The organism is Mycobacterium seoulense, assembly GCF_010731595.1.
In the GTDB taxonomy this organism is placed as follows: domain Bacteria; phylum Actinomycetota; class Actinomycetes; order Mycobacteriales; family Mycobacteriaceae; genus Mycobacterium; species Mycobacterium seoulense.
In genome coordinates, this window is record NZ_AP022582.1 from 2,462,255 (window position 1) to 2,577,597 (window position 115,343).

A 115,343-nucleotide genomic window follows, 5' to 3' on the forward strand; every position below is an offset into this window, starting at 1 on the left:
TTGGACTTGGTCAGCTCGACCGGCTCGTGCCGGGAGTCACGGCCCTTCTCCCCCGCCTGAATTCGCTTGTAGTGGTTGTAGACCGCGACGGCCAGCGTCCGCTTGGCGGTGTCCTGCCCGATGACGTAACCCTCCAAGAATTCCCGGATCTCCACGGGCTTGGGGAGTTCGTCGAGTTTGACGTCGTCGGCGTCGGCGAGTTCCTCTTCGATGATCTCGTTACAGAGATCGATGCATTCGTCGCAGATGTACACGCCGGGGCCAGCAATGAGTTTCTTGACCTGCTTCTGGCTCTTCCCGCAGAACGAGCACTTCAGCAGGTCACCGCCGTCTCCGATGCGCGCCATGGTGCTTAAGTGCCTACTTCCTTTTCGCCGTTCGTCTTGCTGTCCCGCATGTATGCCCCGACGCTACCCGCTAGATCGGGCCCGACGCGACCATTAAGGCCGAATCGCGTCGGTGGTATTCGTGCTGTCCGTCTGGATGAAACATATAGCCAGACGGGGCCCGTCACTCGCGAAAGACGCGCTTTGCGTGTCTTTGGCGTGTCGCGGTCGTAACCCAACCGAGGCTGGTGCGCCGACCGATCCCCACTTTCGCTGGAGATACCGACCCCGATGAACCACGGGCGGATCCCCACGAAATCACCCTACAGTGGCCGGGTGGAATTGGCTCTGATCAGCGAGTCGGTCCTGATCAGCGACGGCGGTCTGGCCACCGAGCTGCAGGCCCGCGGTCACGACCTCTCCGACCCGTTGTGGTCGGCGCGGCTACTGGCGGACGACCCGCACGAAATCGTCGCCGTGCACGCGGCCTACTTCCGCGCCGGTGCCGCCATCGCGACGACGGCGAGCTACCAGGCATCGTTCGACGGTTTCGCCGCCCGCGGGATAGGCCGAGACGAAGCCGCCGGGCTGCTGCGGCGCAGCGTCGAACTCGCGAAGACCGCGCGTGAACAAGCGGGCGGCGGCGGGCTCGTCGCCGCCTCGGTCGGCCCGTACGGCGCGGCCCGGGCCGACGGATCGGAATACCGCGGGCGTTACGGCCTGTCCGTGGCGGCCCTGCGGCGATGGCACCGGCCCCGGCTGGAAATCCTGGCCGACGCCGGCGCCGACGTGCTGGCGTGCGAGACCGTGCCCGATGTCGACGAGGCCGAGGCGCTGGTCGATCTGGTTGGTGCGGTCGGCGTGCCCGCCTGGCTGAGCTACACCATCGACGGCGCCGGGACCCGGGCCGGGCAACCGCTGGCCGAGGCGTTCGCCGTCGCGGCCGGGGCGCGCGAGATCGTTGCGATCGGCGTCAATTGCTGTGCGCCCGAGGACGTGCTGCCTGCGATCGAGATCGCCTCGGCCACCGGCAAGCCGGTGATCGTGTACCCGAACAGCGGCGAGCGTTGGGACGGCCGGGGGTGGGCGGGGCCGCGCACGTTTTCCGCGCGCCTCGCCACGCAATGGGTGGCCGCCGGGGCGCGCATCGTCGGTGGCTGCTGCCGGGTCGGCCCGGCCGATATCGCCGACGTTCGGCGAGCGTGCACGGAGCGCGAAGAATCAGGCGGGGCTTCGCAGTGAGCGCACGTTCGGCGCGAACGGCAAACGTCAGGCGGTCTGCGCGGAGAGCTTCCGGTACTCCAGGACGGTGTCGATGATCCCGTAGTCCTTCGCGTCTTCCGCGGTCAGGATCTTGTCCCGGTCGGTGTCCTTGCGGATCGTCGCGGCGTCCTTGCCGGTGTGGCGGGCCAGGGTGGTCTCCATCAGCGTGCGCATCCGCTCGATCTCGGCGGCCTGGATTTCCAGGTCGGAGAACTGGCCCTGGATCACGCCCTGAAGCGACGGCTGGTGGATCAGCACCCGGGCGTTGGGCAGCGCCATCCGCTTACCGGGAGTCCCGGCGGCCAGCAAGACCGCCGCGGCCGAGGCGGCCTGGCCGAGGCACACCGTCTGGATGTCGGCGCGCACGTACTGCATGGTGTCGTAAATCGCCATCAGCGAGGTGAATCCGCCGCCGGGCGAGTTGATGTACATGGTGATGTCGCGGTCGGGGTCCAGCGACTCGAGCACCAACAGCTGAGCCATGATGTCGTTCGCCGAAGCGTCGTCGACCTGGACGCCGAGGAAGATGATGCGTTCCTCGAACAGCTTGTTGTAGGGGTTGGACTCCTTGACACCGAAGCTGGAGTGCTCGATGAACGACGGCAGGATGTAGCGCGCCTGGGGCTGGATCTGAGGGTTCTGGGTGCTCACTGGGCTTCTCCGTTGGTGATGTGGGCGGCGCGGGTGATGATGTGGTCGACGAACCCGTATTCCAGGGCCTCCTGGGCGGTGAACCAGCGGTCGCGGTCGGAGTCGGCCTCGATGCGTTCGATCGACTGCCCGGTGAATTCGGCGTTGAGCCGGAACATCTCCTTCTTGATGACGTGGAACTGCTCGGCCTGGATGGCGATGTCGGCCGCGCTGCCCGTCACCCCGCCCAGCGGTTGATGCATCAGGATGCGCGCGTGCGGCAGCGCGTAGCGCTTGCCCTTGGTTCCCGCCGCGAGCAGGAACTCACCCATGGAGGCGGCCATGCCCATCGCGTAGGTGGCGATGTCGCAGGGCGCCAGCACCATGGTGTCGTAGATTGCCATGCCGGCGCTGATCGACCCGCCCGGGGAGTTGATGTACAGCGAGATGTCCTTCTCGGTGTCCTCGGCGGCGAGCAGCAGGATCTGCGCGCACAGCCGGTTGGCGACCTCGTCGTTCACCTCCGAACCCAGGAAGATGATGCGCTCGGAGAGCAAGCGCTCATAGACCGAGTCCGTGAGGTTGAGCCCCTGCGAGGGCGAACGCATGTCAGACACGACTGGGTTACCTGCTTTCTCGAGTTCTTCTATGCACCGACACTAACCAACCGAGCCCGCCGTTTCGCGGCCACGCTCCCCCTCAATTGGGCGCTTTCGCTCACAGCGTCACGACCGGTCACTCCGCTTCGTCGTCGGAGCCTTCGGTTTCCGCCGTCTCGCCGGCGTCCCCGGACTCCCCGGACTCGTCGTCGCCCGAACGCCTGCCGAAGAACTCACTGGTGTCGATGGCGTTGCCGTCGCTGTCGGTCACCGTGGCCGCCCGCACCACCTCGGCGATGGCCAGCCCGCGCCGCACGTCGGCGAACATGGCCGGCAGCTGGTTGTTCTCCTGCAGGTAGCCCAGCAGCTGCTGCGGCTCGATGCCGTATTGGCGCGACGTCGCCACCAGTCGCTCGGTCAAGTCGTCCTGGCCGACCTGGACCGCCAGCTCGTCGGCCAGCGCGTCCAGCAGCAGCTGCCTCTTGACGTCCGTCTCGGCGGCGGTGCGCGTCTCGGTCTCGAACTCTTCACGCGTCTTGCCCTGCCCGGCGAGCGCCTCTTCGAGCTTGGCTTCGTCGTGGTCGAGGCTGTGCAGGGCATTGTGCAGGGTGCTGTCGACCTGGGCCTTGACGATCGCCTCCGGCAGGGGCACGTCGACCTGTTCGAGGAGAGCGTCCAGCGCGGCGTTACGTATCTGGTCGGCCTGCTGAGCGCGCTTGACCTGCCCCACCTGGTCGCGCAGGTTGGACCGCAACTCGTCGATGGTGTCGAACTCGCTGGCCAGCTGGGCAAACTCGTCGTCGGGCTCGGGCAGCTCGCGTTGCTTGATCGACTTGACGGTGACCGTCACCTGCGCGTCCTGACCGGCGTGCTCGCCCGCGGCCAGCTGCGCGGTGAACTCCCGGGATTCATCGACGGACAAACCGACCAGGGCGTCGTCGAGGCCCGCGATCAGACGGCCCGAGCCGACCTCGTGGGACAACCCCTCCGCGGCCGCCCCCGGCACCTCTTCTCCGTCGATGGTGGCCGACAGATCGATCGAGACGAAGTCGCCGGTGGCCACGGGCCGGTCGACCCCGGTCAGGGTGCCGAAGCGGGCGCGTAAGGACTGCAATTCGGCCTCGACGTCTTCGTCGGTCACCTCGACGGGGTCCACCGTAACCTTCAGCGCGGCCAGGTCGGGAAGCTCGATCTTGGGCCGGATGTCGACCTCGGCGGTGAACGCCAGCTCCTGGCCGTACTCCTTCTTGGTCACCTCGATCTCGGGCTGGCCGAGCGGCTGCACTTCCGACTCCGCGACGGCCTGCCCGTACCGCGCGGGCAACGCCTCGTTGACGACCTGGTCGAGCAGCGCCTCCCGGCCGAACCGGGCCTCCAGCAACTTCGCGGGCGCCTTGCCGGGCCGGAAGCCGGGGAGCCGCACCTGCTTGGCCAGCTCCCGGTAGGCCCGCTGGAAATCGGGCTCGAGTTCGGAGAACGGCACCTCCACGTTGATGCGGACCCGGGTGGGACTCAACTGCTCGACAGTGCTCTTCACGGGGGTGCTCCTCGGTGGTCGTTCCTGGCGTTCGGTGGGCCGCGCGCACGCGGCACGGGGTGGTGCTGGTCGGGGTGACAGGATTTGAACCTGCGGCCTTCCGCTCCCAAAGCGGATGCGCTACCAAGCTGCGCTACACCCCGCGCTGACCTCGATGATCCTAAGGCCCGTCGAGTCCGGGTTGGCCACAGGCTTCGCGGCGACCTCGCCTACCCTCACGGAGCGATCACAAGACCGCGTCGATTAGATTTGATCTTGGTCGACAGCTACAGTCACGCTCGACCAGAACATGCGGGCGTAGCTCAATGGTAGAGCCCTAGTCTTCCAAACTAGCTACGCGGGTTCGATTCCCGTCGCCCGCTCGGGTGAGGATCTGCTCCACAGAGAGGCGCCATGAGCGACCTAGAAACGGATGCGCCGATCCATGGCTCGTGCGCGCCGGACTTCGCCGCGGTGCGCGACGCGTTCGAGCGCAACTTCACGCGGGGCGATGAAGTTGGTGCGGCCGTCGCGGTGTGGGTGGACGGGAACCTGGTCGTCAACCTCTGGGGCGGATGGGCCGACGCCGCCCGCACCCGGCACTGGCAGCAGGACACCCTGACCACGGTGTTGTCCGGCACCAAGGGCCTGTCGGCCACCTGCGTCCACCAGCTGGCCGACCGCGGCGAGCTGGACCTGCAGGCCCCGGTGGCCCATTACTGGCCCGAGTTCGGGCAGGCCGGCAAACGGGACATCACACTGGCGATGGTGATGAGCCACCGGTCGGGCGTGATCGGCCCCCGCACCCGGTTGCGCTGGGAGGACGTCGCCGACTGGGACTTCGTCTGCGAACAGCTGGCCGCCGCCGAACCCTATTGGCAGCCGGGCACCGCCCAGGGCTATCACATGACCACCTTCGGCTTCATCCTCGGCGAGGTTTTCCGCCGCGTCACGGGCCGGACGATCGGCCAATACCTGCGCACCGAGATCGCCGAACCGCTCGGCGCCGACGTCCACATCGGGCTGACCCTGGCCGAACAACGCCGCTGCGCCGATCGGGTCAACAAGCCGCACGCCCGCGACCTGCTGGCCGACGCGCAGGCCCCCACCCGCCCGGCGAGCCTGGCCGAGCATCCCAAGGCCGGGCTGTCGATCGCGATGGGTTTCGCCCCCGACGACGAGCTGGGCTCCCACGACCTGTCGCTGTGGCGCGAACTCGAATTCCCCGGCACCAACGGACAGGTGTCGGCCCTGGGCTTGGCGACGTTCTACAACGCCCTAGCCCAGGAGAAGGTGCTCAGCCGCGAACACATGGACCTGGCGCGGGAGTGTCAGGGCGGCTTGGAGACCGACTTGGTATTGGGACCACGGGTCGCCGACCACGGCTGGGGTTTGGGCTACATGCTCAACCAGCGGTGTGTGAACGGGCCCAACCCGCGGATCTTCGGCCACGGCGGCCTGGGCGGCTCCTTCGGGTTCGTCGATCTCGAACACCGGATCGGCTACGCGTACGTGGCGAACCGGTTCGACGCCACCAAGGCCAACGCGGATCCGCGCAGCCTCGCCCTCAGCAACGAGGTCTACGCGGCGCTCGGCGTCATCTAGGTTCCATTCGCAAACGTGGCCCGTCATTTCTGGCAGGTCGGACACCAGAACACGTTCCGCCCCTCCAACACGGTCGTGCGGATCGTGTCGCCGCAGACCCGGCAGGCCTCGCCGGCGCGCCGGTACACGTACGTCCGGGGCCGCCCCGCCCGGTACGACGGCGGGCCTTGGTCGTGCTCGGGCCGCACCACGACGATGTTGCCGCGGCGCAGGCCGACCTTCATCAGCGCCACCAGGTCGCTCCACGCCGCGTCGAACTCCGACTGGCCGACGTCGCGGCCGGGACGGAACGGGTCGATGTGGTGGCGGGACAGCAGCTCGTTGCGGTAGACGTTGCCGACGCCGGCGACGACGGTCTGATCCATCAACAGTGCACCGATCGGCCTGCGGGACTTGGTGATTCGATTCCACGCCCAGGATGGATCGGCGTCGTTGCGCAATGGGTCGGGGCCCAGCTTGGCCAGCACGCCGGACACCTGGCCTTCGTCGATCACCTCGCACACCGTCGGCCCGCGCAAGTCGGTGCCGTAGTCGGCGCCGACGATGCGCATCCGCACCTGCCCGACCGGCTCGGGCAGGACGGTACCCTCGCGTGGCCATTCGGTGAAGGCGCCGTAGAGACCCAGGTGCACGTGCACGATGGGGCCGCCGTCGTAGTGGTGGAACAGGTGCTTGCCCCAGACGCTGGTGCGGCGCAACACGCGCCCGTCCACCACAGCCGCGTCGGCGAAGCGGCCCTGTGGGCTCGACACCGCTACGGGCGCACCACCGAACCGGCGCTGGTGTAGCCGGGCCAGCCGGTGCAGGGTGTGCCCTTCGGGCATGGGCGCCTCAGCCCTGTGCGCCGGGCACCGGCGGCGCCTGGTGGGTGCGTTCGTACTCGGCGAGGATGTCGATACGCCGTTGGTGGCGTTCGGCTTTCGACCACTGCGCGGTCAGGAACGCATCCACGATGGCCAGCGCCTCCGCGACGGTGTGCATGCGACCGCCGATCCCGATCAACTGGGCGTTGTTGTGTTCGCGGGCCAGCGTCGCCGTCTCCACGCTCCACGCCAGCGCGCACCGGGCTCCGGGCACCTTGTTGGCCGCGATCTGCTCGCCATTGCCCGACCCGCCCAGCACGATCCCGAGGCTGTCCGGGTCGGCCACCGTGCGAGTGGCGGCGGCGATGCAGAACGCCGGGTAGTCGTCCTCGGCGTCGTACGTGTAGGCACCGCAATCGATCGGCTCGTGCCCGGACGCTTTCAGGTGCTCGATGATCTGCTGCTTGAGCTCGAATCCGGCGTGGTCAGAGCCGAGGTAGACGCGCATGCCCGCAATCCTTACACAGCGGTGCGCCGCGGCAACGCGGCGCTCGTCAGTCGAATTCGGGCTTCTCGGTGCGGGTCCGCTTGAGTTCGAAGAAGTGCGGGTAGGACGCGAAGGTCACCGAAGCGTCCCAGAGCTTGCCGGCCTCCTCGCCGCGCGGGATCTTGGAGAGCACCGGCCCGAAGAACGCCACCCCGTTGACGTGGATGGTCGGCGTGCCGACGTCGTCGCCGACGGCGTCCATCCCGGCGTGGTGGCTCTTGCGCAGGGCGTCGTCGTGGGCCTCGCTGGTCGCGGCCTCGGCGAGTTCGGCGGGCAGGCCGGCGTCGGCCAGCGACAACTTGATGACCTCTTCGAGGTTCTTGTTGTCCTCGTTGTGAATCCGGGTGCCCATCGCGGTGTAGAGCGGGTCGAGGACCGCGGCCCCGTGGGCCTGCTCGGCGGCGATCGCCACCCGCACCGGTCCCCACGCGTGCTTCATCATCTCGCGATACTTGTCGGGCAGGCCTTCACGGTTCTCGTTGAGGATCGCGAGGCTCATGACGTGGAAGTGCACCTCGATGTCGCGGACCTTCTCCACCTCGAGGATCCAGCGCGACGTAATCCAGCACCACGGGCACAGCGGATCGAACCAGAAGTCGGCTTGGTCTTTCCCGGCAGCCTTGTCAGGCATAGCGCAGTCCTCTCGTCGGTCAACACACCGTCCTGCACAACCGTAGGCGCCGCGCCCCTGTTCCCGCACTGCCCCGGATGCGATCCGGGCACGTAAGTTGGACGCGTGGCCCTTCCTAATCTCACCCGGGATCAGGCCGTCGAACGCGCCGCCCTGATCACCGTCGACAGCTACCAGATCCAGCTCGATGTCACCGATGGCAACGGAAACCCGGGCGAACGCACGTTCCGGTCCATCACCACGGTGGTGTTCGATGCGCTCCCCGGCGCCGACACCTACATCGACCTCGCCGCCGAGAGGGTGCGCGCCGCCAGCCTCAACGGCCACGACATCGACGTGTCCGGGTACGACGAATCGACGGGCATCCCGTTGCGGGGTCTGCAGCAACGCAACGTCGTGATCGTGGACGCGGACTGCCGCTACTCCAACACGGGCGAGGGCCTGCACCGCTTCGTCGACCCCGTCGACAACGAGACCTACCTGTACTCGCAATTCGAAACCGCCGACGCCAAGCGCATGTTCGCCTGCTTCGACCAACCCGACCTCAAGGCGACGTTCGAGCTGCGGGTGACGGCGCCCAAGCACTGGAAGGTGATCTCCAACGGCGCACCCGAGGCCGTGGCGGACTCGGAGACCAACAGAGTGCACACCTTTGCCACCACTCCCCGGATGAGCACCTATCTGGTGGCGCTGATCGCCGGCCCGTACGCCGAGTGGAACGACACCTACACCGACGAACACGGGGAGATCCCGCTGGGCATCTTCTGCCGCGAATCCTTGGCGCGCCACATGGACGCCGAGCGGCTGTTCACCCAGACCAAGCAGGGATTCGGCTTCTACCACAAGAACTTTGGGCTGCCCTACGCGTTCGGCAAGTACGACCAGCTGTTCGTCCCCGAATTCAACGCCGGCGCAATGGAAAACGCCGGGGCGGTGACCTTCCTGGAGGACTACGTCTTTCGCAGCAAGGTCACCCGGGCGTCCTACGAGCGGCGCGCCGAGACCGTGCTGCACGAGATGGCGCACATGTGGTTCGGGGACCTGGTCACCATGACCTGGTGGGACGACCTGTGGCTCAACGAGTCGTTCGCGACGTTCGCCTCGGTGCTGTGCCAGGCGGAGGCCACCGAATTCACCGAGGCGTGGACGACATTCGCCACGGTCGAGAAGTCGTGGGCGTACCGCCAGGACCAATTGCCGTCGACGCACCCCATCGCCGCGGACATCCCCGACCTGGCCGCGGTCGAGGTCAACTTCGACGGCATCACCTACGCCAAGGGCGCCTCCGTCCTCAAACAGCTCGTCGCCTACGTCGGGTTGGAGCAGTTCCTGGCCGGGCTGCGCGATTACTTCCGCAGCCACGCGTTCGGCAACGCCACCTTCGACGACCTGGTGGCCGCGCTGGAGCAGGCGTCGGGCCGGGACCTGTCCGACTGGGGCCAGCAGTGGCTGAAGACCACCGGACTGAACACGCTGCGAGCGGATTTCGACGTCGACGCCGACGACCGGTTCAGCCGCTTCGTGGTGCAGCAGAGCGGCGCCGCCCCGGGGGGCGGCGAAACCCGGGTGCACCGGCTGGCGATCGGGATCTACGACGACGACGGGGCGGGCAAGCTGGTGCGGGTGCGGCGGGAAGAACTCGACGTCGAGGGTCCTGTCACCGAAGTCCCTGCGCTGGTTGGTGTTTCGCGCGGCCAGCTGGTTCTGGTCAACGATGACGACCTGACATATTGCGCACTGCGGCTGGACGGCGAGTCGCTGCAGACCGCGCTGCGGCGGATCGCCGACATCGCCGAGCCGCTGCCGCGCTCGCTGGTGTGGTCGGCGGCGTGGGAGATGACGCGGGAGGCCGAACTGCGGGCCCGCGACTTCGTGGCCCTGGTCTCGGACGGGGTGCACGCCGAAACCGAGGTCGGGGTCGCGCAGCGGCTGCTGCTGCAGGCGCAGACGGCGCTGGGCTCCTACGCCGACCCGGGCTGGGCCCACGAGCACGGGTGGCCGCGGTTCGCCGACCGGTTGCTGGAGCTGGCGCGCGCCGCCCAGCCCGGCTCGGATCACCAGCTCGCCTTCGTCAACACCCTGTGCTCGTCGGTGCTGTCGACCCGCCACGTCGTGACGCTGGCGGACCTGCTCGACCACGACCCCGCCGGCTTGGGACTGGCCGGCCTCGAGATCGACACCGACCTGCGGTGGCGGATCGTGACCGCGCTCGCCGCCGCCGGCGAGGTCGACGCCGACGGGCCCGCGACGCCCTTCATCGACGCGGAGGTCGAGCGCGATCCGACGGCCGCCGGCAAGCGCCAAGGCGCCCAGGCGGCGACGGCACGGCCGCAACCGAAGGTCAAGGAGGAGGCCTGGACCACGGTGATCGAGGACGACACCCTGGCCAACATCACGGCCCGCTCCATCATCGCGGGCTTCGCCCCGGCCGGGCAGCACGACCTGCTCAAGCCGTTCACCGACCGCTATTTCGAGGCGATAGCGGGCGTGTGGGCGCGGCGGTCCAGCGAAGTCGCGCAAACGGTGGTGATCGGCCTCTACCCGCACTGGGATATCAGCGACGCCGGCATCGCGGCCGCCGACAAGTTCCTGTCCGATCCCGAGGTCCCGCCGGCCTTGCGACGGCTGGTGCTGGAGGGCCAGGCCGGCGTGAAGCGGTCCCTGCGGGCCCGCCGACTCGACGCGGCCGATTAGGCCTGGGCGATCCCCGCGCTCAGTACCCGGATCGCGCTGACCAGTCCGTCCACCAGGTCGCCCCGCTGGAACGCCGACGACGCGGCGGCGACCCCCAGCGGCGCGGACGACTCGGCGCCGCGGCCGCGAACCTGGGAGCCGTAGACCACCTCGATGACCTTCTGGTCGGGTGAGACCGCCAGCAGTACGGCGTTGTCCGGCGTCGGCACCTGGGCCAGGATCTCGCGGGCCCGGGCGGCGGTGTCGTTGCCCAGGTCGCCGAGGTAGACGGCGAACCGCGCCTTCGACGCCCGCGAGCCGAACTTCAGTGCGTCGTCGATGGCGACGAGGTCCTTGGTCGGGAACGGGTAATGAACGGACAGCTCACCGGGCTCGGTGACCCCGGAGATCCGTCCGCTGGTGGTGATCACCCACCCGTCGGGCAGCTCGGCGGGCTCGATCGTCGCCACATCACCACGTGCCACTGGCGCCACCTCCAACTGAGAACTCGTGTGTGTTGTGCCCGCCATGCGCGTGGCCGACGTCTTCGCCCGTGGCCGCCCACAGGATCGGCGGGTGCGTCCACTTCTCGCCCAACTTGTAGGTCGCGGGGTGCGGCCCCTTGTGGGACCAGATCAGCACCGCCAGCACCGCCACCAGCAGCAACGGTATCCCGATGAAGTACAGGTGAATCTGCAAAAGGCTCACGACGGAAACCGTATCCCACGAGCCGATCCGTCGGCACACTCGGACACGAGATGTCGAGCGATCGAGACGCTACGCCGCGCCTTCCCCGAGGTAGCGCGCCCAGGCCGGGTCGAGCTCCTTGACGGTCGACAGCAGGCGCCAGTGCTGTCCGGTCGGCGGCACGGGTGTCCGGCGCAGCACCCAGCCCAGCTCGGCGAGCAGCTTGTCGCCCTTGCGGTGGTTGCACGTCGAGCAGCAGGCGACGCAGTTCTCCCAGGAGTGGTCGCCGCCGCGGCTGCGTGGCACCACGTGGTCGACGGTGTCGGCCTTCGCCCCGCAGTAGGCGCAGGAGAACCGGTCGCGGTGCATCAGCGCGGCCCGGGTCATCGGGACGCGGGCCCGGTACGGAACCCGGACATAGGACCGCAGCTGGATCACCGAGGGCACGACGATCGAGCTGGTGGCCGAGTGGATGACCGGCCCGGCCGGGTCGTGGTGGACCACGTCGGCCTTGCCGCAGATCACCATCACGATGGCCCTCCGCATCGGCAACGCGGTCAGCGGTTCGTAGGTCGAGTTCAGCAGCAGCACCCGCCGCCGACTCCACAGGGATGCGGTTTCTTGGCGGTTGGGGGGATGGGTATCGACGCTATGCAGGCATGACGCGGTTGGGGGCCCGGTTAACCCTGCCGCGGCACCGGAAGTGCGGTGGCTGCGGCGTCTCTTGCCCTGCGCCATAGATCCTCCGCGGATAGTCCACCATGATTCGTCGCCAATCGCACCCCTATTGCAGGTGAACGGCATGTCGTCCGGGTGAACAGCGGGAAGGCGGTCGGCCCGGCTCGGCCGGATGCCGTCGCGATGGACCACAATGGAGGCGATGGATTCCGAGCCCCAGTCCTTCTATGACGCCGTCGGCGGTGCCGAAACCTTCCACGCGATTGTGTCTCGCTTCTATGCCGAGGTCGCCGAGGACGAGATCCTGCGCCGGCTGTACCCCGAGGACGACCTGGCGGGAGCCGAGGAACGGTTGCGCATGTTCCTCGAGCAGTACTGGGGCGGCCCGCGCACCTACTCCGACCGCCGCGGTCATCCCCGGTTGCGGATGCGGCATGCCCCATTCCGGATCACTCCCATCGAGCGCGACGCCTGGCTGCGCTGCATGCACACCGCCGTCGCCTCGATCGATTCGGCGGCCCTCGACGACGAGCACCGACGCCAGCTGCTCGATTACCTTGAGATGGCCGCCCACTCACTTGTCAACTCGCCCTTCTGATACCCAACGAACGGAGCAGGATGAGCCCCGGAGCATGGTGGTCGAACGCGGTCTTCTATCAGGTCTATCCCCGGTCGTTCGCCGACAGCGACGGCGACGGGGTGGGCGACATCGATGGGTTACTGGCGCACCTGGATCACCTCGAACGGCTCGGGGTGGACGCGATCTGGCTCAACCCGGTGACCGTCTCGCCGATGGCCGACCACGGCTACGACGTCGCCGACCCGCGCGACATCGACCCGCTGTTCGGGGGGATGGCGGCCATTGAGCGGCTGATCCCGGCGGCGCACGAGCGGGGCATCAAGATCACCATGGACGTGGTGCCCAACCACACCAGCTCGGCGCACCCATGGTTCCAGGCCGCGCTGGCCGCGGGGGCGGGCACCGAAGCGCGGGACCGCTACTACTTTCGCGACGGCCGGGGTCCCGCCGGGGAGCTGCCGCCGAACAACTGGACGTCGGTGTTCGGGGGGTCCGCGTGGACGCGGGTGGTGGAGCCGGACGGCAACCCGGGCCAGTACTACCTGCACCTCTTCGACACCGAGCAGCCGGACCTGAACTGGGAGCACCCGGACGTCTTCGACGATTTCGAGAAGACGCTGCGGTTCTGGCTCGAGCGCGGCGTGGACGGGTTCCGCATCGACGTGGCGCACGGGATGGCCAAGCCGGCCGACCTGCCCGACGCCAAGGACAACGTCAAGGTGCTGAGTCACAGCGACGACGACCCGCGCTTCAACCACCCGAGCGTGCACGAGATCCACCGCGGGATCCGCAAGATCGTCGACGACTATCCCGACGCGGTCACCATCGGCGAGGTGTGGGTCCTGGACAACCTCCTGTGGGCCGAGTACCTGCGGCCCGACGAACTGCACCTCGGCTTCAACTTCCGGCTGACCAAGATCCACTTCGACGCGAGCGAGATCCACCACGCGATCCAGAATTCGATGGAGGCCATCGCGATCGAGAACGCCATTCCGACCTGGACGCTGTCGAACCACGACGTGGGCCGTGAGGTCACCCGTTATGGGGGCGGCGAGATCGGGCTGCGCCGGGCGAAGGCGATGGCGATGGTGATGCTCGCCCTGCCGGGCGCGGTGTTCATCTACAACGGCGAGGAGCTGGGGTTGCCGGACGTCGAGCTGCCCGACGAGGTGCTGCAGGATCCGACGTGGGAACGCTCCGGGCACACCGAGCGCGGCCGCGACAAGTGCCGGGTCCCGATCCCGTGGTCGGGCGATGCCCCCCCGTTCGGGTTCTCCTCCTCGCCCGACACCTGGTTACCGATGCCGCGGGAATGGGCGGCGCTGACCGTCGAGCGGCAGATCGCCGACCCGGAGTCGACTTTCTCGTTCTTCCAGCGCGTCATCAAATTGCGCAAGGAGCGCACCGAATTCGAGGGTGACGGGATCGATTGGTTGGACGCGCCGCGCGATGCGCTGGTCTTTCGCCGCCGCGGCGGCGGGGCGGTGTGCGCGGTGAACACGGGCCGCCGACCGATCCCGCTGCCGCCGGGAGAGCTCATCGTGGCCAGCGCCCCGCTGGTCGACGGCGAACTCCCGCCGGACGCCGCGGCCTGGCTGGCGTGAACGGTAGACCCAAAGCCGCGGCGGTGCAGCCGCTTTGGGGTGGCGATCGGCCGAATTTCGGGGTGGCGTCGCCGCGTAGATACCCTGTGGGGGTACTGTCGTGCCATGGCCGAGATCGAAACCCCGATTCCGGGTCTCAAGCAGACGCCGTCCGAGCCCACCGGCGAAAGGCGGGTTGGTGGATAGCACCGTGCGATGGTTGGTGACGGCCCTCTTCGCCGTCAGCTTCGCGGCCTACGCGTATTTCCTTGTCGCCCAACGACGCTGCTGGACCGGCGTGGTGAGCCAGCTGCTGCACCTGGCGATGTCGGCGGTGATGATCTTGATGGCCTGGGGGGTGGGCATGAGTCTGCCGACCATCGTGGCGGCGACGTGCTTCTTGCTCGGTGGCGCCTGGTTCGTCGGCATCGCCGGCCATGCGCCCTGGGCCGCCGACGGCAGGCTCACGAATTACTACTACGCCCTGATGATGGTGGCGATGGCCTGGATGTACGGGGCGATGAACGGCAGCTTGCCGGGCCACTCGGAGCACGCCGGCGCGGATGGGATGAACATGCCCGCACACAGCGCCGCATCGGGGGTGCAGCACGCCGCACACCACCTGCCGCAGCCCGCGGCGAACTGGGTCAGCATGGTGAACTGGACCGCGGCCCTCGGGTTCGGCGCGGTGGCGATTTTCTGGGCGTACCGCTGGATGACGCAGCACTGGAGGAGGCTGATGCCGCGCACCGTTGGCCTCACGTACGCGCAAATCGTGACGCAGGCGGTCACCGCCGCCGGCACGGCGCTGATGTTCGCCGACATCGTGTGATCCGAGTCGCTGCTCTATACCTGGTACATGGCGACCTACGCGTGGACAGTGATCGGAGCCGGGCCCGCGGGGATTGCCGCGGTGGGAAGGCTGCTCGATCAGGGCATACCGCCCGACAAGCTCGCCTGGGTGGATCCCGCCTTCGCCGCGGGAGACCTGGGCGGCAAGTGGAGGTCGGTGTCGAGCAACACCATCGCCGGCACGTTCATGAGTTTCTTGAATGGCTCTGCGGCCTTTCGGTTCTCACAAGCCCCGCCGACGCCGCTGGCCGAAGTCGACCCCGAGGAGACCTGCGCCCTTGCCCTGGTCGCCGACCCGTTGGTGTGGGTGACCGACCGGCTGCGCGAGCGGGTGCACGTGTTCGAGACGACGGCCACCACCCTGACCCTGCGGCGACGGCAGTGGCGGATCGAAACGTTGGACCCGGAACTGACTTCGGACAACGTGATTCTCGCCGTCGGTGCGGTGCCCAGAACGCTCGACTACCCCATCGAAGAGATTCCGGTCGAGGTCGCACTCGATGCCGACAAACTCGCCGGGGTGCCGCTGGAGGGCGCGACGGTTGCCGTCTTCGGCTCGTCGCACTCGTCGATGATCGCGCTGCCGCACCTGCTGCGGCTTCCGGTCGGCAAGGTGATCAATTTCTACCGCAGCCCACTCAAATACGCTGTCTATCTGGATGATTGGATCCTGTTCGACGACACCGGCCTCAAGGGGCGCGCCGCCGAGTGGGCCCGCGAGAACATCGACGGGGTGCATCCAGAGCGGTTGGAGAGGTGCTTGGTTGCGAGCCCGCAATTCGAAGCGAAGATGGCCGAGTGCGACCGCGCGGTCTACACCGTCGGTTTCGAGCCGCGGAAGCTGCCCGAGACGCCGCAATGGGGTCCGCTGCAGTACAACCGGATGAACGGAATCCTTGCCCCCGGTTTGTTCGGGCTGGGCATCGCGTTTCCCGAGTACGCCGAAGACCCCTACGGCTACGGGCAATACCGGGTGGGCCTCAAGAAGTTCATCGATTACCTCGACGCGGTTCTTCCACTGTGGATGGTCTACGGGACGTGACGAACGCCGTGTGCGACCGACATTGCAGATTTCGAAGCCGGGCGCGCGCCGGTCGAACCGTCAGCGGCGGAGCAGCAGCGCCGAGTCGCCGCGGCGGCGGTACACGGAGCCGAACCGGGCGTCGATGCGCAGCCAGGTCGGCAGGATCCGGACGCGGATCATTTCGTCGGCGTCGACGGCATCGGGAGACTGCGGCAGGAAACCCATTGCGGTCAAGGCGAACACACACCGCATGGGCAGCCCCACGCTGACGTCGGGTGAACTCACCTGAATGACCTCCTGGTCGAGCAGCGACACGGGCGGGCCGTGAGAACTGCCGTGTTCCTTGGCCAGTTGCGCCCCCCGCTGCGCCAGGCCGAGCATCACGCGGGCGGGTATGTCCTCGAGGTGGGTGAAGCCGGTGTCCGGGGGCAACGCTCCGCGCCACGCGGAGTCCATCGCGAAGCCGGGATCGACGTAGCCCGAGTCGTCCATCGCCGCCAGGCCCCGCGCCAGGGCATCCGCGCCCACCGACAGATCCTCGGGCCGGACTTCGCCGCCCACCACGCGGCTGGCCAGGACGTCGAAACCCGTTGCCACCCAGGCCGTCAGCAACCCGGGCGCTCGGCTGCGAAGGCGAATGACCGCGGCGTCGTCAAGACGCTGCGCGTGACCGACGAACGCGGCCAGGTCCCTGCGCTGAGCGGTCCGGTCCTGCGGCCCCAGCCAAAGCCCCCGGTCAGCTACCGAATCCACCGCTGCAGATACTCCCGATGGTGCGGGGAGAGCCGGACCAGCCGCTGCTCCTCGATATGGACCGCCGCCAGCTGCGATTCGGCGATGACGGCGGGTTTGGCGTCCGGGTCGGCGTTGACCGAGCGCACTTCGTACCCGAGGGTGAAATCGACCGCCCGCAGCCGTTTCGTCCAGATCGTCACTTGCAGCGGTGAATCGACCAGGCGCAACTGGTCCTTATAGGTGACCCGGACGTCGGCGATCAGCAGGCCGATGGTGGTGATGTCGGCGCCGAACGGTTCGGAAAGGAACGGGACCCGCGCCTCCTCCAAGATGGTGACCATGGTGGCGTGGTTGACGTGCTGGTACATGTCGATGTCCGACCAGCGCACCGGTACGGGGGCCACGAAGCCGACGCTCAACTCGACGATCCTCTTCCGCTGGTGCGGGTCATGCGCCGGATCTGACGCGCGGCCACCGACAGCGTCGCAAGATCCTTCTCCCCGCCTTCCTGGATTTCGACGAGGGTGCGGCGGGCCCGCTCCACCCTGGAGGCGGACAGGTGTTCCCACTCGGCGATCTTCTCCTCGCCGCTTTCGTCCGGCTCCCCCACGGCGAGCACATCGAAGCACAACGATCGCAGCGAGGCGTAGATGTCGTCGCGAATCGCCAGGCGAGCCAGGGAATGCCAGCGATCATTGCGGGGCAGTTCGGAGACCGCCGTCAGCAGGCTGTCGGTGCCCAGCCGGTCCATCAGGGCGAAGTAAGTGTCTGCGACCTCGGCGGCGTCGATGTCGTTGATGTCGCCGATGTCGATGATGTCCAGCAGGCTGAAACGGTACAGACCGGCGGCGATCATGTACGCCAGGTCCTCGGGTGTTCCCTGCGACGCGAACTCGGCGGCTTCCTTTTCGACGATCGCCTTGTCGTCGCCGCGCAGCCACTCCGACATTCGGGGGGTCAGTTTTTTGACCTTCGCGGCGAACCGGTTGATTTCGGCGCCGACGGCCAGCGGCTGTGGACGGTAGTTGAGCAGCCAGCGGCCGGCGCGATCGATCAAGCGCCGGGTATCCAGCGTGAGCCGATCCGACAGGGCCACCGGCAGATTGGCCGCGCGGATCCGCCGCCAGATCTCGCCCACGCCGAAGATGACGTCGGTGGCGACGTAGGTCCGGACCGCGTCGACAGGTCCCACGCCGACATCTTCGGTGATCCGGAACGCATAGCTGATGCCGGCGGTGTCGACCAGGTCGTTGATCAGCATCGTGGTGACGATCTCGCGGCGCAACTGATGCGTACGGATCTCGGCGCCGAACCGTTCCCGCAACGGCGTCGGGAAGTACTGGGGCAACCGGGATGCGAACACGTCCTGCTCGGTCAGCTCGGTGTTCAGCATCTCCTCTTTGAGCCCGAGTTTCACGTGCGCCATCAGGGTGCACAGCTCGGGCGAGGTGAGGCCGATGCCGGCCTCACACCTCCGGTCGATTTCCTTCTCCGATGGCAGCGCTTCCAATTCGCGGTTCAGCCCCCGCTCGTCGACCAGGTACTGAATCTGCCTGCCGTGCACCGGCAGCATGCTCGCCGCGTTGGCGCGGCTGGTGCCGATCAAGTCGTTCTGGTCTTCGTTGTCGGTGAGCACCAGCTTTGCGACCTCGTCGGTCATCGACTCCAGCAGCTCCTTGCGCTCGCCGGGGTGGACCCTGCCCGCGGTGACCAGCGAGTCGATCAGGATCTTGATGTTGACCTCGTGGTCCGAGCAGTCCACGCCGGCGGAGTTGTCCATCGCGTCGGTGTTGATGCGCCCGCCCGACAGATCGAACTCGACCCGGCCCAGGGCGGTCACACCCAGGTTGCCGCCCTCGCCGATCACCTTGGCGCGCACCTGACTTGCGTTGACCCGCACCGGGTCGTTGGCGCGATCGCCGACGTCGGAGTCGGATTCGGATTCGGCCTTGATGTAGGTGCCGATGCCGCCGTTGAACAGCAGATCGACCGGCGCCTGCAAGATCGCCTTGATCAGGTTCGGCGGGGTCATCTCGGTGATTTCGCCGTCGATGCCCAACGCCTCGCGCACCTGCGGGCTGACGGGAATGGATTTGTGTTCGCGGCTGTACACCCCACCGCCCTGGCTGATCAACGACTTGTCGTAGTCGTCCCAGCTGGAGCGTGGCAGGTCGAACATGCGCCGGCGTTCCTCCCACGAGGCCGCGGTGTCGGGGTCGGGGTCGAGGAAGACGTGCCGGTGATCGAAGGCGGCGATCAACCGGATGTGTTTGGACAACAGCATGCCGTTGCCGAACACGTCGCCGCTCATGTCGCCGATGCCGACCACCGTGAAGTCCTCGGCCTGGGTGTCGACGCCCATCTCGCGGAAGTGTCGTTTGACGGCCTCCCACGCACCCTTGGCGGTGATGCCCATGGCCTTGTGGTCGTAGCCCACCGATCCGCCGGACGCGAACGCGTCTCCCAACCAGAATCCGTAGGACTTGGCGACGTCGTTGGCGATGTCGGAGAAGGTGGCGGTGCCCTTGTCCGCGGCCACCACCAGGTAGGCGTCGTCGCCGTCGCGCCGGATCACCTCGGACGGCGGGCTGACCTTCTTCGTTTTGTGGTCGACGTTGTCGGTGACGTCGAGCAGTCCGGAGATGAACAGCTGATAGCAGGCGACGCCTTCGGCCCGGCTGGCCTCGCGGTCCTCCGCCGGGTCCCCGGTCGGCATCGGCGGCCGCTTGACGACGAAGCCCCCCTTGGCGCCGACCGGCACGATGACGGCGTTCTTCACCGCCTGCGCCTTGACCAGGCCGAGGATCTCGGTGCGGAAGTCGTCGCGCCGGTCCGACCAGCGCAGCCCGCCCCGCGCCACCGGACCGAAGCGCAGGTGCACGCCTTCCACGCGGGGCGAATAGACGAAGATCTCGTACTTGGGGCGCGGCAGCGGAAGCTCGTCGATGAGCTGAGCGTTGAGCTTGAGGGCCAGCACATTTCGTGCGCGGGCCGAACCTTCTCGCGTGACGAAGTAATTGGTGCGCAACGTCGCCTGGACCAGCGACGCGAACGCCCGCAGGATGCGGTCGGTGTCCAGGCTCATCAGCGCGTCGATGTCGGCGGCGACCGCGGCGGCCGCCGCCTGGGCGTCGCGGTTCGCCGACGCACGGGACGGGCGCGGATCAAAGAGCGCCTCGAACAGGACGACCAGCGATCGCGCGGTGGAGGGGTGCTCGTTGAGCACCGACTCGATGTAGGACTGGCTGTACGGAAAGCCCGCCTGCCGTAGGTATTTCGCGTACGCGCGCAGCAGCACGACTTGCTGCCAGGTCAGCCGTGCCCGCATGACCAGCTCGTTGAACCGGTCGATCTCGACGCGACCCTGCCAGATCGCCGTGACCGCGTCGGCGAATCGTTGCGCGGTCGCCTCGCGGTCGGCCGTCGTCGTCGCGGGCGCGATGGTGGGGTGCGTCGAAATCTTGAACTGGTAGATCCACACCGGCAGCCCGTCCGGACGGGTCACCGTGAACGGCCGCTCCTCGAGCACCACCACGCCCATGCTCTGCAGCATCGGCAGCAGCTGGCTCAGCGAGGCGGTGCGCCCACCCAGGAACCAGGTCAGCTGGGCGGCACCCTCCTCACCGCGTTCGGAGAACACCAGCTTGACCGAGTTGTCCTGCAGCTCTTCGATGATCGCGATGTGCTCGATGGCATCCGCGGGGGTGACCGCCTGTTTGTAGACCTCGGGGAAGGCGGTCGCGTAGTGCTCGGCGTCGCCATGCTCGACGGAACCGTCCGCGGCCGCCGCGATCAACCGGTCGGTCCAGGTGCGCGCGGCCTCGCTCAGCATGCCCTGGATGCGGACCCGGTTGTCCTCCGAGACGTCCGGCGGTGCCGCGTGTTCGGGCAGCCGGACCATGAAATGCATGAGGGCCCAGGGCGATTCGCTGACACGAGCGGTGAATTCCAGTCGCGCGCCTCCGAACTCGCGGACCAGGATGTCCTCGATCTGAAGCCGCACCTGCGTGGTGTAGCGATCGCGGGGCAGGTAAACCAGGCACGAGACGAAGTATTGGAGCCGGTCGGCCCGCAGGAACAACAGCGCCCGACGCTGGGATCCCAGGTCGACCACCGCTTTGGCCATCGTCAACAGCCGTTCGGCGCTCAGCGTGAACAGTTCCGAGCGCGGAACGGTCTGAATGACGTCGAGCAGCAGCTGGCCGGGGTGGATCGAGTCGCTGTCGGCCAGGGTGAGCGCCTCGCGCACCCGGGTCGAGACCGTCGGGATCTCCAGGACGTCCGCGTTCATCGCGGCGACGGTGAACAGCCCCACGAAGCGATGCTCGACGACACCGTCCTCGCCGCCGCAGTTTTCCCGAATCGCGATGGCGTACGGGTAGGCGCCGTAGCGCAGGTAGCTGCCCACGACCGATTGCGCGAGCACCAGCAGTGTGTCGTCGTCGGTCAACCGGGGGCGGGAACCGGTGCGGGTGCGCAGGACGCCCAGGCCCGGTGACCCGTCGCCGGAGACCGAGCCGTCGTGCACGTGGCAGCGCTGGTAGCCGAGTAGCAGGAAGTTGCCGTTGCCCAGCCAGCGCAGCAGCGCCGCGACATCCTCGCGGTCGGGGGCCGTGAAGTGGCCCTGCGCGTTGGTTTCGACTTCCGCGGCCAGGCCGCTCAGGGTGGCGATCAACACGCCCGCGTCGCTGGCGACCTGTTGCACGTCGGAAAGGACCTTGGGCAACAGCCGTTCGACTTCGGCGAGGCCCTTGCTGTCGACCGACGGCAGCAGTTGCACGTGTATCCACGCCTCGCCCTCGTACTGGGGGGCGCCGGGCGGTTTGGGGTCGAGGCTGACCAACTCGCCCGTCGGTTTGCGGTGCACCTCGAACACCGGGGTCATGATGGCCGTGTAGGACACGCCGAGCCGGTGCAGCAGCACCGTGACGGAGTCCATCAGCATGCCGCCGTGATCGGTGACGACTTGCAGCGCGGGCCCGAACCCGGCCGGGTGGTCCGGCGGGTAGACCGCGACCCGGCTTTGACCGGCCGGGCGATGCTGCCCGAGCCGGTAGTGGGCGCCGAGCATGCCCGGAGTCAGGATGGCCGACGGGAGGGTCAGGTCGATGGGACCGGATTCCGCGGCCCCGGGTTGGTCGCCGTGCGGACCGCGATAGCTCTCGATATAGGCCTTCGCGATCCAGTCCGGAATGTCCTGCGGCTGCGCGAAGGCGGTCCACGGTTTGAGGGCCTGCCTGGCTCCGGGATCGATCGTCATGCCGATGGCTCCCAACTCGTGACAGATGCCGCTGTGCTCAACCGCCCACTGACCCCGCGAGGGGGGCGCCCCCACAACGGCCATGTGGGCCGCATCGTCGGGGCTGCGAGGCTGACACTAGTCGCGCGTGAGCTTCCGGTGGGTCACTCTGTGCGGCCGCGCCGCATCGACCCCGAGCCGTTCGACCTTGTTCTCCTCGTAGGCGCCGAAGTTGCCCTCGAACCAGAACCACTTGGCCTCGTTGTCCTCGTCGCCCTCCCACGCCAGGATGTGCGTGCAGGTGCGGTCCAGGAACCAGCGGTCGTGGGAGATCACCACCGCACAGCCCGGGAATTTCTCCAGGGCATTCTCCAGCGAACCCAGGGTCTCGACGTCGAGGTCGTTGGTCGGCTCGTCGAGCAGGATCAGGTTGCCGCCTTCCTTCAGCGTGAGCGCCAGGTTCAGCCGGTTGCGCTCGCCGCCGGACAGCACGCCGGCCGGCTTCTGCTGGTCTGGCCCCTTGAACCCGAACGCGGAAACGTAGGCGCGTGACGGGATCTCGTTCTGGCCGACCTCGATGTAGTCCAGCCCGTCGGAGACCACTTCCCACACGGTTTTCTTGGGGTCGATGCCGGCGCGGGACTGATCCACGTAGCTGAGCTTGACGGTCTCCCCGACCTTGACCGTGCCGCTGTCCGGCTGCTCGAGCCCGACGATGGTTTTGAACAGCGTGGTCTTGCCGACCCCGTTGGGGCCGATGACCCCGACGATGCCGTTGCGGGGCAGGGTGAACGACAAATCCTTGATCAGGGTGCGCCCGTCGTAGCCCTTGTCGAGGTGGTCTACCTCGACGACGACGTTGCCCAGCCGCGGCCCGACCGGGATCTGGATCTCTTCGAAGTCGAGCTTGCGCGTCTTCTCCGCCTCGGCGGCCATCTCCTCGTAGCGCTGAAGGCGGGCCTTGCTCTTGGCCTGGCGCGCCTTGGCCCCCGACCGGACCCAGGCCAGCTCCTCGGTGAGCCGCTTTTGCAGCTTGGCGTCCTTGCGGCCCTGCACCGACAACCGCTCGGCCTTCTTCTCCAGATATGTCGAGTAGTTGCCCTCGTAGGGATACGCGCGGCCGCGGTCGAGCTCGAGGATCCACTGGGCGACGTTGTCCAGGAAGTACCGGTCGTGGGTCACCGCCAGCACCGCGCCCGGGTAGGCGGCCAGGTGTTGTTCGAGCCACTGCACGCTTTCGGCGTCCAGGTGGTTGGTCGGCTCGTCGAGCAGCAACAGGTCGGGCTTGGACAACAGCAGCTTGCACAGCGCCACGCGGCGCCGCTCACCGCCGGACAGATTCGTCACCGGCTCGTCCGGCGGCGGGCAACGCAGGGCGTCCATGGCCTGCTCCAGCTGCGAGTCGAGGTCCCAGGCGTCGGCGTGGTCGAGGTCCTCCTGCAGCCGGCCCATTTCCTCCATCAACTCGTCGGAGTAGTCGGTGGCCATCAATTCGGCGACCTCGTTGAAGCGGTCCAGCTTGACCTTGATCTCGCCGAGCCCCTCCTCGACGTTGCCGCGCACCGTCTTCTCTTCGTTCAGCGGCGGCTCCTGCTGCAGGATGCCGACGGTGGCCCCGGTGGCCAGAAAGGCCTCGCCGTTGTTCGGCTTGTCCAGCCCGGCCATGATCCGCAAGACGCTCGACTTGCCGGCGCCGTTGGGGCCGACAACACCGATCTTGGCGCCCGGGTAAAAGCTCAACGTGACGTCGTCCAGGATCACCTTGTCGCCGTGCGCCTTGCGGACCTTTTTCATCGTGTAGATGAACTCAGCCATGCCGCGGGTATGCCTTTCTGGTTCTTTGAGAAAGCTCTCGCCGACCATCCTAGGCACCGCGCGGGAAGCCGGATCCCGCAGCTAAGCCGACAGCGGCAGCGGTCCCGTTGCGGCGGACTCGACGCTGTCGCCGGCGTCGGCGTCCTCACCAGTGGCGTCGGTCGCATCCGTCGCGGGCGTGGTGGCGTCGCCGGCGGTCGGGCCGGCATAGCCCGGCCGCTCGATGCGCACGATCGCGCGGGACACATCGGGCCCGACCGAGGTGGCACGCATCTCCAGCGACGAGCGGCGGTTGCCGTCACGGTCCTCGTACTCGCTGGTGTAGACGTGACCCACCACGATCACCGGCGCACCCTTGCCCAGCGCGGCGCCCACGCCGGTGACCAGCTTGCCCCAGCAATTGACGTTGATGAACAGCGAGTTGCCCGGCTCCCAGCCGCCGTCGGCGGTGCGCCGCCGGGAATTGCTGGCGACGCGGAACTTGATGACCTCCTGGGTGCCGACCTGCCGGCGCTCGGGGTTGTTGACGATGTGGCCGACGACCGTTAGCGGGGTTTCGAACATTGGAATGATCCCTTCCTTGATTGCCATGGGCGGCGAACGCGCCGCCGCACGTCCTGGCACCTATGAAGCGCGACGCCCCCGACGGGCCGGCCGGGTGCACGGGCCCGAATCGGGCGGTGGCCGCCGCCCCTGTGGAAAGAACCGCGTCTGTGGATCAGTCCGCGGGTTGGTGGGAGCGCTTCGGCGTCTCGTCCCGTCGCGCCAGCTCGGCCAGCATCGCGTTGTAGGCGACCAGCTCGGCGTCGTCGTCGCGGTCGGCGGCCCGGTCCAGGCGCCGGGCCGTGCGGTCGTCGCTGCGCGCCCACTGCACCAGCAGGGCCAGCATCACGATCACCAGGGGCAGCTCCCCGGCCGCCCAGGCGATGCCGCCACCCAGCCGCTGGTCACCCAGCAGGTCGGTGTGCCAGCTCAAACCGAGCGAGCGGTAGTAGTCGGCGCCGAGCACCCTGCGGGTGCCCATCAGCACCACCCCGAAGAACGCGTGCAGCGGCAACGACGCGAACACCACGCCGACCTTGGCCAGCGGCGGGATCGGGCGCGGCGTGGGGTCGACCCCGATGACGATCCAGTAGAACAGGTAGCCGCTGACCAGGAAGTGCACGTTCATCGCCAGGTGGCCCGCGTGACTGCCCACGGCGGTGTCGAACAGGTTGGACAGGTACAGCCCGTAGAAGCCCGCGACGAACAACACCGTGGCTACCACCGGGTTGGTGACGAATCGGGAATAGCGGCTGTGCAGCGCGGCCAAGATCCATTCCCGCATACCGGGCGGGTCGTCCCGGCCGGCGGCGGGCAACGCCCGCAGGGCCAGGCTCACCGGCGCGCCCAGCACCAGCAGGATGGGGACCAGCATCGACAGAACCATGTGGGCGACCATGTGCACGCTGAACATGGCCGGCATGTAGCGACCGACCCCCGACGAGGTGACGAACAGCAACGCGAAGCAGCCGAGCAGCCACGCCGCAGTGCGGCCCCGCGGCCACGCATCCCCGCGGCGGCGCAGCCGCACCATGGCGGCCACATAGAGGGCGGCGAGCACAATCGCGGCGCTGCCGAAGATCAGGTCGAAGCGCCAGTCGAAGAGGATGCGCGCCGGGGTGGGCGGCCCGTTGAAGTCGTAGCCGATCTCGGCTTCGGGAATCGAGGGCAGCCGGCCCGGCGGTGGTGGCGGCGGGGTGCGGCCCAGCCCGACGGCGACACCGAAGGTGAGGCCGAAGACGGCCGCCTCGGCGAGGGCCAGCCGGAGCAGGGAACGCCGCGCCCCGGACCGGGTCGGCTCCGCTTGCAACCGGGCGACCGTGGAGCGCCGCTGGCGCCACCCGATCACTCCCAGCACGCACAGCGCGACGAACTTGGCGAGCACCAAGCGGCCGTAATCGGTCGTCATCAGCTCCCCGGGCGGCACGCGCACCACGGCGTTCACCACCCCGCTGAGCGCCATCGCGACCCAGCACCACAACGCGACCGCGGAAAACCGCCGCGCGGCCAGGGCCAGGTGCCCGCCGCCGCGCAACCCGTAGGCGGCCAACGCCAGCAGGCCGCCGGCCCACACGGCGGCGGCCACGAGGTGGATCAGCAGGCTGTTGGTCGCCAGGTCGTGCGAACCACCCGCGGACGAGTGGCCGGTCAGCGCCAGCGGGATGAGCGTCAGCAACGAGCCCGCGAACAGCAGCGGTGTCCACGACCAGCGCAGCACCGACAGGCTGGCCAGCATCACCAGCGCGGCCAGCGCGGCGGTCCAGCGCCACGCGGAGGCGGTGGTGACCAGGCCCGCCACCGACCAAATTCGCACCGGGTCGAGCATCGCGGCCACCGGTCGGCCCGACACGTCGGAAATGGTCAGCGGGACCAGCAGGGCGGCACACACGGCCCACACGCCCGACGCCACCGTCCCCAGGCGAAGCGCCCGGTAGCCGTCGGCGTCCAGGACACCGCTGCGTTGCGGTGGCACGAAGAAAGCCGCGAACAGGAATGACCCGGCAGCCAGCACCGCGGCGATCTCCCCCGCCGCCCGGACGAACGGCAGCCCCAGCGTGGTGGCCGGGCCCGGGTTCGGCAGGCCGGTGGCGGTCAGGGCGTCGGCCAGCGACAGCGCGCCGATGCCCGCCGCCGTGCAGCCCGCCAGCACCGCGACGCCGACCAGCATGGGCCACACCGCCGCGCGGGGTCTGGCCTGAGAGCGGTCGACGGTCATACAGCCAGGGTATGGGCGCAGGCCGGCGACTACCGAGGCAGGCGTTCCTGACGCGCCTTGAGCTCGCGGGCGACGAACTGGTCGCGGGCGATCCGCCCGACGCGATCGGAATCCCGCAAGATGTCCCGCAGCTCACGCCGGAACGCGCTCCGCCGTTCGGCGAGATCGGGCGCCGGTGCGATCAGGTCCTGATCGCCGACGACCTGGTATGCGGTGGCGAACAGCAGGGTCGACACCGATTCGCTGCTGCGGACGCGGGTCTGCGCCACGTATTGACGGCCCACGCCGAGCGCCGATTCCGTCAACTTCTGCTGACCGACGTCGGGCGGTGCATCCCGCAGCACGTCGGCGACGATCTCGTAGGCCTCGAAGAACACCCGCAGCATCGCGTCCGCCATCAGCGGACGCTTGGCGAACAGCAACGCGTCGATCTCGTCGCCGCCGGCGGCGACGTGGGCTTCCCAATCGTCGTGCCATGCCATCTCTGCGGCGATGTTGTCCCGAAACGCCGCCGAGTCCGCGAAGTAGAAGTCGAACTTCAACAGGTCACGCAGCCGCATCGCCTGATCCCAGAAGGCCTGCATGCGGTCGCCCTCGGCGTGGCGGGCGTGTGCCAGCGCGAGCTCGACGATCGAGGTCTCCAGGAAGGCGTGGATGAGTGAGTTGCGGTAGAACGCCGCCTCGTGCTGTTTGGCCGGGGCGATGTGCCACACAGGCTCCCGGCCGCCGTCGACCCGGGTGATCGGGTGCCCGTTGGACAGCGCGTCGACCGCCGCCCGCACCCCGTCGCGCGAGCGCAGCCGCAGCGCGCTGGTGGACATCGGGGTTTGTTTGCGTTCCAGATAGTCGAGCGAATCCTGCAGGGTGTGGTGCAGCTGATCGAGGGTCAACGCCGCGCCGCGAGTGGTCAGCAGCAACGCGCAGACCAAACCCGTCGCCGTCACCGGCGTCGCCTGCAAGATCCGCCACGCGACCTGGAACGACATCTTCTGCAGCGCAAGGCGTTTGGCGTCCCGGTCGTGGGCCAGCGGACCGTGCGCCGGACCCAGGTACTGGCGCATCGAGACGGCCTCGGGGAAGCGGACGTAGATCTTGCCGTAGTTGCGTTCGCCCTGCGCCCTGATGAAGTTGTACAGCCAGCCAACGCCTTCGGGCGTCTTCTGGCCACCGCGGGCGTAGGCCGCGTACTCGTCGGTCTCGTGCAGCTGGTCGAAGCTGATCGACACCGGCTGCAGCAAGATGTCCTCGCTGCGGCCGTCCAGGTAGGCGTCGGCGACGTAGGCGAGCAGGCCGAGTTTGGGGGGCAGCATCTTGCCGGTGCGCGACCGGGTGCCCTCGATGGACCAACTCAGGTTGAACCGCTTCTCGACGATGTAGCCGACGTATTCGCGCAGGACGTATTTGTAGAGCGGGTTTTCGCCGATGTTGCGGCGGATGAAGATGACGCCGGACCGGCGCAACAGCGGACCCATCGCGCCGAACGACAGGTTGATCCCGGCGAACACGTGCACGGGCGGCAGCCGGTTCTCCTGCATCGCCACCGGGACCACCGCGCCGTCGATGTAGGACCGGTGCGAGAACAGCAGCACCGCCGGGTGGGTCTCCAGGGCGGTGCGCATGGCCGCCACCTGATACCCGTCGTAGTCGATCTCCGGATCGAATCCGCGGCTGAGCATCCTGCTGAGGACGGAAACGAGGTCGACGGACACCCGGCTCCAGCCGGTGGAGAGCTCGTCGAGCATCTGGCCGGCTTCCTCGACGGTTGCGCCGGGGATCTTCTTCAGCCCGGCGCGAAACCGGCTGGACTCCAAGATCTCCGGCTTCACCAGTCGCGGTGACTTGTACTGCGGCCCCAGGATTCGATATTCGACGCGTTCCAGCGCCAGCAGGGCGCGGCGGATGACGAAGCGGGCGAAGTCGCTCTCGTTCTCGCCGACGGTGATGTCGCGCCACTGCTGGTGCAGTTCGGAAACCTTCGCCGGCTCGCCGGCCACCACCCGCGCCCGTTGCGGGGCGTTGCGCACGATGTGCTGTTGCTGACGTTCGTTGGGCTGGTAGGGATCCCGCCCTGGGAGCAGGCCGGCCAGCTTGGCGATCCTGCCGCGATCCGGCGGCGGCAGCCAGAACACCCGCACCGGCACGATGGAGCGGTCGTCGGTGGCGTCGTCGCCGGCCCCGAGCTGCTCGATGAGCGCGCTCAGCGCATCGGGCGCCGCGTGCGGCGGCGGCAGTTCGAGGACGTCGAACCTCGCCTCCGGCTTGTCGCCGCGCTGTTGAGCCATCCAGGCCGTCACCAGTTCTCGCTCGACCGGCGAGGCCATCGACGCCAGCACCAGCGCGTCTTCGCCGGTCAGGACCGCGGTGGTATCCGCGGCCGGTTCGGTCACGGCTGCCCTTCGGGCGGTTCGGTGTTGACGGCCGCCCCGGCGGGCCGGTGTGCCTCGCCGTCTTTCAGGACGGCCTGGGACTCGTGCGGATTAGCCTGGGCCGGCTTGGCTTTCGGCGCGGCCTTCTTCGCCGGCGCCTTCTTTACCGTCGCCTTCGAGACACCTTTGGCCGCAGCCTTTTTCGCCGGAGCCTTGGCCTTTGTCGCCGCCTTCTGCTCGGCGTACAGGTCGGGCTGGGGCAACTCGCCGTCCACAGGCCAGTTGGCCAGCGTGTCCAGATACAGCTGTCGGACCGCGGCGATCCGCTCCGGTAGGTTCTCGACGGTCCAGTCCTGCACCGAAATCGGCGGAAACACCGCGACATCGACCGTCCCGGGGTTGACGACGGTGGAGTTCCGGGCGGCGACGAGTTCGGCGTTGCGGATCACGATCGGCACGATCGGGATTCCGGCGGCCATGGCCAAGCGGAACGGCCCCTTCTTGAACGGCCCGACCTCGGTGGTGTCGACCCGAGTGCCTTCCGGGGCGATCACGATCGAGAGCCCCTTCCTGGCCCGGTCTTCGACCTCGTGCATCGTCTCGACCGCGGCGACGGGATCGTCCCGGTCGATGAACACGCCGTCGAGCAGCTTGCCGAGGGTACCCATGACTGGGTCTTTCTTCAGCTCCTTCTTGCCGACGCCGATCCAGTTCTCCCGCACCAGCGCGCCGGCGATCACGGGGTCAACCTGGTTGCGGTGGTTGAAGATGAACACCGCCGGTCGCTGCGCGGTCAGGTTTTCCTGGCCGATGACGTTGAGCTGCACGCCCGTGATTGCCAGCGACAGCTGGGAGAAGGTCGAGGTGAAGAAGTTCACGCCGCGCCGGCGGTTGCGGGTCAGCACGCCGATGCCCACGGCGCCGGCGGCGACCGGGAACATCGAGCCGAAGCCGGCGAGGGTGCGCAGCTGGCGCCGCAGACCCACCGGGCCCCGGCTGCTGAATCGCAGGATCGGCCAGCCGCGGCGCTTGGCCACGGCGGCCATCTTGCCCTCGGGATTGGTGGGGCGCGGGTTGCCGACCAGATACATCAGGGCGACGTCCTCGTCCCCGTCGGCGTAGAAGTAGCTGTCCTTGAGGTCGATGCCATTCTCGGCCGCAAACCGTTGCACCGCAGCAGCTTTGCCCGGGCCCCACAGGATCGGCTTCTGCACACCGCCGGTGAGTATCCCGTCTTCGGTGGTCTCGAACTTGTTGGTGAGCATGTTCGAGATGCCCAAAAACCGCGCCACCGGGTTCACCTGGATGGTCAGCGCCGAGGAGCTGAGCACCACGGTGTGGCCGCGCGCGACGTGCGCCCGCACCAGCTCGCGCATCTCCGGGTAGATCCGCGACTCGATCCGCTGCACGAACAGCCGCTCGCCGATCTCCTCCAGGTCGTCCAGCAGGCGGCCGGCCAGCGCGGCGGCGGCCTTGCCGATGAGGTCCTCGAACTCGATGCGCCCCAGCGTGTGGCTCAGGCCGGCCTGAACCATGCCGAGCAGCTCGCCCACGCCCATGTCGCGGCGCAGCAGCCGCTCCTGGGTGAGGATCACCGCCGTGAAGCCGGCCACCAGCGTCCCGTCCAGGTCGAAGAACGCCCCGATCTTCGGACCCGGTGGGCTGGCCATGATCTCGGCGACCGAGCCGGGCAGGCGCATATCCGCCCCGGCGGCTCCGCGCTCGCCTTCCTGGTCCTTCCCGGTGCTCATGAGCCCGACACCGTCCGTGCCGAGGTCGCCGGTTCGGTGAACGAGGCGGGCACCGCGCGCGGCGCCCCCTCACCGGCCAGCGCCAGGATTTCGTCGAAGCCCTCCAGCAGGCATTGGGCGAACAGCGGCTCGTTGCGCACCGCCGCCCTGTCGTAGCGCACGGTGATGGTGCACCACCCGCCGCGCGAGATCAGGACGACCATCATCGCGACACCCGGCAGTGGGCCGATGCCGTACTGCCGCAACACCTTTGCACCGGCGATGTAGGTGTCTCCGGGGTAGACCGGGACATTGCTGGCCTGCACGTCGGAGCCGATCACCGAACCGGTGATCCCCTCGAGAACCGCGGTGGGCAGGACGCTGAGCAGTGGGGCGACCGAACCGATGATGTTCATCGCGGGCTCGTCGCGGCGCTGCGTCATCTGCGCGCGGATCTTCTTCATCCGCGAAACCGGGTCGACGGTACCGACGGGCGCGGCCAGGTTGACACCGGTGAACCGGTTGCCGCCGGCCGTGTCGGCTTCGGCCCGCAGGTTCACCGGCACCGCCATCGGCAGCGTGCTGATCGGCACGCCGAGTGCCTCGTGGTAGCGCCGCAAGGCGCCGCACAGGCCGGCGAGGTAGGCGTCGTTGATCGATCCCCCGCCGGCCTTGGCGGCCCGGTGCAGGTCGGCGAGCGGAATGTCGATCGCCTCGGTGCGGGTGGCCAGGCTACGCCGGCGCAGCAGCGGCGACGGCTCGGCGGCCCGGTTGAGCACCCGCATGCCCGAGAGGGCGTAGCCGACGATTCCGGACACCGTGGACGTCGGCTCCAGGACCACCCGTCCGGCCGCCGATACCGCCCCCGCGACCGCACTCACGACGCCGCCGACCACGGCGGTGGGCAGGTGGTTAATGCCTTGCCGCATCAGGTCGTTGGGCGTGAGGTCCTGCGGGATGGGCAGCGGGGGCGTCGGCTTTGCGGGAGGGTTGCGCTCGAGGTCATAGATTTCGGCGAACATCTGCACCCCGCCGACTCCGTCGGTGACCGCGTGGCTGACGTGCAGCAGCGTCGCGGCTTTCCCGCCGGCCAGACCCTCGACGAGGGTGGCCGTCCACAGCGGCCGGGAGATGTCCATCGGCGACTGCAGCATCACCTCGGCGAGGTTGAAGACGTCGCGCAGCGAGCCGGGTTCGGCCACCCGCACCCGCCGGACGTGGAACTCGAGGTTGAAGTCGGGGTCCACCACCCAGCGCGGCGACGCCGTCGGCAACGTCGGCACGACCACCTTCTGCCGCAGCCGCAACACCCGTCGGGAGGCGTTTTCGAACCGGCCCAGAAACTTGTGCCAGTCCGGCGTCGTGTCCAGAAGCTCGAGCGCCATGATCCCCGACCGGGTCCGGGGATTCGCTTCGCCCCGATGCATCAGATAGTCGACCGGCCCCAGCTGGTCGGACAATTTCACGACCCCATCGGACTCAGTCATGTCTTTCCGACCGACGCGCCAACCCTGTCACCGAAGATCAAGCCTCCTGCCTCGGACCCACCACCAACCCCATCGCCAACACAACGCTAGTCGGGTTGCCGCGCTGGTGAAAGGTGCGGTCGGGGCCTGGGCGCGGGTTACCGGTGGCCCGGCTCAGCTGGCCGATGTGGCCGCCAGCGGGACGAAGTCCAGCAGCGGGCTGACGCGCCGGCCGTAGACGACACCCAGGAAATCCGCGACGGCGTCGGCCGCCAGCCGCGAGCGGACCGTCGAGAGGATGTCGAACGCGTGGTGGGCGTTGGCGAGTTCGGCGTGGGCCACCGTGGGGGCGCCGGCCGCGCGCAGGGCGGCGCAGAAGGCCCGGGCCTGGCCGCTGGGAACCACTTCGTCCTTCTCGCCGTGCAGCACGAAGAACGGCGGCGCCTCGCTGTGCACGTAGGAGGCAGGCGACGCCGCGCGGAACCGCTCGGGCTCGTCGGCGTAGCGGGCCTTCATGACGAAATGCTCCAGGAACGGCAGCATCAGCTCGTGCATGTTGTCGAAGTCGGTGAAGTCGTACACCCCGTAGTAGGGCGCGACGGCCTGGACGGTGGTGTCGGAACTTTCGAAGCCGGGCTGGAACGCCGGTTCGTTCGGTGTGAGCGCGGCCAGGGAGGCCAGGTGCCCACCCGCCGAACCGCCGGTGATCGCGATGAAGTCGGGATCGCCGCCGTAGTCGGCGATGTTCTGGCGGACCCAGGCGATCGCCCTCTTCACGTCGATGAGGTGCGCGGGAAATGCGGAACGCGGGCTCTTGCAGTAGTTGATCGCGACGCAGATCCAGCCGAGGTCGGCCATGCGGCTCATCAGCGTGTAGGCCTGCACTCGTTTGTCCCCGACGGTCCACGCCCCGCCGGGAACCTGGATCAGCACCGGGGCCCGCCGCCCGGGCGCGAGATCGTGCCGCCGCCAGATGTCGAGCAAGTTGTCGCGTCCACCCGGACCGTAGGGGATGTCGGACGTCTGCGCCGCGTACCGGCGGTGCGGGCCGGGCCGGTTCAACACGCCGCCGCGCGGGGCACAGACGGGCTCAATGCCGGCCGGGTGGCACACCTGCTCGCGGAAGTCCGGGCCGAGCGATTCCTCGAGCGCGGCGCTGAGGGCCCGATCCGCCCGCTGCGCCGCCCAGGTGGTGCCGACGCGGCCGATGGACGGGTGCGCGACGCGCGACAACGCGTGCCCGGTCACGACGTGCGGGGGAAACTCCGTCGACAGCCAGCCGGCGAGGCAGCCCAGCGCGAACGGCGAGCCCCGCAGCAACAGCGTGCCGAACCGATAGGCGTCCTTCGCGTCGCCCGCCAGGCGTAATGCCTGGCTACCGGCCCACGAGCACCGGGAAGTCACGTGCGTGGTCACGCTCATAGCAACGCCACCCCTCGACGGTTTGCACACGCCTCGTTGCGGTAAACGGCCGATTACCGGCCGATGTTGTACGTGTGTCGAGGGTGCCAACCATAGCCGATACTTTCGGAGCCGGAACGGTTTTCGTGCACGGCGCGGCGGCGAGTCGGGCTACGACACGCCGTTGGAATAGACTGACCTGCACATTGCCTCCGTAGCTCAGGTGGATAGAGCAAGGGCCTTCTAATCCCTAGGTCGCACGTTCGAGTCGTGCCGGGGGCACCAACAGTTTTGTATGACGTCGGCTGATGGCTGACGTTTCGGCCTCGGGTGATGTCTGACGGTGTTTCGGTTGATCCGGGTGGGTCGCAGCTCGCTCGGCAAGACTCTGGTGCTAGCCCGCTAGTGACGAAGGCAGAGGGGACTCCAGGGGCGGTCCCCACGGCTGGGGCTGTGGTGAAGGCCCCAACATCTGAGGCAGTGGCGAGCCAGGCCCCAACATCTCAGGCAGTGGCGAGCCAGGCCCCAACATGTCAGGCAGTGGCGAGCCAGGCCCCAACATTTCAGGCAGTGGCGAGCCAGGCCCCAACATTTCAGGCAATAACGCCCAGGGCGGTGCCGCCAGCCCGGGTTCCCCCGGCAGTGGCGGCGGAGCTGGCGGGTCCGCCTGTGCCACGCCGCCGCCACTACCGAGCGCGGCCGCGCACAGCGCACCGGCGAGGGCGGATCCTGCCAGCAGGTGCCTGATACGCATTCGCAGAGCTTAGCGCCGAGCTACGTCAGCAGGAGGGCCAAAGGAGTTAGCGCGCCCAACTCCTTGTCAGCGCGCAGCGTTCATCCAGCAGCGCATCCGCATCCTCGATGGACGGCAGCGGCGCACCCCGCTCCCGAGCCGCACGACGGAGAGCCGCCACCAACCGCAGCTCGGCATCTATGGTCTCGAGGTCGCGGACGCGGGCTGGTGCGGCCTTTCGCCCGCCCACCGAGAGATCCTCGCGCCTCATTGCATCGGATTACCCGGCCATTGGCGTCTTAAGCACGTGCCGACCCCGAGGAGAGAAGGGCTTGTCGGCTGCACCGATGGCTCTTGGATGACGCGCGTTTTCGTGCGGCAGCGCTGCGGGTAACCAACCGGGGTGCGCGCGGAACCTGTACTTGCCGCAGCCGCGGTCGCGGTGGCCGTTGCCGCATGCGTATGTCCCACCGGTTCGGCGGACCCCACGTCCGACAACCCACCGTTCCCGATCGGACAGATGGGCGTGCCCGTGCACGCGCGGGCGGCCAACGGCGCCACCGCCGACATCACGGTCAACAGTGCAACGTGGTTACCGCCGGGGTGCGCGTCTCACTTTGCGGCTCCGACGTATGGCTCCGCATGCAACGTGGTGGAACTGACTATCACCGCGACGTCCCACCGGTTCTTCCAATTCGACCGGGACTACGTATTCGCCGGATACGGCGGCGGCAATCAGCCATGGACCCATCCCGACGACGCGCCCCGACCGGCAACGTTGGCGGTCGACTACCAGAGGCTCGACAAGATGCCCCCACTGCAATCGGGCGGCCTCCAGGACGGGCAGACCGCACATGGATTCGTCGGCTTCGCCATGCCGACGGGAGGCGACCTGTACATCACGATCAACGATCCCGCGCAACCCGCTCCCTACACCGAAGCGGGCTGGATCGTCCACACCTGACGCCGCCACCGCAGCGGTGCCCGCACGGTCTTGCTCCGGGCGCAATTTTGGGCGGTGCGCCCGGGTCACGATGTGTCAGCATTGGGACGTGGAAGCACGCCAGTTTCGTCGCTTGTTGGGCGCTGCGGTGGTGATGGCTTGCGCGACGCTGCTGAGCGCACCGATCCTCATGGCCCCCGCGTCCGCTGCCCCCTGCCCTGACGTCGAGGTGACGTTCGCCCGGGGCACCAACGAGCCAGCTGGTATTGGTGGGGTCGGGCAGGCCTTCGTCGATTCGCTGCGGTCGCAGGTTGGCGGCCGGTCGCTCGGGGTGTATGCCGTCAACTACCCGGCGACTGAAGATTGGCCCCCGTCCGCATCCGCCGGCGCCAGCGATGCCAACGCTCACGTTCGATCCATGGTCGCGAACTGCCCCAACACCAAGCTGGTGCTCGGCGGATATTCCCAAGGCGCGATGGTCATAGATCTGATCACCATCGCCCGAGCGTCGATTGCGGGCTTTAACGCCGCGACGCTATCGGCAGACGAGGCGGATCACGTTGCCGCCGTGGCCGTCTTCGGAAATATGACGGACCGAATTGTGGGCCCGATGAACGAGGCCAGTCCCTGGTATGGGGCCAAGGCCATTGACTTGTGTGCGCCCGGTGACCCGATTTGCTCACCGGGCGGTGGCCTGTCGTTGCCGACGCATGACGAAATGTTCTCGGCGGCGCATCTGTCCTATGAGCACTCCGGAATGCCCAGTCAGGCCGCGACTTTCGTGGCGAGCCATCTCTAACCCACGCGTCGGAGACAACTCGCTCGACGTCGGTTGGTGTTCGACAGCTCGGGCTAACGGGCGATTCTCGCCAGTTCGTGTGCCACCGCGTCGAATGCGCGCAGCGTGTCCAGCATGTGCGGCTCGTGAGAGTGTGCCTGGGCCGACAGCTTGGCGGCGACCAGCTCGGCGGCGCGGTTGACGTAGATCATCTGGCCGCACATGCCCAGGCACAACACCACGTCGTTCCCCGGATACGGGAACCACATCTGGTTGCGGTACATCCCGCCGGGCAGGTCGGTGTCGTGGTCGGGGCTGGCGGCGAACGCTTCGCGAGAGTCGGGGCCGCCGTCGAGGGTGTCGGCGATCCACGCCGCCGGCACTACCTGCTCGCCGGTCAGCGAGGCACCGTCGCGCAAGAACAGCGACCCGAACCGGATCATGTCGGTCAGGCACGCGCTGATGCCGCCATCGAAAAACCCGGTGCCGGCGGGATCGACCCCGATGGTGGCGTCGCTCTGGGCGCCGATGCGGCTCCACAGCAATTCGGACATCAATTCGGGCATCCGCTCGCCGCCGGCGACCTCGCAGATCCAGCCGAGTACGTCGGTTTCGCACGAGCGATATTCGAACGGCCCGCCGTGAGCCGCCTTCCGCCGCAGCGTCAGCAGGAAGTCACGCAGGGTTGGGGGCGCGTCCGGATCCCTCCTGGGCGCCCAGCCCATCGCCTGGTCGAGGCGGTGTATCTCGGCGGCCGGATCGTCGTAGTTTTCCGAAAACGCGATGCCCGACCTCATGTCCAGCAGGTGGCGCACCGTCGCGCCGGCGTATCCGCAATTCGCCAGGGCGGGAACGAAACTCGTGACCGGGGCGTCAAGCGCGATCGCACCGGCTGCGTGCAGCACGCCGACGACGGCCCCCACCATCGACTTGCTCACCGAGAACAGCAGGTGCCGGGTCTCGGCCGCCATGCCGTCCAGGTACTGCTCGGCCACCATCGAGCCGCGGTGGGCGACGGCCCACCCGTCGGTAACGGTGGCGGCCATTACCGCGCCGACGCTGGTGAGCATCCCGTCGGTGTTGGTCACCGCGATATCCGCGAGAGGACCGGCAGCCGGGGGAATCGCCGCGACCGGCCCGGTACCGCGGGGGATCACCGCGGTCGGCACGACGTCTTCGACATGCTGGAACGACCACCTCGCATAGGGCGGCGACAGCCAGTTGTCCAAGGAGATGCCGGCCGGGCGGCTCACGCTCGTGCGACGAGTCGCGAGACGATCGGCGCGGCGGGCGTCAGGGGCGTTGAGGTGAACTTCGCCTTCATACCCTTGACCCAGCGCTGGCATCGCTCGCTCAGCTGATAGTCGTCCGTCTGCAGGTGTGAACGAGTGACGAGCACGCCGAGTTGGGCGCCCTCGGACCGTAAGTCGCCAGGCGCGGCGACTCGCATGTAGAAAGCCTCGGACCCGTCGAGCAGCGTGGCCCAGTCGTTGGCGGTCCGCGAAAAGGAAACCCGGCCGTCGTCGTCGATGCGCCAGACACCGGTGCGTGGCGTCGCGGTGAAGATCTCGATATCCGGCGACGTCTCGGTGAGGATCACCTGGCCCCAGACCTCGTCCTCGCCATAGCCCCGCTCCCAGCGCGAGTTGATCTCGTCGATGTCGAGCTCGTACTCCACGTCCATGTACTCGAGCAGGTGAAAGAGGAACAGCGGCATGTCGGCGTAGGCCTCGGTGGTCAGGTTCGTCATCGGGCTGGCGCCGCTCAGCCGCGGGTTCACCTCGCCGAGGTAGAGCTCGTCGGAGTCGAGGTCATGCAGAAGGTCCACCTCGAAGTAGCCGAGGTAACCCTCGCGGCGCATGACGTCGCCCAGCTTTGTCACCATTTCTCGGGCGGCGCGCGTCTGGGCGGGCGGCAGCACCTCGTGCCAGATGTCATTGCCACACCAGCTGCCCCGGCTCGGCGTCAGCTCCGAATAACCGACGAGACTCGTCATCGCGGGGCCGACGACGGTGCCGTGGCGGGTCACGGCACCCTCGAGGCACACCTCGACGTTGCGGATCCGCTTCATAACCTTGAGGTCCTGCCCGACCAGGTCACCGGCGTGCTGGTCCCAGTCGCGCTGACCGTGGACAAAGAACGTCCCGCTGCCGGCGTTGCCATAAGCGATCGAGATGACGAGATCGTCCCCCAAGCCGGCGTCTTGTGCGAGCGCCAGCAATTCGTCGTAGGAACCGGCCCGCCCGATCGTGTTGGGCACACTGGGCACCCCCGCCTCGTCGGCCAGGCGCGTCATGACGATCTTGGAGCCCAGCCGATTGCGCAGCTCGATCGGCGGGTGCATGACCTCGAGACCTGCCGACCGCGCGAGGGCCTGGATTTCCTCGTTCATCATCACAAAGCAGCACTTGCCGCCGGGGCCTTTACCCGCGATGAACTCGAGCGTCTCGGGATCGGACAGCAGGTGGCTGCAGACCTCGTCCATGGAGTCAAAATCACGGCGGTCGCGTCGCCGGGGCACGAAAACGCGCGAGTGTGTGCCCTCGAAAGAGTCAAAGTAGGTCAGGTAGAAGAAGTTTCGTATCCAGCGGTCAACACCCAGCAGGTTGAACGGGGTCGGCGAGATGAAGTACAGCGGCACCTTGTTTGTGTGGAAGAACGCGCGTACGTCCGAGAGGCCGTTCAGCACCCGACCCGGCTCAGGCCCACCCATGTTCACGCAACCCGCGCCGGAGACAGGGGCGCCGCACCCAGCGCGTCGGCAATGCAATCACATACGTTCATCCCACAAGTGTGGACCCGGATGGCCTGCGGCACTCGCTTAACCGAGTTCCTTCATGAACTCTTTCGCCAAAGGTCCGGCGGAGGCCGGGTTCTGACCCGTGAAGAGATTGCGGTCTTTCACCGTGTAGGGCTTCCAGATTTCGCCGCGGGAGAAGTCGACGCCCATCTTCACCAGTTCGTCCTCGGCGGTCCACCGGGCCTTCTCACGGAGCCCCACGGCATCCTCTTCGTCGTTGGTGTAGGCCGTGACTTTGTAGCCGGCGAACGGCGAGACCCCGTTTCGCCGGGTGGCCATCATGGCGACCGGCGCGTGACAGACGATGGCCAGTGGCTTGCCGGAGGCGAGCGCCGCGGTGAGCAGCCGGCCCGAGTCGGCGTCCTGCCACAGGTCCTCCATCGGGCCGTGCCCGCCCGGGTAGTAGACGGCGTCATAGTCCTCGAGGCGGGCGTCGGCCAATTCGATCGGGCGGCGCAATTCCTCGGCGGATCGCAGGATGTCCTCTAGTTCCCGCGCGATCTCCTCGCTACCGGCCATCGACGGACGCAGACTCATCACATCGACATGCGGGACAACCCCTTTCGGGGTGGCGACGACGACCTGGTGACCGGCGTCGGTGAGCTCGCGGTACGGCGCCGCGAACTCCTCGGCCCAATAGCCAGTCGGATGCCTCGTGCCGTCCTTGAGTGTCCAATAACTTGCGCCGGTCACTACGAACAGAACCTTTGCCATCGCCCAAGCTTCACCCATCTCGTCTGGGCGTGCAATAGCTCGGCCTCGCCTTCGCCCCGGAGCGTCGTAGACACGCGGTGTGAATGGTTCTTAACACGCGCTGTTGTCCCCAAGGCTTGCCTATTAGACCGTTGGGGAACCACAATTGGCGTGTCGCGCGAGCAGATGACGCTTGCAGGGGGATTATGACTTAGGGCGTCTCTATTCGAGGGGTGGTCGATGATGACGTCGAACGACTGGCAACCGGTGGTGCGAGTTGGGGAACCAAAGTTCGTAGCCGGCCTTGGGAACAGGATCAAAGTTGAGGTCAAGACACGGGGCTGGCTAAGCCGAGACTGGCGCGGCTACTTCGGTTCGCAGGTATCGCAGCAACGGCTCGATGCCCGGTACTCCTCCTATCCCTGTTGGGATGAGGTCCAGCGCATCGAAGGCACCTGCGCCCTCGATGAAGCCGAGCGCTACATCGAAATGCTCGATGCCGCAATCCATTACGCGAACACGAGGGTGCGCCACGACGCGTTGCCGGCCACCGTGCTCCAGGAAACGCAGCGCGACCAACGTGCGTGCGCGGTCCGACGGCGTCAAGCGGCGCTCGACCAGCTCGCCAAGAAGTTGGCACGACCCGAATTCGGGTGCGAGCAAAATCCCGGAGATCGCGACGTAACGCATGGCGATGCCGTCGCCCTCGAGTTTGACCGCAGCGCCCGTTGACTCGCTGAATTCTAGGCCTGTAATTAGCGGTCGTGCGCGCGCACGCTTACTCCGGATGAATGCCTGAGCGCTCTCACGGGCGTCGGCTCAAGCGCCTAAGCGCTCACACATTCGCAGGTACACCACCATTGTTTGGGAAATGCCTTAGTCGCCGGCAAGAGCGGCGGTTGCCGACTGCGCGAAACTCGCGAGCACGCGCGCAGTACCCTTACCCTGCCCCGGAATCACAGCTGACGGCACACGAATCGTGCGTCGCCCGGACCCGCCAACCCCCAAGCCACGGAGGTACCCGATGGCCCAGTCAGACCCCGTCTTGTTCACTGTCGACAAGCGCGTCGCACTGATCACCGTCAACGACCCCGACCGGCGCAACGCGGTCACCGCCGGGATGTCGGCGCTTCTGCGCGCCGCCGTCGAGCGGGCCGAGGCCGATCCCGACGTACACGCCGTGGTGATCACCGGTGCCGGCAAGGCCTTTTGCGCCGGCGCGGATCTGAGCGCACTCGGCGCCGCTGGCGGCGACAAAGCCGAGACGGGTCTGCAACAGCTCTACGACGGCTTCATGGCCGTCGGCAGTTGCCGGCTGCCCACCATCGCCGCGGTCAACGGCGCGGCGGTCGGCGCGGGTCTGAATCTCGCGCTGGCGGCCGACGTGCGCATCGCCGGGCCGGCGGCGTTGTTCGACGCCCGATTCCAGAAGCTCGGGCTACACCCCGGCGGCGGTGCGACGTGGATGCTGCAGCGCGCGGTGGGACCCCAGGTCGCCCGCGCGGCACTGCTCTTCGGCATGCGCTTCGACGCCGAAGCCGCCGTCCACCACGGCCTGGCGCTCTGCGCCGCCGACGACCCGGTCGCCGCGGCGCTGGAGCTGGCGGCCGGGCCCGCGGCCGCCCCACGCGAGGTCGTGCTGGCGACGAAGGCAACCATGCGCGCCACGGTCAGCCCGGGATCGTTGGATCACGAACAACACGTGTTCGCCATGCGCACGGAGCTCGGCCCGCAGGCCTACTCCATCCAGTCGCCGGAGTTTGCTCAGCGATTGGCCGCAGCGCAACGCCGCTAGTGCCAGCATGGCTTAGCAGGTTGGGATCGGTAGCGCAGCGTCCGTCGTGTGCTTGCGGGGAAGACGCCACCGACTGGCGCATGAGCAAAGGACATGCAGCGTGCACATCACCCGTACCCTCACCCGCATCGTCGCCGGGGCCCTCCTGTCCAGCGGCCTCGCCACGGCCGGATTCGCGCTGGTTGCCGGCACCGCCCACGCCCAGCCGGGGCCCGCGCCGCAGGTGTACTGGTGCCCGAATCAGCCGTGGAACCCGGCATGGGGTGAGAACAAGTATTGGAATCAGTGCTGGGACACCGACAACCCGCCGTCGTACCCGCCCCCGCCTCCCTTTCGCCAGCCGAACTTCAACTGCGGCCTGTTCTGGTGCCCCGTACCGCCGCACAGCTGAGCCGAACCGGTCAGAGGTCGAGCAGCGCTGTCGCGGGTGACTCGATCAAATCCCTCAGCTCGGTGACGAACCCGGCCGCCTGGGCGCCGTCGGCGACGCGGTGGTCGAACACGCAGGTGAGCGCCATCGTCGGGCGCACCACGACCTGATCACCGACGGCCATCGGACGCGGTTTGATGGCGCCCATCCCCAGGATGGCCGCTTCGGGATGGTTGATCACCGGCTCGCCGTCGTCGGCGCCCAGCGCCCCGAAGTTCGACACGGTGAAGGTGGAGCCGCGCAGCTCCGCCGGCGTGAGCGTGCCCTCCCGCGCACCGGTGATCAATTCCGCTGCGCGGCTTGCCAACTCGCGGGTCGTCTTGTCGTGCGCGTCGGTGATCACCGGGACCAGCAGCCCGCGTGGGGTGGCCACTCCGAATCCGAGGTGCACCCGATGTTCGACGCGAACCCGCGGGCCCTCGGGCGAGTCAATCCATGTTGAGTTGAGAATCTCGTTGTGGCGCAGCGCAATGACCAGTAGCCGCATCGTCAGGACGAACGGCGTCATCTTCTGATCCGCCGACGCACGGTCCGATAGCCGCATCAGTTCGGTGCAGTCGACGGTGACGCCGACTTTCGCGGCCGGGATCTCCCGGTGCGACAACGTCATCTTCTCGGCCATTCGGGCCTGCACGCCGCGGACCGGTCGGTAATCGGCGCCCTTGTGGTCGGCTGCCGCCAGCACGTCGGCGCGGGTGATGATGCTGTCGGGGTCGCGTTGCAGTGAACGCAGGTCGACCCTCAGGTCCTTGGCCAACTTGCGCACCGGGGGGGCGGCGAGCGGGCGGCTGGTCCGCCGGCTGGCGTCGATGCCGGCGTCCGCGCCATAGCCGACGAGCGTGGGAACCTCCCCGGCGGTCGCGGGTGCGTCGCCGTTGAGCGGTGCGGTGTCGATGCGGACCAGCACCGCGCCCACGGCGAGCACATCGCCTTCGCCGCCGTGCGTTTCGACGATCCGCCCCGCGTAGGGGCTGGGCAGCTCCACCTCCGCCTTGGCGGTCTCCACCGAGCACAGCACCTGGTTGAGCTCGACGTCGTCCCCCGCGGCGACGTTCCAGTGCGTCACGGTCACTTCCTGCAATCCTTCGCCCAGATCGGGAACCCGGAAGGACTTCACCCGCTCGTCGGCGCTCACGGCTGCCCCAACGCCCGCTCGACACAGTCCAGCAGCCGGTCGGGGCCCGGCAGCCACGATCGTTCCAGCCGCGCCGGCGGATACGGGGTGTCGAATCCGCAGGCGCGTAACACCGGCGCCTCCAACTCGTAGAACATCTCCTCTTGGATCCGGGCGGCCAACCCGGCGCCGTATCCCAGGCTGCGCGGCCCCTCGTGCATCACCACGCAGCGGCCGGTCCGATGAATGGACGCCGCCAAAGTATCGAAGTCCAACGGGACCAGTGACCGCAGGTCGATGACCTCCAGACTCCAACCATGTTGCCGCTGAGCCTCTTCCGCGGCGCCGACCGCGGTGCCGACCAGGCTGCCGTAGGTCACGACCGTCACGTCGGAGCCGGGCCGGCGCACCATCGCCCGCCCGATCGGCGGCTCGGGCCGCTCGGTGTCGACCGTTCCGCGGACCTGATAACGGCGCTTCGGCTCGAGGTACATCACCGGGTCCGGGCAGGCGATCGCGTGGCGAAGCAGCCAGTACGCGTCGGCGGGGCTGGACGGAACCACCACCTTCAGGCCTGCGGTATGCGCCCAATACGACTCGGTGGAATCCGAATGATGCTCGGCCGCACCGATCCCACCGAAAGACGGGATACGCACCGTCACCGGCATGTTGACCTCGCCGCGGGTGCGGGTGCGGTACTTCGCCAGGTGGCTGACCACCTGATCGAAAGCGGGATAGGAGAACCCGTCGAATTGAATCTCCGGCACCGGCACGAATCCGCGCAACGCCAGCCCCACCGCGATACCGATGATGGCGGATTCGGCCAGCGGGGTATCGAAACAGCGCTTCTCGCCGAATATTTCGGCCAGCCCTTCGGTGACCCGGAACACCCCGCCCTCGACCGAGACGTCCTCGCCGAACACCAGTACCCGGTCGTCGGCGGCCATCGCATCACGCAAGCTTCGGTTGAGGGCCTGCACCATGGTCAGCGACTGCGTACCGAGCCCGGTGTTTTCCGTTGCCGCGGGCGGTGTTTCGGCGGGACCGGCCGGACGATCGGCGAGCTGAGTCATTCACGCCTCCTCGTCGAGGCGGTCGAGCTCGGACCGCAACTGGTCGCGCTGCGCCTGCAAACCCGGCGTCATCTCGGCGTATACCGTGGTGAACACCTCGTCGATGTCGAAATCGGGCGCACCGAACACGGCGTCGCGTAACTCGGCGCGCATCCGCGTCGAGCGGGCAGCGACGCGGTCCTCCAAGCGGTTCGACCACAGGCCCTGCCCCTGCAGGTAGGTGCGGTAGCGCGGGATCGGGTCGAGCGCCGCCCAGCGGTCCACCTCCTCCTGGGTCCGGTAGCGGCTGGGATCATCCGAGGTCGTGTGCGGGCCGAGCCGGTAGGTGATCGCCTCGATCAGGGTCGGTCCACCACCGGCCCTGGCGCGGGCCGCGGCCTCGGCCATCACCGCGTAGCAGGCCAGCACGTCGTTGCCGTCCACCCGGATCCCCGGCATGCCGTAGCCGATCGCCTTGTGGGCGATGGACGGTGCCTTGGTCTGTTTGTGGACCGGCACCGAGATCGCCCACTGATTGTTCTGCACGAAGAACACACACGGCGCGGCGAACACGGCCGCGAAGTTCAGCGCCTCGTGCACGTCCCCCACGCTGGTGGCGCCGTCGCCGAGGAAGGTGACCGTCACCGAATCCTCGCCGAGCCGTTGGGCGGCCATCGCCGCCCCGACGGCGTGCAGGGTCTGGGTGCCGATCGGAATCGAGGTGGGCGCGCAGCACTTCTTGGTGAATTCCAGTCCGCCATGCCAGGTTCCGCGCCACACCGCACCGACGTGGCCGGGCGGGATGCCGCGCACCAGATACGCGCCGAGCTCGCGGTACTGCGGAAACAGCCAGTCGGTCTTGCGCAGGCATGCCGTCGCGCCCACCTGGGCGGCCTCCTGACCGCGGCAGGACGCGAACAACGCCAATTCGCCCTGGCGCTTGAGGTTGACGAACTCGGTGTCCAGCTCCCGGGTGATCACCATCATCTCGTAGAGCCAGCACAGTGTTTCCTCGGGAAGGTCGCGGCTGTAGCGGAACTCGGGCGTCGGCGTGCCGTCCGCGGCGACGAGTCGTACCGGCTCGAGGTCGACGGTCATCGGCAGTTGAGGCACGTTCGCCATACCGTCTCCCTACTTCGGTGCCGCAGGGGTCACAGCAAGTGCTCAACCGGGACCCACCGCGAGCCGAAGTCGATCGCCAGCTCCACGAAAGACTCCGCTCGCCGCGACACTGGCGTACCACCCATTATGCGCTCGAATGCGAAGAGACCGCGCTGATCGCGAACGTGTCGCGCCCGCCGGCCAGGCGGTTCCTGCGGGTTTGAAGGCTCACCCGGCGTCGGGCTGCCCCGCCCTGCGCACCAGCATCTCGGCGTGCTTGAGCACCGGGGAGTCCACCATCTGTCCCTCGAACGCGAAAACGCCGCGCTCGGACCGCGCGGCGGCCAATACCCTTCGCGCCCAGTCGACTTTCTCCTCGCTGGGGCGGTAGGCGTCGCGCACCACCGGGATCTGGGTCGGGTGGATGCAGACCGTCCCGTGGAAACCCACCGCGACGGCGTCGTAGGCCTCCGCCCGTAAGCCCTCGATGTCGCGGATGTCCAAATGCACGGCGTCCAGCGCGATCCGGCCGAAGGTGGACGCCGCCAGCAGGACCGTCGACCGTACGTGGCGGGCGACGTCGCGATAGGTGCCGTCGGCCAGCCGGCTGGAGCTGCCGCCCAGCGTGGCGACCAGGTCCTCGGCGCCCCACATCATTGCGACGGTCCCCTCGGCGGCGGCGATCTCGGTGGTGAACACCGCCCCGCGGGGTGTCTCGATCAACGCGATGACGTCGCGCGGTGCCAGCGCGGACACCTGCGCGGCCGACTCGGTCTTGGAGAGCATCACGGTCGTGTACGGCGTCTCGGCGAGGGCGTCCAGGTCGCGGGCGTGCTCCTCGGTGCCGGAAGCGTTGACCCGCACCACGGTGCGCGCGGGGTCCAGTGGGTTCTCCCGCAGCGCTTTACGGGCGGCGGCCTTGTCGGATTCGGCCACCCCGTCCTCGAGGTCGAGGATCACCACGTCGGCGGCGGCGGCGGCCTTGGCGAAACGTTCGGGACGGTCGGCCGGGCAGAACAGCCAACCCGGGCCGGCGGCTCGCAGGTTCACTTGGCCTCCTCGCTCGGGCGCTTCTGGACCAGGGTGGTGCGCACGGCGCGCGCGACGACGTCGCCATGCTGGTTGCGCCCGGTGTGCTCGAGGGTGACGATCCCTTCCCCGGGCCTGCTCTTCGACTCGCGCTTGCCGGTGCACACCGTCTCCGCGTACAGGGTGTCGCCGTGAAATACCGGCTTGGGGAACGACACCTCGGAGAAGCCCAGGTTGGCGACGATGGTGCCCAGCGTCAGCTGCGAGACGGACAGCCCCACCAGCGTGGACAGCGTGAACATCGAGTTGACCAACCGCTCGCCCCGAAAGCCGGGCTGGTCGGCGGCCCACGCCGCGTCCAGGTGCAACGACTGGGTGTTCATCGTCAGCGTGGTGAACAAGACGTTGTCGGCCTCGGTGACGGTGCGGCCCGGCCGGTGTAGGTACGTCGTGCCGATCTCGAACTCCTCGAACCACAAGCCCCGCTGGATGATCGACTTGCCTTCGGTCATGCGCGCCGCTCCTCCTCATCGCTCCGCTCTGCATCGTCGCCGGCGCGGGTCATGACAGCCCCAGCGACCGCGCGATGAGCATCAGTTGCACCTCGGTGGTCCCCTCGCCGATCTCGAGGATCTTGCTGTCGCGGTAGTGACGCGCCACCGGGTACTCGTTCATGAACCCGTACCCGCCGTGGATCTGGGTCGCGTCGCGGGCGTTGTCCATGGCGGCCTCGGAGGAGATCATCTTCGCGATCGCCGCCTCCTTCTTGAAAGGCTTGCCCGCCAACATCTTCGCGGCGGCCTCGTAGTACGCGGTGCGCGCCACGTAGGCTCGTGCCTCCATCCGCGCGATCTTGAAGCTGATCGCCTGGTATGAGCCGATGGGCTGGCCGAACGACTGGCGTTCCTTGGCGTACTTGACGCTCTCGTCGACGCACCCCTGGGCCACCCCGGTCGCCAGGGCGGCAATCGCGATGCGACCCTCGTCCAGGATGGACAGGAAGTTCGCGTAACCGGTGCCGCGGGCGCCCAACAGGTTTTCCTCCGGGACGCGGGTGTCGGCGAAGGTCAGCGGGTGGGTGTCCGACGCGTTCCACCCGACCTTGTTGTAGACCGGTTCGACAGTGAAACCCGGTGTGCCGCTGGGCACGATGATCGTCGAGATCTCCTTCTTGTCACCCGCGAGGGTCCCGGTGACCGCGGTGACGGTGACCAGCGAGGTGATGTCGGTGCCGGAGTTGGTGATGAATTGCTTGGTGCCGTTGATCACCCACTCGCCGCCGTCGAGGCGGGCGGTGGTGCGGGTGGCGCCCGCGTCGGAGCCGGCACCCGGTTCGGTGAGCCCGAAGCCGGCCAGCGCCCGGCCGGCGGTCAGGTCCGGCAGCCACTTCTGTTTCTGCTCCTCGGTGCCGAACCGGTAGATCGGCATCGCGCCGAGGCCGACGCCGGCCTCCAGGGTGATCGCCACCGACTGGTCGACCTTGCCGAGCTCCTCGAGGGCCAGCGCCAGCGCGAAGTAGTCGCCGCCCATCCCGCCGTACTCCTCGGGGAAGGGCAGCCCGAACAACCCCATCTCGCCCATCTTGGCGACGACTTCGTACGGGAAGCTGTGCTCCTCATCGTGTTTCGCCGAGACCGGCGCGACCACCGCGCGCGCGAACTCGGCCACCGTGTCGCGGAGGTCTTGGTATTCCTTGGGAAGCGTTCCCGCGGTAATGGATGTCGTCATGTCTCGTCCTTACTCGAATCGACTGCTGTGTCGGGCTCTTCGGGGACCAGCCGGGCCAGCACCTGGTCGACGGTGACCTGATCGCCGACGGACACCAACAGCTCCACGCGTCCCGAAACCGGCGCGGAGAGTGAGTGTTCCATCTTCATCGCCTCGACGACCACCACCACGTCGCCCTCGGATACCTCGGTGCCGGAGGCGGCCTGGACCGCGATCACGCTGCCGGGCATGGGGCTGAGGATCTCGGCCTGCTGCGCGCCGCCGGCGCGGTGGATCTTGTGTTCCTCTGCCTCGCGCAGATGCCAGGCGCCCCGCTCGTCGGCGATCCACAGGTGCCGGTCGGCCTCCGCCCACCGGTATTCGCGGCGCACGCCGTCCAACGTGACGTCCATGCGGGCGCCGTCGACGTGCACGCTCGCCGGATGGATCTCGCCCGCGCCCACCTGTACCCGGGCGCCCGTGGGTGCGCCCCACACCGACACGGTGTCGCTGCGCAGCGGGGTCTGCATCTCGGTGCGCACCGGCGCCGGCGCACCCCCGACCCGCCACCCGGTCGGCACGGCCCACGGGTCACCCGCGGCCCGACGGTCCAGGGCCCACTGGCGGTAGAGGCCGCCGGCGGCGAGCACGTCGTCGGGCGCCGGTAGCGGTGTAAAGTCCGCCACCCGCTCGTCGAGCAGCGCCGTGTCCAGGTCGCCGGCGCGCACGCGCTCGTCGGCCAGCAGGAACCGGAGGAATTCGACGTTGGTCTGCACCCCCAGGATGGCGGTCCGCGCCAGCGCCGCATCGAGTTTCGCCAGCGCCTCGTCGCGATCCTCCCCGTGGGCGATCACCTTGCTGAGCATCGGGTCGTAATCGCTGCCGACCAGCGTGCCCGCGAGCAACGACGAGTCGACGCGGACGCCGGCGCCGGAGGGTTCGGCGACGTCCAGCACCCGGCCGCCGGTGGGCAGGAATCCCCGCGCGGGATCCTCGGCGTAGACCCGGGCCTCGATCGCGTGCCCGCGCAATTCGACGTCGTCCTGGGCGAATCCGAGCTTCTCTCCGGCCGCCACCCGGAGCTGCCATTCGACCAGGTCCAGGCCGGTAATCGCCTCGGTGACCGGGTGTTCCACCTGCAGCCGGGTGTTCATCTCCATGAAAAAGAACTCGTCGGGCCGGTCGGCGGAGACGATGAACTCCACCGTGCCCGCGCCGACGTAGTCGACGCTGCGGGCGGTGTTGCACGCCGCCGCCCCGATGCGGGCGCGGGTCTGCGGGTCGAGCAACGGCGAGGGCGCCTCCTCGATCACCTTTTGGTGGCGCCGCTGCAGGCTGCATTCGCGCTCGCCGAGGTGCACCACGTTGCCGTGGGTGTCGGCGAGCACCTGCACTTCGATGTGCCTGGGCCGCAAGACGAATCGCTCGATGAACAGGGTGTCGTCGCCGAACGACGAGGCGGCCTCCCGGCGGGCGCCGAGCAGGGCGTCGCGCAGCCGGCTCGGGTCGTCGACCAGGCGCATGCCTTTGCCGCCGCCACCGGCCGACGGTTTGATGAGTACCGGATAGCCGACCTCTTCGGCGGCCGCGACCAGCTCGTCGTCGCTCAGTCCCGGCTTGGCCACCCCCGGCACCACCGGGACGTCGAAGGCGGCGACCGCGTTCTTGGCGGTGATCTTGTCGCCCATCACCTGGATCGCCCGAGCCGGCGGGCCCAGGAACACCACCCCGGCGCGCTCGCAGGCCGCAGCGAATTCGGCGTTCTCGGAAAGGAATCCGTAGCCGGGGTGGATGGCCTGCGCCCCGGTCCGCGCCGCGGCGTCGAGCACCTTGCCGATGTCGAGGTAGCTCTCGCGGGCCGCGGCGGGCCCGAGGCGCACGGCGGTGTCGGCCTCCTGGACATGGCGGGCGTCGGCGTCGGGATCGCTGTACACCGCGACCGAGCGGATACCCAGCCGGCGCAGCGTGCGCATCACCCGCACCGCGATCTCGCCGCGGTTGGCCACCAAGACGGTTTCGAACATCGTCATCACATCCGGAAGACGCCGTAGGAGACCGGCTCCAGCGGGGCGTGAGCACATACCGAAAGGGCCAGCCCGACAACCGTTCTGGTGTCGGCCGGATCGATGATGCCGTCGTCCCACAGGCGCGCGGTCGAATAGTACGGGTTGCCCTGGTCCTCATATTGCGCGCGGATCGGCGCCTTGAAGGCCTCTTCTTCGTCGGGTGACCAGGGTTTGCCCGACGCGGTGAGCTGCTCACCACGCACCGTGGCCAGCACCGAGGCGGCCTGCTCGCCACCCATGACCGAGATGCGGGCATTGGGCCACATCCACAAAAAGCGTGGCGAGTACGCCCGTCCGCACATCGAATAGTTGCCCGCGCCATAGGATCCGCCGATCACGACGGTCAGCTTGGGCACCCGCGCGCAGGCCACGGCGGTCACCATCTTGGCGCCGTGCTTGGCGATGCCGCCGGCCTCGTAGTCGCGTCCCACCATGAACCCGGCGATGTTCTGCAGGAACAGCAGGGGGATCTTGCGTTTGTCGCAGAGCTCGATGAAATGCGCCCCTTTGAGGGCGGATTCGCTGAACAGGACGCCGTTGTTGGCGACGATCCCGACCGGGTGGCCGTGGATGCGGGCGAAGGCGGTCACCAGCGTCTTGCCGTAATTGGTTTTGAACTCGCTGAATTCGCCGCCATCGACCAGCCGCACGATCACCTCGTGCACGTCGTAGGGCACCCGGGGGTCCGGCGGAACCACGTCGTAGAGCTCGGTCTGCGGGTGTTTGGGCTCGCGGACGGGCCGGACCTCCCACTGGCTGGGCTCGCGCGGGCCGAAGGTGGCCGCGATGTCACGCACGATGCGTAGCGCGTGCTCGTCGTCGTCGGCGAGGTGGTCGGTGACACCGGAGACCCGCGAATGCAGGTCGCCGCCGCCGAGGTCCTCGGCCGACACGATCTCGCCGGTGGCGGCCTTCACCAGGGGCGGACCCCCGAGAAAGATCGTGCCCTGCTCGCGGACGATGACGGCCTCGTCGCTCATGGCCGGCACGTAGGCGCCGCCCGCCGTGCACGAACCGAGCACGGCGGCCACTTGCGGGATCTCCTTGGCGCTCATGGTCGCCTGGTTGTAGAAGATCCGGCCGAAGTGCTCACGGTCGGGAAACACCTCGTCTTGACGCGGCAGGAAGGCGCCGCCGGAGTCCACCAGGTAGATGCAGGGCAGGCGGTTCTGCAGCGCGACCTCCTGTGCGCGCAGATGCTTCTTGACGGTCATCGGGTAGTAGGTGCCACCCTTGACCGTGGCGTCGTTGGCGACGATCACGCACTCGCGCCCGGCCACCCGGCCGATCCCGGTGATGATCCCGGCCCCCGGGGATTCGTCGTCGTACATGCCGTTGGCGGCCAGCGGGGCCAGCTCCAAGAACGGGCTGCCCGGGTCGAGCAGTCGATCCACCCGCTCGCGCGGCAGCAGCTTGCCGCGGCTGACGTGACGTTCGCGCGCGCGCTCGTTGCCGCCCAGTGCCGCGGCCGCCAGCTTGGCGTTCAACTCGGCGACCAGCCGGCGGTGTTCGTCGGCGAACGATGGCGCGGTCATCACAGCTGAACTCACGAATGCCTCCCGGTTGTCGCCAGCACGAGCGGCGGTTCGGTCTTGTCGAGCACCTCGTCGGCCGAGACGCCCGGGGCGGTCTCGACCAAGTGCAAACCGTCGTCGCGGACATCGATGACGGCCAGGTCGGTGATGATGCGGTCGACGCAGCCCACACCGGTCAGCGGGAGACTGCAGCGCGCAACGATTTTCGGGCTGCCGTCACGCGCGGTGTGCTCCATCATCGCGATCACCTTACGGGCGCCGTGGACCAGATCCATCGCACCGCCCATGCCTTTCACCATCTTTCCGGGAATCATCCAGTTGGCCAGGTCACCGGTCGCCGAGACCTGCATCGCGCCGAGCACGGCCACGTCGAGGTGTCCGCCACGAATGATCCCGAACGAGGTCGAGGAACCGAAGAACGCCGCGCCCGGCATGGTGGTGACCGTCTCCTTGCCCGCGTTGATCAGATCCGCGTCGGCGTCGCCGGGGCGGGGATACGGTCCCACGCCCAGGATGCCGTTTTCCGAATGCACGACCACGGTGACACCGGCCGGGATGTGGTTGGGCACGAGCGTCGGCATGCCGATGCCGAGGTTGACGTATTGGCCGTCCTCGAACTCGGCGGCCACCCGCGCGGCCAAACCCTCTCTACTCCACGGCATCAGGCGCCACTGCTCCTCATCGCTCCATCCCCCGCAAGCGGGCGGTGCCCCCACGGCATCGTCGTGACGCAGGCATTACCGCACCGTCATCTTCTCGATCGGCTTGACGGGGTCGGGCACGTGGACCACCCGCTGCACGAAGACACCCGGGGTGTGCACCGCCGCGGGGTCGATCTCTCCCGGCTCAACGAGGTGTTCCACCTCGGCGATCGTGATCCTGCCGGCCTGCGCGCAGTCGGGGTTGAAGTTGGCGGCCGCCCGATGGTAGACGAGGTTGCCATGCCGGTCGCCCTTCCAGGCGTGCACCAGGGCGAAGTCCGTGCGAATCGCGCGTTCCAGAACGTAGGTGACACCGTCGAACTCGCGGGTCTCCTTGGGCGGCGACAAAACCGCCACCGCGCCGGACGCGTCGTAGCGCCACGGCAGCCCACCGTCGGCGACGGCGGTCCCCACCCCCGCCGCGGTGTAGAAGGCCGGGATTCCCATCCCGCCGGCGCGCAGCCGCTCCGCCAGCGTGCCCTGCGGGGTGAGCTCCACTTCGAGCTCACCGGCGAGGAACTGGCGGGCGAACTCCCGGTTGTCTCCGACGTAGGAGGCGACGGCCCGGCGAATTCGCTTGTGCTCCAAGAGGTGAACCAGCCCGACACCGTTTCCGCCGCAATTGTTGGACACCGTCTCCAGGTCACGCACCCCGGTGGCCACCAGCGCGACGATCAACGCCTCGGGGATGCCGCAGAACCCGAAACCTCCGACCGCCAGGGACGACCCGTCGGTTATGTCGGCAACCGCCTCGGCGGCCGTCGCCACCACCTTGTCCATCGCCGCAGCAGCCTCCTTGCCGTCGGGCGGTGTTTTGAGTTAATGCTCATTAACTCGTCGCTGAAGAATACCATCGCCGGTCCCACCGGTCCAGGGACGACGGCGCCGGGCCGCGGCCGCCCGTTGCAGCAGGTTAATCGTGAATAACTCGTGCTAAGTTAGTGACGATTAACCAACTGGACGGGGGTTTGTCATGACAACGTCCACCGCCGACGGCCAGCCCGGCCCCGCGGATGCCCCGAAACGTCGCAGCCAGTTGAAATCCGACCGGCGGCTGCAGCTGCTGTCGGCCGCCGAGCGGCTGTTCGCCGAGCGCGGCTTCCTGGCCGTGCGGCTGGAAGACATCGGCGCCGCGGCCGGCGTCAGCGGACCGGCGATCTACCGGCACTTCCCCAACAAGGAGTCGCTGCTGGTCGAATTGCTGGTGGGCATCAGCGCGCGACTGCTCGCCGGCGCCCGCGACGTGCGGGCCCGCCACTCCGACGCGGCCGCGGCGCTGGACGGACTGATCGACTTTCACCTCGACTTCGCACTCGGCGAACCGGATCTGATCCGCATCCAGGACCGCGACCTCGCGCACCTCCCCGAGGCGGCCGAGAAGCAGGTCCGCAAAGCGCAACGCCAATACGTCGAGGTGTGGGTCGGCGTGCTGCGCGAGCTGAACCCCGACCTGGCCGAGGCCGATGCCCGGCTGACCGCCCACGCGGTATTCGGGCTGCTGAACTCGACGCCGCACAGCATGAAATCCCCCGACACGTCGCGCAGCAAGCCCGCCCGCGCCGCGCGGTCCCGCGCCGTCATGCGGGCGATGACGGTCGCCGCGCTCACGGCCGGCAACGAGTGCCCCTGAGTCCCCGCTGTGAGGTGATTCGCCGTTCGGGCTCGCGGCGCAGGTACTCTGCAATCCATGAGGTGGACATGAACGATTCACGTCCCACCGACCGGTTCAGTACCTCCGTGCCAGGGTCGGCGCCGGAGGGCCCGTGGTACCCGCCACCCGCTGACCCGGCATACGCCGATCAGGCGCCGTACGTGCCCGCCTATGGCGGGCAGGCTCCGCCGTGGGCGCCCACCATGAACGACACCAACACGACGAGACAGCTGCCGGCGTACTGGCAGCACGAGCTGCCGCCGTCGGGCCAACTGCCCCAGGGCTCGGCTCCCCCGCCACCCGGCGGCCCCAAACCACCCCCGCGATGGCTCTGGATCCTCGCCGGCGCGGCCGTGCTCTTGGTGGTTGCCCTGGTCATCGCCCTGGTGCTGGTGAACGACGCCATCAAGACTCAGACCGCCGTCCCGCCGCTGCCCGCCATGCCGGAGACCACTCCGACCATGCCGAGCCCCTCGACGCGCACATCCCAGCCGCGCATCCCGGCCCCGGTGCCGCCGACCGGCGGCTCGCCGACGCCCACGGAGTCGCCCGGGCCGGCGGCGATGCAAGACATCGTCTACAGCGTGGCCGGCGACGGCCGCGCGATCAGCATCATGTACATCGACACCGGGGACCTCATCCAAACCGAATTCAACGTCGCGCTGCCCTGGAGTAAAGAGGTCAGCCTGGCCAAGACGGCCGTGCACCCCGCCAACGTCACCATCGTCAACATCGGTCACAACGTCACCTGCTCGGTCACCGTCGACGGCGTCCAGATGAGCAAGCGCGTCGGCGTGGGCCTGACGATCTGCGACGCCAGGGGCTGAGCGCCTACGACGGTTCGGCCGCGAGGGCGCCGCGCGCCGGAACCCGAACCGCCAGCATGGCGAGCAGCCCGGCGATCAGCACCAGCGAGATGCCGCCGAGGCCGGCGCGCACGGCGCCGAATACGTCCACGAATACCGAGAACAGCCACGGCGCGACGAACGCCACCGCGCGCCCGGTCATCGTGTACAGGCCGAACGCGACACCTTCCCTGCCGTGCTTGGCCATCTGCAGCAGCAGGGCGCGCGAGGACGACTGCGACGGCCCGATGAACATGCACAGCAGCAGCCCGCAGATCCAGAAGGCGACCGAACCGGACAGCAGCATCAGGGTGAGTCCCAGGACCACGATCGCGGCCAGCGACCCCACGATGACGGGTTTCGACCCGATCCGGTGATCGACGAACCCACCCAACACCGCTCCCACCGCAGCCACCACGCTGGCCACGACACCGAAGATGAGCACGTCGCCCTGCGAGATGCCGTACACGTTGACCCCGAGCACGGCGCCGAAGGCAAAGATCGCCGCCAGCCCATCCCGGAAGAGCGCGCTCGCGAACAGGAAGTAGACCAGGTTGCGGTCGCGCCGCCATTCGGCGGAGACCTCGGTCCACAGCTTGCGGTAGCCGCCGAGCATGCTCGTCGGCTCGTGCACCTCGGCCGAGTCGGGGAGCCGGTGCGCGACGAAAAGTAGTGGCAGAGCAAGGATCGCCAGCCATGCCGCGGCGACCAGCATCGCCTCCCGGACGTAGAGGCCGTCGTGCAGCGGCGCCCGCAGCAGCCCGCGCGTCGCATCCGGCCCGGAACCCTTCCCGGAAATGAATCCGGTGTAGACCACGAGCAGGAGCAGGACGCTGCCGACGTAGCCGGCCGCCCAGCCCAATCCGGAAATCCGGCCGGCGGTCTGCGGGGTCGAAAGTTGGCGCAGCATAGCGTTATACGGGACGCTGGCCAGATCGCCGCAGGCCGCTGTGGCTCCCATCAGCGCCAGCCCGGCCCACAGGTAGCCGGGGCGGTCGTGGATGAAGAACATCCCGCACGTCAGCGCGACGGCCAGGGCAGTCAAGACGCTGAGGGCGACCCGCCTGCGATGCGGGGACTCCACCCAGACGCCGACGGCCGGCGCCAGCAGCGCGACGGTCAGCCCGGCGATGGCCGCGGCGCGCCCCAACCAGCTCGCCGGGGTGGTGCCGCCGGAGATGCCCACCCCCACGCTGCTGGTCAGGTACACGGAGAAGACGAAGGTCGCCACGATCGCGTTCAGGCCGGTGGAGCCGCAGTCCCACAGCGCCCACGCCACCACCCGGGATGGCACGGGCGTGAGCGAACGCGACGACGGCTGGCCCATGCCGGGCACTCTATTTGTTGGGCAGCCGACCCGCCGCGCCCGGCTCCGCCGCGCTCGCGATCGCTGCGATGTGTTGGGCAGCCGACCCGCCGCGCCCGGCTCCGCCGCCGCGGCTGTCTACGATTGGCTCATGCCGATCCCCGCTCCCAGCCCGGACGCGCGCGCCGTCGTCACCGGGGCTTCGCAAAACATCGGTGAAGCCCTGGCCACCGAACTGGCCGCGCGCGGCCACAGCCTGATCGTCACCGCGCGGCGCGAAGACCTGCTCAACGCGCTGGCCGCCCGCCTGAGCGACAAGTACCGTGTCGCGGTCGACGTGCGACCCGCCGACCTGGCCGATCCCGGGGAACGGGCGAAACTGTGCGACGAACTGGCCGCCCGACCCATCTCGATCCTGTGCGCCAACGCGGGTACCGCGACCTTCGGCCCGGTGGCGACGCTGGACCCAGCGGTCGAAAAGGCCCAGCTGCAACTGAATGTGCTGGGCGTGCATGACCTTACGCTGGCGGTGCTGCCCGGCATGGTCGAACGCCGGGCCGGCGGCATCCTGATTTCCGGCTCCGCCGCGGGCAATTCGCCGATTCCCTACAACGCGACCTATGCGGCCACCAAGGCGTTCGCGAACACCTTCAGCGAATCGCTGCGCGGCGAACTGCGCCACTCGGGCGTGCACGTCACCCTGCTGGCGCCGGGACCGGTGCGCACCGATCTGCCCGACGACGCCGAACGGTCGCTGGTGGAGCGACTGGTGCCCGACTTCCTGTGGATCTCCACCGAGCACACCGCCCAGCTGTCGCTGGATGCGTTGGCGCGCAACAAGATGCGGGTCGTCCCGGGCCTGACGTCCAAGGCGATGTCGGTGGCCAGCGGATACGCCCCCCGCGCTATCGTCGCGCCGATCGTAGGCAGCTTCTACAAGAAGCTCGGCGGCGGCTAGCCGTTATTTGCGGCGCCGCCGGCCGCTGCCGAACAAGTTTTTCGTGATTTCGCGTATCGCCGTGTTGATGCCGCTTTTCACGGTGGGGTTGTTCAGCACTTCCTCCCACTTCGCGGGCCCCTGTGGCTCCGCGGGTTGCGGCATCGGCGGAGGCGGCTCGTTCGGCGGAACCGGCGGATAGTCGGACTGGGCCTGCGGCGTGGGCGCGGGCTCGGCTTGTCCGTCGCGGGGGACGGCCTGCGGCTGCGCCGATCGTTGAACCGTTTGGCCGTACTTGCCTTGCAGCGGACTGTCTTTCGCGGCCTGCGCGATCGCGTCGGTGCCGATCGAGGCCATCAGCGACCGCGGCACCCGCATGCGGGTCCACGCGACGGGCGTGGGTGCGCCGTTCTCGGACAGCACCGTGACGACCGCCTCACCGATGCCCAGCGAGGTCAACGCCGATTCCAGGTCGTAGACATCGGTTTTCGGGTACGTCCGCACCGTCTTGCTCAACGCCTGCTGATCGTCGGGGGTGAATGCCCGCAACGCGTGCTGGATTCGGGCACCCAGCTGGGAAAGCACGTCGTTGGGCAGGTCGGTGGGCAACTGCGTGCAGAAGAACACCCCGACGCCCTTGGAACGAATCAGCTTGACGGTTTGCTCGACCTGCTCGAGGAACGCTTTCGATGCGTCGGCGAACAACAGGTGCGCCTCGTCGAAGAAGAAGACCAGCTTCGGTTTGTCGACGTCACCGACTTCGGGCAGCACCGCGAACAAATCGGCGAGCACCCACATCAGGAACGTGGAGAAGATGACCGGACGCAGCGACTGACCGCTGAACTCGAGCAGGGAAATGATGCCGTGCCCTTGGCCATCGACGCGCAGCAGATCCTGGGGATCGAGCTTCGGCTCGCCGAAAAACGTATCTCCGCCCTCGGCAGCGAGATTCACCAGCGCCCGCAGGATCACGCCGGCCGTCGTCGACGACACCCCGCCCAGGTCTTTCAGATCGGCCTTGCCCTCGTCGCTTGCCAGGTGGCTGATGACGCCGCGCAGATCGTCCAGGGTGACCAGCGGCCGGTTGGCGTCCTTGGCCCAGTGGAAGATCAGACCCAGCGTCGACTCTTGAGTAGCGTTGAGCCCCAACACCTTCGACAGCAGAACCGGACCGAAGCTGGCCACCGTCGCGCGCACCGGCACACCCACTCCCCCGGTGCCCAGCGACAAGAACTCGACCGGGAATCCGGTCGCCGCCCAGTCGTCGCCCGTGTCTTTGGCTCGCGCGGCGGTCTTGTCGTTGGCCTCGCCCGGCCGGGCCAGACCCGAGAGGTCGCCCTTGACGTCGGCCATCATCACCGCAACGCCCGCCGCGCTGAGTTGTTCGGCGATCAGCTGCAGCGTCTTGGTCTTGCCGGTTCCGGTCGCACCGGCCACCAGACCGTGGCGGTTGATCGTGGCCAGCGGGATGCGAATCTGCGCCGTCGGGTCGGCTACCCCGTCGACGACGACGGTGCCCAATTCGAGTGCCCGCCCGTCGACGGCGTAGCCGTTCGCGATCCGGCGCGCGGGCGTCTCCGCCGATTCGGTGCTCATCGTGCTGCGCCCCCGTTCCAGTGGTTCGGCATGCGGTCCGGCAACGCTCACACTACTTCTCCGGCGGAGTCGGGGGCGACGGGCGCCGTCAGCGGCACGTGGGCCTAGTCTGAGCGCTGTGCGTGACGAATTGGTGTGGATCGACTGCGAGATGACCGGGCTGGACCTCGGCTCGGACAAGTTGATCGAGATCGCGGCCCTGGTCACCGACGCCGATTTGAACGTTCTGGGCGACGGCGTCGACGTGGTGATCCACGCCGACGACGCGGCGCTGTCGTCGATGATCGACGTCGTCACCGAAATGCACACGCGTTCAGGGTTGATCGAAGAGGTGCGGGCGTCCACCGTCGACCTGGCGACCGCCGAGGCCATGGTGCTCGATTACGTCGGCAAGCACGTCAAGCAACCCAAGACGGCGCCGCTGGCGGGCAATTCCATCGCCACCGACCGCGCGTTCATCGCCCGCGACATGCCCGCGCTGGACTCGTTCCTGCACTACCGGATGATCGATGTGAGCTCGATCAAGGAGCTCTGCCGGCGCTGGTATCCGCGGATCTACTTCGGCCAGCCGGTCAAGGGGCTCACGCACCGGGCCCTGGCGGACATTCACGAATCCATTCGCGAGCTGCGCTTCTACCGCCGTACCGCCTTCGTCGCGCCGCCGGGGCCCTCTACCAGCGAGATCGAGGCCGTCGTCGCCGATCTGGACGGCGACGGCGACGCCCCGAACGAAATCGATTCGGCCGCCGAGCCACCGACCGGCTAGTATCGACGTCGCCGCTCGTTGGCCTCGAGGCCGGCCGGCGGCGATGGTGGCTGTAGTTCAGCTGGTAGAGCACCAGGTTGTGATCCTGGGTGTCGCGGGTTCGAGTCCCGTCAGCCACCCCGATAGGCGGGACGGCGCTTGCCGTTCCGGACCGCCCGCGAAGGCCCCGTTGTTGTGCTGATCGTCACGACCGGTGGTTCTCGACCGACGGACTGGCGAAAGGTCGGCTGACCGCGCGTCAGGTGTTGGCGTTGCCCGCTTTCCATTGCGGCCAGGGGACGTTCCAGTCGCCCAGCCCCTCGGTGCCCGGCAGCGTCGGCCCCACGGTGTTGATCACCTCGACGATGTCGCCGCTCTTGCTGTGGTCGTAGAACCACTCGGCGTTGCTGGGACTCACGTTCAAGCACCCGTGGCTGGTGTTGGTGTGGCCCTGGGCGCCGACCGACCACGGCGCGGAGTGCACGAAGACGCCGCTATATGACATCTGGGTGGCCCAGTCGACTTCCGTGCGATATCCGTTGGGCGAGTTGACCGGAACGCCGTAGGTCGACGAGTCCATGATGATGTGCTTGAACCGGCCGCCGACGATGTAGAACCCGTTGTCGGTCGGTGTGCTGTCCTTGCCCATCGACGTCGGCATCGTCCTGACCACTTCGCCGTTCACGCGCACGGTCACCGTCTTGGTGGTGTCGTCGGCCGTCGAAATGACCTCGTCACCAATGGTGAAGTGCGTCTTGACGCTGTCCTCGCCGAACATTCCGTCGCCCAGGTCCACGCCGTAGGTGTTGACCGCCACATCGATGACCGTTCCCGATTTCCAGAAATGCTCTGGGCGCCAGCGCACTTCGCGGTTGTTGAGCCAGTAGAACGCACCCTCGACGGGCGGGTTGGTGGTGATGGTGATGGCTTTCTGCGCCGCGGCGCGGTCCGCGATGTTCTCGTCGAACCGGATCGCCACCGGCTGGCCGACGCCGACAACCTCGCCGTCGCCCGGATAGACGTAGGGCATGGTCAGGTGGGCGGGGGAACTGGTCTGGAAGGTCATCTGCCGATTCGCCGCGCCACCCATGCCCAGCGCTTTGGCGCTCAAGGTGTAGCGCCTGTTGTAGCCGAGCTGCTCGGTGGTCGACCAGCGCAGTCCGTCGGGGCTGAGCTGTCCGCTGATCGACTTGCCGTTCTCGTTGACCATGGTGACCGACGCGAGGACCCCGTCGGCCACGCTGACCGTCACGGGCGCGTCCACGGTGACGCCGACGGCGCCGTCGGTCACCGAGGCGGTGAGCTTGGGGACGAGCAGATCGGCAAATGGAGTGCCCTTGTCGAAGATGACCTTCGCCGGTGCGGCGGTGTGGCCGCCGCCGCAGGCAACGCCGAACACAGCAAGCGAAGCGATCGCGGCAGCCAGCCACGATCGTCGTTTGCGCAAAGGCGTCATCGAGTGACCTTCCATGAAATTCGACGTAGTTGGTCACCGCTGACCAGAAACAGTGCATGCATTGTAATGGGTTTTGGGCGCGCGCATGCCGGCCTCAGCCGGTCCGCGATCAGGTGTTTCGGGGCCGACCTCGGAGCGCCCGGCGGCCGGGCTCGTGTCCCTGCCCACGCGGCGCTGGGGCCTATCCTGGACGGGATCCGGGATTTCACACCGCGGCAGGACGCCTGTTATTGTCGCGTACGCGGTCTCGGCCGTCGCAAGCGCCGTTAGCTCAGTTGGTAGAGCAGCTGACTCTTAATCAGCGGGTCCGGGGTTCGAAACCCTGACGGCGCACTTCAAAGCATATTTCTGGCGATGAACGGGCTTCAAGGGCCGTTTATGCGCGCTCATTGCGGCGTCGAGCACGTCGGCGACCTGCGGATGCGCTTTGCCACGCGTCGTGTACACATCCTGGGTCATGCTGACCTTCGAGTGGCCCCAGGTGAACCTCCACCTTGGACGCCCACTGAACTGAACCACCTACTGGTAGCCCTTACTAGTATTGTCTACAGTAAGCGGCGACCTGATGTGTCGGTAACCGTGCCCATCGATCGAGATGATTTGGCCTGACACCCGCCAACGCCTGAGAGGCCACCCTGTGAGTTCATCCAATGGCCCTGCGACCGCCAAGCATCGCGTGGTTCACGTCGGCACCGGCATGACGGGAAGCGCGGCCCTACGCGCCATCATCGACGACCCCGCTCTCGACCTGATCGCGGTCAAGGTGTCGTCGCCATCGAAGATCGGCATGGATGCCGGTCAGTTGTGCGGGCGCCCCGATGTAGGCGTCGCGGCGACAGGCGACGTGGCGGCAGTTCTGGATGCGAAGCCGGATTGCGTCGCCTATTGCGCGACAGCAGTAAGACGTGAAGACGAGGTGATCGCCGACATTGTCGGCTACCTGGAAGCCGGCATCAACGTCGTCACGATCTCCGCGATCCCGATGGTCTATCCGAAAGCAGCCCCGGCGAAATGGCGCGATCCGATCGAACACGCGGCACGGCAGGGCAACGCAACATTTTATGCGACCGGATGCGAACCCGGTTTCGTGAGCCTGAACCTGCCGACCGCGTTGCTGGCCGGTGCCGGTGTGATCGACTCCTACCGCATGGACGAGTACGCCCTCGACCTCGACTTGGCCTACCCGATCTGGGAAGTCCTTCATGAGTCGATGGGATTCGGCAAACACGACGGGCACGTTCCCATCCGCATCGCGGTGGGCAAGGTGAACAACGACTGGGAACCCGTCGTGCGCTACATCGCCGACACGCTGTCCGTTGAGGTCGAAAAGGTGGCACTGGACTGGGAGACGATCCTCGCCCCTCATGACCTCGACACCGCACTCGGCGTGATCCCGAAGGACACGATCTGCGCCCATCGCTGGCAGCTTTCCGCGATGTGCGACGAGCGGCCCGTCGTGTCGGTTCAATACTTCGCGACAGTGACTTCCACGCCGTGGCCCGATACCTGGCCGCGTCCGGCTCAATCCGGCAAGGGCGGAATGGTCTTCCGCATCGAAGGCTCGCCCAACATGACCCTTGACCTCCGTCTCGACGCCGCAACGGGCGACGCCACCAACCCCGGCGTCGCCGCAACGGCGATGGCGGCGATCAACGCGATACCGGCTGTCATTGAAGCTGCGCCCGGACTCCTGCCCGCGCCACTGGCCGGTCCGGCGATCGTCACTCGGCAAACCCGTCGCAGCGCAGCGACTTAGCCCACCCCCCGGTCCCCGGCGTCAGCCAGGACGGACGTGAGAAGAAGCTCGAACGCTCGATCATCGTGGGACAGTGCGGCATCGACGAATCCACCGTCATCGTCGATTCCCACGTTGCCCGCTGTGCCGTGCTTCTGCGCCAACCTTGCGAGAAGGACCGAACCCCGGACCAGAACCGAAACCGCCGAGTAGGTTTCCAGGGCATCTCGCCGATCCAGACCGGCTTCGATCATGCTGGCGATCGCCTTATCCATCTCCTGTGCGCCAAGCCGCCGCGCCATCGGACTCAGCGCCCCGCGGATCAATATCAAGTCGGTCAGCACTGGATTGCCGAGGAACGTCTGCCGCACCCCACGCGCATGCGCCATCAACGACTCACGCCAATCAGCCGACTCAACAAACGAGGGCAACCCGCTGCGCCGCAACGCACGATCGGTCATGGCGTCAAGAAGCGCCGACTTATTGCGGACATGCCAGTAGATGCTCGTCACCCCGACGCCCAGCAACTTGGCGACCAAGGGAATACTCACCTCGTCGACAGACGACTCCTCGGCCAGCGCGAAGGCGGCTTCGACGATGGTGTCCGCGGTCAGCGTGCCTCGCGCCTGGCGGCCCGACTGCCGCCGTGACGTCGAACGCGGCACTCCCACGCCTACCTCCACACCGGCATCAACATCTGGCACTGGTCAGTTTTTCATCCGGAGTCGCCAACACGCGGTAGACCGCCGGTGGGAGCGTTTTCCACAGCCTGACTGTACGCATTGGTGTACATGTTCGGGCACGGCTCGTCGTCCATGCCGGACCAGCTCACCACGGCGCCGACAGAGAAAGCTGGGGCCGAGCTGCGGTGTCAGACTCGCCGCATGTCCGCACCTTCTATTGGCCAGGCCCGCGGTGATCGTTGTCAGGAACGGGATGTCGTCCGCGCAATGTCATGTGGAAAGCAGAGCGAGGTTGACTTGCATCTGACACGGCGGGGAACCGTGTGGCGGTATCCGCAACAGTCGCGTTAACCCGGTAAGCATGTCGACCGTCGCCCGTCCGTGAATGGCGACTACGCCGGTGCGGCCGAGAGGGCTTGGATGACCGCGTTGAGGGGCTCGGGCGACGTCGCAGTGTCGCCGATATACGGGTGGGCGAGCTCCAAGACGAGGAATAGGTCGGTGGCCAGCAGCACGCCCACGGTCGCGACCAGCGCGTAGTGAATGGCGGGGTTCTCGACGCTGTAAATAATGACGCAACCAAGGACCAGCCCGCTGAGCAGGAAGAAAACGATCCACATCGACGAGGGCAGCCCGTTTGCAGTGCGGGCGCGGATCATCCGGTCTGTCCGTGCCTGACTGATCTTGTTGAGGGAATCGAATGACGTAGCGAGGAAAGTCTTTTGGGTATCGGTGCGCGGCTGAACTTGCTCATACGTGGTGCGAAGGCGTTGCAGCGCTTGGCCGGCCGCGGGGTAGGCGTGGCCGTTGGCGGCCATCGGCCACTCGGTTGCGGCCGCGCGTTCATAGTCCAGCAACGCCTGGCGGACGCGGTCGCTGTCAGCCTTGTCGAACACGGCTAGGTCGTTGGCCATCTGTACCCCCGTTGTGCCCTCAGCCCGCATCGCGTCGTCCGCAGTATTGTCCTGACCCCACATCGCGGTAACGATGAAACCCGTGTAGAACGCGTACACGAATCCGACCAGCAAGAAGGCGAACTGCGTCACCTCGCTGCGCTCGTCCCCCCGCAGGCCGGGGAACCGACGCCGAACATACGCCAGGACGAGCACCGCCACACCCGCGATGAGGACGTTGAGCCCGACCAACAGCAACCACGACGGGACATTGCTCACGATCCAACCACTCACAAGCCACACTCCTCGAGAGCGTCCGGAAACCCCGCGGAGGGGATGCAAAGGGGCCGGTCGTGGATACGCGGCCGGCCGTTCGACTCTAGGCGCATGTCCGCATCGCGACGTCCACTTCGCCACTTTCTGGTCGGTTTCGGCTTTTGCTGAAAACAACCCGTCGAGCCGTCTAGCGTCGGTAGTGCCCCTCAATGGAAGGTGACGTGGCGAACGGGGCGAAACCTTCGACGGCACACCGAGTGGCGAAGCATCCCAACGTGATCGCCACCGGGTTGATCGTCGTGGCGCGACGTCCATCCCCAGAATGTTGATCTTCCAGCGCGGCTGCAGACCGAGACCTCAGACGCCGATCTCTTCGCGGCGAGTTCAGGAGTGACCGAATGACCAGCAGGCTGACGGGTGAGGTGGTGCGCGCGGGCGATCCCGGGTACGAGGCGGCGCGGGTGGGCTGGAATCGCCTGTATTCACGCTATCCCGAGGCAATCGTGTTCTGCGCCAACGCACGGGACGTGGTCAACGCGGTCGAGTGGGCACGCGAGGAGGGCATCGCCCTGCGAGCCCGCAGCGGGCGCCACAGCCTTGATGGCTGGTCCTCGATCGACGGCGGCCTGGTTGTCGACGTCAGTCGCATGAAGACCGTCACGATCGACGAGACGGCGCGGACGGCGACGGTCGGCACCGGGCTCACGCAGCAAGAGATCGTCCCGGCGCTCGGGCAGCGCGGCTTCGTCATTCCGACGGGTTCGGAGGGGGGCGTCGGACTCGGCGGTGTGGTTCTCGGCGGAGGCTTCGGATTACTCACTCGCAGTTTGGGATTGGCGTCCGACAACCTGCTCGCGGCCGAGATGGTGGTGGCCGACGGCCCACGCTCGGCGAAGGTTGTCGAAGCCGCCGAGCACAGTAACGCCGACCTGCTGTGGGCGTGCCGCGGCGGAGGCGGCGGCAACTTCGGGATCGCCACGTCCTACACGCTGAAGTTGCACAAGCTCTCGCGGGTCGACTTCGCAATCGTCAGGTGGGCCGGTCTCGGCGATCTGGGCGCGATACTTCGCACCTGGCAGCGTGACGCGCCGGTCGCCGACGAGCGCCTGACCAGTGCGCTCGAGGCGGGCTCCGCCGCGGTCGAGCTCAAGGCGGTGCTGCACGGCGGCTCACGCGACAAACTGGACGCCGAGTTGCGTTCCCTACTGGCGATCGGCAAGCCCGAGGTGACCTACACGAACGAGGCCTGGCCGACCATCTACAAAAACCTCGACAGGGCAGCGGATCTACCGTTCTGGAAGTTCTACTCTCAGTTCGTCACTCGCCCATTGCCCGACGAGGCGATCGACCTGGTCGTTCGCTTCATGGCGAACGCGCCCAGCGCGTCGAGCAACTTCTTCTGTTCGAGCTTCGGCGGGGCCGTGCGCCACGCCCCGCCCGGTGGGTCGCCGTTCCCGCACCGTGAAGCGCTGTTCTACTGCGAGCCGGGCGCGGCCTGGGACGATCCCGCGCTGAACTCGAAGGCTCTGGGCTGGGCGGTCGACTTCTGGCGCGCACTGCGCCCCTTCGGCAACGGCGCCTACGTCAACGTGCCCAATGCTCCCGCATCCGATTGGGAGCGTGAGTATTACGGCCCCAACTGCGAACGGCTACGCGAGGTGAAAGCCAAATACGACCCCTCGAACGTTTTCTGCTTCGAGCAATCCGTGCCTCCCCCGGGCTGACCGGTTGTCGCGTCGGAGGATCGGAGTCGACCGAAAGAACAGCCCACACAGCAGAAGATGGCAAACCCCCGTGTAGCACGGTCCAGTCAGGCAGACTGAGCCCCGTGGCAATGAGCACGTCCGTGCACACGCGTAGCAGCGCGTCAGCGCAAGCGCCGGGAAGACTGGCAGTAGAGCCATGAGTTGGGAGACCTTGCTCACGAGCACTCTCGTGCCGGTCGCGTCCGTTGTCTCAACTGCGACGGTGGCGATCTGGACGAAGCGTATCGACGCCAGAACCAAGCGCGAGGATCGAGACCACGCGCTGGTGCTCGACTACGAGAAGCGGGCCGGCGAGGACAAGAAGGCGGTGCTGAAGCGTCTCATCTCGGCAACCCTTTACCTCAAGCGCGGGGCGGAACCCCTCGCGGGTACGGACGTCACCGATGAGAGCGTCAGCCGAAGGAGGGCGGCGGCCACCAGCGAGTTGTACGAATTCCGCGCCCGGCTGGGCCTCGACGACGGAGTCGCGGAGCTGATGATCTACGCCGCAGAGCCGGTTCGCGACCTCACCGAATTGATTCTCGACGAATGGGACCGCCAATTCCGTGAGCATGGCTACTCGCTGACGCAGCTGGATGAGTGCAAGCAGCAACTCCAAGCAGCGGTCGACGTCCCTCAAAACAGCGATGAGGCGATGATCGAACGGAAGCGAAAGTGGACCGCGCTGAAGGACGAGGAAGCATCGTTTCTCAAGCAACTCGGCGATGAGTCGGACCTTGACGTCGACGCGCTGGTGGAGCTGTGCAACCGATTGTTGAAAGCCGCCCACACAGACCTGCGCGGTGGCTACGGCATCGACACCTGACATGCGGCGGGCCCGTCCCGACTTTTTCGGCGTGATTCGCCTGCCGCGCGAACGAGCCTGCAGGTAGCTTCTCCTTCACAGCGAGTGCCCAGGACCGCCGTCGAGCTGCGCCGAAGGAGCTGCCATGGGGTTCATCCAGCCGAATCTGCCCGTCGTCGACCTGGCTGAATGGAGCAAGCGGAGCCGCGCACAGCGGATCGTGCCGATGGTGCGCCACATCGCCGAGAACGGGTTCGGCACTCCGCTGGTGATGCACGTGATGTACGGCGCGAAGATCGCGCTGTACATCCTCGGCGGCTGGGTGTTCGGCTGGTGCACGACCGGCATCGGCAGCTTCACGGGCGTCGCCGCGTGGTGGTCGGAACCGATCGTGTTCGAAAAGGCCGTGCTGTACACGATGCTGTTCGAAGTCATCGGACTGGGCTGTTGCTTCGGGCCACTGGCCGGCCGTTACTTCCCGCCGATGGGCTCGATCCTGTACTGGTTGCGGCCCGGAACCATCCGGTTGCCGCCATGGCCCGATCGGGTGCCGCTGACCCGGGGCAGCGTCCGCAGCCCGATCGACGCGGCGCTCTACGGTGCGCTGCTGGTCTTGCTCGCGATCGCGCTGGTGTCCGACGGCACCGGCCCAATTCCCGCCCTGCACACCGAGATTGGTGTGCTGGCGCCCTGGCACACCGTCGCGATCCTGGCGGTGCTGGCCGTCGTCGGCCTGCGCGACAAGGTGATCTTCCTGGCCGCTCGCGGCGAGGTCTACGCGCCGTTGGCGCTGGTCTTCCTGTTCGCCGGGGCGGACTGCATCATCGGGGCCAAGGTGGTCTTCATGGTGATCTGGCTGGGCGCGGCCACCTCGAAACTCAACAGGCACTTCCCGTTCGTGATCTCAACGATGCTGGCGAACAACCCGTTCATCCCGTCCGGGCCGCTCAAACGGTCGATGTTCAAGCGTTATCCCGACGACTTGCGGCCCAGCGCGCTGGCGGGTTTCATCGCCCACTTCTCCACCGCCGTGGAAGGCCTGGTGCCGCTGGCGCTGCTGTTCTCCCACGGCGGCTGGCCGACGGCCATCGCCGCGTTCGTGATGATCGTGTTCCACCTGAACATCCTGCTGGCTTTCCCGATGGGTGTGCCCCTGGAGTGGAACGTGTTCATGATCTTCGGGGTGTTGTCGCTGTTCGTCGCGCATGCCCGCCTTGGGTTGTCCGATCTGGCCAACCCGTTGCCGGTGGTGGTCCTGTTCGCGGTCATCGCCGGAATCGTCGTCGTCGGAAACCTCTACCCGCGCAAGGTGTCCTTCCTGCCGGGCATGCGCTACTACGCGGGCAACTGGGACACCACGGTGTGGTGCGTCAAGCCCTCGGTCGACGAGAAGTTCCGCACCGGCTCCCGCGCGCTCGGGCCAATGCAACACCTGCAACTCGAACGCCTCTACGGCTCCAAAGAGGCGACCCTGGTTCCGCTTCACCTCGCGATGGCGTTCCGCGGGATGAACACCCACGGCCGCGCGCTGTTCACCCTGGTGCATCGCGCGCTGGCCGGCTACGACGAGGACGACTACAACCTGTGCGAGGGCGAGGTGCTCTGCTCGATGGTGCTGGGGTGGAACTTCGGCGACGGACACATGCACAACGAATGCCTCATCGAGGCGCTACAACAGCGCTGCCGGTTCCAGCCCGGCGAGGTGCGGGTGGTGATCCTGGACTCGCAGCCCATCCACATCCAGCGCCAGGAGTACCGGCTCGTCGACGCGGCCACCGGCGAATTCGAGCGCGGCTATGTCGACGTCGACGACATGGTCACCGCGCAGCCCTGGGCCGACGACATTCCGGTACACGTCCAGAGCGGCACGGGCGCCGGCATGACCTGACGCGTCAGCGGTTGCGCACCCGGTGCACCACCACGACGACGACGAGGACACCGACGCCGGCGAGAGTCACCGTCACCGCGGGCTTCTTGACGAAGTCCACCACCTTCGCCTTCAGGTCGTCGGCCAGGCGCCGCGGGTTGGCGCGCACGGCGAGTGAGTCGACGGTGGCCGCCAGCTGGTCGCGGGCGACATCGATGTCCCGCTTGATCGCCTCGGGGTCCCGGTCCGCCACGTGTCTGTCCTCCCAGTCGGCCTCATGCACCTGACGAACTACCCTAGATCAGCTGGCGACAACCCCAACGCTCCGGTGAACAGAAAGGGGCCCGAATTGGCCGAGACCACGCGCCTTGCGCCGGGCGACACAGCGCCCTCCTTCCGCCTGCCCGACGCCGACGGAAACACGGTGTCGCTGGCCGATTACCAGGGGCGTCGCGTCATCGTGTACTTCTACCCGGCCGCCTCCACGCCGGGCTGCACCAAACAGGCCTGCGACTTCCGCGACAACCTGCACGAACTCGGCGGAGCCGGGCTCGACGTCATCGGGATCTCCCCCGACAAACCGGAGAAGCTGGCCAAGTTCCGCGACGCCGAGAAGCTGACGTTCCCCCTGCTGTCGGATCCCGATCGCAAGGTCCTGACGGCCTGGGGCGCCTACGGCGAGAAGCAGATGTACGGCAAGACCGTGCAGGGCGTGATCCGCTCGACCTTTGTGGTCGACGAGAAGGGCAAGATCGCCCTCGCGCGGTACAACGTCAAGGCAGCACATACGTCGTCCTTCATCAAAAAGCTGTTCAGTGCCTCGTAATTGATTCGCGGTCGTCACGTGTGTGGAAAGGGACCATCGGCCCTACAGAACGCCGAGGTCGCAGCGCATTCTTGATGCCGAATCATCCACGACTGACTTGCGTCAGCCATTCCTTGGGGAGCGATCATGGCAGAAGCCACCGAGAAGAAGCCGTCGGCGGCGGAACGTGCGTCAGACCTGACACAACGAGCGGCAAGCCTGTCCGATGAAGTGCTCAAGTCGGTCGAATCCGGACAACGGACCGCTATCGATGCCGTACGCAAGTTCGTTGGCGCTGTCGACGAGTCGTTGCCCGGGCACGGCGACGACCATCCGTCGAGACGCAATACGATCGTCGACGCCGCCCTCGATATGGCGGACAAGCTCGTCAAGACGCAGTACGAGTTCATTCGTAGCGTCGTCAGCAGCGCGAGCGAGACGCTGAAGAAGCAGGGCGACGAGAAGCCAGGCGCCGAGTAAGTCGCGCTGCCTACTCGCCAGGGGTTGTCGGTGGTTCGACACCGGACTCCGCGCGGACAGCTACGAATAACCGCCGAGTACGCGCCTCAAGACGACGGTAGCGTGCGTGTCGATAACCGGTGCATCGACAAGAACGGTGCACCGCTGCGGGCGATCGGTCGTGCAACCCAGGTGAACGGCCGGGCGGGGAAAGTTGGAGGTGTCGTTCCTTCCGCAATTCCTGCGGTGGATCCCCTTCACCAAAGGTGACTACTGGGGTGGGCACGTCGCCAAACTGCGCCGCGACCTGTCGGTCTGATCGCCTTTCGAGCCGAAACCGAACGCTGGCGCGTGGCCCCGGGCCAGGTCGGCGAGACCATGACGTACTGGCCGGCCCGGCTACAAGCTGGGATCGGTAGCCGCGAGCGAACGTCAGACTCTCGCAAGTGGTTCGCCGTAACACGCGGCTCGATGGGCAACGAAAGGATCTTCCGATGGATGCACCGCGCACGTTGGGCCGGATCATCGGCGCGGCAATGATCTCCGGCGGCGTGGCGATGGCCGGTCTGGGCGTTGCCGCGCCCGCCCAGGCCGGCCCGTCCTACTGGCACTACTGCCCCGGCCAGAAATGGGGATACACGGTTCCGATACCACCGGGATTTGATCTGAGCGTGTGTCACTGGTTCGCCGTTACCGTTGAGAACGGCCCGTCGGGCCCGGTGTATCACTTCGCGGAGGCCGACCCGGCGCAAGTGCCCCCTCCGGCCCCCGGCTTCCCCTGGCCGTGAACTTCCGCTGCGGTCAGGCCAGATTGGCCAGCAGCAGCGCCTCGGCGATAGCGGCGCGTTCCAGCACACCCAGGTGCAGGCTCTCGTTGACGCTGTGCGCCTGGGTGCCGGGATCCTCGACGCCCGTGACCAGAATCTTCGCCTGCGGGAACGCGGCGGCGAACTCGGCGATGAACGGGATGGAGCCGCCCATGCCCGTGTCGATCGCTTCGGTACCCCACGCCTGGCGGAACGCCGCTCGCGCCGCGTCGTACACCGGGCCGCTGGCGTCGATCGCGTACGGCTCGCCGATGTCGCCGCGCGTGACGGTCACGTGTGCGCCCCACGGTGCATGCTCTCGAAGATGCGCCGTCAACGCGTCCAGGTGTGCCTCGGCGTCGCCGCCGGGCGCGACCCGCATGCTGATCTTCGCGCGGGCCCGCGGGATCAGGGTGTTCGACGCTTTCTCGATGGGCGTGGTGTCGATGCCGATCACGGTGATCGCGGGTTTGGCCCACAGCCGCTGCGGCGCCGAACCGGAACCGATTTCGGACACCCCGTCCAACAGCCCGGAGTCCGCACGCACCCGCTCGGGCGGGTAATCCACAGCGGCGGCGTTACTTTCGTGCAGGCCGACGACGGCCACGTTGCCGTCGTCGTCGTGCAGGCTGGCCAGCAGCCGCACCAGAGCGCTTAGCGCGTCGGGAACCACGCCACCCCAGATGCCCGAGTGCAGCCCGTGGTCGAGCGTGGCGACCTCGACCACGCAGTCGACCAGGCCCCGCAGCGAAACCGTCAGCGCCGGAACGTCGGTGCTCCAGTTGTCCGAGTCGGCGATGACGATCACGTCGGCCGCGAGCGCGTCGCGGTGGGCGGCCAGCAGTCGGCCCAGCGACGGTGAGCCGGACTCCTCCTCGCCCTCGACGAAGACCGTCACGCCGACCGGCGGTTGGCCGCCGTGCGCTCTGAACGCCGCCAAATGCGTTGCGATGCCTGCCTTGTCGTCGGCGCTGCCCCGGCCGTAGAGCCGCCCACCTCGTTCGGTCGGTTCGAAGGGCGGCGACGCCCACTGGCCGGCATCGCCTTCGGGCTGCACGTCGTGGTGGGCGTACAGGAGTACGGTCGGCGCGCCCGGGGGCGCGGGATGGCGGGCGATGACCGCCGGGGCGCCGCCCTCGCTGACGATCAGCACATCGCCAAAACCGGCCTGCGACAAGAGATCCGCCACCGCCCGCGCGCTGCGGTGCACCTCGTCGCGCCGGCCCGGGTCGGACCACACCGATTCGATGCGTACCAAGTCCTCCAGGTCGCCGCGCACGGACGGCAGCACCTCACGGACGCGCTCAACAAGATCGCTCATGATCTCGAGGCTAGTCGCGCGGGAAGAAGGCGGTCCCGGCGAGCGGGCGCAGAATGCCACCGCCTGCCGGCGTGTCGTGTACAGACACGCACGCTCGCGCCGTCAGGTCGTCTCCAGGATCGCGACGGCGGCCGCGGTGTCCCCCTCGTGCGTCAGCGACACGTGGATCGTGACGTCGGCCAGGTGTTTGGCGATGTCGCCGCTCAGCCGCACCCGGGGCCGCCCCCACATGTCAGTGACCACCTCGATGTCGCGGTGGATGTCCTCCGGCAGCACGGGCCGCTGGGCGAACCGGGACCCCGACCAGGCCTTGATCACCGCCTCCTTGGCCGCCCACCGGGCCGCCAGGTGGCGCGCCGCGGACGAGCTCTTGTCCGAGGCGTCGCGGCGCTCACCCGGTGTGAACGTCTCCGAGAAGACGGTTCCGGGCTGGTCGACCTGCTCGGCGAAATCAGGGATGGAGACGACGTCGATCCCCACACCGACTATTCCCATGGGTCGCCAGGCTAACGGACGGTCGACGACGTCATCCGGCCGAGACCTCGTAGGCATCGCCCTCACCCAGCCGGGACGCCGGGTTCAGCAGCATTGCCGCCTCCTGGCGCTTCTCCGGTACGTCATGGTCGAAACGGCGGTCCGCCGGCCGCTCGAACATGGGCGCACCGCCGGCGATCGCCGACGCCAGCCGGCGCTGACCGGCCAGCAGCCGCGCCTCCGCGCGCCGCTGGTAGTCCGCCCGCTGCTCGGGGTTCAGCGCGGCGATGAAGGCCTGCGGGTGCACCAGCGCCACCAGCCCGGACACATGCCCGAACCCGAGGCTGGTCACCATGCCGGCCTTCAGCGGGAACTTCTCACCGAGCCGCAGCGTCTCACGCACCCAGACGAAGTGGGCCGACCCGGCCAGTTCGTCGTCGACGCAGTCGAGGCTGCGGTTGGGCGGGATCACCCCGTCGCGCAGCATCTGGCACAAGCCCATCATCTGGAAGACCGCCGCGCCGCCCTTGGCGTGCCCGGTGAGGCTCTTCTGCGACACCACGAACAGCGGGGCGCCCTCGGAGCGACCCAACGAGTCGGCCAGCCGCTCGTGCAGCTCAGTCTCGTTGGGATCGTTGGCCAGCGTGGACGTGTCGTGCTTGGAGATCACGGCGATGTCGTCGGCGCCGACGCCGAGCTTGGCCAGCGACCGCGCCAACGCCGAGTCCCTGCCGCCGCGGCCCGCGCCCAGCGCGCCCAGACCCGGCGCCGGGATCGACGTGTGCACGCCGTCGGCGAACGATTGCGCGTAGGCCACCACCGCCAGCACCGGCAGGCCCATCTTGAGCGCCAGGTCGCCGCGGGCGAGCAGGATGGTGCCGCCCCCCTGCGCCTCGACGAACCCGAGCCGGCGCCGGTCGTTGGGCCGGGAGAACTTCGAGTCGTGAATGCCCCGGCCGCGCATCATGGACGTGTCGGCGGTGGCCGCCATGTCACCGAAGCCGATGATCGCTTCCAGCGTCAGGTCGTCGAAGCCGCCGGCCACCACCAGTTCGGCCTTGCCGAGGCGGATCTTGTCGACCCCCTCCTCGACCGATACCGCCGCGGTCGCGCACGCGCCGACCGGGTGGATCATCGCGCCGTAACTGCCCACGTAGCTCTGAATGACATGCGCGGCAACAACATTCGGCAGCACTTCCTGCAGGATGTCGTTCGGTTTGTTCCGGCCGAGCAGGTTGCCGTGATACATGGTCTGCATCGACGTCATCCCGCCCATGCCGGTGCCCTGCGTGCTGGCCACCAGGCCGGGGTGCACCCACCGCATCAACTCGGTCGGGGCGAATCCCGAGGACAGGAACGCGTCGACGGTCGCGACGATGTTCCACAGCGCCACCCGGTCGGTGGAGCTGGCCATGTCCTGGCTGATGCCGTACACGGTCGGATCGAACCCGGTGGGGATCTGCGCGCCGACGGTTCGCGACAGCTTGGTCTTGCGCGGCACCCGGATCTCGGTGCCCGCCTTGCGCGTGACCTGCCAGTCGCTCGAGTCGGGGACCGGGCGAATGACCGTGTGCTCCGGATCGAACTCGACGAACCCGCGGGCGTCGGCTTCCGACGAGACGACGAAGGTGAAGTCCTTGTCCAGGAACACCGACACCAGCAACGGCGACGCGTGATCGGGGTCGATCGCGCCGTCGTCGACGAACTCGCGAATGCCCACCCGCTCCACCACGGCGTCGTGGTAGCGCTCGACAAGCTCGGCCTCGTCGACCAGATCGCCGGATTGCGTGTCGTACCAACCGGGTTGCGGGTCGTCCTCCCAGCGGATCAGTCCCGTGGTCCAGGCCAGCTCGAGGACGCCGGCCGCCGACAGTTCGTTGTCGACCTCCATCTCGAACCGGGTGCGCGACGAACCATACGGACCGATCTCGGCGCCACCGACGATCACCACCAGGTCGGCCGGGTCGACGTCGAGGTCGGCCCATTCCGGCGGGGGTGCCGGGGTGAAGCCGCGCGGCGGGGACGGCAGCGCGGCGATGGTGCCTTCGGCCGCAACGTCTTCCGTTGCCTGCTCGCCCGACGTGGCGTGCTCGCGGGCCTTGGCGGCCAATTCGGCCATGTCGAGGTCGGCCTCGGCGAGGCCGCCGGTCAGGTCCGCCTTGATCGGCGCGCCGGCCGCCGCGACCTTGGACTCGACGTCGCACAGGCCCAGCAGCATGGCGGCCATCTCGTCGGTGGAGTAGGTGGTTACACCGGCCTCCTCGACGGCGTCGACGATGGCGTCGTTGTGGCCCATCAGCCCGGTGCCGCGGGTCCAGCCGATCAGCGCATGCGCGAGGCTGACCCGGGAGGCCCAGGAGGATTCGGCGTGCCAACGGGTCACCAACGCGTCCAGCGCCGACTTGGCTTCGCCGTATGCGCCGTCACCGCCGAACATTCCGCGGTTGGGCGAGCCGGGCAACACGACGTGCAGCCGCGACGCGATGTCGCGCTCGGCGCCGATCTTGGACAGCCCGCCGATCAACCGCTGCACCGCCCACAGCAGAACCTTCATCTCCATCTCGGAGCGCGAACCGGCCTCCGACAGGTCGCCGGCGACACGTGGCGCCGCGAACGGGAACAGCAGTGTGGGAGTCTGCGCGTCCTTGATGTGAATGGATTGCGGCCCAAGGCTTTCGGTCTGCTCGGTACCGATCCATTCGACCAGGGCGTCGATGTCGGAGTAGGACGCCATGTTGGCGGCGACGACCCATAGCGCGGCGCCGTACCGGGCGTAGTCACGATACAGCCCGCGGTAGAACGCCAGCCGCTCGTCGTCGAGCTTCGATGTGGTGGCGACGACGGTCGCTCCGCCGTCGAGCAGTCGCGCGACCACCGACGCGGCGATCGAACCCTTCGACGCGCCCGTCACCACGGCAACTTCGTTGCTGTAGGGGCCGGGATCGGGGTTCTCGGCGCCGGCGGCGATGCGGCCGTACAGCGACGCGTGAATCTGGCGACCGGCGGCCAGCGACTTGCCCTGCCACCAGGTGGCCTGGGTGGCCACGACGTGGCCCGCGCCCTCGAACCTTTCGGACAGGCTCTGCCACTGGGCGTCGATGTCACCCTCGTCGGTCAGCCAGAGCTTGACCAGGTCCTCCCGCGCACTGGCCCACCGGTCGTCGAACACGACGGCCTTCTTGGCGTCGAAGGTCGGCGCGACCAGACGCGGCCAGTCCGCGCCGAGTTCGGCGGTGACCAGGTCGATGAGCTCGGCATCCGTGGCCGTCGGCATGGCGCTGACGGGATCGTCGTGGCCCAACTGGTTGAGGATCAGCCGGGCCGCCGAGGCGAGCACGCCGTCGCGACCGGTGATCTGGTCGGTGAACTCGCTCAACGCGGCCGCGTCGACGGTCGCGCCGCCGCCACCGCCGGACGACGGCAACGCCACCGCGATGCCGCGACGCGCGGCGACCGAGGTCACCGCGGCGTCGACGACCTTGTCGACCGAGGCCGCGTCGGCCAGCGCGCCCTCGTGCAGGTGGCCCATGGCGCCGCCGCGCACGCTGGTGCCCTCGCGGGTTCCCAGCGCCACTTCGACCGTCACGTGCTTGGCCCACCCGTCGCCGAGCTCCCACGTCTTCTTGACCCGCTCGGCGATGGCGGCGGGCCGCTTGCCCGAGGGCCCCAACACCGTGCGCAACTGGTCGTTGATCGCGTCGGAAAGCACTGGGCCGAAGGGCTTGTACGTGCGCGCGAGCTTGGTCACCTGTGACCGCAGCCCGGCCAGGTCGGCCTCGGCGGCACCGTCGATGGCGCCGAGGTTCAATTCCGAACCCAGGTCCACCAGCAACTGGTTGCGCCGCGAGGAGGCGCCGTCGGTGATGGACTCGATGGAGTCCAACTCCTCGATCTGGTCGATGCGCATCTTGGCCGACAGCGCGATCAACGCCAAGGTGGCGTCGGCGGCGTCGAACCCGATGTCATCGGGGCGCGGGCCGGAGGACACGGCGGCCGGCGCCGGCGTGGGCGCCGCCTCCACCGGGGCGGCCCCCTCGGCCACCTCGGCGGCCGGCTCGTCCGCCTCCGGCTCCGGCTCCGGGTCGGTGTCGGTGGCGAACAGCACAGCGGCGTCGCGCTCGGCGTTGAGCACTTCGACTGTGCTGTGGGCATATTCGGGGAGCTTGAGGGTGTTGGTGGCCAATCCGGCGACGGTCGGCGCCGACTTCACGCCGATCTCGACGAACCGCTCCACGCCCAGCCCACCCGCGGCCTGTTCGGTGAACAGCAGGTCCTGGGTTTCGATCCAGCGCACCGGGCTGGCGAACTGCCATGCCAGCAGCTCGATCAAGACGATGCGCGCCATCTCGTTGCGGCGCTCGTTGAGCCAGGTGTCGTAGTCGGCGAGGATCTCGTCGAGCGGCTCGGCGGGCACCAAATCCCGGATCTCCTGGATGAAGTCGCGGTCCAGGGTGAACGGACGCGGCACCAGGTTCGGAATGTAGCGGCCGATGATGACGTCGGGATCCTTGTCGCGCGGCATCACGCGTTCCAGCGAGCGGCGGAATTCGGCCACCCCGACGCGCAGCACCCGCGAGTGGAACGGCACGTCGATACCCGGCACAAGGATGAAAGAGCGCTTGCCGCCGGTGAGCTCGCGTCGCCGCTCCACCTCGGCCTCCAGCTCCTCGAGACCACGGACCGTGCCGGCGATCGCATACTGCGAACCGCGCAGGTTGAAGTTCACGATCTCCAGGAATTCACCTGTGCGCTCGGCGATGCCGGCCACGAACCCGGGTACCTCGTCGTCCGGCAGGTCGATCTGCGACGGCCGGATCGCCGCCAGCCGGTAGTTGGAGCGGCCCAGCTCGTCGCGCGGCACGATGTCGTGCATCTTCGAGCCGCGGTGGAACACCGTCTCCAGCAACGCTTCCAGCTCGTAGATGCCGGTGACGCAGGCCAGCGCGGTGTACTCCCCGACGGAGTGGCCGCAGGCGATCGCACCCTCGACGAACGCGCCCTGCTCGCGCATCTCGGCGACCTGCGCCGCCGCCACGGTGGCCATCGCGACCTGGGTGAACTGCGTCAGGTACAGCACGCCCTCGGGGTGGTTGTAGTGCACGCCGCTGGCGATGATGCTGGTCGGGTTGTCGCGCACCACGTGCAGCACCGAGAAGCCCAGCGTGTCGCGGGTGAACTTGTCCGCCTTGTCCCACACCTTGCGAGCGGCCTTGGAGCGGGCGCGGACGTCCATGCCCATGCCCTTGTGCTGAATCCCCTGACCGGGGAAGGCATACACGGTATGCGGGGCGGCCAGGCGGGCCGTCGCCGACATCACCAGGTCGGACCCGATGCGGGCGGACACGTCCAAAACCTCTGCACCCTGGTCGATTCCGACGCGCTCGACGCGGAAGTCGACCTCGTCGCCGGGACGCACCATGCCCAGGAACCGAGCGGTCCAGCCGACCAGCCGGGCGGGGGGCCGAGCCTGGCCGTCGGTGGCGGTGACCGCGTGCTGCGCGGCCGCCGACAACCACATGCCATGCACGATGGGCGATTCCAGGCCGGCGAGCAGGGCGGCGGCCCGGTCGGTGTGGATCGGGTTGTGGTCACCGGACACCACGGCGAACGGCCGCATGTCGACGGGCGCCGTCAACCGGACGTCGCGGCGGCGGCGACGCGGGGTGTCGGTCGCGTTCTGAGACACCGCGCCGCCGGCCCGCACCGGCTCGGTGAGCTCGGCGGGGCCCGTGCGTCCAAGGATCGCGAACCGCTCATCGAGGCTGGCGATCGTCGCCCCGTCGGGGCCGGCGATGGTTACCGCAACCCGGACGACACGGCCCATGTCCGTGTCGATCGCCGGCGACGCCGTTGCGGCGATTGCCAATTCGGCTGGGACTGCGGGCACCGCGCCGACGACGTGGGCGGCGTGGTCGAGGTGCACGAGGCTGAGCAGGCCCTCGACGACCGGGACGCCGGTGTCGGTGAACGCCGAACCGATCGCCGCGAAGACGGCGGGCCAGCAAAGGCCCACCAGCGCGTCGGGCACGGTGCTCAGACCCGGTGCCAGCGGCTCGGAGAAGGTGGCCGTGACTCCGGTGTGGTCGGCGACCCGCTCGGGATCCCAGTCCACCGTCACGCTGGCCGTCCCTTCGACGACCGCGGGCAGGAACTCGGGCCCGTCGACACCGGCGGCGATCGCCAGCACCGCGCGCATGGCGGTGGCGGCGTCCTCGGTCGGCACCACCGGAGTTCCGCCATCAATGGTGTTGGCGGGCAGGGTGAATGGGATGTCGATCCAGGTTCCCGACAGCGGGACGCTCAGCACCACCCGGTCGCCGTCGACCTGAAGCCGCGCCCCGGTGGACGAGTGGGTGGCGCGGCGGCTTTCGGGGCCGTCGTGCACGAGCCAGTCGCCGGGGTCGGCGATCCGGTGGACGGGGTTGGTCGCGGTGCGACCGGCCCACTGCACGTCGGGAGCGTCGAGCACGACGGCCAGCGGTCCGGTCACGTCGGGGCGGCCCATCCGGCGCGACGCGACGGCCCGCGGCTGTCCGTTGCAAGACAGCACCTCGTCGATGGCGGCCTGCTCGAAGCGGTCCAGCAGTTCACCGACGGGTTCGTCCATCCGGGTGATGCCGGCCACCGCCGCGGTACCCGGGATGATGCACACCTGGTCGGCGTCGTAGCGGGCGTCGTGGGCCTGCCACAGCGAGTCGCTTCGCCACCAGCGCCGCACGTCCTTGTCGATGACCGGCACGAAGTTGACCGGCTTGCCCAGCGTCTTGCAGAGGCTGACGAAGAACGGGACGTCGGCCGGGTGCAGCTGCACGGTTTCGGCGTCAGGGTAGTCGGCGACCAGCGTGGCGATGGCCTGCTGGGGGCTTTCCAGTAGCGCGGCGTCGGCGAACAGCGTGTCGATCGGGCCGGAATCGTTTGCGTGCAAACGCGCTTCGGCGCGGTGCAGCATCTGCTGGAACCGGTCGCGCCAGGTGTCGGCCAGCCACGGGCTGCCCGGGGCGGCGGTGTCGGCCGTGGAGTTGCCGTCGCCGATGGTCAGCTCGACGTAGCGTTGCAACCACTGCAGGTAGGTCATGTCGGCGACGTCGCCGAAGTAGGGCTTGGCGGTGTTCGCCATCGCCGCGATGATCTCGTCGCGACGCGCGGCGACGGCCTCCGCGTCACCGGCGACCTCGTCGAGCAGCCGGCCGCATCGCGACGCGCTGTTGTCGATCTCGTGGATGTCGGCGCCCAGCTGGCTGCGGCTGGAAGCCATGCCGCCCACGGCTTTTCCGGCGCCGACCCACCGGTCGGTGCCTTGGGTCTCGACGAGCATCCGCTTGACCGACGGCGACGTGGTGGCCTCCTTGGTCGCCATCGCCGCGGTGCCGACCAGAATGCCGTCGATCGGCATCAGCGGGAAGCCGTACGCCTGCGCCCAACGCCCGGACAGATACTCGGCCGCCCGCTCGGGCGTGCCGATGCCACCGCCCACGCAGACGGTGATGTTGGAGCGCGACCGCAACTCCGAATACGTTGCCAGCAACAGGTCGTCGAGGTCTTCCCACGAGTGGTGGCCGCCGGCGCGCCCGCCCTCGATGTGCACGATCACCGGCTTGGTGGGCACCTCGGTCGCGATGCGGATGACCGAGCGGATCTGCTCGACCGTGCCGGGCTTGAATACGACGTGGCTGATGCCGACGTCGTTCAGCTCGTCGATCAGGTCGACGGCGTCCTCGAGGTCGGGGATGCCGGCGCTGATCACCAGGCCGTCGATCGCCGCACCGGACTGACGCGCCTTCTGCACCAAGCGCTTTCCGCCGACCTGCAGCTTCCACAGGTACGGGTCGAGGAACAGCGCGTTGAACTGATAGGTGCGGCCCGGCTCGAGCAGCGTGGCGAGCTCCTCGATGCGGCCGGCGAAGATTTCCTCGGTGACCTGCCCGCCGCCGGCCAGCTCGGCCCAGTGCCCGGCGTTGGCCGCCGCCGCGACGATCTTGGCGTCGACGGTGGTCGGGGTCATGCCCGCGAGCAGGATCGGCGAGCGGCCCGTCAACCGGGTGAACTTCGTCGAGAGCTTCACCCTGCCGTCGGGCAGGCGGACGACGGTCGGGGCATAGGTCGACCATGCGCGCGCCACCTCGGGGACGGCCCCGACGGTGAAGAGGTTGCGCTGCCCGCCGCGGGTCGCGGCGGGCACGATGCCGACGCCCAGGCCGCGGATGACCGGCGCGGTCAGCCGGGTCAGGATGTCGCCGGGACCCAGGTCCAGAATCCAGCGCGCACCGGCTTCGTGGACGCGGCTGATCTCCTCGACCCAGTCGACGCTGCGCACCAGGATGGCTTCGGTCAGCTCGCGGGCCAGCGCGACGTCCAGGCCGACCTTCTCGGCCCAACCGCCGACGATGTCGATGCCGTCGGCCAGCCGCGGCGTGTGGAAGCCGACCTCCACCTGCACCGGATCGAAGACGGGCGAGAAGACGTCGCCGCCGCGCAGCTTGTTCTTGCGGTCGGCCTCTTCCTTCTCCGAGATCTGCCGGCAGTAGAGCTCGAACCGGGACAGCTGTTCGGGCGTCCCGGTGATGACGACCGAACGCCGGCCGTTGCGGATGGACAGCACCGGGGGCAGCACGGTGCGGACATCCTGCGCGAACTCGTCGAGCAGCCGGCTGATGCGCTCGGGGTCGGCGTTGGTCACCGACACCATCGGCGGGCGGTCGCCGAGCACGGAGATCCCGCGCCGCCGGGCCACCAGCGTGCCGGCCGCCCCGATCAGCTGGGCCATCGCCAGCAGCTCGGCGTCGCGGGCACCCGCGGCCTTGAGCGCCTCGACGGCGAGCACCCCTTGCGAATGCCCGGCGACTGCCACCGGCGGGGTGGCTTGCAGGTCCATGCCTTGACGCGCCAGCGCGCGCACGGCCGCGATCTGGGTCAGCAGCACGCCGGGGATCGATACGGCCGCCGACGTCAGGTGCTTGTCCGACGGGACCGGATCCTCGGCCGCCAGCGCGCGCACCCAAGCGAGCGGCTCGAAACCGATCGGGCGCACCACCACCAGTTCCTTGGCCACCGGTTCGAGGAGCAGCTCGACCTCACCGACCAGCGTCGCCAGGTCCGATTCGATCCCGGCGGACGAGACCAGTTCCTCGAGGGTTTCCAGCCAGGCGCTGCCCTGGCCGCCGAACGCCACGGCGTACGGCTCGCCGGCCGTCAGGCGGTCGACCAGAGCGTGGGTCTCCCCGGCTGCCGGGTGCGGCCCATTTCCATCGCGGTCAGCGGACACCCGATCGTGCTCGTGGATCGTCACGTCTGTATCTCCCTGTATGCGTCATGTACGTCTTACGTATCAGTGCGTTCAGCCGGTCCGAAGGGGACAGGAACTCACAGAGTCCGTCGATTCCGCATCGAATCGCGACCGAAGATCCGTCTGACCGGTGTGTTGTCGGCGGACCGCCCGTGGGGGTGGAGCGGCGCGGCGGACTGCATCGGCTGTACTAAGAGTGTCATAAGGATCGACCCCCGTTTTTCGTGGTGATCGGTTACTGATGAGTTCTACGCACGGGTAACCGTGTCGTGGGTAACACCGGGTTTAATCGGCGGCGCGGGCGCGGCGAACAAACCTGCTGCATGCAGGTGGTTACGGTCGAGTAGCTATAACTGCGCTGATCAAAGCAGTTTTGTTATGTAATCGTTATGTAAAAATTTCGAGCCGTGAAACCGCGTCGAGCCCGCTTCCGTCGCGCGGTCCGGGCGGCGCTCGCGCCCGCCGCGCCGCGAAATGAGCGAACGAGTGTTTGCTGGGATCTCTAAGGGGAGCGGCCGGCCGGCGCGCGGCGGATGAGCCGGGCGGCTAGGCCCACTGCCCGAATTGCGGCTTGAGGATTTCATTGATGTCCACACCGACCCCGCCGACGCTGCGTTTGTCGATCTCGACCTGGTGCAGATGGGCGGCCGGGTGCGTCAACCCCTTGGGCGAGCCCCAGTTGTGCTGCCAGAAGTACGAGCCCAAACCGTCGTGCAGCGCCCAGTCGATGGTCTTCGAATTGGCGTACACACCTGTGCGCTGATGACCGATCACGGACTCCCAGGACCGCAGATAGGGCACGATCTGCTGTTTGTACTGGTCATAGGACGGGTCGTCGTCGATCGAGGCGTAGATCGGGGCGCTGGCCGGCCCGCCCGCGGCGGCGTGCAGTTGCATCCCGCGCTGCGCATGCTGGAGTCCGGCGTTGGCTCCGCCGAGCCAGTCGGCGGTGTTGCCCTTGCCGTACTGGTAACAGGAGACGATCTTCAGTCCGTTGCTGTTGAGGTCGCGCGCCTCGGCGACCTGAATGGGCTTGCCGAGCATCCAGTTGCCGCCGGGGCGCCGGTCCGACACATACCTGATCGAGCCGACCGCGCCTGCGGCCCTGATCTGGCTGGCCGGAATGACCCCGGCCGCGTAGTCCAACAGCGTGCCGAGCGACGCCGACGCGGGTGCCGGGCGCAGCGACGTCCCCGCGACGCCCAGGCCCACCAGGGCGGGTGCCGCGGCCGCCAACCTCAGCAGGTCGCGTCGCGAAACCGATGACACAAGCGACAGCGTACGACAGCAACCCCATCTGACACATTGACCACACTGGTCACATCTGCATCACAGTGCCGCACCGTGGGTTTGGGACCGCGCCGCCGCGGGCAGCACGATGACGCTCACGGTCTCGAGGCCGCGGCGAGCGGTCTGACGGGCGATCTCGTCGAGGAAGTGCGCTGCCGCCGGGTTGATCGATCCCGCCCAGGCCCGGAACCCCTGCACCATCACGGGGTCGCGCTCCAGAGACGGCTGTACCGCCCGAAGCACGCCGACCACGTCGTCGGGCAGGGGATCGGCCAGCTGCTGGTCGATCCATCCGCGCGCCAGTTCCGTCGCCGCCGCCCGATCGTCACCCAACCCGACCACGGTGCCGGCGAGGTCGCGCAACCGGTCGAACAGCACGTGACGTCCGGGCGTCTCGGCCAGCTGCGCCAGCAACGTGCTGGCCGCCGTCGGCAGAACCATCTGCCCGAACAGCACCGGAACCGGCAAGTCCCACTCCCGGAAGAGGTCGGCGTACATGGTGGCGACGGGAGCGGACAACGGCGCGCTGAGCCGTCCGATGACGCCGATGCTGTCGCGGTGCGTCGTGGCCAGCCTCCGCAGGATGTCCTCGTTGACGTCGGAGTCAGGGCAGTCGGCGGCGGCGCGGGATTCGGCGCGGGACCGGTCGATGGCCCCGATCAACTGGTCCAGCCGGTCGCGCTGACGCATCAACAACGTCCGGTGTTCGTCGAGGACACCCGCCAGCGTGGTGCGTCCACCCGCGATCAACCGCTGGATGTCATTGATGCTGACGCCGAGACTTCTCATCAGATCGATGCGCAACAGGTCGAGCACCTGCTCCGCGTCGAAGACCCGATAGCCGTTGGACAGGTGCTCGGCGCGCAGCAGCCCGATCTTCTCGTAGTGGCGAATGCGACCCGGGGCGATCCCGGTCAGGGCCGTGACGTCGCCGATCAGCAACTGCTCAGCCACTCCTTGACCTTACAACTGTGGCAAGGTCTGTACTGATCAGATGGAACGCGACCAGCTGATCGACCTCACCCGCCGCGCCCTGAAGCTGGCGCGCGACAAGACCACCGATCTCGCCCCGGCCGAGCGCCGGGTCGATGCGCAGGCCTACACGTCGGCGGAGCGCCACGACCAGGATCGGGCCATGGTGATGGCCAGCCCACAGTTGGTCGGCTACGCCTCGGAGTTGCCCGGCCCCGGTGCGTACTGCACCAAGACGGTGATGGGCCGGTCAATCCTGCTGACCAGAACGGCCGACGGATCGGTCAAGGCGTTCAACAATGTTTGCCTGCACCGCCAGTCGCAGGTGGCGACGGGATGCGGCAGCGCAAAGCGGTTCACCTGCCCATACCACGCGTGGACCTACGACAACACCGGGCGATTGGTGGGCGTGCCGGGCCGTGAGGGTTTTCCCAGCGCGGCGATCGCAAGCGCGGCGAAGCCGGGCGCAGCGGGTCGCCGCCAAAGCAGCGCGGCGATCGCAAGCGCGGCGAAGCCGGGCGCAGCGGGTCGCCGCCAAAGCAGCGCGGCGATCAAGGCCGACGGCCTGACCGAGCTTCCGGCCGCCGAATTCGCCGGATTCCTCTGGATCGCAATGGATCCCGGTACTCCGCTGGACGTCGCCGCACACCTCGGCCCCCTGGCCGACGAGCTCGATTCGTGGGGCATCGGGCGCTGGTCGCCGCTGGGCGAGAAGGTGCTCGACTGCCCGATCAATTGGAAGCTCGCGGTCGACACCTTTTCGGAGAACTACCATTTCGCCACCGTGCATCAGCAGACGTTCGCCACCATCGCCCGCAGCAACTGCACGGTCTTCGACGCGTTCGGTCCGCACCACCGGTTGATCTTCCCGCTCAACACGATCCTGGGGCTCGACGAGGTCCCCGAAGAGCAGTGGGATCCGTTCCAGAACATGGTCGTGATCTACGCGCTGTTCCCCAACATCGTGTTGTCGGTGACCATCGCCAACGGCGAGCTGTTCCGGATCTACCCCGGCGATCGACCGGGCAGATCGAGCACGGTGCACCAGAATTCGACGCCGCTGGACCTGTCCGACGAATCGGTGGCCGCCGGCGCGCAAGCCGTCTTCGAGTACGCCCACGCCACGGTGCGCGACGAGGACTACCGGCTGGTGGAAGGCCTCCAGACCAATCTCGAGTCGGGCGCCCGCGACCACCTGCTGTTCGGTCGCAACGAACCCGGACTGCAGCACCGCCACAACGCCTGGGCGCAGGCGCTTGCCCGGGACTGGCCGTCAATCGGCCGACAGCACCGCCATTAGGTCGTCCAACAATGTTGCCAGCGCGTCGCTTTGGGCGGGGCGCACCGTGGTCAACAGCCCAACCGCTTCCTGTCGGCGACCGTGGGCCAGCAGCTGCACCAGCAGACCCGCGACCTTCTCCAAGTCCCGATCGGCCGGCTCCATGTTCGCGACGGTGGTGGCGAGCACCTCGACCAACTCCCAGTCCCGGTACAGGGCCAGGGAGCGCTCGTTGAAGGCGAAGCCCGTCACGGGTTTGCCCCACAGTGTCCCTTGGTAGCGGTACGGGCCCTCCATGTATTCGATGGGCAGGCCATGCGCGGGGGCCGGCACCAGCGGCTCCCCGATGATGTCGAGTGCCATGGTGCGGCAGGTGATCCGGTGGCGGTCCGGCATATAGCGGGCCGCGGCGTGCGGCCGCACCAACGGCTGCACCTCGTCCGGCCATCGCACGTAGCTGCTGACCGTGACCTCGACGTCCTCGGCGCATTCCGGCGGCACGGCCGGATCGGGATGACTCGTCGTCACGCCGGTAAACGGCTGCAGCACATTGCCATTGGTGCGGTCGAACTGCCGCCAGATGCTCATGTCGACGCCATTGTCGAAGCTGATGGTGCGCCATTCGTGGGACCGGGCCCGCGGGTCTCCCGCGGTCCCTCCGCCGCCGGCGTATTTGGGGAACCACTGCCGGTCGATGTGCCCGCCGCTGCCGGAGACCTGGTGCACCTCGTCGCCCCAGCGCAGGGTGCCCGTCATCGCCATGCCGGTCTGGAAATACGAATAGGTCTCGGTCTGGCCGAAGCAGCAGATCTTCCCGTTGTAGGTCGAGGCACCCACCGGTGTCGGTGCACGCGTGGGTGTCACGGCCAGGTCGAGGCGCATCGGCCGCGCCGACTGGTCCTCGCCGACCAGGCTGACGCGGTAGGTGTAGGGCAGCAACCCTCCGTCGGCGTCGCGGCACGCGGTCCAGGACGCGGTGCCGGCCCCGCTGGAGTAATGGATGTCCAGATAGCCCGACGCCAAAGCCAGCTTGCGCTGCGCTCCGGGCTCCATGTTGGCCGGCGGCATGTCGTAGTCCGTATAGGTGCCGTAGTCACCGGTGTCGAGATCGAACAGCGCCATCGTGTAGAAGTCCGCGACCACGGTGCCGCCGGGGCGGTTCTTGTTGAAGATGGTCAGGAAGGCGAATGACCGGTCGGACTCCGCGGCATCGAGCTGCCCGGCGATGAACCAGGTGTCCGATTCCTGATCCGGGTGCTCGCCCTCGGCGGCGGGAAAATCCAGCTGGCTGTCGCCGGGCACCAACTGGAAGGGGTAACTGCGCCAATCGCTGGTCATATCAGGCCTCGCTGCCTTTTTTCGCTATGTTAGCGTCAATAGCGAAATCGCGGTCACTGTCGCAGCTGCGCCCGACCTTCGAGGAAGTGCCCGATGACAGAAAACGCCGGCCACCGGTCCTACGACGAACTCTTCATCGGGGGCCAGTGGCGCAAGCCCGCCAACCCCCAACAGCTCGCCGTCATCTCCCCGCACTCGGAAGAACCGGTCGGGCACGTCCAGGTGGCCGGGCCGGAGGACGTCGAAGCGGCCGTCGCCGCCGCGCGACAGGCTTTCGATCACGGCCCGTGGCCGCGGATGACCCACGCCGAGCGCATGGCCAAGGTCGAGCAGCTCGCCGCGATCTACGGCGGCCACGTCGACGAGATGGCCGACCTGATCACCGACGAGATGGGGTCGCCGCGCAGCTTCAGCCGCATGGGCCAAGGGGCGGCCGCAGCGGGCTTGATGCACCTGGCGCTGGCCGTCGCCCGCGACTTTCCGTGGACCGAGCGCCGCCAGGGTGTGCTCGGCGAGGTGCACCTGCGCAGGGCCCCGGTCGGGGTCGTAGCCGCGATCGTGCCGTGGAACGTGCCGCAGTTCCTGATCATGCCCAAGCTGATCCCGGCCCTGATCGCGGGTTGCACGGTGATCGTCAAACCCGCACCCGAAACCCCTTTGGACGCTTTGTGGTTGGCGGAAATGATCGAGCAAATCGGCCTGCCCGAGGGCGTGGTGTCGGTGCTTCCGGGGGGAACCGACGTCGGCGAGGCCCTGGTCCGTCATCCCGGTGTGGACAAGGTCGCGTTCACCGGGTCCAGCGCCGTCGGGCGCCGGATCGCCGCCCTGTGCGGCGAACAGCTCAAGCGGGTGAGCCTGGAACTGGGCGGCAAGTCCGCGGCGATCATCCTCGACGACGCCGACATCGGCAAGACCGTGGCCGGCCTGAAGACCGCCGGCCTGATGAACAACGGTCAGGCCTGCGTCGCGCAGACCCGCATCCTGGTCAGCGATCGGCGGCACGACGAGGTCGTCGACGCGCTGGCCGACATGATGTCGGCCCTCAACGTCGGCGATCCGGCCGACGACGCCACCGACATCGGACCCCTTGTCGCGCAACGCCAACAACGCCGCGTCCAGGACTACATCAAGTCGGGCCAGGCCGAGGGCGCGCGCGTCGTCCTCGGCGGTCAGGACAGCCCGTCGAACCGCGGCTGGTATGTGCGGCCGACGCTGTTCGCCGACGCCACCAACGACATGCGCATCGCCCGGGAGGAGATCTTCGGCCCGGTCTTGACCGTGCTGCGCTACCGCGACGAGGACGACGCGATCCGAATCGCCAACGAGAGCGACTACGGTCTTGCCGGCTCGGTGTGGACCTCCGACATCGCACGCGGCTTGGAGATCGCGGCGGGGGTACGCACCGGCACGTACGGCATCAACATGTACACGCTCGACATCGGCGCCCCGTTCGGTGGCTTCAAGCAGTCGGGCATCGGGCGCGAGTTCGGCCCGGAAGGGCTTCATGAATACGTTGAGCTTCAGACGCTGGTGTGCAAGGGGCAGCTGCCGCCGTTATGAGAGGTCGGGCCGCCATGACGGGTTGTGGCCGAGTCGCGCGAGAAGCTTTGCCTGCGTGTCGCTTTCGTCAATCACTCAGCCATCGTCGCCATGCCCGTTTTCGGGCACCTGCAGGGTGAGTTCGACGGGGCAGCACAGCGCGCCGTGCTGATTGGTCACTTGGATCTCGATGTCGACGAGGCAGCGCGGCGGGTCCACCGACGTGTCCCGGCGCTTGGCGAGCACGCGCCCCCGGCCGATCATGGTGTCGCCGGCATACACCGAGCCCGTCAACCTTAAGGAGCGCCGCACCACGCGGCTGCTCGGGCCCGCCCAGTCGGTCGCGACGCGGTCGGCGAAGCCGGCGAGGTGCATGGTGTTGACGTAAATGGTCGGATTGCCTTGGCGTCGCGCGTATTCGGGGTCGAAATGGCCCGGGAAGTAGTCCCACGTCGCGCCGGCATTCTCGACCACTCGCTGATAGCTGATGTGGTCGACCACCTCGGGCAGGTCGACCGGAACGGTGATCTCGTCGAAGTCCAGGCCGTCACCGGTCACGGGGACGCCCCGGGTGTGAAGCGGAACAAGGTGTTGCGGCACGTCGCGACGACCGTGGCGTCCTGGCGGCGATAGGTCTCCAGCGTCTCGACGAAGTGACCGACGCCCAGCCGCGTCCGCTTCTCCGGTGACACCGACACCAGTTCCTCGACGACGGTGAGGACGTCGCCTTCGACGATGGGTGCCAGGAACTCAACGTCATTGGCCGCGTTGATGAATGTGGTGCCCGGCAGCGGCACTCGCAGGACCAGCGACGCCGCGGGTGGCCCGCCCTGTGGCTCCCACGGCGGGGGTATCAGCCACCCCATCAGCAGGGCGGGGGGCGCCAGCAGACCGCCCCAGGTCCGGCGGGCGAACTCGGCGTCCCAGTAGGAGCGATTGCCGTCGTGGACCATGGCCGCAAACAACTGGATGCGCGCCGCACTGACGGGCGTGGCCGCGGTACGCGGCTCGGTCGTCGCGCCGACCATCCGCAGCGCGTCTTCGTAGGTGCCGAAGGCCAGTTGGTAACTGAGGTCCGGGTCCACGCCGCTCACATAACGAGCGGGTGCCGGCTGGGCACCGAATCCCATTGCAGCGCGCGGGAAGTGAAGTACCAGCCGCCACGCTCGTAGATCAGCGTGTCCCGGAATGTTCCGGTGGCCCGCAGCGTGGTGTCGCCGTACATGGCGGCGAAAAGCACGGCCACGCAACGCTGTGTCGCGTTGACCCCGTCGACGCGGATCTCGTGGTCGACCGTCACGAGCCGTTGCCCGTCGCCGCCGTCGAAGGCCGCGCGTAGATCGTCGAACGTGTCACCGTCGCGGTGGTAGGTGGCGCCGGCATGGCGGAATGTGGCAATCCAGCGCTCTCGATCGCCGTCGGAGTAGGCCCGGTTGTGCCGGGCGTTCAGGTTGAGGATGGCGGCGCGACCCGTGGCGGCCTGCAGCATCTGCTGTTCCTGATAGGACATGGTCATTTTGGTCTCCAGCCTCTCCCGGAAAATGACTGCCAACGAGCGGACGCATGTACGGTAAAGTAACTTTCCGACTATTACGTAACACTAACGTAACTTACCGGCGAACGGTATATCCCTGAGCTTCACGATCCCAAGCCTCCCGGGTCACCCCCCGCGCGCGCAATAAATCTTTGCGTATCCGCCCGACGGCATTCTTCGGAAGTTCGCTGACGGTCTCCACGAACCGCGGCACACAGAAGTACGGCATCCGGGCGGCGCAGAAATCGAGCAGGTCGGTGTAATCCATTGTGGCTCCGGGCCGCAACGTCACGACCACCAGGATGTCGTCTTCGCCCAGCGGGCTGGGCACCCCTACCGCGGCCGCTTCGGCCACCGCGGGATGGCGCATGACGACGGTTTCCAATTCGACCGAGGAGACGTTTTCGCCGCGCCGGCGTAACGAATCTTTCGTCCGGTCGACGTAGGTCAGATTCCCCGCGCTGTCGAGCCGGCCGAGATCGCCCGTGCGAAACCATTCCTGGTGGGGAATCACGTGCAACTCGGAGTCGACGTACCCTTCGCTCATCACATGCGGGTACCGGGGCCGGCAGGCGATCTCGCCGACCGCGCCGACGGGCAGCGGCTCGCCACCTTCGTCGACGATCCGCACGTCGAAATTCGGATTCGGCCGGCCGGATGTCCCGGGCACCCCGTCGTCGGCCAGGGCCTTGACGGCGATCGGGAACGCCTCGGTCATTCCGTACATCGTGACAATGCGGCAACCGTAACGCTTTTCGATGGCGCGATAGGCGCCGGCGTCGATCGGCGCCGCAGAGATGAACCGCAACGGCAGCTGCGCATCACGCGGGTCCGCGGGCAGGTTCTGCAGCATCGACACCATCGCGCCGGCGCCGGCGAAGCCGACGGCGCCGCGGGCGCGGATGTCGTCCCACACCTCGTCCGGGTGAAAAGCCGGCGCCAGCACGGTCGTCGCGCCGAGCAGCATCGGGGCCAGCACGCTGGGGGCCGCGCTGAGGTGGAACAGCGGCATCGCCGTCCACAGCACCTCCCCTGCGCCCAATTCCCATGCCGACGCGACCGTCGCGGCCACCGTGAACAGGTAATGCCAGGTCGTGGCAACCGCTTTCGATGGCCCGGTGGTGCCCGACGTGTAGAAGAGACAGCCCACCTCCCCCGCCCCGGCGGCGGTATCGGCCACGGGCGGGCCGGTGCCTGGGCTCGACGCCGAATCGAGTGAATCACCCTGCAACACCACGCTGGGCACGATGTCCAACGCTTCGGCGACCTCGGCGACCCGGGAACGGCGCTCGGCATCGGTCAGGACCACCTTGGCCCGCGACAGCCGCAGGGCGTGCAGCAGGAAGTCCCCCTTGTTGGCGGCATTGACCGCCGCGCTCACCGCGCCCAGGCGCGCCGCGCCCAGCCAGAAGTAGACCCAGTCGGGGCAGGTTCCGGTGAACAAGGCCACGCCATCGCCGCGGCCGACGCCCAACTCCGACAACATGTTCGCCGCGGCGCAGGACCGCCGCCGCATCTGTTCGAAGGTCACGTCGACGCCGGCTATCGACATCATCACCCGGTCGGGATGCTGTTGGGCGCGCCGATCGAGCACCGCCGCCACGGTGAAACTGTCGACGCCGAAGTCGGCGGGCCCGGGAGGTCCGCTCCGGTCGGGGCGCATCAGGCTTCCAGCGGCTTACGCTCAGGCTTTCGCGGCAGCCGGGTCGGGCTGACCGTCGGCGGTGTAGCCGAAGTCGGACGACGAGGGCTCCGTCCCGGGATAGAAGCGGTGCGCCCAGCGGCGAAGGGCGGCGTAATCGTGCGCCTCTTCGGGGGCCAGGTTGGGCTTCTCCAAGTACTTCATGTTCTCCCACGTGAAGAAGTCCTGTTTGATGACTTCTTGTTGCAGAGCCAGGAATTTGGCCGCTCGACCGGTCGGCACGTCGCCGGTGTCGCCCGGCTCGCGGACGGACGCCTGCCTGTAGAAGTAATCGGTGTAGTCCTCGTCGACCGGCGTCTGCCCGGTGACCTGAACCGTGGCCACCAGTTCGCTGGGGAAGCGGACGACCCCCAGCCCCAGCGAGTAGTTGTCGTAGATGATCTTGGCGTCGACCGGCCCGTTGGGCGTGAGCCAGGTCGAGGCGCGGCCGCCGCCGAAATGGGCGTTGACGGTGGCGTGCAGGTGATAGCCGGACACCTCGAACGACGCTGTGGTGGCGGGATTGGCGGCCTTGTGTACGTATTGCACGTGGTACGGGTCGGCGGCGTTCTCGATGATCATCTGGGGGTGCACCTTGACACGGTTGACCATCTGGGTGTGCGGATGCAGCGGGTAGTACTCGTTGGTTTCCAGCTCGGGCAGCACCGGAGGCCGCCAGTACGGCGCCCGGCCGTGCCGCTCGTGCCAGGCGAGGACGAAGCCGTACCACTCCATGGTGGGGTAGGTGCGGATGCGGACGTTGTTCTTGCACCCGATCTTGCTGTAGGGAATCAGCGCATTGCTGCCGTCACCCCGCCAGCGCCAGCCGTGCCAGGGGCAGACGATGTTCTCGCCTTCCACGGTGCCGCCGACGCCGAGGTTGGCGCCGAGGTGCTGGCAGTAGGCGTCCATTACGTGCACCTGGCCGGACTCGGTGCGGAAGATGACGAGTTCCTCACCGAAGTAATGAGCACGCTTGACCTGACCCGTGGGCAGGTCGGAGCCGAAGGCAACGATGAACCAGCCCGTTGGGAATCGGTAGGTCGACAGTGCGATGCCGGTCTGACCGAACTCGCGTTCCGAGGGATCCCCGGCCGAATCCGCGGTCGGGTCCGAAATTGTATGCGTCACGAGCTCTCCATATCCCGCCCAAGGCGAGCCGAGCCCGGGCCGCCCTGCACTCACCAAAGGTTCGACGACAAGGTCTATTTTTACTATTTTAAGCATAGAACGTCAACGCGGCGCTAACGCGTCCTAGTAGAGCGGGATATCGCATGACGGCTGAGGCGGTGGACCTTTCAGACTTCACCTTGTGGCGCAACGGCTTTCCAGACGAACTGTTCGTTGAGTTACGCCGCGGCCGGCCGATCTTCCGCCACGACCTGACCCCGGGCGTGGCCCAGACCGTGCGCCGTGATTTCTGGGTGGCGACCAAACACCGGCACGCGGTCCGCCTGCACCGCGATACCGAGTCGTTCACCGCGGCCGACGGGCCGCTCATCCAACCGGTCGCCATGTTCTCGGCGTCCCCGACCATCATCACGCTGGACCCGCCGGACCTGAACAAGCGCCGCAAACTCATCGCAGGCGCGTTCAATCCGCGGGCGATCGCCAAGCTGGAGGACGGCATCCGGGCGCGTGCGGCACGGATGATCGATGCGCTGCTCGCCAAGGGCGGCGGGGACTGGATCGAGGACGTTGCCGACGCCCTGCCGATGACGGTGATCGGCGACATCATCGGCATCCCGGACGAGGACCGGCCGCGGATATTCGACATCTTCGACCGCATCCTGAAGGCGCTTGCGCCCGATGCGGGCCCGAGCGGACAGGTCGAGCTCGACCTCTTTGCATCGGTGTTCGGGTACGCGATGGAGCTGACCGCAGAGAAGCGGCGCAAGCCCGCCGATGACATCTGGAGCACGCTGGCGACCGCGGTGATCACCGGCGAAGACGGTGAGCAATTCAGCCTGCCCGCCAACGAACTCGAGTTCTTCTTCTTCGTGCTGGCCTTCGCCGGCAGCGACACCACCAAGAACGCGCTGGCCATCGGGCTGCAGGCGTTCGTCGAGAACCCGGATCAGATCGAGCGCTATCGCGACCAGGAAGCACTGCGGCCCACCGCAATCGAGGAGGTGTTGCGCTGGGCCTCGCCAGTCGCCTACTGGACGCGCACCGCGAAGGTCGACGTGGAGATCGATGGCCAGCACATCGCGAGGGGCGAGCGGGTGGTGTCGATGCTGCGGTCGGCGAACCGCGACGAGGAGGTGTTCGAATCGCCGTTCACGTTCGACATCGGCCGTCAGCCCAACCCGCAGGTGGCCTTCGGGGGCGGCGGGCCGCATCACTGCCTGGGCGCCATGCTGGCCCGTGCGGAGCTCCGCGCGGTGTTCGACGAACTGTTGTTGCGCTGCGACGACATCGGAGTCGGCCCGGCCAAGGTGACTTACCCGAACTTGACCACCAACATGTCGATCTACGACGCGATGCCGATATCGCTGACCGGGCGCTAATCGGTGAGCCGCAGCGCCGCCTTGGGGCACTGGTCCACTGCGGCGCGCACGTCGATCTCCAGCCGCGGCGGCACGGGGCCCTCCGCGATCTGCACCACGTCCTCGTCCCCCAGTTCGAAAACCTCTGGCGCCAGCGATTCGCAGAAGCCGTTGGCCTCGCACAGGTTCTCGTCAACTGTCACGCGCATCAGATGCCCTCCACTTCTCTAGAGGCCCTTGGGTCGGGTCCCGATCACCCCACTGGTTGCGAGGTGCGTCAGCTCTTCGTCGGTCAGCCCGCACCGGTCGCGCAGTATGTCTTCATTGTGCTCGCCCAACCGCGGCGGTGGCCGCAGCAGCCACTCGTGTTGGCCGGCAAGCCGGGCGAACGGTGGGCACGGATAGAGGCCCATGCCGGTGCTGGGGTGGTGCAGCGCCTCCAAGAACCCGCGGTGCCGTAGTTGGGGGTTCTCGGTGACCAATGACGGCGACACCACCGGCGCGGCGGGGATTCCGGCGGCGGCCAGTCGTTCCACTGTCGGGTCGAGGGGCTGACGGGCGAACCAATCCGCGAGCCGGCGATCCACATCGTCGGCGCGCTGCCGCCGCGCCGCGACGGTGGACAGTTCCTCGTCACACCACGCCGGTCGATCCATCAGCTCGACCAGGGCACGCCACTGCCGGTCGGCGCCAATGGTGACCGCGATCCAGTCGTCCTCGCCGGCACACCGGTAGATGTTCTGGATCGAGTCACCGTGACCCCGGTTGCCCCGCCGGGTCAGGGTCGTCCCGAACACCTCGGATTCGATCGCCTGTATCGCGGTGGCGTTCAGCACCGTTTCGAGCATCGGCAGCTCGACGAGCTGACCCGACCCGGTCCTTTCGGCGAAGTTCAGCGCCGCCAGCACCGCGAAGGCGGCGTGCACGCCGGCCAGCGGATCACAGGCCCCCCGCGGGGCCACCGGTGGAGCGTCGGGCAGCCCGGTCACCCACGCCAGGCCGGCGATCTGCTCCATCGTGGGGGCGAATCCCACCCGATCCCGCCATGGCCCGTCCAGCCCGAACGCGGGCATGCGGGCGACCACGAGCCCGGGGTTGACGTTCAGCAACACCTCGGCGGTCAGGCCGAACTGGTCCATCACCCGCGGCGAGAAGTTTTCGATCACCACGTCGGCGCCGGCGGCCAGCTCGGTGAACAGGCGACGCCCGTCGTCGGAGCCCAAATCCAATGTGACGGAACGCTTGTTGGTGTTCATGGCGTGGAACACCCACCCGTACTCCCACCAATCGTCGACGTCGGTGCGCATGCCACCCGAGTATCGAATGCCGTCGGGTCGCTGGATCGATTCCACCTTGACGACGTCGGCGCCGAACGCGGCCAACAGGTGTGTCGCCGCGGGACCGGCCCAGAACGCGGTGAGGTCGACGATGCGCACACCGGTCAGCGGCAACCCTTGTTGCGCCGGATCTCCCCCGGACTCCCTTCGGGGCCAAAGGGTCTCATCGTTTGCCTCCCCGAGGCCGGGGGTTGGCCCTGGCGGGGCGGGCGCGCACGCCGACATCAGCCATGGCGGGCGGGGCTGGTGAAAGCCGGCGGGGTTGTCGATGAATGCCCCGCGCTGCGTCACGTACTCCATATCCCGGATCGTCGCGCCATTGCCCAGCGCCGCGATGGGCAACCGGAAGAGTTGGCCGAGCTCGACGATCTCCTCGACGGTCCGTTCGGCCAGCCACGGGCCGATCTGTTCGCGGATCAGGTCACGGTAGGCCCACCGGCCGATCTGGAAGCGCAGCTGCTCGATCTCCCCGAGCTGCGGGCATTCGACCATCGCGACGAAGTCGAGCCATTGCTGGCCGGTGACCATGGTGATCCCGACGTAGCCGTCCTTGGCGGGCTCGATCGACGGCACTTCGAGGGTGCGGCGGATCGGCGGTACCTGCAGCAGCTGGGAGTGCAGCCATTCGCTGCTCTGCATCGCGGTCAGCGCCTCGAGCATGGACAGATCGAGGTGCTCGCCGGGCCCGCCGCGCTCGACACGGCGGCGCACGGCCAGTGCGCCGAATGCGGCGTACACGCCGCCCATGTACTCGCCCAGGTCGCCGCCGATGGAGATGGGCGGCCCCGCGGGATCGCCGCGGAAGCCGGGCGAGCCCGCCGACGCCTGCAGGGTGAATTCACTGGCGGCCCTGTCGGCGTACGGGCCGGTCCAGCCGAAGTCGGAGATCGTGACGATGATCGCGCGCGGGGACGCGGCCAGCAATCGCTGCGGATCGACGCCCAGTGCCGCCGCCCGCGCCCGGCCGGCCGTGATGACGACGACGTCCGCGCCCGCGAGCAACTCACGCAGGCGCGCCGAACCCGAAGCACCCGGGGAATACGTCATGCTGCGCTTGCCGGCGTTGAGGTAGGCGAAGAACGGCGAACTCTCCCCGTGCGGCACCGGCGATCCAGTGGCGGAGTAATGCCGAAACCAATCCCCTTGCGGCGGCTCGATTTTGCACACCTGCGCGCCCGCATCGGCGAGCAGCTTCCCGCAGTAGCTGCCGGCTATCCGGTCACTGATCTCGACGACACGCAGGTCATGCAGCGGTGTGGGACGGCTGTCGGACCGCTCGCTCACTTGCACCCGCCCTCCCGATCGGCGCGCGATCGAAGAAGCTATTTATACCATTACTGCTAAAATAGCTAAGCCAGCGAGATGCTTGTATCGAGGATCGGATGACCGCCTTGGGAATTGGGCAGGACGCCCGTCGCCGATTGTCGGCGCCGCGGATCGCAGAAATCGTAGCCGACGAGTTGCGCCGCCAGATCATCAACGGCGAACTCGCCGACGGCGATCTCTTGCCGCGTCAAGAGGTGCTCGTCGAACAGTTCAACGTGAGTCTGGTTTCGCTGCGCGAGGCGCTGCGGATTCTGGAAACCGAGGGGCTGGTTTCGGTCCGGCGGGGCAACCGCGGCGGGGCCGTCGTGCACGCCCCGGCGAAGACCAGCGCCGCGTACATGCTGGGGTTGTTGCTGCAGAGCGAGTCCGTCGCAGTGGCCGACCTCGGCATGGCGTTGCAGGAGCTCGAGCCCGCATGCGCCGCGCTGGCCGCGCGGCGGCCGGACCGGGCGGACACCTTGGTGCCGGAACTCAACCGGGTCAACGACTCCATGGCCGAAAACATCGAGGACGGCGGTCTGTTCACCGAAATCGGCCGGGAATTCCACGATCTCGTCGTCCGCGGCTGCGGAAATCACACCATCATCGCGGTGGTCGGCAGCTTGGAGTCGCTGTGGACCAGCCATGAGCAACAGTGGGCGGACGAGAGCGCGGCGCGCGGCACCTACCCCTCGTTGGCCCAACGCCGCGCGGTGCTCAGCACGCACGTCAAGCTGACCGAGACCATCGCTGAGGGTGACGTCGACCGGGCGCGCCGCATCGCCGGTCGCCATCTCGCCGACACCCAGACCTATGTGCTCTCCGGTCGGTCCGACCAACGAATCCACGCGCTGTCGCCGCAAGCGTTGTCGCGCACGCGCGATTTCCGGCAACCGTAAGAGCAGCCGTTGAGAACCGCATTGGTCACCGGCGGCAGCGGCGGGATCGGGAAAGGGTGCGGCCGCAAGTTGGTCGAGCTCGGTTACGACGTGGTGCTCGCGGCGCGTCGTGAGGCGCCGTTGCGGGCGGCCGCCGAGGAGATCGGTGCGCGCCATGTTGTGGCCGACGCGTCCGATCCGGATGGGTTCGCCGCCGCGACAACCGCATTGGAGACGATCGACCTGGTCGTCCATGCGGCCGGCACGCTGGGCGGGACGTACGCGCGCAAGCAGACGTTCGAGCAATGGCGAACCATCATCTCGGCCAACCTGGATTCGTGCTTCGTGGTGACCGCCGCCGCACTGCCGAGGATGCGCGCGGGTTCGCGGTTCGTGTTCATCTCCTCCTCGGCGGCGCACGAACCGATGATGGCGCGGACCGCCTACTCGGCGTCGAAGGCCGGCATGAACGCATTCGCCCGGGCCTTGGCGCTGGAAGTCGACCGCGACGGCATCGCCGTCCACATCGTCACGCCCGGTCCCGTGGAAACCGAGATGCTGCAGGACGTCCCCTTCGAGATGTACGCGATTCGGGTCGCGGATGTGGCGAACGCCGTCGCCTGGCTGGACACCGTCGATCCGTCGGTCGACCTGCCGGAGATCCGGCTGAGCGCGGTGCAGCGGGGGCCGTTCGCCCGGCCGCCGGTCGTGCCTACCGAAGCCCGTCGCCGGAGGCAGCGAAGGCCTTGATCACCGTTTCGCCGAATTCGTGCAGGGAATCGGGGACGGCGAAGTCGGCGAACCACACGTAGAACCGCTCGACACCCTGCGCGGCCAGACCGGTGAAGTGGGCGATCAACTCGCCTGCGTCGCCGCAGACCAGTCCGGACCCCAGGTTGCCGAATCGCCGGGTGCTGACCTCGCGCACGTTGTCCGGGTCGCCGCCCGCGCGGACGAATCCCACCATCTGCTGCACCGACACCCGGGCCGCCCCGGCGGCGGGGGCCAGCTTGGGCAACTTGTCGAGGTGGTTGGCCGGCACATTCCACCAATCCGCGTAGTTGCGAACGAGTTCCATCATCCGGGGACCGGTGCCACCCAAGACCAGCGGTATCGGGTGCGACCTCCGCGGAGATTGCGCAACCTCGCCGGCTTGCCCGTCGTCGCCCCAGTACCGCCTGATCAGCTCGAGGTGACGCCCGAGTTGCTCCACCCTGGCCACCGGATCCCGCTGGCCGACATCGAATCTGGTGAACTCCGCGGGCCAGGACCCCGACCCGAGCCCCAAATCGAACCTGCCCTCCGATGCGTCCGACAACGTGACGGCTTGTTTGGCCAGCACGGCGGGGTGGCGAAACGCGTCACACAGCACCAGGTGGCCGATCCGCAGCCGCTCGGTCTTGGCCGCCACCCAGCCGGCAATGCCCATTGCCTCCCAGATGCTTTCGTCGGGAAGGCCCGGGGCCTCGAGGTGATCGATGAACGCCATGCCGTCGAAGCCACTGGCCTCGGCGTGGTGCGCGCGCGCCGCGATGTCGGCCACCGACAGCCGCACCTGCGGCAGGAACAAATACCACTCGACCATGCACCCACCTATGCGTATGTTCCCGTGCGATTGCGAACCGGGGCGCTAGTTTACTATTTTTATTATGTTAGGGGTCTTATGGATGTCGCACTGAACTCGGAGCAGCTGTCGCTGCGGGACACCGTGCGCGACATCCTGCGTACGGAGTGTCCATCCGACGCTGCCCGACAGGCGATGACGGATCCGGAGCGGTGGCGCGCGCTGTGGAAGACGGTCGTCGACCTCGGCTGGACCGATCTTGCCCAAACCGGCGACTACGGGCCGGTTGAGCTCGCGGTGGTGCTCGAGGAATGCGGCGCCGCGATCGCGCCCATCCCGCTGCTGAGCAGTGTCGGGCTGGCCGCCGGCGCATTGCGGGGCACGGAGCTCGACGCGGTTCTCGACGACATCGCGGGCGGCGCCGTCGCCACCCTGGCCGTGCACGCCAAAGGCTCTAGGCTGCCCGGGGCGCCGATGACACTGCGCCGCGGACGGCTGCGGGGGCGGGCGGTCGGTGTCCCGGACCTGTCCCGCGCCGAACTTCTCGTCACGCTGGCGCGGCCCGACACGGACCCCAACGGCACCGTGGTGGCGGTCGCGCGCTGCGACGACGGGGTGACCGTGATCGCGGGCGAGTCGACCGATCCCGCTCACCCGCTCGCAGACGTCGAGGTCGACACCGAACCAGTGGCCGCCGCGCCCGTCGAGATCGACACGGCGTTGACATCGCCGTTGGTGGCCGCCGCCGCCGACCTGGTCGGCGTGGCCGGCGCCGCGCTGCAGCGCTCCGTCGAGCACGCGAAGACGCGTCGCCAGTTCGGCACGCCGATCGGCGCGTTCCAGGGGATCAAACACGCGCTCGCCGACAACTACGTCGGTTTGGAGCGCGCCCGCAGCCTCACCTACGCCGCTGCCGCCCGCCTGCACGATCCGACCACGGCCCCCGCCGATGCCTGGACCAGCGCGGCGCTCGCCAAGGCGGCGGCCGGCGACGCGGCCGTGAATTGCGCGAGAACCGCGGTGCAGGTGCACGGCGCGCTCGGGCAGACCTGGGAGCACGACGCCCACCTCTACGTCCGGCACGCCTGGCAGGCCGCCGCGATGCTGGGAGACAGCCGGGCGCTCTACCACGAGGTGGGTCGCCGTTTCGCAGGAAACGCGAAATGACTTCGCCGACAGCGGAATTCGGCGCCTGGCTGACCGACTTCCTGCCGAGTGACTACTACGCGAACTATCGGCAATACCGCTGGGACCTCAAGCTGCGCCGCGACTACCAGCGGGCGGCCTTCGAGGCCGGCTGGATACAGCCGACCTGGCCGCGCGAGCACGGCGGCCGGTCGCTGGGCTTGCGGGACGCGATGGAAGTCAGGATCGAGGCTGCGCTGCGGTCGGCGCCCAAGCTGCCCAACATCGCCGGGCCCAACGTCGCCGCACCCGGGATCCGGCAATTCGGCACGCCCGCCCAGATCGACCGCCTCCTGGTTCCGCTGCTGCGCGGTGACGAATGGTGGGCGCTGGGCATGTCCGAGCCGGAAGCCGGATCGGATTTCGCCGGCCTGCGCACACGGGCCGAGCGCGACGGGGACGTCTTCCGGGTGAACGGCCACAAGATCTGGACCACCCAGGCCCACGAGTCGCGGTGGTGCACCCTGTATGCCCGCACCGACCCGGAGGCGCCGAAACACCGGGGGATTTCCTGCCTCATCCTCGACCTGCACTCGCCGGGCGTGCGGATCGAGCCCATCCGGATGGCCTCGATCTCCGACGAGACATTTTGCGAGGTCTTCCTCGACGACGTCGAGGTGCCCGCCGACAACCTCCTCGGGCCGCTGCACGGCGGGTGGAATGTCGCCTTGTCCTCGCTGCACCACGAACGCCAGATGATCTGGATCATGAATTGGGTCGAGATCAAGCGCGGACTCGACGCGGTACGCCGAGCGCAGCCGACGGCGGATATCTGCACCGAACTCGGTTCACTGCTGGCCGACGCCGAGGCGTTGCGGGCCACCGGATACCGTGCCCTGGGTAACGAGCTGGCGGGACGACCGAGTCCCGAAGCCGACACCATGAAGCTGCTCGGATCGGTTACCTTGCAGCGTGTTTGGGAGCTGGCGGCCGACTCCGCGGGAATGCAGTCGCTCAGCGACCCAGACCTGCTCTTCGAGCGCCAGGACGCGCTGGCCGCCACGATCTACGGCGGGACATCGGAAGTCCAGCGCAACATCATCGCCGAGCGGCTGCTCGGGCTGCCGAAGGGATGACGAGGATGGATTACGACCTCGGCGACGACGCCGCAGACCTGCGAAAGCACCTGCGTGAGTTGGTAGCCAACCACATTCCCCCCGACTTCCTCGGCGCGTGCACCGAGAACCCGCGGGATCTCGCCACCACCGAGACGTTCTGCAAGCTGCTGGCCGCCGAGGGCCTGCTGGCGCTGGCCTGGCCGAAAGTGCATGGTGGCGGCGGCGGCTCGGTGTGGCAGCAGACGGTGCTGCGCGAGGAGATGTGGGCCCAGCACGAGCCCCGCGGTCCCCAGTACATGGGCATCAACTGGGTGGGCCCGGCGCTGATGCGTTACGGAACGGCCGAGCAGAAGGCCAAGCACCTGGCCGCCATCGCCGCCGGCGACGTGATCTGGTGTCAGGGCTTCTCCGAACCGGAGGCGGGAACGGACCTCGCCTCGCTGCGCACCCGCGCCGTGCGAGACGGCGACGGTTGGCGCATCACCGGTCAAAAGGTGTGGACGTCGTATGCGTTGATGGCGTCCTGGTGTGTGCTGGCGGCGTGCACCGATCCCGAGGCCCCCAAGCCCAAGCGGCTCACCCTGTTTCTGATTCCGATGGACCGGCCCGGCTTCACCGTCCGGCCCATCGGGTCCATGCTGGGGCCGCATCACCTCAACGAGATGTTCTTGGACGGCGTGCAGGCGTTTCCCGGCGACGTCCTCGGCGAGATCGGCGACGGCTGGCGGGTGATGCGCGAGGCGCTGGCATTCGAGCGCGTCGGCATCGCGCGTTACGCGCGGTGCGAGTCGCTGCTCGAGCGGATGCGCACCCAGCTCGGCGACGACTGGGACACGCTGCCCGAATCGCTGCGCTCCCGGTGGGTGCGGGCACTCGTCGACCTGCGCGTGGCCCGGCTGCTGGCCTATCGCGCGGTGTCGCTGCAGGATGACCCGGCGGCGGGCGCCGCGGCCAGCGCGGCCCGGATCGCCACCACGACGTGCGACCAGCAGGTCGCCGAACTGCTCTTCGACGTGCTGGGCCCGGTCGCGCTGGACAGCGGCAGCGGCGCCGCGCTGCACGGGGCGATCGAGGACCATTGGCGTTACGCGCAGGCGGCCACCGTGGCATCGGGCACCATCGAAGTCCAGAAGATGTTGGTGGCCCGGGACGTGTTGGGAGAGCATCGGTGAAAACGGATCTGCCACAAGACATCAGCGACTTCGCCGCGGTCGCCGACAAGCGGCTCGCCCGGCTGGGCGGCCCGCAGGCCGCGTTGCGCGCCGAGACCGACGACGGCGTCCGGGATGCCGCGCGCACGGCGCTGAGCGAGGTCGGCGCGTTCGACCTCGACGTCCGGTCGGGGCCCGACGACCTGCTTGCCGCCGCCGTGCTGTGCCGGGCCGCCGGCGCGACCGCGTTGCCCTATCCCCTGGTCGAGGAGTTGTTGGCGATCGACGGCGCCCGCCTTGCCCTGGTCAACCCCGAAGCGCCGCGCATCGACCACGGCGACCTGGACGGTGATTGGATCGCCGCCGATCTGGACGGCACCCGTTACCACCCGCGGCCGGCGACGCGCACCACCGCCAAACTGGGTCCGTTCCTGGTGCCCGCGTCCCTCGGCGCACCCGATGGAACAATTCCGGCCGGCGACGTTAACCTTCATCTCGTGCTGGGATCATGGCGGATTCTGGGGTCGGTGCAGCAGGCGCTGCGGATCGTCACCGACCACGTGCGCGCCCGAATCCAGTTCGGTAAGCCGCTGGCGGATTTCCAGGCCGTCAGGTTCGCCGTCGCCGAGGCCGCGGTCGCCGTCCGCGGACTGCACGAATTGGCGAAATTCACCGTCTGCCGGCCCGAATCGCTACCCAACCAGATTCGTTCGGCGGACGCACTCGTCCTTCGGCTCAAGGCATCCGACACCGCACGCCAGGTGTTGCGCACCTCCCACCAATTGCTCGGTGCCCTGGGCTTTTGCGATGAGTCCGACATCAGTGTGCTCGACCGGCACACCCAGCCGCTCATCCGCTTGCCGCTGGGAGCCGAGGCGCTCGCGTTGCGACTGATCCCGGGCGTCCCGGACGGCTCGCTGGAGACACTGTTCAGCGGGCCGGTATCGGCGTGACCAAGCCGACCGCGTCCGAGGTGACGGCCGACCCGTTAGCCGATGGAATCCCGTTCGGAGTCAAGCTTCAACAGCTCGCCGAGCAGCGTCGCGACGACACGGGGGTGACCATCGTCGCCCTCGACGGCACCGCGCGCTCGCTGACATTCGGCGAACTCGACGCCCGTGCCAACCAGTGGGGCCGCGCGCTCGCCGCCGACGGCGCTGACACCGGTTCCCTTGTCGCGCTGGCTATCCCCAACTCCGAGCATCTCGTGCTGGCCACGCTGGGGTGCTGGAAGATCGGCGCCGTTCCGGTGCCCATGCACTGGGACCTGCCCGAGTGGGAGCGCGACAGGGTGCGCGAGGTGATCGATCCGGCGGTGGTCGTCGACGAGGCGAGTCGGTGGCGCATGGAGGCGCAGGCGGCGGCCGAGTCCGCCGGCGCCCTGCCCGTGGCGGTGTCCCCCAACATCAACGGCATTTGCAGCAGCGGTTCGACCGGCGTGCCGAAAGTGATTCTGAGCCTGGCGCCGTCGCTGTGGACCCCGCAGCACGGCGAGCCCTTCCTGTCGAACTGGACACCCGTGGCGCAGCCGCAGACGATCATGGTGCCCGCGCCGATGTACCACACCAACGGGTTCGCCACCTTCTTCTTCCTGCTGGCCGGCGACCACCTGGTGATACTCCAAAAGTTCGATGCCGCACTGGCTTTGGATGTCATCGAGCGCTTCCGGATCACCAACTTCACGGCCACCCCGACGATGCTGGCGCGCATCGCGGCCCGGCCGGACGTCCGTCAGCGCGACCTGTCCAGCGTCGTGTTCATCCTGCAGGGCGCCGCCGTGATGCCGCCGTCGCTCATGCACACATGGTTCGAACTGCTGAGCCCGCAGCAGATCGTGTCGGCCTATGGCATGACGGAAAACCTCGGTCTCACCGCGTTGCGGGGTGACGAGTGGCTCGCTCATCCCGGCAGCGTCGGCCGCGGTTTCCGCGACACCGAGATCCGGATACTCGACGCCGGAACCAGACAGCTTGGCCCCGGCGAACACGGCGAGATCTATCTACGCGCACCGATGAGCGCGGGATCGCGCTATGTCGGCGGCGCTCCGCCGCTACCGTCGACCGAAGACGGATTCCGCTCCGCCGGTGACATCGGCTACCTGGACGAGGACGGCTACCTCTACATCGTCGACCGCCGCGTAGACATGATCGTCACCGGTGGCGCGAATGTGTTTCCCGCGGAAGTGGAGTCGGCTCTGGCGGGCCATCCCGACATCGCCGACGTCGTCGTCATCGGACTCGCCGACCCGCAGTGGGGACGTCGGGTGCACGCGGTCGTGCAACTCGCCGAGGCCGCGGCGCTCACCGAAGAACAGGTGATCGAGTACGCGAAGAGCCGGCTCGCCCACTACAAGGCCCCGAAGACCGTCGAGTTCGTCGACGCGATTCCCCGCACCGCCGCGACGAAGGTCAATCGCTCGGCGATGATCGAGGCGCGCGGCGGCTGAGGGTGCCGGCACCGAAACGTCAGCCGACGGCCGCGATCCCGGCGTTGGATATGGTGAAGCCGCGACCCGAAACGACGGTGCACGTCACCCCGCCGGTCTCCGACCGGCACGTGAACGGGCCGGCGCCCATCGTCTGGCCGTAACCGAGGATCGGGGTGCCCTCGGCCGGGTTGGCCAGACAGCTTTCGCCCGCGCAGCGGGAGAGGAATCCACTGGTGTCCATGGTCACCGAAGCCGGTGGCGAGACGCTGAAGCAGAACGCTCCGTCGGGGATGCCGCGGCGCTGGTAGTCGATCTCGCAGCTGATATTGCGCGACGGGGACAGAAACGCCACGTAATTGTCCTGATCCGCGGCGGCCGACGGGACGAACAGAACGGTCCCGGCGCCGCCCAGCACAGCCGCCGCGGCGGTCAGCGCTTTTCTCAACACCCGCCAACCGTGCCATACCGGCGCGGGCGCCGGACCGATTTCGCGCCTCGCGGTCCCCTCATGGAATCTTCTGCCCGCACGCATAGCCCCTGACCGACGCGCGGTAACCTCATTCTCAAAGCGCGAGCACCGCGCCGAGGAAGGGGACGAAGCGCTCATGGGCGACCCTGACGACGACGTCGACGTGACTCGCGGCGACCGCTTCATCAAGACCGCTGTCGAGATCTTGGGCGAGACGGGACGCACCGACTTCACCGTGCAGGAGGTCGTCACCCGTTCCAAGACGTCGCTGCGCGCCTTCTATCAGCATTTCAGCAGCAAGGACGAGTTGCTGCTGGCCCTGTTCGACCGGACCATCGCGCAATCGGTGAACGGCTGGCGCACCGAAACCGACGGCCTGGACAGCACTGCGGCGCTGAAGCTGGTGATCGACCGCATCAGCCAGCAACCGGAATCGAGCACCCAAGACAGCCTCAATCGCGCCCTGTCTCTCTACAACCAACACCTGGCCGAGACACGTCCCCGCGACTACGCCCGGGTGCTCTCGCCCTTGCATCGACTGATTCGCGACATCGTGGGGCAGGGCATCACCGAGGGTGTCTTCAACCCGGGGGTGGACGTCGGGGCGGCCGCTGCCATCGTCATGCAGACGGTCATGGGGGCACAGCGGTTGCATTGGCTGGGAACGGAATTGAACGGAGCGCCCCTCGACGGCGGCCAACTGTATGACTTCTGCAGCCGCGCCCTGGGCATCCGGGAAGGCGACGAAGAACCCGGCACGCCGTCGCTGGCCGAGCTGTTCGCCCAGATCGGTATGCGGCCCGGAACCCGCGACGGCGAATTCGCGATGACGATGCCGGTCAGCCCGGCCGTCGTCAACACTTCCGGCGCGCTGCAGGGCGGCCTGATCGCGACGCTCGTCGACGTCGCGGGCGGGCAGTTCGGGCTGGACTACCTGCAGCCGGACACCACGATGACGACGGCGGACCTCTTCATTCGTTACCTGCGCCCGATCCGGCAGGGCTCGGCGTTCGCGGTGCCCCGGATGCTGCGATCCGGGCGGCGGGCGATGGTGATGCAGGTAGACATCTACGGTGACGGCGACGACGAGCTCGTCGCGACTGCGACCGTCAACTTCGCCGTCATCAACGGAGAGACGCCGACTGGCCTCAGCGGGACCTCCTGAGGCAGCTGTACACCTTGTCAGGCGAAGAGTGGTAACGTCATTACCACCTACAGAGAATTCAAGACTTCTCCCAAGGAGATCGCCATGCCGTCTCGCGAACTTTCCTTCCCCGTGTTCGACGCGGACAACCACATGTACGAGCCGCAGGAGGCGCTGACCAAGTTCCTGCCGGACAACCGCAAGAACGTCATCGACTACGTGCAGGTCCGCGGCCGCACCAAGATCGTGGTGCGCGGCCACATCAGCGAGTACATCCCCAATCCCACGTTCGAGGTGGTGGCACGCCCCGGCGCCCAGGAGGACTACTTCCGCAACGGCGCGCAAGGCAAGAGCTATCGCGAGATCCTGGGCGAGCCGATGAAGGCCATCCCCGCCTTCCGCGAACCCGGTGCCCGGCTGGAGGTCATGGACGAGCTCGGCATCGACTACGCCCTGATGTTCCCCACCCTGGCCAGCCTGGTCGAGGAGCGCATGAAGGACGACCCGGAGATGACCCACGACGTCATCCATGCGCTCAACCAATGGATGTACGAGCAGTGGTCCTTCAACTACCAGGACCGCATCTTCGCCACCCCGGTCATTACCCTGCCGATCGTCGACCGCGCGCTCGAAGAGCTTCAGTGGTGCCTCGAGCGCGGCGCGCGCACCGTGCTGGTGCGCCCCGCGCCGGTGCCCGGCTACAAGGGCAGCCGCTCGTTCGGGCTCGAGGAGTTCGACCCGTTCTGGCAGGCCTGCATCAAGGCCGAGATCCCCGTCTCGATGCACGCCTCGGACAGTGGGTACTCCGAATTCGCCAACGTCTGGGAACCCGGCGACGAGTTCCTGCCGTTCAAGCCGACCGCCTTCCGCAGCTTCGCGATGGGCCACCGGCCGATCTTGGACGCGATGGGCGCGCTGGTGTGCCACGGCGCGCTGTCGCGCAACCCCGCGCTGCGCATCCTGTCGATCGAAAACGGCGCCGACTGGGTGCCGGATCTGTTCAAGGGCCTCAAGGGCGTCTACAAGAAGATGCCGCAGTCGTTCAGCGAGGATCCGGTCGAGGCGTTCAAGCGCTGCGTCTACATCACCCCGTTCTGGGAGGACCGGTTCACCGAGATCGTCAAGATGGTGGGCACCGACCGCGTACTCTTCGGCTCCGACTGGCCGCATCCCGAAGGCCTGAAGGACCCCATCTCCTTCGTCGACGAGCTCACCGACTTCGACGAGGCGGACGTCGCCAAGATCATGGGCGGCAACCTGATGAAGCTGATGAAGGTCTCCTCGCCGGCGAAGAAGCCGGTCTCAGCCTGACCGGCCGTCGGTGCCTGACGGTTCGGCATCGGCGAAGACGAGGCCACCCCGAGTTGGCCTGCGGCGCTGCAGTTCTGCCCGGTTCAGGCCGGGCGCATCCCGCAGCCCGAAATGGGTATACGCCACCGTGGGGTCGCGGGCAGAGCGACGGGAGTACAGATGAGCGTGGCATCGCAGGGACGGGCGCCGATCGCGATCGACGCCGACGTCGAGTTTCTGACCCGGCAAATCGAGGCCCTCGAAGCGTTGGGCCGCAAGGATTCGGTCGATGAGGGCGAAGTTTACGACGTCAGCGTTCGGTGGGGTGTCGCATTGGCCGGGCGCCTGCCGAGGCTGGTGCACTACAGCTCGCTGGGGCTACTCGACGACGCGGACCGGCACCGGTTCGAGTCGTTGTGCACCGGACTCCGCGGGGTTTCCGGGCTCGCCGAGAAGTTGGGTCTGCCGCGCCCGGTGCTACCCGGTGACGAGGTCGCGCCGAAAAAGCGGCACCACCAATTCAGGATGCCGTTGCGTTCTTCGAAGCGAAGGTCCCAAGGCTGAGAAATTCCTTCTCCGGCAACACGATCCCGGTTCGGGGCTGGGGGCAATCCGGGTTGCGGCAGGTGAGCGCGACCATGTAGGCGTCATCGTCCTCGTTGAGGAACAGGAATCCAAGGTAGAGGGCGTGACCGACGTCGAAGTCGGCGCCGCCGCACACCCCGCAGTGCCCGCCCTTGGCGGTAACGTTTTCCAGAACGCGGTGCCGGGCAGCGGAATTCAGGTCGATCAGCTCCGGCCGCACCATCGGATCGCCATCGGTCATGTCAAATCTCCACGTCCTTGTCGTAGTGGACATGGTCTTCACGCCAGCCGCCCAGCCCCTTGCCGATGCCGGAATAGTCGTTGACGAACTCGATCCCATTGATCCACTTGACCATCTTGAAGCCGACCTGCGTCTCCACCCGCAACCGCAGCGGGGCACCATGTTTGATGGGCAAGGGCCGGCCGTTCATCTCGTAGGCCAGCAGCGTCTGCGGCTTATAGGCCAGTTCGAGGTCCATCACCTCGTAGAACTGTCCTCCCGGTGTCTCTGCGGCGGGTTCGTCGCGGCCGGTGTCCTGCATGCTGAGGAAGCAGATGTACTTGGCTTGCGGCAACGGCCGCACGACATCGGCCAACTGGGCCAGCGGAATTCCGCTCCACTCGCCGATGCTGGTCCAGCCTTGCACGCAGTTGTGCATCGTCCGCTGCGTTTGCCGTTCGGCGAGCGCGCGCAGCGCGGCCAGGTCCAGTGTCACCGGATTTTCGACGAGCCCACCGACCGGTAGCCGCCAGTCGACGAAGTTGTGGACCGCCATCACCTTGTATTCGGTGCTGGCGGGCGGCTTTCCGTTCACCCGGTGATCCTTGGTCAACCTGCGAACCGGATAGTCCTGCCGCGAATTCAGCGGACGCAGCAGAAGCAGGCGTGCGCCGGTGACCACGGCGCCCAGGATGCGGTGCACCTGGACGGGGTGGTGCAGGCTCCATTTGGTGGCGGCGACGTGGATGGCGATGATCACCCCGACGATGATCAGCGACAGCGCCGTCGCCCAGTTGATGTTGCGGACAGAGCCGAAGATCATCGACGCCGTCAGTTGGCCCCAGCCCCAGAAGAAGATCATCGACAGGTGAATCACGATGAAGACGACGAAGGCCAGCAACCCCAGGAAATGCAGGCTCCGCGCCCATTGCCGGCCACCCCACATCCGCACGTACCAGGGGAAGCGGGCCTCGATCGCCGGTGACTGCGCGGCCCCGGTCAGGATCTGGAAGGGCGCGAGGAGGAAAACGACGCCGGCATAGGTCAGCTTCTGGATGGCGTCCAAGGGCTCACCGGGCAGCAGCGGCGGCAGGTTGAACGACATGTACGTGACGATGTCGTTGGCGGCCTCGGGAAAGATCGACCACGAGTACGGCCAGTACCGGTGCCATTGACCGGTCGCGAAAAGCAGGACGTAGTACGACAGCCCGAGCAGAATCCAGCAGATCACCGAGAAGAAGTGCCAATGGCGCCCCATGCCCAATTTCTTGTGACCGGGCAGCGCCACCAGTGAGCTGTAGGACTCCTCTTCGTCGAGCGTGTCATACAGCCGGTTGCGCGGCATGACCTTGCGGGTGAAGCGCGCCCATTCGCTGCCGGGTTTGCTGTCGTCGTGCCAGTACAGCTTGGGGTGGGTGCCGAGGATCTCGATGCCGCTACGGATCATCAGCGTGACGAACAAGACGTTGAGCCAGTGGTCCACTCGCAGCCACACCGGGTAGTCGAGGGTCGTCATACCTGAACTCCACTCAGTCGTACCACTGCTGCCGTTGCGGGTAAGCCACGTTGATTCCGGACAGCACCGTCGTGTGCACCACGACGAAGCCCGCGGCGAACACGAGAGCGAACGTGCCCGGCGCCAAGTCCCATCGGCCGGTCAACGCTTCCAGTCCGGGCAGGGTGACCCATCGGCTGACCAGGTAGCCGGCGAGAAAGGTCAGGCACACCAAACTGCCCAGATACCAGCCCGCCTCGGGGACACGCGGTTTGCGGGCGAGCATCATCGCGGCCGCGGCCGCCAGGCAACAGATCGTCAGCAGAGCCACGTAGCCCGCGAAGTACGCCGGCACCCCCGGTTGCGTGGTCACGAGGTAGAGATGGACGGCCACCAGGCCCGCCAGGAGCGATCCGCCCAATGCGGTCACGGCTCGGGGCATATTGAAGGCGACCCAGCCGTTCAGGGTGAGCACGGGCGCGGTCATGACGCTTCGCCAGGCCGGGATCAAACGCCGGGGGACCACATTGACCATGGCCGCGTGATACCCGCGCCGAGTAATTACAAACCGTCCTGGTTTAATTACCGGGCTGGATCTGAGCGCGGCTCAGCCGCACGCCACGCGAGGAAAATGGTTGCACTGAGCACCCGGACGCCATTGATATTCTTGATGCCTGCGCCTGGCGCGAGCTCAGCGCTTTATGACCAGCTTGCGGGACTCGGTCCGAGAAAGGGTCCGTAGGAGGGACGGCCAATGGCGGCCGAAAGTAATTGGGACAAGACCGTGGGTGCGGCCGACGATGTGCGCCGCGTTTTCGACAATGTTCCCGCCCTATTGGTTGGCCTCGAAGGGCCCGACCACCGCTTCGTCGCGGCCAACGCCGCCTACCGCACGCTCAGCCCGCCCGTCGACACGATCGGGCTGCTGGTGCGCGAGGTCTATCCGGAGCTGGAGAGCCAGCAGATCTTGCAGATGTTCGACCGGGTGTATGAGACGGGCGAGCCGCAGTCGGGCACCGAGTGGCGGGTGCAGGCCGACTTCGAGGGCTCGGGAACGGCGCAGGAACACTTCTTCGATTTCATCGTCACGGCGCGGCGCGCCGATGACGGCTCGGTCGAGGGCGTGCAGCTCGCCTTCGTCGATGTGACCGACCGGGTGCGGGCGCGGCTGGCCGCCGAGTCGCGGATGCAGGAGCTGTCCGAGCGGTACCGCAACGTCCGCCATTCGGCCACCATCATGCAGCAGGCGTTGCTGGCGCCGTCGGTGCCCGTCGTCCCCGGCGCCGATGTCGCGGCCGAGTACCTCGTCGCGGCGGAGGACACGGCCGCCGGTGGCGACTGGTTCGATGCGATCCCCCTTGGGGATCGACTCGTTCTCATCGTTGGCGACGTCGTCGGCCATGGCGTCGAGGCCGCCGCGGTGATGTCGCAACTGCGCACCGCGCTGCGGATGCAGATCTTGGCGGGGTATCCCGTCGCCGAGGCGCTGGCGGCGGTCGACCGCTTCCACGAACATGTGCCGGGTTCGAGGTCGGCCACCGTGTGCGTGGGCTCGCTCGACTTCACCACCGGCGAATTCCAGTACTGCACCGCCGGGCACCCGCCGCCACTGCTCGTCGGGGCGCAGGCCGCCGCGCGCTATCTCGTGCCCTCTGGAGCCGGCCCGTTGGGCAGCGGCATCGGTTTTCCGGTCCGCACCGAATTCCTCGACCTGGGCGACACGGTGATGCTCTACACCGACGGTCTGATCGAACGCCCCGGCCGGCCGCTGGCGGCCAGCACCGCCGAATTCGCCGACCTGGCCGCGAACATCGCCGCCGGCCAGAGCGGGTTCGTGATCGAGCCCTCGGGGCGACCCATTGACCGGATCTGTTCGGAGACTTTGGAATTGCTGCTGCGGTCGACCGGTTACAACGACGACATCACCCTGCTGGCGGCGCAACGGCGCACGCCGCCACCACCGCTTCAGATGACACTGGATGCCACCATCCACGCCGCGCGCGCGGTGCGCGCCCGCCTGCGTCAATGGCTTTCCGAGGCCGGTGCCGACTCCGACGACATTTCCGACATCGTGCACGCGATCTCGGAATTCGTCGAGAACGCCGTCGAACACGGTTATGCGACAGAGGTTTCCGACGGTATCGCCGTCGAGGCGTCGCTGGCGGGAGACGGCCACCTGCACGCGTCGGTCATCGACCAGGGGCAGTGGAAGGACCACCGCGAAGGCGAGCAGGGCCGCGGCCGCGGCCTTGCCATGGCCGAGGCCCTGGTGTCCAGCGCGCACGTCACCCATGGGCCCGGCGGGACGACCGCGAGCTTGACGCACCGCCTGTCGCGGCCGGCCAATTTCGTGACCGACACCCTCGTCAGCCGAGCGGATCAGCAACGGTCGACAAACTCCGAATTCGCCTCCGTGGTAGCAGAACCGGGCCGCATCGTCGTCAGCGGCGACGTCGACTCCAACAGCGCGTCCGCACTGGATCGCCAGATCGCCGTCGAAAGCCGTTCCGGCGTCGCGCCGCTGACGATCGATCTGAGCGCCGTCACCCAGCTGGGTTCGGCCGGCGTCAGCGCGCTGGCCGCCGCGCGCGACCGAGCACAACGACACGGCACTGAATACGTACTGGTAGCCCCGCCGGGAAGCCCGGCGCACCATGTCTTGTCGCTGGTACAGCTTCCGGTGGCCGGTGGTCTCGCCGAGAATCTCGTCGCGGAGGGCTAGGGTCGGTCGGACCGCTGGCCGTGCCGCACCTGCTTGAACGGCACACCGCGGTCGGCTGCGTATTCCCGCGGGAAGCCCAGCACCCGCTCACCGATGACGTTGCGGGCCATTTCCGTGGTGCCACCGCCCATCGCGACGGTCTGCCGGGATAGGTAGCGCAGCCCGGCTTCCAGGCCTTCACCCGGTTCGCCGACGACACCGGCGCTTCCGGCGATGGCCATGGCGGTGTCGATGTCGACGAACACCGTCTCCGCGTGAAACAGCCTGATGAGTGTGCCCGCGGCTGGCGGCAGCGTGCCGTCTCGGACGCTGCGGTAGACGTGGCCGATCAGCTGCTCGGCCACCGCGCGCTGCACAAGTGCACGGCCGGCCAGCTGCTGCACGCGTTCGTCACCGCCCTGACCCGTCTTGTCGATAAGGCTCACGTAGTCAACGGGATTCGCGTTGCCGCCCTCGCTGCCGCTGCCGCTGGCGAACTCGGACCCCTGCCCCACCGCCCGACGTTCGTGATACAGCTGCCGCGACGCGACCGCCCAGCCGCCGTCGACCTCCCCGACGACGGCGTCGTCGCCGACATCCACCGCGTCGAGGAACTCCTCGCAGAACTCGGTGGACCCGCTCAGCATGGTGATGCGCCGCAAGGTGATTCCCGGATGGGCGATGGGCACCAGGAACATGGTCAAGCCCTCATGCTTGGGCACATCCCAGTTGGTGCGCGCCAGACACAGCCCGTAGTCTGCCGCGAACGCACTGGTGCTCCACGTCTTGGCGCCGTTGAGCACCCAGCGGTCGCCCTGGCGCTCGGCCCGCGTGATGACGCCGGCGAGGTCGGATCCGCCGCTGGGCTCGGACAACAACTGCACCAGCACCTCGTCGCCGCGCAGCGCCGCACCGATGTGTTGCCTCTTTTGGTCCTCGCTGCCGGTGTCGAGCAGCGTGGCGCAGCAGATGGTGAACGTCGGAGTGTTGAGGATGAGCGGCATCTCGTAGGTCAGGGATTCCGCGTCGAACGCCTTCTGATACTCGTAGTCCAGCCCGAGGCCGCCGTACTCGCGGGGGAAGCAGATCCCGGCGAATCCGCCGTCGTACAGCCGCTTTTGCAGTTCCCGGGCCCGCAGCCAGGATCGCTCGTCGTCGCGCGGGGCGGGCGGGGGCGACTCGGGGTCGATGCGGGGCATGTTGTCCGCCAGCCACGCCCTGGCCCGGGCCGCGAATTCGGCAACGGATTCGGTCGGCGTCATCTGTTGCAACGACCCGCCTTCTCGTGCTCGTACACACGCAGGTTGTGTTCCTCGGGTGTCCCGAACATGGAGCGGTACAACGTGATCCGGCGCAGGTAGAGATGCAGGTCGTGTTCCCAGGTGACACCGATTCCGCCGTGCATCTGCACGCAGGCCTGGACGATCTGGCCGGCCATCTCCCCCACGTACGACTTGGCGATGCTGGCCGACAGGCCCGCCCCGGGACAGTTCGCGGCCACGTCGGCGACCGCCGCGGCCGTGGTGGCCCGGCAGGCCTCCAGCCACAGCTTCATGTCGGCGAACTTGTGTTTGAGTGCCTGGTAGGACGCCAGCGGCCGTCCGAAGGTATGCCGGTCCAGCGCCCACCGGACGGTCAGGTCGAACACCGTCTGCAGGATGCCGACCACCTCGGCGCACTGCAGGGTCTGGGCGATCTGGCCCTGCCGGTCGACCAGCGCGGGGGTCTCGGCGGGCGTGCCGACGGCCGCCGATCGCTCCACCACGACACCGTCGAAACGCGCCCGGGCGTATTGCTTGACCAGATCGATCGACTGCTGCGCCTCGATCGTGACCCCCGGCGCATCCGTGGGGACCAGAAACTGGCGCAGCTCGTCCCCGCAGCGCGCCACCACCAGCAGCAGCGCGCTCTGCGCGCCGGCCTCCACCCGGTCCTTGATCCCGTCGATGCGGTAGCCCGAATCGGTTGGGGTGGCCGTGACCGACGGATTCAACGGCGCCCAGCCCCGGCCCGGTTCCGAAACCGCCCAGGACGCCACGGTTTCACCGGACATCAAGGCCTCGATGGTGGCGGTGTGCTCCTGGCGGTCGGCGCTCTCGGCGAGTGCGGCGAGCACGACGCTGACCGGATACAACGGCCCGGGCGCGACCGTCTTCCCGAGCAGTTCGGCGACCGTGGCCAGATCCGCCAGGCCGTTGTCCGAGACGCTGCCGCCGCCCAATTCCTCGGGCACCAACAGCCCGGTCCAGCCGAGTTCGGCGGCGCGCCGCCACCACGCCGGATCGAACGACTCCCCCGCGGCGTGCAACTCGCGCACGCGGCGCAGCGGCGCTTCCTTTTCCAAGAAAGCTTGGGTTGTCGAGGTGAACAGCGTCTTTTCGGGAGAGTCGAGTGTCGTCATGCTGCCTCTCGTCCGAATTCGCCGGCGTTTCGATGGTAGCAACGGGCGCTACGGTAAGAGATACCGGAGTCGCGTCGGTAGCTCTGCCGACCGCTACATGGCGAACACACGGCGCAGGGAGCGCGCGTGCAGGGCCCGGTTCTCCTGCGAAACGACCCAGTCGGGAACCAGTGAGTCGAAGCCGTTGAATGCGGCTGCGATGACGTGCAATTCGGTGTGCACGTAGGCGTGCAGCAGCCTGTTCGCATAGTCGATCGCTTCGTCGCGGCACGGATCGATCTCCGCGCAGCTGATGAACGTGGGCGGCAGGCCCTCGAGGTTCGCCCGGTGCGCGGGGA

The 115,343-nt window shown here is 67.9% G+C and carries 94 protein-coding genes, 5 tRNA genes and 5 pseudogenes (2 of these 104 running past the window's edge); 43 read left to right on the forward strand and 61 right to left on the reverse strand.

Annotated features, from left to right (window positions below; genetic code table 11):
- Positions 1 to 347: the beginning of an ATP-dependent Clp protease ATP-binding subunit ClpX gene (clpX, locus tag G6N37_RS11230; protein ID WP_163679986.1), read on the reverse strand. It extends 934 nt beyond the left edge of the window; 347 of the gene's 1,281 nt are visible here — the first part of the coding sequence; it begins with the start codon at positions 345 to 347; the stop codon falls past the left edge of the window.
- A gap of 321 nt (positions 348 to 668) precedes the next feature.
- Here clpX and mmuM point away from each other — a divergent pair, with 321 nt between their 5' ends.
- Positions 669 to 1,568: a homocysteine S-methyltransferase gene (gene mmuM / locus G6N37_RS11235; protein WP_163684922.1), complete on the forward strand. Its 900-nt coding sequence runs from the start codon at positions 669 to 671 to the stop codon at positions 1,566 to 1,568.
- Between the two features lie 27 nt (positions 1,569 to 1,595).
- On the opposite strand, the gene clpP2 is transcribed toward mmuM, so the two are convergent.
- The 4 genes from clpP2 to G6N37_RS11255 form a co-directional block, all read right to left on the reverse strand.
- Positions 1,596 to 2,240: an ATP-dependent CLP protease proteolytic subunit ClpP2 gene (gene clpP2, locus G6N37_RS11240; RefSeq protein WP_163680003.1), complete on the reverse strand. Its 645-nt coding sequence runs from the start codon at positions 2,238 to 2,240 to the stop codon at positions 1,596 to 1,598.
- On the reverse strand, positions 2,237 to 2,827 hold the full coding sequence (clpP1, locus tag G6N37_RS11245) for an ATP-dependent CLP protease proteolytic subunit ClpP1 (RefSeq protein ID WP_083174955.1): 591 nt from the start codon (positions 2,825 to 2,827) through the stop codon (positions 2,237 to 2,239). Before clpP1 ends, clpP2 begins: the two co-directional genes overlap by 4 nt.
- 127 nt (positions 2,828 to 2,954) lie before the next feature.
- Positions 2,955 to 4,355, reverse strand: a complete 1,401-nt coding sequence (gene tig, locus G6N37_RS11250; RefSeq protein ID WP_163680006.1) for a trigger factor — start codon at positions 4,353 to 4,355, stop codon at positions 2,955 to 2,957.
- A 66-nt stretch (positions 4,356 to 4,421) separates the two neighbouring features.
- Positions 4,422 to 4,498: transfer RNA gene (locus G6N37_RS11255), tRNA-Pro, on the reverse strand.
- Between the two features lie 148 nt (positions 4,499 to 4,646).
- Here G6N37_RS11255 and G6N37_RS11260 point away from each other — a divergent pair.
- Both G6N37_RS11260 and G6N37_RS11265 read left to right on the forward strand, forming a co-directional pair.
- Positions 4,647 to 4,717: transfer RNA gene (locus G6N37_RS11260), tRNA-Gly, on the forward strand.
- Positions 4,718 to 4,748: 31 nt separating this feature from the next.
- Positions 4,749 to 5,939, forward strand: coding sequence for a serine hydrolase domain-containing protein (locus G6N37_RS11265; protein ID WP_163680009.1), 1,191 nt, complete (start codon positions 4,749 to 4,751; stop codon positions 5,937 to 5,939).
- A gap of 23 nt (positions 5,940 to 5,962) precedes the next feature.
- On the opposite strand, the gene G6N37_RS11270 is transcribed toward G6N37_RS11265, so the two are convergent.
- Genes G6N37_RS11270 through G6N37_RS11280 form a run of 3 tightly spaced genes read right to left on the reverse strand, consistent with a single transcriptional unit; the run spans position 5,963 to position 7,920 of the window.
- A complete protein-coding gene (locus tag G6N37_RS11270; protein ID WP_163680012.1) occupies positions 5,963 to 6,763 on the reverse strand; it encodes an Fpg/Nei family DNA glycosylase in 801 nt (266 codons plus the stop codon).
- A gap of 7 nt (positions 6,764 to 6,770) precedes the next feature.
- The gene (locus tag G6N37_RS11275; RefSeq protein WP_163680015.1) at positions 6,771 to 7,250 is read right to left on the reverse strand and encodes a ribose-5-phosphate isomerase; all 480 of its coding nucleotides are present in this window, start codon (positions 7,248 to 7,250) and stop codon (positions 6,771 to 6,773) included.
- A gap of 46 nt (positions 7,251 to 7,296) precedes the next feature.
- Positions 7,297 to 7,920, reverse strand: coding sequence for an Rv2466c family mycothiol-dependent reductase (locus tag G6N37_RS11280; RefSeq protein ID WP_163680032.1), 624 nt, complete (start codon positions 7,918 to 7,920; stop codon positions 7,297 to 7,299).
- 105 nt (positions 7,921 to 8,025) lie between these two features.
- On the opposite strand from G6N37_RS11280, the gene pepN reads away from it, so the two are divergent.
- Positions 8,026 to 10,614 carry an aminopeptidase N gene (pepN, locus tag G6N37_RS11285; protein WP_163680035.1) on the forward strand — a complete coding sequence of 863 codons (2,589 nt, stop codon included), beginning with the start codon at positions 8,026 to 8,028 and terminating at the stop codon, positions 10,612 to 10,614.
- Here the strand turns inward: pepN and G6N37_RS11290 are convergent.
- From G6N37_RS11290 to G6N37_RS11300, 3 genes are all read right to left on the reverse strand, one after another.
- Positions 10,611 to 11,078 carry a DUF5130 domain-containing protein gene (locus G6N37_RS11290; RefSeq protein WP_179961891.1) on the reverse strand — a complete coding sequence of 156 codons (468 nt, stop codon included), beginning with the start codon at positions 11,076 to 11,078 and terminating at the stop codon, positions 10,611 to 10,613. The two genes, pepN and G6N37_RS11290, sit on opposite strands and share 4 nt — an antisense overlap.
- Positions 11,065 to 11,292, reverse strand: coding sequence for an aa3-type cytochrome oxidase subunit CtaJ (gene ctaJ, locus G6N37_RS11295; RefSeq protein ID WP_163684924.1), 228 nt, complete (start codon positions 11,290 to 11,292; stop codon positions 11,065 to 11,067). The genes G6N37_RS11290 and ctaJ overlap by 14 nt, the downstream gene beginning before the upstream one ends.
- A 78-nt stretch (positions 11,293 to 11,370) precedes the next feature.
- Entirely contained in the window at positions 11,371 to 12,018 is a 648-nt protein-coding gene (locus G6N37_RS11300) for an HNH endonuclease (RefSeq protein ID WP_163680041.1), read from the reverse strand.
- Between the two features lie 142 nt (positions 12,019 to 12,160).
- On the opposite strand from G6N37_RS11300, the gene G6N37_RS11305 reads away from it, so the two are divergent.
- From G6N37_RS11305 to G6N37_RS11320, 4 genes are all read left to right on the forward strand, one after another.
- Complete coding sequence (locus G6N37_RS11305; protein ID WP_163680043.1) at positions 12,161 to 12,556, forward strand: globin; 396 nt, start codon at positions 12,161 to 12,163, stop codon at positions 12,554 to 12,556.
- A 20-nt stretch (positions 12,557 to 12,576) separates the two neighbouring features.
- On the forward strand, positions 12,577 to 14,142 hold the full coding sequence (locus G6N37_RS11310; protein WP_163680046.1) for a glycoside hydrolase family 13 protein: 1,566 nt from the start codon (positions 12,577 to 12,579) through the stop codon (positions 14,140 to 14,142).
- A gap of 178 nt (positions 14,143 to 14,320) precedes the next feature.
- Complete coding sequence (locus G6N37_RS11315) at positions 14,321 to 14,953, forward strand: DUF5134 domain-containing protein (protein WP_232075423.1); 633 nt, start codon at positions 14,321 to 14,323, stop codon at positions 14,951 to 14,953.
- Positions 14,954 to 15,001: 48 nt separating this feature from the next.
- Complete coding sequence (locus tag G6N37_RS11320; RefSeq protein ID WP_163684926.1) at positions 15,002 to 16,015, forward strand: NAD(P)/FAD-dependent oxidoreductase; 1,014 nt, start codon at positions 15,002 to 15,004, stop codon at positions 16,013 to 16,015.
- 60 nt (positions 16,016 to 16,075) lie between these two features.
- Here the strand turns inward: G6N37_RS11320 and G6N37_RS11325 are convergent, their stop codons facing one another.
- The 10 genes from G6N37_RS11325 to lipQ form a co-directional block, all read right to left on the reverse strand.
- Positions 16,076 to 16,750 carry a hypothetical protein gene (locus G6N37_RS11325; protein ID WP_163680052.1) on the reverse strand — a complete coding sequence of 225 codons (675 nt, stop codon included), beginning with the start codon at positions 16,748 to 16,750 and terminating at the stop codon, positions 16,076 to 16,078.
- Positions 16,738 to 17,151 carry an acyl-CoA thioesterase gene (locus G6N37_RS11330; RefSeq protein WP_163680055.1) on the reverse strand — a complete coding sequence of 138 codons (414 nt, stop codon included), beginning with the start codon at positions 17,149 to 17,151 and terminating at the stop codon, positions 16,738 to 16,740. The genes G6N37_RS11325 and G6N37_RS11330 overlap by 13 nt, the downstream gene beginning before the upstream one ends.
- Entirely contained in the window at positions 17,148 to 21,992 is a 4,845-nt protein-coding gene (locus tag G6N37_RS11335; protein ID WP_163680058.1) for an NAD-glutamate dehydrogenase, read from the reverse strand. The genes G6N37_RS11330 and G6N37_RS11335 overlap by 4 nt, the downstream gene beginning before the upstream one ends.
- A 117-nt stretch (positions 21,993 to 22,109) precedes the next feature.
- Entirely contained in the window at positions 22,110 to 23,786 is a 1,677-nt protein-coding gene (gene ettA, locus G6N37_RS11340; protein ID WP_163680062.1) for an energy-dependent translational throttle protein EttA, read from the reverse strand.
- 81 nt (positions 23,787 to 23,867) lie between these two features.
- The gene (locus G6N37_RS11345; RefSeq protein WP_163680064.1) at positions 23,868 to 24,350 is read right to left on the reverse strand and encodes a single-stranded DNA-binding protein; all 483 of its coding nucleotides are present in this window, start codon (positions 24,348 to 24,350) and stop codon (positions 23,868 to 23,870) included.
- A 154-nt stretch (positions 24,351 to 24,504) separates the two neighbouring features.
- Positions 24,505 to 26,544 (reverse strand): cytochrome c oxidase assembly protein, encoded by a 2,040-nt coding sequence (locus G6N37_RS11350; RefSeq protein ID WP_163680067.1) that lies wholly within the window; start codon positions 26,542 to 26,544, stop codon positions 24,505 to 24,507.
- 29 nt (positions 26,545 to 26,573) lie between these two features.
- On the reverse strand, positions 26,574 to 28,931 hold the full coding sequence (locus G6N37_RS11355; protein WP_163680071.1) for a glycerol-3-phosphate 1-O-acyltransferase: 2,358 nt from the start codon (positions 28,929 to 28,931) through the stop codon (positions 26,574 to 26,576).
- Entirely contained in the window at positions 28,928 to 30,661 is a 1,734-nt protein-coding gene (locus G6N37_RS11360; RefSeq protein WP_163680074.1) for an HAD-IB family hydrolase/lysophospholipid acyltransferase family protein, read from the reverse strand. The genes G6N37_RS11355 and G6N37_RS11360 overlap by 4 nt, the downstream gene beginning before the upstream one ends.
- The gene (locus G6N37_RS11365; protein WP_163680077.1) at positions 30,658 to 32,127 is read right to left on the reverse strand and encodes a wax ester/triacylglycerol synthase family O-acyltransferase; all 1,470 of its coding nucleotides are present in this window, start codon (positions 32,125 to 32,127) and stop codon (positions 30,658 to 30,660) included. Before G6N37_RS11365 ends, G6N37_RS11360 begins: the two co-directional genes overlap by 4 nt.
- A 153-nt stretch (positions 32,128 to 32,280) precedes the next feature.
- Complete coding sequence (gene lipQ / locus G6N37_RS11370; protein ID WP_163680080.1) at positions 32,281 to 33,528, reverse strand: esterase LipQ; 1,248 nt, start codon at positions 33,526 to 33,528, stop codon at positions 32,281 to 32,283.
- Positions 33,529 to 33,715: 187 nt separating this feature from the next.
- Here lipQ and G6N37_RS11375 point away from each other — a divergent pair.
- The 3 genes from G6N37_RS11375 (at position 33,716) to G6N37_RS11385 (ending at position 35,982) form a co-directional block, all read left to right on the forward strand.
- Positions 33,716 to 33,792, forward strand: a tRNA-Arg gene (locus G6N37_RS11375).
- A gap of 851 nt (positions 33,793 to 34,643) precedes the next feature.
- The gene (locus G6N37_RS11380; protein WP_163680083.1) at positions 34,644 to 35,204 is read left to right on the forward strand and encodes a hypothetical protein; all 561 of its coding nucleotides are present in this window, start codon (positions 34,644 to 34,646) and stop codon (positions 35,202 to 35,204) included.
- Positions 35,205 to 35,292: 88 nt separating this feature from the next.
- Positions 35,293 to 35,982, forward strand: a complete 690-nt coding sequence (locus G6N37_RS11385) for a cutinase family protein (RefSeq protein WP_269475752.1) — start codon at positions 35,293 to 35,295, stop codon at positions 35,980 to 35,982.
- A 53-nt stretch (positions 35,983 to 36,035) separates the two neighbouring features.
- On the opposite strand, the gene G6N37_RS11390 is transcribed toward G6N37_RS11385, so the two are convergent.
- The 3 genes from G6N37_RS11390 to G6N37_RS11400 all read right to left on the reverse strand — a co-directional run bounded on the left by G6N37_RS11390 (position 36,036) and on the right by G6N37_RS11400 (position 39,475).
- Positions 36,036 to 37,214, reverse strand: coding sequence for a serine hydrolase domain-containing protein (locus G6N37_RS11390; RefSeq protein ID WP_232075425.1), 1,179 nt, complete (start codon positions 37,212 to 37,214; stop codon positions 36,036 to 36,038).
- Entirely contained in the window at positions 37,211 to 38,674 is a 1,464-nt protein-coding gene (locus G6N37_RS11395; RefSeq protein WP_163680092.1) for a biotin carboxylase, read from the reverse strand. The genes G6N37_RS11390 and G6N37_RS11395 overlap by 4 nt, the downstream gene beginning before the upstream one ends.
- 108 nt (positions 38,675 to 38,782) lie before the next feature.
- Positions 38,783 to 39,475 carry a type 1 glutamine amidotransferase domain-containing protein gene (locus tag G6N37_RS11400; RefSeq protein ID WP_163680095.1) on the reverse strand — a complete coding sequence of 231 codons (693 nt, stop codon included), beginning with the start codon at positions 39,473 to 39,475 and terminating at the stop codon, positions 38,783 to 38,785.
- Between the two features lie 222 nt (positions 39,476 to 39,697).
- On the opposite strand from G6N37_RS11400, the pseudogene G6N37_RS11405 reads away from it, so the two are divergent.
- The 3 genes and pseudogenes from G6N37_RS11405 to G6N37_RS11415 form a co-directional block, all read left to right on the forward strand.
- Positions 39,698 to 40,102: pseudogene (locus G6N37_RS11405) on the forward strand (hypothetical protein); the annotation flags it as partial.
- A gap of 376 nt (positions 40,103 to 40,478) precedes the next feature.
- Positions 40,479 to 41,249: an enoyl-CoA hydratase gene (locus G6N37_RS11410; RefSeq protein WP_163680098.1), complete on the forward strand. Its 771-nt coding sequence runs from the start codon at positions 40,479 to 40,481 to the stop codon at positions 41,247 to 41,249.
- Positions 41,250 to 41,349: 100 nt separating this feature from the next.
- The gene (locus tag G6N37_RS11415; RefSeq protein ID WP_163680101.1) at positions 41,350 to 41,640 is read left to right on the forward strand and encodes a hypothetical protein; all 291 of its coding nucleotides are present in this window, start codon (positions 41,350 to 41,352) and stop codon (positions 41,638 to 41,640) included.
- A gap of 10 nt (positions 41,641 to 41,650) precedes the next feature.
- Here G6N37_RS11415 and G6N37_RS11420 read toward each other — a convergent pair whose 3' ends face one another.
- The 10 genes from G6N37_RS11420 to G6N37_RS11465 all read right to left on the reverse strand — a co-directional run bounded on the left by G6N37_RS11420 (position 41,651) and on the right by G6N37_RS11465 (position 52,764).
- Positions 41,651 to 42,814: a dihydrolipoamide acetyltransferase family protein gene (locus G6N37_RS11420; protein ID WP_163680104.1), complete on the reverse strand. Its 1,164-nt coding sequence runs from the start codon at positions 42,812 to 42,814 to the stop codon at positions 41,651 to 41,653.
- Positions 42,811 to 43,866 (reverse strand): 3-methyl-2-oxobutanoate dehydrogenase subunit beta, encoded by a 1,056-nt coding sequence (gene bkdB, locus G6N37_RS11425; RefSeq protein WP_163680107.1) that lies wholly within the window; start codon positions 43,864 to 43,866, stop codon positions 42,811 to 42,813. The genes G6N37_RS11420 and bkdB overlap by 4 nt, the downstream gene beginning before the upstream one ends.
- Positions 43,867 to 44,967: a pyruvate dehydrogenase (acetyl-transferring) E1 component subunit alpha gene (gene pdhA / locus G6N37_RS11430; RefSeq protein WP_163680110.1), complete on the reverse strand. Its 1,101-nt coding sequence runs from the start codon at positions 44,965 to 44,967 to the stop codon at positions 43,867 to 43,869. It lies immediately after the preceding gene.
- A 207-nt stretch (positions 44,968 to 45,174) separates the two neighbouring features.
- Positions 45,175 to 45,996: an HpcH/HpaI aldolase/citrate lyase family protein gene (locus G6N37_RS11435; RefSeq protein WP_163680113.1), complete on the reverse strand. Its 822-nt coding sequence runs from the start codon at positions 45,994 to 45,996 to the stop codon at positions 45,175 to 45,177.
- Positions 45,993 to 46,487, reverse strand: a complete 495-nt coding sequence (locus tag G6N37_RS11440) for a MaoC family dehydratase (RefSeq protein WP_163680115.1) — start codon at positions 46,485 to 46,487, stop codon at positions 45,993 to 45,995. The genes G6N37_RS11435 and G6N37_RS11440 overlap by 4 nt, the downstream gene beginning before the upstream one ends.
- A 49-nt stretch (positions 46,488 to 46,536) precedes the next feature.
- The gene (locus tag G6N37_RS11445) at positions 46,537 to 47,703 is read right to left on the reverse strand and encodes an acyl-CoA dehydrogenase family protein (RefSeq protein ID WP_163680119.1); all 1,167 of its coding nucleotides are present in this window, start codon (positions 47,701 to 47,703) and stop codon (positions 46,537 to 46,539) included.
- Positions 47,700 to 49,706, reverse strand: a complete 2,007-nt coding sequence (locus tag G6N37_RS11450) for an acetyl/propionyl/methylcrotonyl-CoA carboxylase subunit alpha (protein WP_163680122.1) — start codon at positions 49,704 to 49,706, stop codon at positions 47,700 to 47,702. The genes G6N37_RS11445 and G6N37_RS11450 overlap by 4 nt, the downstream gene beginning before the upstream one ends.
- A gap of 5 nt (positions 49,707 to 49,711) precedes the next feature.
- The gene (locus tag G6N37_RS11455; RefSeq protein WP_163684927.1) at positions 49,712 to 51,283 is read right to left on the reverse strand and encodes a carboxyl transferase domain-containing protein; all 1,572 of its coding nucleotides are present in this window, start codon (positions 51,281 to 51,283) and stop codon (positions 49,712 to 49,714) included.
- A gap of 11 nt (positions 51,284 to 51,294) precedes the next feature.
- A complete protein-coding gene (locus G6N37_RS11460) occupies positions 51,295 to 51,945 on the reverse strand; it encodes a CoA transferase subunit B (RefSeq protein ID WP_163680125.1) in 651 nt (216 codons plus the stop codon).
- 75 nt (positions 51,946 to 52,020) lie between these two features.
- Positions 52,021 to 52,764, reverse strand: a complete 744-nt coding sequence (locus G6N37_RS11465; RefSeq protein ID WP_163680128.1) for a CoA transferase subunit A — start codon at positions 52,762 to 52,764, stop codon at positions 52,021 to 52,023.
- A gap of 193 nt (positions 52,765 to 52,957) precedes the next feature.
- Here G6N37_RS11465 and G6N37_RS11470 point away from each other — a divergent pair, with 193 nt between their 5' ends.
- Entirely contained in the window at positions 52,958 to 53,614 is a 657-nt protein-coding gene (locus G6N37_RS11470; RefSeq protein ID WP_163680131.1) for an SACE_7040 family transcriptional regulator, read from the forward strand.
- A 62-nt stretch (positions 53,615 to 53,676) separates the two neighbouring features.
- The gene (locus G6N37_RS11475) at positions 53,677 to 54,462 is read left to right on the forward strand and encodes an MmpS family transport accessory protein (RefSeq protein ID WP_163680133.1); all 786 of its coding nucleotides are present in this window, start codon (positions 53,677 to 53,679) and stop codon (positions 54,460 to 54,462) included.
- A 4-nt stretch (positions 54,463 to 54,466) separates the two neighbouring features.
- Here the strand turns inward: G6N37_RS11475 and G6N37_RS11480 are convergent, their stop codons facing one another.
- Positions 54,467 to 55,807, reverse strand: a complete 1,341-nt coding sequence (locus G6N37_RS11480) for an MFS transporter (protein ID WP_163680137.1) — start codon at positions 55,805 to 55,807, stop codon at positions 54,467 to 54,469.
- A gap of 130 nt (positions 55,808 to 55,937) precedes the next feature.
- On the opposite strand from G6N37_RS11480, the gene cmrA reads away from it, so the two are divergent.
- Positions 55,938 to 56,744: a mycolate reductase gene (gene cmrA, locus G6N37_RS11485; protein ID WP_163680144.1), complete on the forward strand. Its 807-nt coding sequence runs from the start codon at positions 55,938 to 55,940 to the stop codon at positions 56,742 to 56,744.
- 3 nt (positions 56,745 to 56,747) lie between these two features.
- Here the strand turns inward: cmrA and G6N37_RS11490 are convergent, their stop codons facing one another.
- Positions 56,748 to 58,319, reverse strand: a complete 1,572-nt coding sequence (locus G6N37_RS11490) for a helicase HerA-like domain-containing protein (protein WP_163680149.1) — start codon at positions 58,317 to 58,319, stop codon at positions 56,748 to 56,750.
- A 118-nt stretch (positions 58,320 to 58,437) separates the two neighbouring features.
- On the opposite strand from G6N37_RS11490, the gene orn reads away from it, so the two are divergent.
- Together orn and G6N37_RS11500 are read left to right on the forward strand one after the other, a co-directional pair.
- Complete coding sequence (gene orn, locus G6N37_RS11495; protein WP_163680152.1) at positions 58,438 to 59,085, forward strand: oligoribonuclease; 648 nt, start codon at positions 58,438 to 58,440, stop codon at positions 59,083 to 59,085.
- A gap of 46 nt (positions 59,086 to 59,131) precedes the next feature.
- Positions 59,132 to 59,204: transfer RNA gene (locus tag G6N37_RS11500), tRNA-His, on the forward strand.
- A gap of 119 nt (positions 59,205 to 59,323) precedes the next feature.
- On the opposite strand, the gene G6N37_RS11505 is transcribed toward G6N37_RS11500, so the two are convergent.
- Positions 59,324 to 60,535, reverse strand: coding sequence for a L,D-transpeptidase (locus G6N37_RS11505; RefSeq protein WP_179961892.1), 1,212 nt, complete (start codon positions 60,533 to 60,535; stop codon positions 59,324 to 59,326).
- A 245-nt stretch (positions 60,536 to 60,780) separates the two neighbouring features.
- Here G6N37_RS11505 and G6N37_RS11510 point away from each other — a divergent pair.
- Both G6N37_RS11510 and G6N37_RS11515 read left to right on the forward strand, forming a co-directional pair.
- Positions 60,781 to 60,853 (forward strand) — tRNA-Lys (locus G6N37_RS11510).
- Between the two features lie 304 nt (positions 60,854 to 61,157).
- The gene (locus tag G6N37_RS11515; protein WP_372514673.1) at positions 61,158 to 62,276 is read left to right on the forward strand and encodes a dihydrodipicolinate reductase; all 1,119 of its coding nucleotides are present in this window, start codon (positions 61,158 to 61,160) and stop codon (positions 62,274 to 62,276) included.
- Here G6N37_RS11515 and G6N37_RS11520 read toward each other — a convergent pair.
- Both G6N37_RS11520 and G6N37_RS11525 read right to left on the reverse strand, forming a co-directional pair.
- Positions 62,273 to 62,926 carry a TetR/AcrR family transcriptional regulator gene (locus tag G6N37_RS11520; RefSeq protein ID WP_232075429.1) on the reverse strand — a complete coding sequence of 218 codons (654 nt, stop codon included), beginning with the start codon at positions 62,924 to 62,926 and terminating at the stop codon, positions 62,273 to 62,275. The genes G6N37_RS11515 and G6N37_RS11520 overlap by 4 nt on opposite strands.
- Before the next feature lie 404 nt (positions 62,927 to 63,330).
- Positions 63,331 to 64,125, reverse strand: coding sequence for a bestrophin-like domain (locus G6N37_RS11525; protein WP_232075431.1), 795 nt, complete (start codon positions 64,123 to 64,125; stop codon positions 63,331 to 63,333).
- Between the two features lie 380 nt (positions 64,126 to 64,505).
- Here G6N37_RS11525 and G6N37_RS11530 point away from each other — a divergent pair, with 380 nt between their 5' ends.
- The 3 genes from G6N37_RS11530 (at position 64,506) to G6N37_RS11540 (ending at position 68,545) form a co-directional block, all read left to right on the forward strand.
- A complete protein-coding gene (locus tag G6N37_RS11530; protein ID WP_163680158.1) occupies positions 64,506 to 65,831 on the forward strand; it encodes an FAD-binding oxidoreductase in 1,326 nt (441 codons plus the stop codon).
- A gap of 178 nt (positions 65,832 to 66,009) precedes the next feature.
- A complete protein-coding gene (locus G6N37_RS11535; protein ID WP_163680161.1) occupies positions 66,010 to 66,678 on the forward strand; it encodes a hypothetical protein in 669 nt (222 codons plus the stop codon).
- 124 nt (positions 66,679 to 66,802) lie between these two features.
- The gene (locus G6N37_RS11540; protein ID WP_163680164.1) at positions 66,803 to 68,545 is read left to right on the forward strand and encodes a DUF3556 domain-containing protein; all 1,743 of its coding nucleotides are present in this window, start codon (positions 66,803 to 66,805) and stop codon (positions 68,543 to 68,545) included.
- A gap of 4 nt (positions 68,546 to 68,549) precedes the next feature.
- Here the strand turns inward: G6N37_RS11540 and G6N37_RS11545 are convergent, their stop codons facing one another.
- Positions 68,550 to 68,777, reverse strand: a complete 228-nt coding sequence (locus G6N37_RS11545; RefSeq protein WP_083170530.1) for a DUF3618 domain-containing protein — start codon at positions 68,775 to 68,777, stop codon at positions 68,550 to 68,552.
- A 96-nt stretch (positions 68,778 to 68,873) separates the two neighbouring features.
- Here G6N37_RS11545 and bcp point away from each other — a divergent pair, with 96 nt between their 5' ends.
- From bcp to G6N37_RS11565, 3 genes are all read left to right on the forward strand, one after another.
- A complete protein-coding gene (bcp, locus tag G6N37_RS11550) occupies positions 68,874 to 69,350 on the forward strand; it encodes a thioredoxin-dependent thiol peroxidase (RefSeq protein WP_163680167.1) in 477 nt (158 codons plus the stop codon).
- 126 nt (positions 69,351 to 69,476) lie between these two features.
- A complete protein-coding gene (locus G6N37_RS11555) occupies positions 69,477 to 69,809 on the forward strand; it encodes a hypothetical protein (RefSeq protein WP_163680170.1) in 333 nt (110 codons plus the stop codon).
- A gap of 473 nt (positions 69,810 to 70,282) precedes the next feature.
- The gene (locus G6N37_RS11565; protein ID WP_163680173.1) at positions 70,283 to 70,576 is read left to right on the forward strand and encodes a hypothetical protein; all 294 of its coding nucleotides are present in this window, start codon (positions 70,283 to 70,285) and stop codon (positions 70,574 to 70,576) included.
- 13 nt (positions 70,577 to 70,589) lie between these two features.
- Here G6N37_RS11565 and G6N37_RS11570 read toward each other — a convergent pair whose 3' ends face one another.
- From G6N37_RS11570 to G6N37_RS11590, 5 genes are all read right to left on the reverse strand, one after another.
- Positions 70,590 to 71,915 carry a dipeptidase gene (locus G6N37_RS11570; protein ID WP_163680176.1) on the reverse strand — a complete coding sequence of 442 codons (1,326 nt, stop codon included), beginning with the start codon at positions 71,913 to 71,915 and terminating at the stop codon, positions 70,590 to 70,592.
- Positions 71,916 to 72,017: 102 nt separating this feature from the next.
- Positions 72,018 to 72,410 (reverse strand): holo-ACP synthase AcpS, encoded by a 393-nt coding sequence (acpS, locus tag G6N37_RS11575; RefSeq protein WP_065444533.1) that lies wholly within the window; start codon positions 72,408 to 72,410, stop codon positions 72,018 to 72,020.
- Between the two features lie 31 nt (positions 72,411 to 72,441).
- The gene (locus tag G6N37_RS11580) at positions 72,442 to 81,675 is read right to left on the reverse strand and encodes a type I polyketide synthase (protein ID WP_163680178.1); all 9,234 of its coding nucleotides are present in this window, start codon (positions 81,673 to 81,675) and stop codon (positions 72,442 to 72,444) included.
- A 543-nt stretch (positions 81,676 to 82,218) separates the two neighbouring features.
- Positions 82,219 to 82,941, reverse strand: coding sequence for a DUF1906 domain-containing protein (locus tag G6N37_RS11585; RefSeq protein WP_163680181.1), 723 nt, complete (start codon positions 82,939 to 82,941; stop codon positions 82,219 to 82,221).
- Between the two features lie 60 nt (positions 82,942 to 83,001).
- Positions 83,002 to 83,916: a MerR family transcriptional regulator gene (locus G6N37_RS11590; protein WP_163680185.1), complete on the reverse strand. Its 915-nt coding sequence runs from the start codon at positions 83,914 to 83,916 to the stop codon at positions 83,002 to 83,004.
- 40 nt (positions 83,917 to 83,956) lie between these two features.
- On the opposite strand from G6N37_RS11590, the pseudogene G6N37_RS26530 reads away from it, so the two are divergent.
- Positions 83,957 to 84,388 (forward strand): annotated as a pseudogene (locus G6N37_RS26530) (aromatic ring-hydroxylating oxygenase subunit alpha); the annotation flags it as partial.
- A 108-nt stretch (positions 84,389 to 84,496) separates the two neighbouring features.
- Positions 84,497 to 85,234, forward strand: a pseudogene (locus tag G6N37_RS26535) (SRPBCC family protein); the annotation flags it as partial.
- On the opposite strand, the gene G6N37_RS11600 reads toward G6N37_RS26535, so the two are convergent.
- The gene (locus G6N37_RS11600) at positions 85,208 to 86,551 is read right to left on the reverse strand and encodes a carotenoid 1,2-hydratase (RefSeq protein ID WP_163680193.1); all 1,344 of its coding nucleotides are present in this window, start codon (positions 86,549 to 86,551) and stop codon (positions 85,208 to 85,210) included. The pseudogene G6N37_RS26535 and the gene G6N37_RS11600 overlap by 27 nt on opposite strands.
- 93 nt (positions 86,552 to 86,644) lie before the next feature.
- Here G6N37_RS11600 and G6N37_RS11605 point away from each other — a divergent pair, with 93 nt between their 5' ends.
- The gene (locus G6N37_RS11605; RefSeq protein WP_163680196.1) at positions 86,645 to 88,111 is read left to right on the forward strand and encodes an aldehyde dehydrogenase; all 1,467 of its coding nucleotides are present in this window, start codon (positions 86,645 to 86,647) and stop codon (positions 88,109 to 88,111) included.
- Between the two features lie 75 nt (positions 88,112 to 88,186).
- Here the strand turns inward: G6N37_RS11605 and G6N37_RS11610 are convergent, their stop codons facing one another.
- The 5 genes from G6N37_RS11610 to G6N37_RS11630 form a co-directional block, all read right to left on the reverse strand.
- Positions 88,187 to 88,648, reverse strand: a complete 462-nt coding sequence (locus G6N37_RS11610; protein ID WP_163680200.1) for a MaoC family dehydratase — start codon at positions 88,646 to 88,648, stop codon at positions 88,187 to 88,189.
- Positions 88,645 to 89,118 carry a MaoC family dehydratase gene (locus tag G6N37_RS11615; RefSeq protein WP_174813941.1) on the reverse strand — a complete coding sequence of 158 codons (474 nt, stop codon included), beginning with the start codon at positions 89,116 to 89,118 and terminating at the stop codon, positions 88,645 to 88,647. Before G6N37_RS11615 ends, G6N37_RS11610 begins: the two co-directional genes overlap by 4 nt.
- A 62-nt stretch (positions 89,119 to 89,180) precedes the next feature.
- Positions 89,181 to 89,606 carry a nuclear transport factor 2 family protein gene (locus G6N37_RS11620; protein ID WP_163680204.1) on the reverse strand — a complete coding sequence of 142 codons (426 nt, stop codon included), beginning with the start codon at positions 89,604 to 89,606 and terminating at the stop codon, positions 89,181 to 89,183.
- A gap of 94 nt (positions 89,607 to 89,700) precedes the next feature.
- Positions 89,701 to 91,287, reverse strand: coding sequence for an AMP-binding protein (locus G6N37_RS11625; RefSeq protein WP_163680209.1), 1,587 nt, complete (start codon positions 91,285 to 91,287; stop codon positions 89,701 to 89,703).
- 21 nt (positions 91,288 to 91,308) lie between these two features.
- Positions 91,309 to 92,436: an aromatic ring-hydroxylating oxygenase subunit alpha gene (locus tag G6N37_RS11630; protein ID WP_163680212.1), complete on the reverse strand. Its 1,128-nt coding sequence runs from the start codon at positions 92,434 to 92,436 to the stop codon at positions 91,309 to 91,311.
- Between the two features lie 143 nt (positions 92,437 to 92,579).
- Here G6N37_RS11630 and G6N37_RS11635 point away from each other — a divergent pair, with 143 nt between their 5' ends.
- Entirely contained in the window at positions 92,580 to 93,815 is a 1,236-nt protein-coding gene (locus G6N37_RS11635) for a cytochrome P450 (RefSeq protein WP_163680215.1), read from the forward strand.
- Here G6N37_RS11635 and G6N37_RS11640 read toward each other — a convergent pair.
- A complete protein-coding gene (locus G6N37_RS11640; protein WP_163680220.1) occupies positions 93,812 to 94,003 on the reverse strand; it encodes a ferredoxin in 192 nt (63 codons plus the stop codon). The genes G6N37_RS11635 and G6N37_RS11640 overlap by 4 nt on opposite strands.
- An 18-nt stretch (positions 94,004 to 94,021) precedes the next feature.
- Positions 94,022 to 96,421 carry a CaiB/BaiF CoA-transferase family protein gene (locus tag G6N37_RS11645; protein ID WP_163680224.1) on the reverse strand — a complete coding sequence of 800 codons (2,400 nt, stop codon included), beginning with the start codon at positions 96,419 to 96,421 and terminating at the stop codon, positions 94,022 to 94,024.
- Positions 96,422 to 96,513: 92 nt separating this feature from the next.
- On the opposite strand from G6N37_RS11645, the gene G6N37_RS11650 reads away from it, so the two are divergent.
- Together G6N37_RS11650 and G6N37_RS11655 are read left to right on the forward strand one after the other, a co-directional pair.
- Positions 96,514 to 97,335, forward strand: a complete 822-nt coding sequence (locus G6N37_RS11650; protein WP_163680227.1) for a FadR/GntR family transcriptional regulator — start codon at positions 96,514 to 96,516, stop codon at positions 97,333 to 97,335.
- A 9-nt stretch (positions 97,336 to 97,344) separates the two neighbouring features.
- Complete coding sequence (locus G6N37_RS11655; RefSeq protein WP_163680230.1) at positions 97,345 to 98,064, forward strand: SDR family oxidoreductase; 720 nt, start codon at positions 97,345 to 97,347, stop codon at positions 98,062 to 98,064.
- On the opposite strand, the gene G6N37_RS11660 is transcribed toward G6N37_RS11655, so the two are convergent.
- Positions 98,027 to 98,899 (reverse strand): LLM class flavin-dependent oxidoreductase, encoded by an 873-nt coding sequence (locus G6N37_RS11660; protein WP_163680233.1) that lies wholly within the window; start codon positions 98,897 to 98,899, stop codon positions 98,027 to 98,029. The genes G6N37_RS11655 and G6N37_RS11660 overlap by 38 nt on opposite strands.
- A gap of 78 nt (positions 98,900 to 98,977) precedes the next feature.
- Here G6N37_RS11660 and G6N37_RS11665 point away from each other — a divergent pair, with 78 nt between their 5' ends.
- From G6N37_RS11665 to G6N37_RS11685, 6 genes and pseudogenes are all read left to right on the forward strand, one after another.
- Positions 98,978 to 100,045 carry an acyl-CoA dehydrogenase family protein gene (locus G6N37_RS11665; protein ID WP_163680236.1) on the forward strand — a complete coding sequence of 356 codons (1,068 nt, stop codon included), beginning with the start codon at positions 98,978 to 98,980 and terminating at the stop codon, positions 100,043 to 100,045.
- A pseudogene (locus G6N37_RS26755) lies at positions 100,042 to 100,665 on the forward strand (acyl-CoA dehydrogenase family protein); the annotation flags it as partial. The gene G6N37_RS11665 and the pseudogene G6N37_RS26755, both read left to right, overlap by 4 nt.
- A gap of 60 nt (positions 100,666 to 100,725) precedes the next feature.
- Positions 100,726 to 101,139 (forward strand): annotated as a pseudogene (locus tag G6N37_RS26760) (acyl-CoA dehydrogenase family protein); the annotation flags it as partial.
- Positions 101,136 to 102,293: an acyl-CoA dehydrogenase family protein gene (locus tag G6N37_RS11675; RefSeq protein ID WP_174813816.1), complete on the forward strand. Its 1,158-nt coding sequence runs from the start codon at positions 101,136 to 101,138 to the stop codon at positions 102,291 to 102,293. The pseudogene G6N37_RS26760 and the gene G6N37_RS11675, both read left to right, overlap by 4 nt.
- On the forward strand, positions 102,290 to 103,225 hold the full coding sequence (locus G6N37_RS11680; RefSeq protein WP_163680245.1) for an acyl-CoA dehydrogenase family protein: 936 nt from the start codon (positions 102,290 to 102,292) through the stop codon (positions 103,223 to 103,225). Before G6N37_RS11675 ends, G6N37_RS11680 begins: the two co-directional genes overlap by 4 nt.
- Positions 103,222 to 104,718, forward strand: a complete 1,497-nt coding sequence (locus tag G6N37_RS11685) for a class I adenylate-forming enzyme family protein (RefSeq protein ID WP_163680248.1) — start codon at positions 103,222 to 103,224, stop codon at positions 104,716 to 104,718. The genes G6N37_RS11680 and G6N37_RS11685 overlap by 4 nt, the downstream gene beginning before the upstream one ends.
- 19 nt (positions 104,719 to 104,737) lie before the next feature.
- On the opposite strand, the gene G6N37_RS11690 is transcribed toward G6N37_RS11685, so the two are convergent.
- Complete coding sequence (locus G6N37_RS11690; RefSeq protein WP_232075433.1) at positions 104,738 to 105,148, reverse strand: hypothetical protein; 411 nt, start codon at positions 105,146 to 105,148, stop codon at positions 104,738 to 104,740.
- A 157-nt stretch (positions 105,149 to 105,305) separates the two neighbouring features.
- On the opposite strand from G6N37_RS11690, the gene G6N37_RS11695 reads away from it, so the two are divergent.
- From G6N37_RS11695 to G6N37_RS11705, 3 genes are all read left to right on the forward strand, one after another.
- Positions 105,306 to 106,334, forward strand: a complete 1,029-nt coding sequence (locus G6N37_RS11695) for a hotdog fold thioesterase (protein ID WP_163680251.1) — start codon at positions 105,306 to 105,308, stop codon at positions 106,332 to 106,334.
- Positions 106,335 to 106,418: 84 nt separating this feature from the next.
- A complete protein-coding gene (locus G6N37_RS11700) occupies positions 106,419 to 107,624 on the forward strand; it encodes an amidohydrolase family protein (RefSeq protein ID WP_163680254.1) in 1,206 nt (401 codons plus the stop codon).
- A 159-nt stretch (positions 107,625 to 107,783) separates the two neighbouring features.
- Complete coding sequence (locus G6N37_RS11705) at positions 107,784 to 108,167, forward strand: hypothetical protein (protein WP_232075435.1); 384 nt, start codon at positions 107,784 to 107,786, stop codon at positions 108,165 to 108,167.
- On the opposite strand, the gene G6N37_RS11710 is transcribed toward G6N37_RS11705, so the two are convergent.
- Genes G6N37_RS11710 through G6N37_RS11720 form a run of 3 tightly spaced genes read right to left on the reverse strand, consistent with a single transcriptional unit; the run spans position 108,124 to position 110,438 of the window.
- The gene (locus G6N37_RS11710) at positions 108,124 to 108,429 is read right to left on the reverse strand and encodes a hypothetical protein (protein WP_174813817.1); all 306 of its coding nucleotides are present in this window, start codon (positions 108,427 to 108,429) and stop codon (positions 108,124 to 108,126) included. The genes G6N37_RS11705 and G6N37_RS11710 overlap by 44 nt on opposite strands.
- Before the next feature lies 1 nt (position 108,430).
- Positions 108,431 to 109,924: a molybdopterin-dependent oxidoreductase gene (locus tag G6N37_RS11715; protein WP_163680257.1), complete on the reverse strand. Its 1,494-nt coding sequence runs from the start codon at positions 109,922 to 109,924 to the stop codon at positions 108,431 to 108,433.
- A gap of 13 nt (positions 109,925 to 109,937) precedes the next feature.
- Positions 109,938 to 110,438 carry an oxidoreductase gene (locus G6N37_RS11720; protein WP_163680259.1) on the reverse strand — a complete coding sequence of 167 codons (501 nt, stop codon included), beginning with the start codon at positions 110,436 to 110,438 and terminating at the stop codon, positions 109,938 to 109,940.
- A gap of 219 nt (positions 110,439 to 110,657) precedes the next feature.
- Here G6N37_RS11720 and G6N37_RS11725 point away from each other — a divergent pair, with 219 nt between their 5' ends.
- Positions 110,658 to 112,625: a SpoIIE family protein phosphatase gene (locus G6N37_RS11725; RefSeq protein ID WP_163680261.1), complete on the forward strand. Its 1,968-nt coding sequence runs from the start codon at positions 110,658 to 110,660 to the stop codon at positions 112,623 to 112,625.
- On the opposite strand, the gene G6N37_RS11730 is transcribed toward G6N37_RS11725, so the two are convergent.
- The 3 genes from G6N37_RS11730 to G6N37_RS11740 all read right to left on the reverse strand — a co-directional run.
- Positions 112,622 to 113,866, reverse strand: a complete 1,245-nt coding sequence (locus G6N37_RS11730; RefSeq protein WP_163680264.1) for an acyl-CoA dehydrogenase family protein — start codon at positions 113,864 to 113,866, stop codon at positions 112,622 to 112,624. The genes G6N37_RS11725 and G6N37_RS11730 overlap by 4 nt on opposite strands.
- Positions 113,863 to 115,005 (reverse strand): acyl-CoA dehydrogenase family protein, encoded by a 1,143-nt coding sequence (locus G6N37_RS11735; RefSeq protein ID WP_163680267.1) that lies wholly within the window; start codon positions 115,003 to 115,005, stop codon positions 113,863 to 113,865. The genes G6N37_RS11730 and G6N37_RS11735 overlap by 4 nt, the downstream gene beginning before the upstream one ends.
- A 93-nt stretch (positions 115,006 to 115,098) precedes the next feature.
- Positions 115,099 to 115,343, reverse strand: the 3' end of a protein-coding gene (locus tag G6N37_RS11740) for an alpha/beta hydrolase (protein ID WP_163680271.1). The gene runs 727 nt beyond the window's last position; only the last 245 of its 972 coding nucleotides appear in the window; its start codon lies off the right edge, out of view — the gene reads right to left on this strand; the stop codon is at positions 115,099 to 115,101.

What these genes read in the sequence shown, in the direction of transcription:
- clpP1 (WP_083174955.1), bottom strand. Translation starts at nt 2,827, where the DNA reads ATGCGTTCGCCCTCGCAGGGGCTCAACCTCACGGACTCGGTCTATGAG.
- G6N37_RS11265 (WP_163680009.1), top strand. Translation starts at nt 4,749, where the DNA reads ATGAGCGACCTAGAAACGGATGCGCCGATCCATGGCTCGTGCGCGCCG.
- G6N37_RS11270 (WP_163680012.1), bottom strand. Translation starts at nt 6,763, where the DNA reads ATGCCCGAAGGGCACACCCTGCACCGGCTGGCCCGGCTACACCAGCGC.
- G6N37_RS11275 (WP_163680015.1), bottom strand. Translation starts at nt 7,250, where the DNA reads ATGCGCGTCTACCTCGGCTCTGACCACGCCGGATTCGAGCTCAAGCAG.
- G6N37_RS11280 (WP_163680032.1), bottom strand. Translation starts at nt 7,920, where the DNA reads ATGCCTGACAAGGCTGCCGGGAAAGACCAAGCCGACTTCTGGTTCGAT.
- G6N37_RS11300 (WP_163680041.1), bottom strand. Translation starts at nt 12,018, where the DNA reads ATGGCGCAGGGCAAGAGACGCCGCAGCCACCGCACTTCCGGTGCCGCG.
- G6N37_RS11305 (WP_163680043.1), top strand. Translation starts at nt 12,161, where the DNA reads ATGGATTCCGAGCCCCAGTCCTTCTATGACGCCGTCGGCGGTGCCGAA.
- G6N37_RS11310 (WP_163680046.1), top strand. Translation starts at nt 12,577, where the DNA reads ATGAGCCCCGGAGCATGGTGGTCGAACGCGGTCTTCTATCAGGTCTAT.
- G6N37_RS11335 (WP_163680058.1), bottom strand. Translation starts at nt 21,992, where the DNA reads ATGACGATCGATCCCGGAGCCAGGCAGGCCCTCAAACCGTGGACCGCC.
- ettA (WP_163680062.1), bottom strand. Translation starts at nt 23,786, where the DNA reads ATGGCTGAGTTCATCTACACGATGAAAAAGGTCCGCAAGGCGCACGGC.
- G6N37_RS11345 (WP_163680064.1), bottom strand. Translation starts at nt 24,350, where the DNA reads ATGTTCGAAACCCCGCTAACGGTCGTCGGCCACATCGTCAACAACCCC.
- G6N37_RS11350 (WP_163680067.1), bottom strand. Translation starts at nt 26,544, where the DNA reads ATGACCGTCGACCGCTCTCAGGCCAGACCCCGCGCGGCGGTGTGGCCC.
- G6N37_RS11360 (WP_163680074.1), bottom strand. Translation starts at nt 30,661, where the DNA reads ATGAGCACCGGGAAGGACCAGGAAGGCGAGCGCGGAGCCGCCGGGGCG.
- G6N37_RS11365 (WP_163680077.1), bottom strand. Translation starts at nt 32,127, where the DNA reads ATGACTGAGTCCGATGGGGTCGTGAAATTGTCCGACCAGCTGGGGCCG.
- lipQ (WP_163680080.1), bottom strand. Translation starts at nt 33,528, where the DNA reads ATGAGCGTGACCACGCACGTGACTTCCCGGTGCTCGTGGGCCGGTAGC.
- G6N37_RS11395 (WP_163680092.1), bottom strand. Translation starts at nt 38,674, where the DNA reads ATGGGTGGGCCTGAGCCGGGTCGGGTGCTGAACGGCCTCTCGGACGTA.
- G6N37_RS11400 (WP_163680095.1), bottom strand. Translation starts at nt 39,475, where the DNA reads ATGGCAAAGGTTCTGTTCGTAGTGACCGGCGCAAGTTATTGGACACTC.
- G6N37_RS11410 (WP_163680098.1), top strand. Translation starts at nt 40,479, where the DNA reads ATGGCCCAGTCAGACCCCGTCTTGTTCACTGTCGACAAGCGCGTCGCA.
- bkdB (WP_163680107.1), bottom strand. Translation starts at nt 43,866, where the DNA reads ATGACTCAGCTCGCCGATCGTCCGGCCGGTCCCGCCGAAACACCGCCC.
- pdhA (WP_163680110.1), bottom strand. Translation starts at nt 44,967, where the DNA reads ATGGCGAACGTGCCTCAACTGCCGATGACCGTCGACCTCGAGCCGGTA.
- G6N37_RS11440 (WP_163680115.1), bottom strand. Translation starts at nt 46,487, where the DNA reads ATGACCGAAGGCAAGTCGATCATCCAGCGGGGCTTGTGGTTCGAGGAG.
- G6N37_RS11445 (WP_163680119.1), bottom strand. Translation starts at nt 47,703, where the DNA reads ATGACGACATCCATTACCGCGGGAACGCTTCCCAAGGAATACCAAGAC.
- G6N37_RS11450 (WP_163680122.1), bottom strand. Translation starts at nt 49,706, where the DNA reads ATGTTCGAAACCGTCTTGGTGGCCAACCGCGGCGAGATCGCGGTGCGG.
- G6N37_RS11455 (WP_163684927.1), bottom strand. Translation starts at nt 51,283, where the DNA reads ATGACCGCGCCATCGTTCGCCGACGAACACCGCCGGCTGGTCGCCGAG.
- G6N37_RS11460 (WP_163680125.1), bottom strand. Translation starts at nt 51,945, where the DNA reads ATGCCGTGGAGTAGAGAGGGTTTGGCCGCGCGGGTGGCCGCCGAGTTC.
- G6N37_RS11465 (WP_163680128.1), bottom strand. Translation starts at nt 52,764, where the DNA reads ATGGACAAGGTGGTGGCGACGGCCGCCGAGGCGGTTGCCGACATAACC.
- G6N37_RS11470 (WP_163680131.1), top strand. Translation starts at nt 52,958, where the DNA reads ATGACAACGTCCACCGCCGACGGCCAGCCCGGCCCCGCGGATGCCCCG.
- G6N37_RS11480 (WP_163680137.1), bottom strand. Translation starts at nt 55,807, where the DNA reads ATGGGCCAGCCGTCGTCGCGTTCGCTCACGCCCGTGCCATCCCGGGTG.
- cmrA (WP_163680144.1), top strand. Translation starts at nt 55,938, where the DNA reads ATGCCGATCCCCGCTCCCAGCCCGGACGCGCGCGCCGTCGTCACCGGG.
- G6N37_RS11490 (WP_163680149.1), bottom strand. Translation starts at nt 58,319, where the DNA reads ATGAGCACCGAATCGGCGGAGACGCCCGCGCGCCGGATCGCGAACGGC.
- G6N37_RS11505 (WP_179961892.1), bottom strand. Translation starts at nt 60,535, where the DNA reads ATGGAAGGTCACTCGATGACGCCTTTGCGCAAACGACGATCGTGGCTG.
- G6N37_RS11530 (WP_163680158.1), top strand. Translation starts at nt 64,506, where the DNA reads ATGACCAGCAGGCTGACGGGTGAGGTGGTGCGCGCGGGCGATCCCGGG.
- G6N37_RS11535 (WP_163680161.1), top strand. Translation starts at nt 66,010, where the DNA reads ATGAGTTGGGAGACCTTGCTCACGAGCACTCTCGTGCCGGTCGCGTCC.
- G6N37_RS11540 (WP_163680164.1), top strand. Translation starts at nt 66,803, where the DNA reads ATGGGGTTCATCCAGCCGAATCTGCCCGTCGTCGACCTGGCTGAATGG.
- G6N37_RS11555 (WP_163680170.1), top strand. Translation starts at nt 69,477, where the DNA reads ATGGCAGAAGCCACCGAGAAGAAGCCGTCGGCGGCGGAACGTGCGTCA.
- G6N37_RS11565 (WP_163680173.1), top strand. Translation starts at nt 70,283, where the DNA reads ATGGATGCACCGCGCACGTTGGGCCGGATCATCGGCGCGGCAATGATC.
- G6N37_RS11570 (WP_163680176.1), bottom strand. Translation starts at nt 71,915, where the DNA reads ATGAGCGATCTTGTTGAGCGCGTCCGTGAGGTGCTGCCGTCCGTGCGC.
- acpS (WP_065444533.1), bottom strand. Translation starts at nt 72,410, where the DNA reads ATGGGAATAGTCGGTGTGGGGATCGACGTCGTCTCCATCCCTGATTTC.
- G6N37_RS11600 (WP_163680193.1), bottom strand. Translation starts at nt 86,551, where the DNA reads ATGACCAGCGATTGGCGCAGTTACCCCTTCCAGTTGGTGCCCGGCGAC.
- G6N37_RS11605 (WP_163680196.1), top strand. Translation starts at nt 86,645, where the DNA reads ATGACAGAAAACGCCGGCCACCGGTCCTACGACGAACTCTTCATCGGG.
- G6N37_RS11615 (WP_174813941.1), bottom strand. Translation starts at nt 89,118, where the DNA reads ATGGTCGGCGCGACGACCGAGCCGCGTACCGCGGCCACGCCCGTCAGT.
- G6N37_RS11620 (WP_163680204.1), bottom strand. Translation starts at nt 89,606, where the DNA reads ATGACCATGTCCTATCAGGAACAGCAGATGCTGCAGGCCGCCACGGGT.
- G6N37_RS11625 (WP_163680209.1), bottom strand. Translation starts at nt 91,287, where the DNA reads ATGCGCCCCGACCGGAGCGGACCTCCCGGGCCCGCCGACTTCGGCGTC.
- G6N37_RS11635 (WP_163680215.1), top strand. Translation starts at nt 92,580, where the DNA reads ATGACGGCTGAGGCGGTGGACCTTTCAGACTTCACCTTGTGGCGCAAC.
- G6N37_RS11640 (WP_163680220.1), bottom strand. Translation starts at nt 94,003, where the DNA reads ATGCGCGTGACAGTTGACGAGAACCTGTGCGAGGCCAACGGCTTCTGC.
- G6N37_RS11650 (WP_163680227.1), top strand. Translation starts at nt 96,514, where the DNA reads ATGACCGCCTTGGGAATTGGGCAGGACGCCCGTCGCCGATTGTCGGCG.
- G6N37_RS11660 (WP_163680233.1), bottom strand. Translation starts at nt 98,899, where the DNA reads ATGGTCGAGTGGTATTTGTTCCTGCCGCAGGTGCGGCTGTCGGTGGCC.
- G6N37_RS11665 (WP_163680236.1), top strand. Translation starts at nt 98,978, where the DNA reads ATGGATGTCGCACTGAACTCGGAGCAGCTGTCGCTGCGGGACACCGTG.
- G6N37_RS11675 (WP_174813816.1), top strand. Translation starts at nt 101,136, where the DNA reads ATGACGAGGATGGATTACGACCTCGGCGACGACGCCGCAGACCTGCGA.
- G6N37_RS11695 (WP_163680251.1), top strand. Translation starts at nt 105,306, where the DNA reads ATGGGCGACCCTGACGACGACGTCGACGTGACTCGCGGCGACCGCTTC.
- G6N37_RS11700 (WP_163680254.1), top strand. Translation starts at nt 106,419, where the DNA reads ATGCCGTCTCGCGAACTTTCCTTCCCCGTGTTCGACGCGGACAACCAC.
- G6N37_RS11705 (WP_232075435.1), top strand. Translation starts at nt 107,784, where the DNA reads ATGAGCGTGGCATCGCAGGGACGGGCGCCGATCGCGATCGACGCCGAC.
- G6N37_RS11710 (WP_174813817.1), bottom strand. Translation starts at nt 108,429, where the DNA reads ATGACCGATGGCGATCCGATGGTGCGGCCGGAGCTGATCGACCTGAAT.
- G6N37_RS11715 (WP_163680257.1), bottom strand. Translation starts at nt 109,924, where the DNA reads ATGACGACCCTCGACTACCCGGTGTGGCTGCGAGTGGACCACTGGCTC.
- G6N37_RS11720 (WP_163680259.1), bottom strand. Translation starts at nt 110,438, where the DNA reads ATGGTCAATGTGGTCCCCCGGCGTTTGATCCCGGCCTGGCGAAGCGTC.
- G6N37_RS11725 (WP_163680261.1), top strand. Translation starts at nt 110,658, where the DNA reads ATGGCGGCCGAAAGTAATTGGGACAAGACCGTGGGTGCGGCCGACGAT.
- G6N37_RS11730 (WP_163680264.1), bottom strand. Translation starts at nt 113,866, where the DNA reads ATGACGCCGACCGAATCCGTTGCCGAATTCGCGGCCCGGGCCAGGGCG.
- G6N37_RS11735 (WP_163680267.1), bottom strand. Translation starts at nt 115,005, where the DNA reads ATGACGACACTCGACTCTCCCGAAAAGACGCTGTTCACCTCGACAACC.